The 112,432-nt window shown below is 68.1% G+C and carries 108 protein-coding genes, 1 tRNA gene, 3 pseudogenes and 2 riboswitches (2 of these 114 running past the window's edge); of the genes and pseudogenes, 63 read left to right on the forward strand and 49 right to left on the reverse strand.

From position 1 onward, the window contains the following. The 5 genes from ACJH6H_RS01040 to soxR form a co-directional block, all read left to right on the forward strand. On the forward strand, window positions 1–456 hold the 3' portion of the coding sequence (locus ACJH6H_RS01040) for a type II secretion system F family protein (RefSeq protein WP_346415086.1). It extends 114 nt beyond the left edge of the window; only the last 456 of its 570 coding nucleotides appear in the window; the start codon falls outside the window, past its left edge; it ends in the stop codon at window positions 454–456. A 36-nt stretch (window positions 457–492) separates the two neighbouring features. After that, on the forward strand, window positions 493–693 hold the full coding sequence (locus ACJH6H_RS01045) for a DUF4244 domain-containing protein (RefSeq protein ID WP_406774071.1): 201 nt from the start codon (window positions 493–495) through the stop codon (window positions 691–693). Further along, a complete protein-coding gene (locus ACJH6H_RS01050; RefSeq protein ID WP_346415084.1) occupies window positions 674–1,015 on the forward strand; it encodes a TadE family type IV pilus minor pilin in 342 nt (113 codons plus the stop codon). Before ACJH6H_RS01045 ends, ACJH6H_RS01050 begins: the two co-directional genes overlap by 20 nt. Further along, window positions 1,008–1,349: an Rv3654c family TadE-like protein gene (locus tag ACJH6H_RS01055; protein WP_346415083.1), complete on the forward strand. Its 342-nt coding sequence runs from the start codon at window positions 1,008–1,010 to the stop codon at window positions 1,347–1,349. The genes ACJH6H_RS01050 and ACJH6H_RS01055 overlap by 8 nt, the downstream gene beginning before the upstream one ends. 110 nt (window positions 1,350–1,459) lie before the next feature. Next, a complete protein-coding gene (gene soxR / locus ACJH6H_RS01060; protein ID WP_346415082.1) occupies window positions 1,460–1,948 on the forward strand; it encodes a redox-sensitive transcriptional activator SoxR in 489 nt (162 codons plus the stop codon). 12 nt (window positions 1,949–1,960) lie between these two features. Here soxR and ACJH6H_RS01065 read toward each other — a convergent pair whose 3' ends face one another. After that, a complete protein-coding gene (locus ACJH6H_RS01065) occupies window positions 1,961–3,001 on the reverse strand; it encodes a PAS domain-containing protein (RefSeq protein WP_346415081.1) in 1,041 nt (346 codons plus the stop codon). A 55-nt stretch (window positions 3,002–3,056) separates the two neighbouring features. Further along, complete coding sequence (locus tag ACJH6H_RS01070) at window positions 3,057–5,399, reverse strand: DEAD/DEAH box helicase (RefSeq protein ID WP_406774072.1); 2,343 nt, start codon at window positions 5,397–5,399, stop codon at window positions 3,057–3,059. A 181-nt stretch (window positions 5,400–5,580) separates the two neighbouring features. On the opposite strand from ACJH6H_RS01070, the gene ACJH6H_RS01075 reads away from it, so the two are divergent. The 3 genes from ACJH6H_RS01075 to topA all read left to right on the forward strand — a co-directional run bounded on the left by ACJH6H_RS01075 (window position 5,581) and on the right by topA (window position 9,459). Further along, window positions 5,581–5,784, forward strand: coding sequence for a cold-shock protein (locus tag ACJH6H_RS01075; protein ID WP_020100960.1), 204 nt, complete (start codon window positions 5,581–5,583; stop codon window positions 5,782–5,784). A 122-nt stretch (window positions 5,785–5,906) separates the two neighbouring features. Then, complete coding sequence (locus tag ACJH6H_RS01080; protein ID WP_406774073.1) at window positions 5,907–6,488, forward strand: hypothetical protein; 582 nt, start codon at window positions 5,907–5,909, stop codon at window positions 6,486–6,488. Window positions 6,489–6,624: 136 nt separating this feature from the next. Next, window positions 6,625–9,459, forward strand: a complete 2,835-nt coding sequence (topA, locus tag ACJH6H_RS01085; protein WP_406774130.1) for a type I DNA topoisomerase — start codon at window positions 6,625–6,627, stop codon at window positions 9,457–9,459. 58 nt (window positions 9,460–9,517) lie between these two features. Here the strand turns inward: topA and ACJH6H_RS01090 are convergent, their stop codons facing one another. Next, window positions 9,518–11,113 carry an adenylate/guanylate cyclase domain-containing protein gene (locus tag ACJH6H_RS01090; RefSeq protein WP_318985386.1) on the reverse strand — a complete coding sequence of 532 codons (1,596 nt, stop codon included), beginning with the start codon at window positions 11,111–11,113 and terminating at the stop codon, window positions 9,518–9,520. Between the two features lie 83 nt (window positions 11,114–11,196). On the opposite strand from ACJH6H_RS01090, the gene ACJH6H_RS01095 reads away from it, so the two are divergent. Further along, window positions 11,197–12,429, forward strand: coding sequence for a DNA polymerase III subunit delta' (locus ACJH6H_RS01095; protein ID WP_318985387.1), 1,233 nt, complete (start codon window positions 11,197–11,199; stop codon window positions 12,427–12,429). A gap of 57 nt (window positions 12,430–12,486) precedes the next feature. Next, window positions 12,487–12,562 (forward strand) — tRNA-Thr (locus tag ACJH6H_RS01100). Between the two features lie 83 nt (window positions 12,563–12,645). Here ACJH6H_RS01100 and ACJH6H_RS01105 read toward each other — a convergent pair. Together ACJH6H_RS01105 and ACJH6H_RS01110 are read right to left on the reverse strand one after the other, a co-directional pair. Continuing rightward, the gene (locus tag ACJH6H_RS01105) at window positions 12,646–13,842 is read right to left on the reverse strand and encodes a tyrosine-type recombinase/integrase (protein WP_406774074.1); all 1,197 of its coding nucleotides are present in this window, start codon (window positions 13,840–13,842) and stop codon (window positions 12,646–12,648) included. Then, window positions 13,835–14,461, reverse strand: a complete 627-nt coding sequence (locus ACJH6H_RS01110) for a helix-turn-helix domain-containing protein (protein WP_406774075.1) — start codon at window positions 14,459–14,461, stop codon at window positions 13,835–13,837. The genes ACJH6H_RS01105 and ACJH6H_RS01110 overlap by 8 nt, the downstream gene beginning before the upstream one ends. A gap of 81 nt (window positions 14,462–14,542) precedes the next feature. On the opposite strand from ACJH6H_RS01110, the gene ACJH6H_RS01115 reads away from it, so the two are divergent. The 7 genes from ACJH6H_RS01115 to ACJH6H_RS01145 all read left to right on the forward strand — a co-directional run bounded on the left by ACJH6H_RS01115 (window position 14,543) and on the right by ACJH6H_RS01145 (window position 18,930). Beyond that, window positions 14,543–14,752, forward strand: coding sequence for a helix-turn-helix domain-containing protein (locus tag ACJH6H_RS01115; protein WP_406774076.1), 210 nt, complete (start codon window positions 14,543–14,545; stop codon window positions 14,750–14,752). 93 nt (window positions 14,753–14,845) lie between these two features. Next, window positions 14,846–15,184: a hypothetical protein gene (locus tag ACJH6H_RS01120; protein WP_406774077.1), complete on the forward strand. Its 339-nt coding sequence runs from the start codon at window positions 14,846–14,848 to the stop codon at window positions 15,182–15,184. Beyond that, window positions 15,181–15,570, forward strand: a complete 390-nt coding sequence (locus tag ACJH6H_RS01125) for a hypothetical protein (protein WP_406774078.1) — start codon at window positions 15,181–15,183, stop codon at window positions 15,568–15,570. The genes ACJH6H_RS01120 and ACJH6H_RS01125 overlap by 4 nt, the downstream gene beginning before the upstream one ends. Then, window positions 15,567–15,899: a DUF2742 domain-containing protein gene (locus ACJH6H_RS01130; RefSeq protein WP_406774079.1), complete on the forward strand. Its 333-nt coding sequence runs from the start codon at window positions 15,567–15,569 to the stop codon at window positions 15,897–15,899. The genes ACJH6H_RS01125 and ACJH6H_RS01130 overlap by 4 nt, the downstream gene beginning before the upstream one ends. 47 nt (window positions 15,900–15,946) lie before the next feature. Then, the gene (locus ACJH6H_RS01135) at window positions 15,947–17,305 is read left to right on the forward strand and encodes an AAA family ATPase (RefSeq protein ID WP_406774080.1); all 1,359 of its coding nucleotides are present in this window, start codon (window positions 15,947–15,949) and stop codon (window positions 17,303–17,305) included. After that, a complete protein-coding gene (locus ACJH6H_RS01140; RefSeq protein ID WP_406774081.1) occupies window positions 17,302–17,583 on the forward strand; it encodes a hypothetical protein in 282 nt (93 codons plus the stop codon). Before ACJH6H_RS01135 ends, ACJH6H_RS01140 begins: the two co-directional genes overlap by 4 nt. A 240-nt stretch (window positions 17,584–17,823) precedes the next feature. Beyond that, window positions 17,824–18,930 carry a hypothetical protein gene (locus ACJH6H_RS01145; RefSeq protein WP_406774082.1) on the forward strand — a complete coding sequence of 369 codons (1,107 nt, stop codon included), beginning with the start codon at window positions 17,824–17,826 and terminating at the stop codon, window positions 18,928–18,930. Window positions 18,931–19,448: 518 nt separating this feature from the next. Here ACJH6H_RS01145 and ACJH6H_RS01150 read toward each other — a convergent pair. From ACJH6H_RS01150 to ACJH6H_RS01165, 4 genes and pseudogenes are all read right to left on the reverse strand, one after another. Continuing rightward, window positions 19,449–19,685 (reverse strand): hypothetical protein, encoded by a 237-nt coding sequence (locus tag ACJH6H_RS01150; RefSeq protein WP_406774083.1) that lies wholly within the window; start codon window positions 19,683–19,685, stop codon window positions 19,449–19,451. A gap of 251 nt (window positions 19,686–19,936) precedes the next feature. Then, window positions 19,937–20,287 carry a hypothetical protein gene (locus ACJH6H_RS01155; protein ID WP_406774084.1) on the reverse strand — a complete coding sequence of 117 codons (351 nt, stop codon included), beginning with the start codon at window positions 20,285–20,287 and terminating at the stop codon, window positions 19,937–19,939. 45 nt (window positions 20,288–20,332) lie between these two features. Further along, window positions 20,333–20,674, reverse strand: coding sequence for a hypothetical protein (locus tag ACJH6H_RS01160; RefSeq protein ID WP_406774085.1), 342 nt, complete (start codon window positions 20,672–20,674; stop codon window positions 20,333–20,335). Window positions 20,675–20,804: 130 nt separating this feature from the next. Continuing rightward, window positions 20,805–22,642 (reverse strand): annotated as a pseudogene (locus ACJH6H_RS01165) (hypothetical protein). Here ACJH6H_RS01165 and ACJH6H_RS01170 point away from each other — a divergent pair. The 3 genes from ACJH6H_RS01170 to ACJH6H_RS01180 are packed head-to-tail and all read left to right on the forward strand — an operon-like array spanning window position 22,608 to window position 25,980. Then, window positions 22,608–23,540 carry an NAD-dependent epimerase/dehydratase family protein gene (locus tag ACJH6H_RS01170; RefSeq protein ID WP_212807313.1) on the forward strand — a complete coding sequence of 311 codons (933 nt, stop codon included), beginning with the start codon at window positions 22,608–22,610 and terminating at the stop codon, window positions 23,538–23,540. The pseudogene ACJH6H_RS01165 and the gene ACJH6H_RS01170 sit on opposite strands and share 35 nt — an antisense overlap. A gap of 57 nt (window positions 23,541–23,597) precedes the next feature. Further along, entirely contained in the window at window positions 23,598–25,382 is a 1,785-nt protein-coding gene (locus tag ACJH6H_RS01175; RefSeq protein ID WP_212807312.1) for an amidohydrolase family protein, read from the forward strand. 1 nt (window position 25,383) lies between these two features. Then, window positions 25,384–25,980, forward strand: a complete 597-nt coding sequence (locus ACJH6H_RS01180; RefSeq protein ID WP_020100950.1) for a TetR/AcrR family transcriptional regulator — start codon at window positions 25,384–25,386, stop codon at window positions 25,978–25,980. On the opposite strand, the gene ACJH6H_RS01185 is transcribed toward ACJH6H_RS01180, so the two are convergent. From ACJH6H_RS01185 to ACJH6H_RS01210, 6 genes are all read right to left on the reverse strand, one after another. Then, window positions 25,971–26,330 carry a DUF2304 domain-containing protein gene (locus ACJH6H_RS01185; protein WP_212807311.1) on the reverse strand — a complete coding sequence of 120 codons (360 nt, stop codon included), beginning with the start codon at window positions 26,328–26,330 and terminating at the stop codon, window positions 25,971–25,973. The two genes, ACJH6H_RS01180 and ACJH6H_RS01185, sit on opposite strands and share 10 nt — an antisense overlap. Continuing rightward, on the reverse strand, window positions 26,327–27,019 hold the full coding sequence (locus ACJH6H_RS01190; protein WP_406774086.1) for a glycosyltransferase family 2 protein: 693 nt from the start codon (window positions 27,017–27,019) through the stop codon (window positions 26,327–26,329). The genes ACJH6H_RS01185 and ACJH6H_RS01190 overlap by 4 nt, the downstream gene beginning before the upstream one ends. 21 nt (window positions 27,020–27,040) lie before the next feature. Next, window positions 27,041–28,279: a hypothetical protein gene (locus ACJH6H_RS01195; RefSeq protein WP_371824494.1), complete on the reverse strand. Its 1,239-nt coding sequence runs from the start codon at window positions 28,277–28,279 to the stop codon at window positions 27,041–27,043. Further along, complete coding sequence (locus ACJH6H_RS01200) at window positions 28,246–29,580, reverse strand: M1 family metallopeptidase (protein WP_406774087.1); 1,335 nt, start codon at window positions 29,578–29,580, stop codon at window positions 28,246–28,248. Before ACJH6H_RS01200 ends, ACJH6H_RS01195 begins: the two co-directional genes overlap by 34 nt. Continuing rightward, entirely contained in the window at window positions 29,577–33,470 is a 3,894-nt protein-coding gene (locus tag ACJH6H_RS01205; RefSeq protein ID WP_406774088.1) for a Pls/PosA family non-ribosomal peptide synthetase, read from the reverse strand. The genes ACJH6H_RS01200 and ACJH6H_RS01205 overlap by 4 nt, the downstream gene beginning before the upstream one ends. 62 nt (window positions 33,471–33,532) lie before the next feature. Then, the gene (locus tag ACJH6H_RS01210; protein WP_174814074.1) at window positions 33,533–34,054 is read right to left on the reverse strand and encodes a 2-oxo-4-hydroxy-4-carboxy-5-ureidoimidazoline decarboxylase; all 522 of its coding nucleotides are present in this window, start codon (window positions 34,052–34,054) and stop codon (window positions 33,533–33,535) included. 112 nt (window positions 34,055–34,166) lie between these two features. On the opposite strand from ACJH6H_RS01210, the gene ACJH6H_RS01215 reads away from it, so the two are divergent. Both ACJH6H_RS01215 and ACJH6H_RS01220 read left to right on the forward strand, forming a co-directional pair. After that, the gene (locus ACJH6H_RS01215; protein ID WP_406774089.1) at window positions 34,167–35,438 is read left to right on the forward strand and encodes an HNH endonuclease; all 1,272 of its coding nucleotides are present in this window, start codon (window positions 34,167–34,169) and stop codon (window positions 35,436–35,438) included. A gap of 57 nt (window positions 35,439–35,495) precedes the next feature. Then, window positions 35,496–35,882: a thiol-disulfide oxidoreductase DCC family protein gene (locus ACJH6H_RS01220; RefSeq protein ID WP_060999643.1), complete on the forward strand. Its 387-nt coding sequence runs from the start codon at window positions 35,496–35,498 to the stop codon at window positions 35,880–35,882. Here ACJH6H_RS01220 and ACJH6H_RS01225 read toward each other — a convergent pair. From ACJH6H_RS01225 to ACJH6H_RS01235, 3 genes are read right to left on the reverse strand one after another with little or no spacing between them, the layout of a single operon-like run. Then, window positions 35,874–36,782 carry an NAD(P)-dependent oxidoreductase gene (locus ACJH6H_RS01225; RefSeq protein WP_064860971.1) on the reverse strand — a complete coding sequence of 303 codons (909 nt, stop codon included), beginning with the start codon at window positions 36,780–36,782 and terminating at the stop codon, window positions 35,874–35,876. The genes ACJH6H_RS01220 and ACJH6H_RS01225 overlap by 9 nt on opposite strands. Beyond that, window positions 36,782–37,933 carry a cytochrome P450 gene (locus ACJH6H_RS01230; protein WP_406774090.1) on the reverse strand — a complete coding sequence of 384 codons (1,152 nt, stop codon included), beginning with the start codon at window positions 37,931–37,933 and terminating at the stop codon, window positions 36,782–36,784. Before ACJH6H_RS01230 ends, ACJH6H_RS01225 begins: the two co-directional genes overlap by 1 nt. Further along, complete coding sequence (locus tag ACJH6H_RS01235) at window positions 37,923–39,338, reverse strand: ABC1 kinase family protein (protein ID WP_406774091.1); 1,416 nt, start codon at window positions 39,336–39,338, stop codon at window positions 37,923–37,925. Before ACJH6H_RS01235 ends, ACJH6H_RS01230 begins: the two co-directional genes overlap by 11 nt. Window positions 39,339–39,401: 63 nt before the next feature. Here ACJH6H_RS01235 and ACJH6H_RS01240 point away from each other — a divergent pair, with 63 nt between their 5' ends. After that, on the forward strand, window positions 39,402–40,010 hold the full coding sequence (locus tag ACJH6H_RS01240; protein ID WP_406774092.1) for a TetR/AcrR family transcriptional regulator: 609 nt from the start codon (window positions 39,402–39,404) through the stop codon (window positions 40,008–40,010). Here ACJH6H_RS01240 and ACJH6H_RS01245 read toward each other — a convergent pair. Together ACJH6H_RS01245 and ACJH6H_RS01250 are read right to left on the reverse strand one after the other, a co-directional pair. Beyond that, window positions 40,007–41,410, reverse strand: a complete 1,404-nt coding sequence (locus ACJH6H_RS01245; RefSeq protein ID WP_406774093.1) for a lipase maturation factor family protein — start codon at window positions 41,408–41,410, stop codon at window positions 40,007–40,009. The genes ACJH6H_RS01240 and ACJH6H_RS01245 overlap by 4 nt on opposite strands. A 65-nt stretch (window positions 41,411–41,475) precedes the next feature. Further along, window positions 41,476–41,964 carry an inorganic diphosphatase gene (locus ACJH6H_RS01250; RefSeq protein WP_135356445.1) on the reverse strand — a complete coding sequence of 163 codons (489 nt, stop codon included), beginning with the start codon at window positions 41,962–41,964 and terminating at the stop codon, window positions 41,476–41,478. Window positions 41,965–42,053: 89 nt separating this feature from the next. Here ACJH6H_RS01250 and dacB point away from each other — a divergent pair, with 89 nt between their 5' ends. From dacB to ACJH6H_RS01275, 5 genes are read left to right on the forward strand one after another with little or no spacing between them, the layout of a single operon-like run. After that, window positions 42,054–43,424, forward strand: a complete 1,371-nt coding sequence (dacB, locus tag ACJH6H_RS01255; RefSeq protein ID WP_406774094.1) for a D-alanyl-D-alanine carboxypeptidase/D-alanyl-D-alanine-endopeptidase — start codon at window positions 42,054–42,056, stop codon at window positions 43,422–43,424. Next, window positions 43,421–44,470 (forward strand): zinc-dependent metalloprotease, encoded by a 1,050-nt coding sequence (locus ACJH6H_RS01260; RefSeq protein ID WP_406774095.1) that lies wholly within the window; start codon window positions 43,421–43,423, stop codon window positions 44,468–44,470. The genes dacB and ACJH6H_RS01260 overlap by 4 nt, the downstream gene beginning before the upstream one ends. Next, entirely contained in the window at window positions 44,449–45,405 is a 957-nt protein-coding gene (gene tilS, locus ACJH6H_RS01265; RefSeq protein WP_406774096.1) for a tRNA lysidine(34) synthetase TilS, read from the forward strand. Before ACJH6H_RS01260 ends, tilS begins: the two co-directional genes overlap by 22 nt. A 22-nt stretch (window positions 45,406–45,427) precedes the next feature. Further along, window positions 45,428–46,027, forward strand: a complete 600-nt coding sequence (gene hpt, locus ACJH6H_RS01270; protein ID WP_346415065.1) for a hypoxanthine phosphoribosyltransferase — start codon at window positions 45,428–45,430, stop codon at window positions 46,025–46,027. 19 nt (window positions 46,028–46,046) lie between these two features. Next, window positions 46,047–48,263 carry a molybdopterin-dependent oxidoreductase gene (locus ACJH6H_RS01275; RefSeq protein WP_406774097.1) on the forward strand — a complete coding sequence of 739 codons (2,217 nt, stop codon included), beginning with the start codon at window positions 46,047–46,049 and terminating at the stop codon, window positions 48,261–48,263. Here the strand turns inward: ACJH6H_RS01275 and ACJH6H_RS01280 are convergent. The 3 genes and pseudogenes from ACJH6H_RS01280 to ACJH6H_RS01290 all read right to left on the reverse strand — a co-directional run bounded on the left by ACJH6H_RS01280 (window position 48,260) and on the right by ACJH6H_RS01290 (window position 51,078). Then, the gene (locus tag ACJH6H_RS01280; RefSeq protein ID WP_318985397.1) at window positions 48,260–48,970 is read right to left on the reverse strand and encodes an SIMPL domain-containing protein; all 711 of its coding nucleotides are present in this window, start codon (window positions 48,968–48,970) and stop codon (window positions 48,260–48,262) included. The genes ACJH6H_RS01275 and ACJH6H_RS01280 overlap by 4 nt on opposite strands. A gap of 5 nt (window positions 48,971–48,975) precedes the next feature. After that, window positions 48,976–50,161: pseudogene (locus tag ACJH6H_RS01285) on the reverse strand (LLM class flavin-dependent oxidoreductase). Continuing rightward, window positions 50,158–51,078: an alpha/beta fold hydrolase gene (locus tag ACJH6H_RS01290; RefSeq protein WP_305798790.1), complete on the reverse strand. Its 921-nt coding sequence runs from the start codon at window positions 51,076–51,078 to the stop codon at window positions 50,158–50,160. The pseudogene ACJH6H_RS01285 and the gene ACJH6H_RS01290 overlap by 4 nt, the downstream one beginning before the upstream one ends. Before the next feature lie 132 nt (window positions 51,079–51,210). On the opposite strand from ACJH6H_RS01290, the gene ftsH reads away from it, so the two are divergent. The 11 genes from ftsH to ACJH6H_RS01345 all read left to right on the forward strand — a co-directional run bounded on the left by ftsH (window position 51,211) and on the right by ACJH6H_RS01345 (window position 60,555). After that, a complete protein-coding gene (gene ftsH, locus ACJH6H_RS01295; protein WP_212807294.1) occupies window positions 51,211–53,469 on the forward strand; it encodes an ATP-dependent zinc metalloprotease FtsH in 2,259 nt (752 codons plus the stop codon). An 8-nt stretch (window positions 53,470–53,477) separates the two neighbouring features. Further along, window positions 53,478–54,086 carry a GTP cyclohydrolase I FolE gene (gene folE / locus ACJH6H_RS01300; RefSeq protein WP_406774098.1) on the forward strand — a complete coding sequence of 203 codons (609 nt, stop codon included), beginning with the start codon at window positions 53,478–53,480 and terminating at the stop codon, window positions 54,084–54,086. 20 nt (window positions 54,087–54,106) lie between these two features. Then, window positions 54,107–54,901: a dihydropteroate synthase gene (folP, locus tag ACJH6H_RS01305; protein ID WP_135356526.1), complete on the forward strand. Its 795-nt coding sequence runs from the start codon at window positions 54,107–54,109 to the stop codon at window positions 54,899–54,901. Further along, window positions 54,894–55,268, forward strand: coding sequence for a dihydroneopterin aldolase (folB, locus tag ACJH6H_RS01310; RefSeq protein WP_135356456.1), 375 nt, complete (start codon window positions 54,894–54,896; stop codon window positions 55,266–55,268). The genes folP and folB overlap by 8 nt, the downstream gene beginning before the upstream one ends. Further along, window positions 55,265–55,768, forward strand: a complete 504-nt coding sequence (gene folK / locus ACJH6H_RS01315; protein WP_406774099.1) for a 2-amino-4-hydroxy-6-hydroxymethyldihydropteridine diphosphokinase — start codon at window positions 55,265–55,267, stop codon at window positions 55,766–55,768. The genes folB and folK overlap by 4 nt, the downstream gene beginning before the upstream one ends. After that, window positions 55,768–56,244 carry a DUF3180 domain-containing protein gene (locus ACJH6H_RS01320; protein ID WP_212807292.1) on the forward strand — a complete coding sequence of 159 codons (477 nt, stop codon included), beginning with the start codon at window positions 55,768–55,770 and terminating at the stop codon, window positions 56,242–56,244. The genes folK and ACJH6H_RS01320 overlap by 1 nt, the downstream gene beginning before the upstream one ends. 67 nt (window positions 56,245–56,311) lie before the next feature. Next, a complete protein-coding gene (locus ACJH6H_RS01325) occupies window positions 56,312–57,382 on the forward strand; it encodes a DUF6779 domain-containing protein (RefSeq protein ID WP_406774100.1) in 1,071 nt (356 codons plus the stop codon). An 80-nt stretch (window positions 57,383–57,462) separates the two neighbouring features. Then, a complete protein-coding gene (locus tag ACJH6H_RS01330) occupies window positions 57,463–58,389 on the forward strand; it encodes a Rossmann-like and DUF2520 domain-containing protein (RefSeq protein WP_406774101.1) in 927 nt (308 codons plus the stop codon). Then, window positions 58,386–59,342, forward strand: a complete 957-nt coding sequence (panC, locus tag ACJH6H_RS01335; RefSeq protein ID WP_135356461.1) for a pantoate--beta-alanine ligase — start codon at window positions 58,386–58,388, stop codon at window positions 59,340–59,342. Before ACJH6H_RS01330 ends, panC begins: the two co-directional genes overlap by 4 nt. Beyond that, window positions 59,342–59,749 carry an aspartate 1-decarboxylase gene (gene panD, locus ACJH6H_RS01340; RefSeq protein WP_020100918.1) on the forward strand — a complete coding sequence of 136 codons (408 nt, stop codon included), beginning with the start codon at window positions 59,342–59,344 and terminating at the stop codon, window positions 59,747–59,749. The genes panC and panD overlap by 1 nt, the downstream gene beginning before the upstream one ends. A 5-nt stretch (window positions 59,750–59,754) precedes the next feature. Continuing rightward, on the forward strand, window positions 59,755–60,555 hold the full coding sequence (locus ACJH6H_RS01345) for a type III pantothenate kinase (protein WP_135356462.1): 801 nt from the start codon (window positions 59,755–59,757) through the stop codon (window positions 60,553–60,555). Here ACJH6H_RS01345 and ACJH6H_RS01350 read toward each other — a convergent pair. Then, the gene (locus tag ACJH6H_RS01350) at window positions 60,552–61,799 is read right to left on the reverse strand and encodes an alanine racemase (RefSeq protein WP_212807288.1); all 1,248 of its coding nucleotides are present in this window, start codon (window positions 61,797–61,799) and stop codon (window positions 60,552–60,554) included. The two genes, ACJH6H_RS01345 and ACJH6H_RS01350, sit on opposite strands and share 4 nt — an antisense overlap. A 24-nt stretch (window positions 61,800–61,823) precedes the next feature. Here ACJH6H_RS01350 and lysS point away from each other — a divergent pair, with 24 nt between their 5' ends. The 3 genes from lysS (at window position 61,824) to clpC1 (ending at window position 66,564) form a co-directional block, all read left to right on the forward strand. Further along, on the forward strand, window positions 61,824–63,326 hold the full coding sequence (gene lysS / locus ACJH6H_RS01355) for a lysine--tRNA ligase (protein ID WP_135356464.1): 1,503 nt from the start codon (window positions 61,824–61,826) through the stop codon (window positions 63,324–63,326). 109 nt (window positions 63,327–63,435) lie between these two features. Next, window positions 63,436–63,783 carry a histone-like nucleoid-structuring protein Lsr2 gene (lsr2, locus tag ACJH6H_RS01360; RefSeq protein ID WP_020100914.1) on the forward strand — a complete coding sequence of 116 codons (348 nt, stop codon included), beginning with the start codon at window positions 63,436–63,438 and terminating at the stop codon, window positions 63,781–63,783. Window positions 63,784–64,041: 258 nt separating this feature from the next. Further along, window positions 64,042–66,564 (forward strand): ATP-dependent protease ATP-binding subunit ClpC, encoded by a 2,523-nt coding sequence (gene clpC1, locus ACJH6H_RS01365; protein WP_138250891.1) that lies wholly within the window; start codon window positions 64,042–64,044, stop codon window positions 66,562–66,564. Window positions 66,565–66,609: 45 nt separating this feature from the next. On the opposite strand, the gene ACJH6H_RS01370 is transcribed toward clpC1, so the two are convergent. After that, on the reverse strand, window positions 66,610–67,065 hold the full coding sequence (locus ACJH6H_RS01370; protein WP_406774102.1) for a hypothetical protein: 456 nt from the start codon (window positions 67,063–67,065) through the stop codon (window positions 66,610–66,612). A gap of 129 nt (window positions 67,066–67,194) precedes the next feature. Continuing rightward, a riboswitch (adenosylcobalamin (AdoCbl) riboswitch) is annotated at window positions 67,195–67,279 on the forward strand. A 48-nt stretch (window positions 67,280–67,327) separates the two neighbouring features. Here ACJH6H_RS01370 and ACJH6H_RS01375 point away from each other — a divergent pair. The 5 genes from ACJH6H_RS01375 (at window position 67,328) to ACJH6H_RS01395 (ending at window position 72,611) form a co-directional block, all read left to right on the forward strand. Further along, window positions 67,328–67,543 (forward strand): CbtB-domain containing protein, encoded by a 216-nt coding sequence (locus ACJH6H_RS01375; protein ID WP_020100912.1) that lies wholly within the window; start codon window positions 67,328–67,330, stop codon window positions 67,541–67,543. Between the two features lie 14 nt (window positions 67,544–67,557). Further along, on the forward strand, window positions 67,558–68,466 hold the full coding sequence (locus ACJH6H_RS01380; protein WP_212807286.1) for a CbtA family protein: 909 nt from the start codon (window positions 67,558–67,560) through the stop codon (window positions 68,464–68,466). Between the two features lie 57 nt (window positions 68,467–68,523). After that, complete coding sequence (locus ACJH6H_RS01385; RefSeq protein ID WP_133426369.1) at window positions 68,524–68,919, forward strand: YbjQ family protein; 396 nt, start codon at window positions 68,524–68,526, stop codon at window positions 68,917–68,919. Between the two features lie 23 nt (window positions 68,920–68,942). Next, window positions 68,943–69,154: riboswitch (cobalamin riboswitch) on the forward strand. Between the two features lie 114 nt (window positions 69,155–69,268). Further along, window positions 69,269–71,542: a 5-methyltetrahydropteroyltriglutamate--homocysteine S-methyltransferase gene (gene metE / locus ACJH6H_RS01390; protein ID WP_212807285.1), complete on the forward strand. Its 2,274-nt coding sequence runs from the start codon at window positions 69,269–69,271 to the stop codon at window positions 71,540–71,542. Between the two features lie 151 nt (window positions 71,543–71,693). Beyond that, complete coding sequence (locus tag ACJH6H_RS01395) at window positions 71,694–72,611, forward strand: NADP-dependent oxidoreductase (RefSeq protein ID WP_212807284.1); 918 nt, start codon at window positions 71,694–71,696, stop codon at window positions 72,609–72,611. Between the two features lie 12 nt (window positions 72,612–72,623). On the opposite strand, the gene ACJH6H_RS01400 is transcribed toward ACJH6H_RS01395, so the two are convergent. The 4 genes from ACJH6H_RS01400 to prpD are packed head-to-tail and all read right to left on the reverse strand — an operon-like array spanning window position 72,624 to window position 79,549. After that, window positions 72,624–76,004 carry a pyruvate carboxylase gene (locus ACJH6H_RS01400; protein WP_406774131.1) on the reverse strand — a complete coding sequence of 1,127 codons (3,381 nt, stop codon included), beginning with the start codon at window positions 76,002–76,004 and terminating at the stop codon, window positions 72,624–72,626. A 7-nt stretch (window positions 76,005–76,011) separates the two neighbouring features. Next, window positions 76,012–77,130 carry a bifunctional 2-methylcitrate synthase/citrate synthase gene (locus tag ACJH6H_RS01405; protein WP_406774103.1) on the reverse strand — a complete coding sequence of 373 codons (1,119 nt, stop codon included), beginning with the start codon at window positions 77,128–77,130 and terminating at the stop codon, window positions 76,012–76,014. Further along, complete coding sequence (prpB, locus tag ACJH6H_RS01410) at window positions 77,127–78,047, reverse strand: methylisocitrate lyase (RefSeq protein WP_212807281.1); 921 nt, start codon at window positions 78,045–78,047, stop codon at window positions 77,127–77,129. The genes ACJH6H_RS01405 and prpB overlap by 4 nt, the downstream gene beginning before the upstream one ends. After that, the gene (prpD, locus tag ACJH6H_RS01415) at window positions 78,044–79,549 is read right to left on the reverse strand and encodes a 2-methylcitrate dehydratase PrpD (protein ID WP_212807280.1); all 1,506 of its coding nucleotides are present in this window, start codon (window positions 79,547–79,549) and stop codon (window positions 78,044–78,046) included. The genes prpB and prpD overlap by 4 nt, the downstream gene beginning before the upstream one ends. Before the next feature lie 119 nt (window positions 79,550–79,668). Here prpD and ACJH6H_RS01420 point away from each other — a divergent pair, with 119 nt between their 5' ends. From ACJH6H_RS01420 to ACJH6H_RS01435, 4 genes are all read left to right on the forward strand, one after another. After that, the gene (locus ACJH6H_RS01420; RefSeq protein WP_406774104.1) at window positions 79,669–81,087 is read left to right on the forward strand and encodes a short-chain fatty acyl-CoA regulator family protein; all 1,419 of its coding nucleotides are present in this window, start codon (window positions 79,669–79,671) and stop codon (window positions 81,085–81,087) included. Window positions 81,088–81,180: 93 nt separating this feature from the next. After that, window positions 81,181–81,648, forward strand: coding sequence for a DUF4334 domain-containing protein (locus ACJH6H_RS01425; protein WP_346415061.1), 468 nt, complete (start codon window positions 81,181–81,183; stop codon window positions 81,646–81,648). A gap of 65 nt (window positions 81,649–81,713) precedes the next feature. Continuing rightward, window positions 81,714–82,268 carry a TetR family transcriptional regulator gene (locus tag ACJH6H_RS01430; protein WP_135356475.1) on the forward strand — a complete coding sequence of 185 codons (555 nt, stop codon included), beginning with the start codon at window positions 81,714–81,716 and terminating at the stop codon, window positions 82,266–82,268. Between the two features lie 55 nt (window positions 82,269–82,323). Beyond that, window positions 82,324–82,920, forward strand: a complete 597-nt coding sequence (locus ACJH6H_RS01435) for a (2Fe-2S)-binding protein (RefSeq protein WP_167837992.1) — start codon at window positions 82,324–82,326, stop codon at window positions 82,918–82,920. On the opposite strand, the gene ACJH6H_RS01440 is transcribed toward ACJH6H_RS01435, so the two are convergent. Beyond that, the gene (locus tag ACJH6H_RS01440; protein ID WP_371824493.1) at window positions 82,886–84,250 is read right to left on the reverse strand and encodes a serine hydrolase; all 1,365 of its coding nucleotides are present in this window, start codon (window positions 84,248–84,250) and stop codon (window positions 82,886–82,888) included. The two genes, ACJH6H_RS01435 and ACJH6H_RS01440, sit on opposite strands and share 35 nt — an antisense overlap. Beyond that, on the reverse strand, window positions 84,213–84,530 hold the full coding sequence (gene mhuD, locus ACJH6H_RS01445) for a mycobilin-forming heme oxygenase MhuD (RefSeq protein WP_020100898.1): 318 nt from the start codon (window positions 84,528–84,530) through the stop codon (window positions 84,213–84,215). The genes ACJH6H_RS01440 and mhuD overlap by 38 nt, the downstream gene beginning before the upstream one ends. A 42-nt stretch (window positions 84,531–84,572) precedes the next feature. Here mhuD and ACJH6H_RS01450 point away from each other — a divergent pair, with 42 nt between their 5' ends. Then, entirely contained in the window at window positions 84,573–85,331 is a 759-nt protein-coding gene (locus ACJH6H_RS01450; RefSeq protein WP_135356476.1) for an alpha/beta fold hydrolase, read from the forward strand. Here the strand turns inward: ACJH6H_RS01450 and ACJH6H_RS01455 are convergent, their stop codons facing one another. Further along, entirely contained in the window at window positions 85,332–85,532 is a 201-nt protein-coding gene (locus ACJH6H_RS01455; RefSeq protein ID WP_135356477.1) for a hypothetical protein, read from the reverse strand. A 72-nt stretch (window positions 85,533–85,604) separates the two neighbouring features. Here ACJH6H_RS01455 and ACJH6H_RS01460 point away from each other — a divergent pair, with 72 nt between their 5' ends. Beyond that, window positions 85,605–86,576, forward strand: coding sequence for a GlxA family transcriptional regulator (locus ACJH6H_RS01460; RefSeq protein WP_135356478.1), 972 nt, complete (start codon window positions 85,605–85,607; stop codon window positions 86,574–86,576). Here the strand turns inward: ACJH6H_RS01460 and ACJH6H_RS01465 are convergent, their stop codons facing one another. Both ACJH6H_RS01465 and ACJH6H_RS01470 read right to left on the reverse strand, forming a co-directional pair. After that, a complete protein-coding gene (locus ACJH6H_RS01465) occupies window positions 86,577–86,921 on the reverse strand; it encodes a hypothetical protein (protein WP_135356479.1) in 345 nt (114 codons plus the stop codon). 99 nt (window positions 86,922–87,020) lie between these two features. After that, window positions 87,021–87,908 carry an A/G-specific adenine glycosylase gene (locus tag ACJH6H_RS01470; protein ID WP_135356480.1) on the reverse strand — a complete coding sequence of 296 codons (888 nt, stop codon included), beginning with the start codon at window positions 87,906–87,908 and terminating at the stop codon, window positions 87,021–87,023. Between the two features lie 37 nt (window positions 87,909–87,945). On the opposite strand from ACJH6H_RS01470, the gene ACJH6H_RS01475 reads away from it, so the two are divergent. Together ACJH6H_RS01475 and ACJH6H_RS01480 are read left to right on the forward strand one after the other, a co-directional pair. After that, window positions 87,946–88,563 (forward strand): carbonic anhydrase, encoded by a 618-nt coding sequence (locus ACJH6H_RS01475; protein WP_135356481.1) that lies wholly within the window; start codon window positions 87,946–87,948, stop codon window positions 88,561–88,563. Window positions 88,564–88,716: 153 nt separating this feature from the next. Continuing rightward, the gene (locus ACJH6H_RS01480) at window positions 88,717–89,460 is read left to right on the forward strand and encodes a hypothetical protein (RefSeq protein WP_135356528.1); all 744 of its coding nucleotides are present in this window, start codon (window positions 88,717–88,719) and stop codon (window positions 89,458–89,460) included. Window positions 89,461–89,462: 2 nt separating this feature from the next. On the opposite strand, the gene disA is transcribed toward ACJH6H_RS01480, so the two are convergent. The 4 genes from disA to ACJH6H_RS01500 all read right to left on the reverse strand — a co-directional run bounded on the left by disA (window position 89,463) and on the right by ACJH6H_RS01500 (window position 93,293). After that, the gene (gene disA, locus ACJH6H_RS01485; RefSeq protein WP_346415104.1) at window positions 89,463–90,542 is read right to left on the reverse strand and encodes a DNA integrity scanning diadenylate cyclase DisA; all 1,080 of its coding nucleotides are present in this window, start codon (window positions 90,540–90,542) and stop codon (window positions 89,463–89,465) included. 75 nt (window positions 90,543–90,617) lie between these two features. Beyond that, entirely contained in the window at window positions 90,618–92,012 is a 1,395-nt protein-coding gene (radA, locus tag ACJH6H_RS01490; RefSeq protein WP_135356482.1) for a DNA repair protein RadA, read from the reverse strand. 35 nt (window positions 92,013–92,047) lie between these two features. Continuing rightward, on the reverse strand, window positions 92,048–92,626 hold the full coding sequence (locus ACJH6H_RS01495; RefSeq protein WP_212807273.1) for a DUF4241 domain-containing protein: 579 nt from the start codon (window positions 92,624–92,626) through the stop codon (window positions 92,048–92,050). Window positions 92,627–92,693: 67 nt separating this feature from the next. Next, entirely contained in the window at window positions 92,694–93,293 is a 600-nt protein-coding gene (locus ACJH6H_RS01500; protein WP_371825686.1) for a hypothetical protein, read from the reverse strand. 349 nt (window positions 93,294–93,642) lie between these two features. Here ACJH6H_RS01500 and carD point away from each other — a divergent pair, with 349 nt between their 5' ends. Genes carD through rlmB form a run of 4 tightly spaced genes read left to right on the forward strand, consistent with a single transcriptional unit; the run spans window position 93,643 to window position 97,026 of the window. Beyond that, a complete protein-coding gene (carD, locus tag ACJH6H_RS01505) occupies window positions 93,643–94,131 on the forward strand; it encodes an RNA polymerase-binding transcription factor CarD (protein ID WP_020100886.1) in 489 nt (162 codons plus the stop codon). 20 nt (window positions 94,132–94,151) lie between these two features. Continuing rightward, window positions 94,152–94,625, forward strand: a complete 474-nt coding sequence (gene ispF, locus ACJH6H_RS01510) for a 2-C-methyl-D-erythritol 2,4-cyclodiphosphate synthase (RefSeq protein ID WP_020100885.1) — start codon at window positions 94,152–94,154, stop codon at window positions 94,623–94,625. A 19-nt stretch (window positions 94,626–94,644) separates the two neighbouring features. Beyond that, the gene (cysS, locus tag ACJH6H_RS01515) at window positions 94,645–96,084 is read left to right on the forward strand and encodes a cysteine--tRNA ligase (protein WP_256445373.1); all 1,440 of its coding nucleotides are present in this window, start codon (window positions 94,645–94,647) and stop codon (window positions 96,082–96,084) included. 3 nt (window positions 96,085–96,087) lie between these two features. After that, window positions 96,088–97,026: a 23S rRNA (guanosine(2251)-2'-O)-methyltransferase RlmB gene (rlmB, locus tag ACJH6H_RS01520; protein WP_064984810.1), complete on the forward strand. Its 939-nt coding sequence runs from the start codon at window positions 96,088–96,090 to the stop codon at window positions 97,024–97,026. Window position 97,027: 1 nt separating this feature from the next. Here rlmB and ACJH6H_RS01525 read toward each other — a convergent pair whose 3' ends face one another. The 5 genes and pseudogenes from ACJH6H_RS01525 to ACJH6H_RS01545 all read right to left on the reverse strand — a co-directional run bounded on the left by ACJH6H_RS01525 (window position 97,028) and on the right by ACJH6H_RS01545 (window position 101,895). Next, window positions 97,028–98,584: a metallophosphoesterase family protein gene (locus ACJH6H_RS01525; protein WP_212807271.1), complete on the reverse strand. Its 1,557-nt coding sequence runs from the start codon at window positions 98,582–98,584 to the stop codon at window positions 97,028–97,030. Window positions 98,585–98,674: 90 nt separating this feature from the next. Then, the gene (locus ACJH6H_RS01530) at window positions 98,675–99,082 is read right to left on the reverse strand and encodes a nitroreductase/quinone reductase family protein (RefSeq protein WP_212807270.1); all 408 of its coding nucleotides are present in this window, start codon (window positions 99,080–99,082) and stop codon (window positions 98,675–98,677) included. A gap of 13 nt (window positions 99,083–99,095) precedes the next feature. Further along, window positions 99,096–100,265, reverse strand: a pseudogene (locus ACJH6H_RS01535) (SLC13 family permease); the annotation flags it as partial. Continuing rightward, entirely contained in the window at window positions 100,217–101,137 is a 921-nt protein-coding gene (locus ACJH6H_RS01540; protein ID WP_226519851.1) for an MBL fold metallo-hydrolase, read from the reverse strand. The gene ACJH6H_RS01540 and the pseudogene ACJH6H_RS01535, both read right to left, overlap by 49 nt. After that, window positions 101,137–101,895 carry a LamB/YcsF family protein gene (locus ACJH6H_RS01545; protein ID WP_406774105.1) on the reverse strand — a complete coding sequence of 253 codons (759 nt, stop codon included), beginning with the start codon at window positions 101,893–101,895 and terminating at the stop codon, window positions 101,137–101,139. Before ACJH6H_RS01545 ends, ACJH6H_RS01540 begins: the two co-directional genes overlap by 1 nt. 24 nt (window positions 101,896–101,919) lie before the next feature. Between ACJH6H_RS01545 and ACJH6H_RS01550 the strand changes: the two genes are divergently transcribed. Then, window positions 101,920–102,720 carry a sulfurtransferase gene (locus ACJH6H_RS01550; protein ID WP_226519849.1) on the forward strand — a complete coding sequence of 267 codons (801 nt, stop codon included), beginning with the start codon at window positions 101,920–101,922 and terminating at the stop codon, window positions 102,718–102,720. A gap of 19 nt (window positions 102,721–102,739) precedes the next feature. On the opposite strand, the gene ACJH6H_RS01555 is transcribed toward ACJH6H_RS01550, so the two are convergent. From ACJH6H_RS01555 to ACJH6H_RS01565, 3 genes are read right to left on the reverse strand one after another with little or no spacing between them, the layout of a single operon-like run. Next, a complete protein-coding gene (locus ACJH6H_RS01555) occupies window positions 102,740–103,570 on the reverse strand; it encodes a metal ABC transporter permease (RefSeq protein WP_226519848.1) in 831 nt (276 codons plus the stop codon). Further along, a complete protein-coding gene (locus ACJH6H_RS01560) occupies window positions 103,563–104,360 on the reverse strand; it encodes a metal ABC transporter ATP-binding protein (protein WP_406774106.1) in 798 nt (265 codons plus the stop codon). The genes ACJH6H_RS01555 and ACJH6H_RS01560 overlap by 8 nt, the downstream gene beginning before the upstream one ends. A 9-nt stretch (window positions 104,361–104,369) precedes the next feature. Continuing rightward, window positions 104,370–105,290, reverse strand: a complete 921-nt coding sequence (locus ACJH6H_RS01565; protein WP_318985414.1) for a metal ABC transporter solute-binding protein, Zn/Mn family — start codon at window positions 105,288–105,290, stop codon at window positions 104,370–104,372. A 97-nt stretch (window positions 105,291–105,387) separates the two neighbouring features. Between ACJH6H_RS01565 and ACJH6H_RS01570 the strand changes: the two genes are divergently transcribed. Beyond that, window positions 105,388–106,488, forward strand: coding sequence for a LacI family DNA-binding transcriptional regulator (locus ACJH6H_RS01570; protein WP_226519845.1), 1,101 nt, complete (start codon window positions 105,388–105,390; stop codon window positions 106,486–106,488). Here the strand turns inward: ACJH6H_RS01570 and otsB are convergent. Both otsB and kstR read right to left on the reverse strand, forming a co-directional pair. After that, window positions 106,485–107,228, reverse strand: a complete 744-nt coding sequence (gene otsB / locus ACJH6H_RS01575) for a trehalose-phosphatase (RefSeq protein ID WP_346416109.1) — start codon at window positions 107,226–107,228, stop codon at window positions 106,485–106,487. The genes ACJH6H_RS01570 and otsB overlap by 4 nt on opposite strands. Window positions 107,229–107,231: 3 nt before the next feature. Beyond that, window positions 107,232–107,837, reverse strand: a complete 606-nt coding sequence (kstR, locus tag ACJH6H_RS01580; RefSeq protein WP_346416108.1) for a cholesterol catabolism transcriptional regulator KstR — start codon at window positions 107,835–107,837, stop codon at window positions 107,232–107,234. 255 nt (window positions 107,838–108,092) lie between these two features. Here kstR and ACJH6H_RS01585 point away from each other — a divergent pair, with 255 nt between their 5' ends. Further along, window positions 108,093–110,210, forward strand: a complete 2,118-nt coding sequence (locus ACJH6H_RS01585) for an acyl-CoA dehydrogenase family protein (protein ID WP_406774107.1) — start codon at window positions 108,093–108,095, stop codon at window positions 110,208–110,210. Here the strand turns inward: ACJH6H_RS01585 and ACJH6H_RS01590 are convergent. Next, entirely contained in the window at window positions 110,207–111,094 is an 888-nt protein-coding gene (locus tag ACJH6H_RS01590) for a helix-turn-helix domain-containing protein (RefSeq protein WP_346416106.1), read from the reverse strand. The genes ACJH6H_RS01585 and ACJH6H_RS01590 overlap by 4 nt on opposite strands. Before the next feature lie 333 nt (window positions 111,095–111,427). On the opposite strand from ACJH6H_RS01590, the gene ACJH6H_RS01595 reads away from it, so the two are divergent. Continuing rightward, on the forward strand, window positions 111,428–112,432 hold the 5' portion of the coding sequence (locus ACJH6H_RS01595) for a hypothetical protein (protein WP_226519841.1). 189 nt of this gene lie beyond the right edge of the window; the window shows 1,005 of its 1,194 coding nt (coding positions 1–1,005); its start codon is at window positions 111,428–111,430; its stop codon lies beyond the right edge, outside the window.

Below are 112,432 nucleotides of genomic sequence, written 5' to 3' on the forward strand. Positions count from 1 at the left end.
GACGACCCGCTGGCGGTGCCGTCGAGCCTGGACGTGCTGGCAGCCTGCCTTTCGGCCGGCATGGCGACCGGTGCGGCGGCCGGGGCGGCGGTCGCGTCGGCACCGGCTGATCTGGCGGGCGTCCTGCGCCGCGCGGCCGAACTTCTGGCACTGGGTGCCGGCCCCGCGACGGCCTGGGCGGAGCCGAGTCGTGGTACGGACCCGCACGTGATCGCACTGCTCCGGCTGGCGCGGCGGTCGGCGTCGTCGGGCGCCGCGATGGCGCAGGGCGTCGCCGAACTGGCCGAGCAGGCCAGGGCCGACGCCGGTGATGCGGCGGACGCGGCCGCCGAGCGGGCCAATGTGTTGATCGCCGGGCCCCTCGGGCTCTGTTATCTGCCGGCATTCGTCTGTCTCGGCATCGTGCCGGTGGTCGCCGGCCTGGCCGGTGACGTGTTCCGGTCCGGGGTGTTCTGATCGCAACAACTGATCGCAACAAGGGGAGGAAAAACCATGAAGATGAACAGCTTTCGCGCGCTCGAGGCCCGCGTGACCATGCTGCTCACCGACGAGAGCGGGATGTCGACCGTCGAATATGCCATCGGGACGGTGGCGGCTGCGGCGTTCGGCGCCATCCTCTACACGGTGGTCACGGGGGACTCGATTGTCAGCGCCCTGACCAACATCATCGCCCGTGCCCTCACCACCAAGTGATGACCGGGGTGGCGTCACGGTCGAGGCGGCGTTCTCGGTTGCCGCACTCATCGCGGTCGCAGTGCTCGGTATCGGTGGGCTCGGCGCGGTCTCGGCGCAGGTGCGCTGCATCGACGCGGCCCGGGAAGCGGCCCGTCTCGCGGCCCGCGGTGACGACCGTGCCGCCGTCGACACGGCCCGGCGCACCGGCCCGGACGGGGCCTCGGTTGAGGTGCGACGCGACGGCGGGCGAATCGTCGCGCGGGTCCGCGTTCCCGCACCGTTGCTGCCCGGCGTCACCGTGGGGGCCGAGGCCGTGGCGGCACCCGAACCTGGTGCGTGACGAACGGGGCTCGGCGACGGTGTTCGCGGTCGCGCTCATCGTGGTGCTGATCGGGCTCATGACGGGGGCTGCCGCCGTGGGCGCCGCGGTGATCGGCCGGCATCGCGCCCAGTCAGCGGCCGACCTGGCCGCACTCGCCGCCGCGGGCGCACTGGTTGCCGGACCCAGTCAGTCCTGTGGCCGGGCGGTCGCGGTTGCCGAAGCCATGGGCAGCCGGGTTGGTAACTGCGCGGTGCAGCGGCTGGATGTGGTGGTCGACGTGGAGGTGCCGGTGCGATTCGGTCGCTGGCACCTCGGCGACGCGCACGGCCGGGCCCGCGCCGGGCCAGGCTGACGGCAGCGCGATGGTCACAACGATCAGGAGGACGCAGAAGAAGAGGTCACCCCACCCGGGCCGATCGGTCGTTGTGTCACTTGCCATGTCACTACCGTAGAATCTCAACTATGGTTGAGATCAAGCGTATGGGTCCGACCGACCTCCTGACCATCGGGGAGATCGTCAAGCGGACGGGAGTCTCCGCGTCCGCGTTGCACTTCTACGAGCGAAAGGGGCTGATCCACCCCGAACGCACGTCGGGCGGGACGCGGTTGTACCCGCGTCACCTCGAGCGCCGCATCGCCGTCATCCAGGTGGCGAAGCGGCTCGGCATTCCGCTCAGTGAGGTGGCCGAGCACTTTCAGACGCTGCCCGACGACCGGATGCCGTCATTGCGCGACTGGACCAGGCTCAACAAGCGGTGGCGGGCGCAACTGCGTGAACGGCAGCTCGAATTGGAGCGGCTGCAGTCCGAGATGGACCAGTGCATCGGGTGCGGGTGTATCTCGCTCAACCATTGTCTGGTCATCAACCCCGGCGACACGCTCGCCGCCGAAGGGCCGGGTGCGCGGCGCCTGCTGCCGTTCGACGGGTCGAATCCGGCTGGCGCCGAATAGAACTCGTCTGGGTCAGGATTCCGGCACGTCGTCGTTCAGCCGGTCCCCGGCTGCCACCAGCTCTCCGTAGGTGGGCAGTCGCAGGGACAGCAGGCCGGCGAAGGTGTCGTCGGCGACCTGGAGCCGGTGCGCGGTGACGTGAATCGGCACCCACCCGCCGTCGTTGGCGCGCAACCGGAGCACCCGCGATGTCGGTCCGCTGCCGAATTCGACCGTCATGACGGCCATCTCGGCGATCTCGTTGGGGTGCACCACGGTTTCGGACGTCGCGTCGGCGCTCCAGTCGAAGAGCGGACAGGGCTCGTCGACCCACTTGATGAGCTTCCAGGTGTTCAGATCGACCAAGGCCCGGTACACGCCGGGAACGGCCGGGCCGCCCGCGAGCTGCTGCGCCCGGTCGAGCGGGGTGGCCGCCGAAGTGTCGCGCACGCCGCGCCAGTTCATGGCCCGGCAGATCAGCCGATCTCGGTCGTCCTCGTCGGGCTCGTTGAGCACCCGCGCGGCGAATCCGACGCTGATGGGCCGGCCCCGGAAGTCGGTCATTTCCCAAGTGCTGGTGAAGGTTTGGCCCGGTTCGGGTTTGAGCACGGCCGAGATGACCCGCGCCTCGTTCGGGTTGAGCTTGCGGGTCTGCAGGTCGTCGGCGAACGCCCGGCCGTGGGTGGCCTCGGCCGCCGGGTTGAGGCCGCTGTTGGCCAGCGACTCCATGGTGTCGGTCGCGATGCCGTTGGTCAGGTCCCACTTCAGAGGACCGGGGATCATCCGGTCCGGTGGGTCGGCATCGGGAGCGCCGACCCAGACATGGACGCCATGGATGCGGCCGTCGGTCATCTGCACCACTTCGGTCCGGATCACCCGGTCGCTCTTGGGTGTGATGCTCGTCAGTGGCAGGCCCGCGCGGACGGTTTCCCCGATCGCCGACTGGATGGCCATCAGACTCGCGTTGCGCCGCAGGAAAGTGCTGATGGGAACCATGTCCTGGGTTTGCTGCCCCAACGCGACGACGGCAGGTTCGGCGCCGAGGGTCTCGACGAGGAGCCAGTCGTCCGTCATGGTCGTAGTTTATCCGTTTCGGCGCTCTTTGCTCTGCCCGGCTGCGGCCTGCCGCCTACCTGCCGTGGGCTGCCAAAGTGTCCACTACCAGGCGAAGTACCTGGACAGCACCGGCTTTGTCCAGGGGATCGTTCGCGTTGCCGCACTTGGGCGATTGCACACAGGAGGGGCAACCGTGACGGCACTCACACGCGGCGATCGCCGCGGCCGTCGCGGCCCACCAGGTGGACAGCTGCCGGAACCCGCGGTCGGCGAACCCGGCGCCGCCCGGATAGCCGTCGTACACGAAAATCGTTGGCAGACCGGACAAGTCGCCGGGAGCGGGGCCGGCTGCGGTCGACACCCCACCGATGTCGCCCCGGTCGCAGCTGGCCACCAGTGGCAGCAGACCTATCGCGGCATGCTCGGCGGCGTGCAGTGCACCGGGTACGCGCAGTGGATCAATCCCCTTGTCCAGCAATATCTCCGGGGTCATGGTGCACATGACCGCCATGGTGTCCAGCGTGCGCGTGGGCATGTCCAGGTCGACGAAATCGAGCACGGTGCCGTCCATGGCCCGGCGCAGGAAGCCCACGACGGTGTTGGACACCGAAACCGGGACCAGACCGATGGCGACGGGCCCGAACCGGTGGATCTCTCCGGTACCGCGCACGCTGATATCGGTGACCTCCCGGGCCGACGTGGTGTACCCGGGATCCTCGGCGTGCACGAAGGCGACGCCGGCCTCGAAATCGAGAGCGTCGACCAGGAACGTCTCACCCTGGTGCAGGTGGACGGCGCCCGGATGCACCGACGCGGGCGCCTGCCCGGCACCGGTGCTGCCCAGCATGCGTCCGGTTCCGGACTCCAGGATGGCGATCTGCCCGCCGGACGAGCCCCGGATGTCCACCGCGGGATGCGGATCCACGCCGGGCGCCGGGAAGTAGCCGGCGGGACGCTTGCGCAGCAGGCCGTCGTCGACGAGGGATTCGGCCACCGCTTCGGCGTCCCACATCCGCACCTCGGCCGGGGTAAGTGGGAGTTCGGTTGCCGCGCACAGTAATTGCGGTGACAGCACGAAGGGGTTGGCGGGATCGATGACGATCCGTTCGATGGGCTTGTCCAGCAGCGCGGCGGGATGGTGCACCAGATAGGTGTCGAGGGGGTCGTCGCGCGCGATCAGCACGATCAGCGCACTCTGACCGCGCCGTCCGGCCCGGCCGGCCTGCTGCCAGAAGGACGCCACGGTGCCGGGGAACCCGGCCAGCACCACCGCGTCCAGTCCGGCGATGTCGACGCCGAGTTCCAGGGCGTTCGTGGTCGCCAGGCCGCGCAATTCGCCTTCCGTGAGTGCATGTTCCAGCGCCCGGCGGTCCTCGGCGAGGTACCCCGCGCGGTACGACGCCACCAGCGGGGCCAGGTCGGGTGCGACGTTCTCCAGCCGGGCCCGCGCGCCCAGCGCCGTCAACTCGGCGCCGATGCGCGAGCGGACGAAGGTCAGGGTGCGGGCGCCCTCGGCGATCAGGTCGGCCATCACGCGCGAGGCCTCGGTGCCCGCGGCCCGGCGCACCGGGGCGCCGTTCTCGCCGATCAGATCGGTGAGCAGCGCGGGCTCCCACAGCGCCACCGTGCGGCCGCCGTGCGGCGACCCGTCCTCGGTGATGGCGGTGACGGTCTGGCCGAGCAACTCGGACGCCGTCTGTGCCGGCGCGGCCGTGGTGGCGCTGGCGAACACCACCGTGGGTGCGGACCCGTACCGGTCGCACAGCCGTAGCAGCCGGCGCAGCACCATCGCCACGTTGGAACCGAAAATGCCGCGGTAGTAGTGGCATTCGTCGATCACCACGTACTTGAGTTGCCGCAGGAACACCGCCCACCGGGAGTGGTTGCGCAGCAGGGACAGGTGCACCATGTCGGGATTCGAGAAGATCCACCGGGACCGCTCCCTGGCGAATTGCCTTGCCTCGGTTGAGCTGTCGCCGTCGTAGGCAGACGGTGCGGTGTTGTTGAGGCCGGGAATCGTGGCGCACAGCGACTGCGCGGCCCGCAGCTGGTCGTGGCCCAGCGCCTTGGTGGGGGACAGGTACAGGGCGCGGGCGTGCGCATCGGTTTGCAACGCATGCAGGATCGGCAGTTGGTAGGCCAGGGATTTACCGGACGCCGTGCCCGTCGCGATCACCACATGCCGCCCGGCATGCGCCAACTCGGCCGCGGCCACCTGGTGCGACCACGGCTGTGCCACACCACGATCGGTGAAGGCCTGCGCCACCTCGGCGCCAACCCAAGTGGGCCACGGCATTCGGCGCGCCTGTCGTGGCGGCAGGTCGGCGACGTGCCGCAGCGGCTGCTCGCCGGCCGGCGTGCCGTCCAGCGCAGCCGACAGCAGCGTGCGGCCGAAGTCCGACTGTCCCTGCGTCACAAGATGAATTGTTAACCACAGTTCGCTGTGCGACTGTTGCGGCAGCGTGGAACATGGTTGACTGATCTTGGTCGCAGCTTCTGTGTTCGTGTGTCAACACCCGGGAACGTCGTCTGCGTTCCCGGTACATCGGAAGACTCGGTGGACCGCACCCGCAGTAACAGAAGGAAATGAAGGACAAATGCCACAGGGGACTGTGAAGTGGTTCAACCCGGAGAAGGGTTACGGCTTCATTGAGCAGGAAGGCGGCGGAGGCGACGTCTTCGTCCACTACAAGCAGATTCAGTCCAATGGGTTCCGCACCCTTGAGGAGAATCAGAAGGTCGACTTCGAGATCGAGCAGAGCCCCAAGGGTCCGCAGGCTCTGAACGTCCGCACCGTCTGAGGTTCACAGACTCCGCCGAACGCCCCCGCATCGTCCGCGACGAAGTGGGGGCGTTCCGCATCGGCGGGTGGTCGCGCCCGGCCTCCCTGCCTTTTGGTGTGAGCTGGCCTACTGTCGGCAGGGTGAGTCAGCTGTCCTTCTTCTCGGCCGAGTCGGTGCCGCCTGCGGTCGCCGACCTGACCGGGTTGCTCGCCGCGCCGGGACAGGTGGTGATGGCGGGGGATGCCAAGGTCCGCCTCTCCGTCGTCGTCGACGCGTTGTGGCGGGCCGAGGCGCTGGCCGAGATGATCGCCGAGGCGGGCCTGAAGCCCGAGATCACCCACACCGACGAGAAGACGCCGCTGGTGCGCACCGAGGCCGACGCCCGGCTGGCCCGGATGGCGCAGGACTGGACGCGCGGTGCGGTCAAAACCGTGCCCGACGGGTGGTTGCCGGGCCCCCGGGAGCTGCGCGCGTGGGTGCTGGCCGCGGGTACCGCGGAACCGAACGGCTACCTGTTGGGTTTGGATCCGCACGCACCGGATACCCATTCGACGTTGGCGTCGGCACTTATGCGAGTCGGTATCGCGCCGACCCTGATCGGGACGCGGGGTCACCATCCGGCCCTGCGGATCAGCGGCCGTCGGAGGTTGTTGCGCCTGGTAGAGAACGTGGGCGAGCCGCCCGGGTTCACGGAGGCGTTTCTCCAATGGCCCCGGATTTAGGGGATGCAGCCCGTATATTTTGGCCGCATCCGGTTTGCGTAGGCTCGCGCGGAGTGTCAAATTGTGACTTGCCTTGGAACCGGATGACCGTTAGGCATTCATTCGGTGTCCTAGTGCCGACCAAGAAGTGGAGCGTATAGATACGGTGGCTGACCTCGATGGTGCCGGTAGCGGCAGCCGGGTCCGGCGACTCGTCATAGTCGAGTCGCCTACCAAGGCGCGCAAGATTGCCGGTTACCTCGGCTCCAACTATGTCGTCGAATCGTCGCGCGGACACATTCGCGACCTCCCGCGCAACGCCGCGGACGTGCCGGCCAAATATAAAGGTGAGCCCTGGGCGCGCCTCGGCGTGAACGTCGACGACAACTTCGAGCCGCTCTACATCGTCAGCCCCGATAAGAAGGCCACGGTCACCGAGCTCAAGGACCTGCTCAAGGGTGTCGACGAGCTCTACCTCGCGACGGACGGTGACCGCGAGGGGGAGGCCATCGCCTGGCACCTGCTCGAGACGCTCAAGCCCAAGGTGCCGGTCCGGCGCATGGTGTTCCACGAGATCACCGAGCCAGCCATCCTGGCCGCCGCCGAGAACCCGCGCGACTTGGACATCGCCCTGGTCGACGCCCAGGAGACCCGTCGTATCCTCGACCGGCTCTACGGCTACGAGGTCAGTCCCGTGCTGTGGAAGAAGGTCGCGCCGAAGCTGTCGGCCGGCCGTGTGCAGTCGGTCGCGACCCGGATCATCGTGCAGCGCGAGCGGGAACGTATGGCGTTCCGCAGCGCCGGCTACTGGGACGTCACGGCGGAACTGGACGCCAGCGTCTCCGACCCCGAGGCGTCCCCGCCCAAGTTCACCGCCAAGCTCAACACCGTCGACGGCCGGCGCGTCGCCACGGGCCGCGATTTCGACTCCCTCGGCGCGGTCAAGAAGCCAGACGAGGTGCTGGTGCTCGACGAGGCCGCGGCGGGCGCCCTGGCCGCCGGACTGCGCGGCGAGTCGCTGACCGTCAGCTCGGTGGAGCAGAAGCCGTACACGCGCAAGCCCTACGCCCCGTTCATGACCTCGACGCTGCAGCAGGAAGCCGGCCGCAAGCTGCGGTTCTCCTCCGAGCGCACCATGAGCATTGCGCAGCGGCTGTACGAGAACGGCTACATCACCTACATGCGTACCGACTCCACGACGTTGTCGGAGTCGGCGATCAACGCCGCGCGCACCCAGGCCGGGCAGCTGTACGGCCCGGAGTACGTGCACCCGACGCCGCGGCAGTACACCCGCAAGGTCAAGAACGCCCAAGAGGCACACGAGGCCATCCGGCCCGCCGGTGACGTGTTCCAGACGCCGGGCCAGTTGCACGGCGCCCTGGACACCGACGAGTTCCGGCTGTACGAGCTGATCTGGCAGCGCACCGTCGCCTCACAGATGGCCGATGCCCGCGGCACGACCCTTTCTCTCCGTATTTCCGGCCAGGCGCGCACGGGCGAGCAGGTGGTGTTCAGCGCCTCCGGCCGCACCATCACCTTCGCCGGCTTCCTCAAGGCCTACGTCGAGAGCCTCGACGAACAGGCCGGGGGCGAGGCCGACGACGCCGAGAGCCGCCTGCCGAACCTGACCCAGGGTCAGCGCGTGGACGCCGCCGAGCTCACCGCCGACGGGCACACCACCAATCCGCCGGCCCGCTACACCGAGGCCTCGCTGATCAAGGCGCTGGAAGACCTGGGCATCGGTCGCCCGTCGACGTACTCGTCGATCATCAAGACCATCCAGGACCGCGGCTATATCTATAAGAAGGGCAGCGCCCTGGTGCCGGCCTGGGTGGCGTTCGCCGTCGTCGGGCTGCTCGAGCAGCACTTCGGGCGCCTGGTCGACTACGACTTCACCGCCGCCATGGAGGACGAACTCGACGAGATCGCCGCCGGCAACGAGCAGCGCACCAACTGGCTGACCAACTTCTACTTCGGCGGCGACCACGGCGTCGAGGGCTCGGTGGCCCGCGAGGGTGGCCTGAAGAAGCTCGTCGGCGTCAACCTCGAAGGCATCGACGCGCGAGAAGTCAACTCCATCAAGCTGTTCGACGACGCCGAAGGCCGAGCCATCAACGTCCGCGTCGGTCGCAACGGGCCGTACCTCGAGCGCATGATCGCCGATGAGGAGAACCCCGGTGAGCTGAAACCGCAGCGCGCCAACCTCAATGACGATCTGACGCCCGACGAGCTGACCCTCGAGCTGGCCGAAAAGCTCTTCGCCACACCGCAAGAGGGCCGGGTGCTCGGTGTCGACCCGGAGACCGGGCACGAGATCGTCGCCAAGGACGGGCGTTACGGCCCGTACGTCACCGAGGTGCTGCCGGCGCCGCCGGAGGAGCCGGATGCCGGCACCGGTGCGAAGAAGACCAAGAAGCCCGTCGGCCCCAAGCCGCGGACCGGATCTCTGTTGCGCTCAATGGATCTGGAGACCGTCACGCTCGAGGACGCGCTGAAGCTGCTGTCGTTGCCTCGCGTCGTCGGTGTCGATCCGGAGAGCAACGAGGAGATCACCGCGCAGAACGGCCGCTACGGCCCATACCTCAAGCGCGGCAGCGATTCTCGCTCACTGGCCACCGAAGAGCAGATGTTCACCGTCACGCTCGAAGAGGCGCTGAAGATCTACGCCGAGCCGAAACGCCGTGGGCGCCAGGGCGCTGCCACGCCGCCGCTGCGTGAGCTGGGCACCGATCCGGTGTCGGGCAAGCCGATGGTCATCAAGGACGGCCGCTTCGGGCCGTACGTCACCGACGGTGAGACCAACGCCAGCCTGCGCAAGGGCGACGACGTCATGTCGATCACCGACGAGCGGGCCTCGGAGTTGTTGTCGGACAGGCGCGCTCGTGGCCCGGTGAAGAAGGCTGCCAAGAAGACCGCTGCCAAGAAGACGGCGGCGAAGAAGACGGCCGCCAAGAAGGCGCCGGCGAAGAAGGCCGCCGCGAAGAAGGCCTAGGCACATTTGCCGGACTTCTCAACGCAGCTCGTACCTCGCTGCTTGATCGGCGTCCGGCCTAGCTGGCGGCTTCGGTTTCGGAAGCCGGCCGCGGCGAGGCCAGCGACAGCGGCCGCGCCAGCTGTGTGGGCGCGGACCGGCCGCGCAGCTCGACGGTCTCGCCGACGTCCCAGCACAGTGCCTCGGCGTCCAGCGCACCGCTGACCGCGATCGCCGATGCCAACACGTGGCCCTCTTCGAGCTTGGCGAGCTCGGTCAGGCGGGCGGCCTCGTTCACCGGGTCGCCGATCACGGTGTACTCGAAGCGGGCCAGCGCGCCGATGTGGCCGGCGATGGCGCGGCCCGCCGATACGCCGATACCGAACTCCGTGGTGCCCAGCACCGTCACCAGTTCGTCGTGCAGATCACGGGACGCGGCCAGCGCGGCACCGGAGGCGTCCGGGTGCTCGATGGGGGCGCCGAAGATGGCCAGCGCCGCGTCACCCTGGAACTTGTTGACGAACCCGCCGTGCCGGTTCACGGTGTCGACGATGATCCGGAAGAACTCGTTGAGGATCGACACCACCTCGGCGGCGGGCCGCGTCGACGCCAGCTGCGTCGACCCGATCAGGTCGATGAACAGCACCGCGACGTCGCGTTCCTGGCCGCCCAGCTCGGTGCCGCGCTCCAGGGCGCGGCGCGCGACGTCCTCGCCGACGTAGCGGCCGAATAGGTCGCGCAGGCGCTGCCGCTCGGACAGGTCGCGCACCATGTCGTTGAACCCGGCCTGCAGCAGGCCCAGCTCGCTGGCGTCGTAGATCTGCATGTGCGCGTTGTAGTTACCGCGCTGCACCTCGCCCAGGGCCCACCGCAGCTGGCGCAGCGGGTCGGCGATGGACATGGCGACCAGGACGTTGCCGGCCAGGCCGACGGCCAGCGCGGTGATCGCCAGCAGCAGGATGGGGGTGTTGAGCTGGTCGTTCTGGGCGATGAAGGTCGTGTACTGCCCGGCCAGCCGGGCCACGATGATGGCGAGCAGCGGCACGCCCGTCGACAGCACCCAGGTCAGGACCTGGCGCTGGATGACGCCGGGGGCCCGGAAGTTCTCGGGCACGCCGTCGCGCAGCGCCGCGACCGCGACGGGGCGCAGCACGCGCTCGGACTGCAGGTAGCCGATGATCGCGGTGGCGGTGGCGCCGAGCGCGCTGGCCACGGCGACGAACGGCGCCGAGCGGCTCGCCACCGGCCAGCTGGCGATGATGAACACCACCGAGCCGAGGAACCAGTTCCCGACGCTGATCAGCGTCCGGTAGTACGGCATCTTGAGCGCCCGGGTGCGGGCCAGCTCGGTGAATGCGGGGTCGTCGGCGTCGCCGTGCAGCGTGTCGCGCCGTTGCCAGCGGATCACGGGGATCAGCAGCCGCAGACTCAGCCAGGCCGCCACGACGAACGAGACGAACAGGACAGCCAGGAACACCGCCAGGTTCACCGCCGGCAGGTCCTGCAGCTGGATGCGATCTTCGGCCGGCAGACCGAACCGCAGGAAGCCCAGAACGAACAGGGCGCCGATGATGTCGGCCTGCAACAGGCTCAGCGTGAACACCGGCCACGGGGTGCGCGCCACCCATCGGACGAACCCCCTGATTCGCCCGATGCGCTCTACATCGGTGGCCACCCGCTAACCGTATCGGGCCAGGGCGACGGATATTGCCGCTGCGCGCAGGTTCGTGTCGTCCGCGCCGGTTACTGTGGGGCGCGATGAGCGGAGTTTTCTCGCGTTTGGTCGGCCAGGATGCCGTGGAAGCCGAGTTGGTGGCCGCAGCGCGGGCGGCCCGGGGTGATTCGGCTCACAGCGGGCTCACAACCGGCAGCATGACGCATGCGTGGTTGATCACGGGGCCGCCCGGTTCGGGCCGGTCCATCGCCGCGGTGTGCTTTGCGGCGGCGCTGCAGTGCACTGCGGAGGCCGCCGAGGGCGGTCCGGGGTGCGGCGCCTGCCGCGCGTGTACGACGACCATGGCGGGCACGCACGCCGACGTCCGGCGCGTGATTCCCGAGGGGCTGTCGATCGGCGTCGACGAGATGCGCGCCATCGTGCAGACCGCGTCCCGGCGGCCCGGCACCGGCCGCTGGCAGATCGTCGTCGTCGAAGACGCCGACCGGCTCACCGAGGGCGCCGCCAACGCGCTGCTGAAGGTCGTCGAGGAGCCGCCGCCGTCGACGGTGTTCCTGCTGTGCGCGCCGTCGGTGGATCCCGAGGACATCGCGGTGACGCTGCGGTCGCGGTGCCGGCACGTGGCGTTGACGACGCCGCGGGCCGACGCCATCGCGCAGGTGCTGATGGACAACGACGGGCTGTCCGAGGCCGACGCACGGTGGGCGGCGTCGGTCAGCGGGGGACACGTCGGCCGGGCGCGCCGCCTCGCGACCGATCCGGACGCGCGATCACGCCGGGAGCGGGCCCTGGGCCTCGCCCGCGATGCCGCGACGCCGGCGCGCGCGTACGCGGCCGTGGAGGAGCTGGTGGCGGCCGCCGAGACCGAGGCCATCGCGTTGACGGCCGGCCGCAACGAGGCCGAGACCGAGGAGCTCAAGACCGCGCTGGGTGCCGGTGGCACCGGTAAGGGCGCGGCGGGGGCACTGCGGGGCGCCGCGGGCGCGCTGAAGGACCTGGAGAAGCGGCAGAAGTCGCGGCAGACCCGGGCGTCGCGCGACGCGCTGGACCGCGCGCTGATCGACCTGGCCACCTATTTCCGCGATGCGCTGCTGGTGTCGTCGGGCGCGACGGGCGTGGCTGCGGCCAACCATCCGGACATGGCCGACAAGGCCGCCGCGATGGCCGCTCACGTGCCCGCCGACCAGCTGCTGCGGTGCATCGAGGCGGTGCTGGCCTGCCGCGAGGCGCTGGCCACCAACGTCAAGCCGAAGTTCGCGGTCGACGCCATGGTGGCGACCATGGGACAGGCGCTCCGGGCCGGACAACGGAACTGACTTTGGTTGCGCCGGACGCGTCCCGTAGACTCGTCCCGCCCCGCCTCGGTGGGGCGTGCCACCCTAGCTCAGTCGGTAGAGCAATTCACTCGTAATGAATAGGTCAGGGGTTCGATTCCCCTGGGTGGCTCCAAACTTGCAGGTCAGAGGCTTACAGCTTCTGGCCTGCACTGGTTTCTGGGCCGAATCCCGTATTTTCCCCGTAGAAACAGGTGGTTATCCTGCCTGACCTGCCCATTTGTCCAGTGTTGCCCGCACGTCCGGCCCGGTGGTTCGCCGCTGGGCATAGTGCTGTTCCGTAGTCGCCATCTGCGTGTGTGACAACTGGGCTTGCGCGGCCTCGATACCCATCTCGTCGCGGACCACCGTGGCCACCGACCTGCGGAAGCTGTGCGGCGTCACCCACCGCAACGATTCTGGGAGCGCATCGCGGAGCGCACTGCGAATATTCGACAGGCTGACGTACCCGCCGTCACGTGTAGCCAACACCGGCCCATCCGTCGACGCAGTCCGCCCCAGCAGTTCCGTGAGCACCGTTACGCCGAACTTCGGTAGCAGCACCGTGTGCGGGTCGGCGTCACCCTTGCGAGCATCCTGCCGGTGCACCGACTTGCCCGGTACGCGGCCGTGGTCGATAACAGTCCCGTTCACAGTGACGGTTGGCGGATCGCCGAGAAGGTCTACGTCTTGCCAGCGGATCGCCAGCACTTCACCCGGCCTTGCGGCGGTTGCCGCCAGCAGCTCCACGAACGCGGGCAGCAATACACCCCGTGGTGGGCCGCCACGCTGATGCGGCTGCGCATACATCTTCACGGCCTGGCGCACCTGCTCCAGTTCCAGAGCGGTCAGCCCGCGGGCCGGCTTCGGTTCCGCCTTGGCCGGCTTGGTCGCTGCGATGGGGTCGAACCGCACGACGTCGAACCGGGCCGCCATCTGGTACATGCCAGATAGGACGGTGCGCAGCAGTTCGGATTGCCGAGGCGGCAAGGTCTGTATGTGGGTGTTGGCGCGGCTGCCCTCGAGCTCGGCGATGCGCAGCGCCCCGAGCTCAGCGTCACCGTGCAGGCGCCATACCTGGCGGTACTGTGCTTCGGATTGCGGCTTGATTCCGTCCTCGGTTACCTTCGCCGATACCCACGTGTCGAATAGCTCGGAAAGCGTTGTGCGACCGTTGATTACTCCGACAGGGGCCGTGGTCTCTAGCTCGGTTTTGATGCGCCGCAACAGCATTCGGCGGGCGTCCTCGCTGGAACTGTATGACGTGGCTTCGCGCTCGCGTAATCTGCCGCTGTGCAGGCGCACGTAAACGCTTGCAATGTAGCGCTTTTGGCTCTTCCCGGCCTCATCTTTGAACTTCTCGACACGCTCGGTTATCCGCCCATGCTCACCGGGCTTCATCCGCTGTCTAGGCATGGCTGTCGTCCGCGGGATGTTCGATGCGTAGGTCCACCTCGGCGGTTGGGACACTGATTCCAAGTCGCTCACAAATAGCTTTGATCCGACGATTGAGCACAGCTATGTGTTCCGGGTTGTCCATCTCGTCTCTCGTTGCGATCAGCTCGTCTAGATCGCGCCACTGGTACAGCGTTTCGGTATTCTCTCGCCACTGCGTTTCAGGGTCTTCTGCCGCACCCAAACTATTGTTTCCGAGATAGCTATATATCCCCGAAAACCATTGTGCTGCATTGAATCCCGCAGCATTTCGCCCGGGCATAATCTCAAGAGCGCTCTGGTATGGGCCGGGATAGACGAGGTTCACCGGCGATGTGTTCAATGCAGCCGCGAGGATGATCAATTCGGCTAGGTCAACCTTGCCGGCCCGGTGGTTGCCCTCGATCCGGGCAATTGTCGAGCGCGTGATCGGATAACCAAGCTCCTTGGTTCGAGCTGACAACTGCACTGCAGTGAGGCCCTGCGCCACTCGAAGGCTGGCGACCGCCTGCCCGAATCGTTTGGACCCGGCCTCCTGCCACGCCTTCGCGTCCAGGTCAATGTTTGGCATTGCGCCATCTTCCCGCGATTTAGCTTGCATGTCCAAACTTTCTGTGCAAGTGTTTGGACTTGTACGGATTTAGTCGCATCCGTGACGCATAACCAAACACTAGGAGGGGCGATGCCACCTGGATTGCAAGACGAGATCGACAAGCTGAGCAGTCGGCTGTGGCCTGTGGAGGCCGTCATGGAGCGGCTGAGCGTCGGCAGATCGATGGTGTTCGAGCTGATGGCCAGCGGCCAGTTGCGCAGCACGAAAGTTGGTCGCAGGCGCCTGGTGTCCGAGGCCGCCATCAATGAGTTCATCGCCCGCATTGACGGTGCGGCCTAGATGAACACCACCCGCGAAAATGCCCCGGCCGGTGCGGGAACACCTGCCGGGGCGAACGAACCCGTCACTCACAAGATCGGAGATTCACCAGCCATGCTAGATCAAGATGTAACTTACGAGAAGGTCACCTGCACCGGGGACGTGTGGTGCGGCTGCGAATGCCACGCCTGCACGGTCAGCTTCGAGCACTGCGACCAGGCAGCTCCGCTGATTGTCGACAGCCTGCTCAACAAGGCCGACACGCTGCTCCCGACCCTGCTGGCCTCCCGGCTCGCATCGGCCTCGGCGTGCTTTCCCGCACCCGACGGCGGCACCGTCTACGTCCAGTTCAACGGCAACCGCATCACCATCGCGGTCACCGAGAAGGACTTCGAGACCCAACAGTTGGTCAGCCGGGAATTCACCGCCACGATCACCGAGGTGACCGCATGAGCGATCGCAACCCGTTCTCCGGCGCCGGCACCGACCGCCGCCAGTCCGCCTACCTGGGCGACGTCGGGGGCGGCCTCGAAAGCTACGCGGTGACAACCGAAATTAGTTCCGACGGGTGCACCATCGGGTTCTGGATCGAAGACCGCTCCACCCCCGATTTTCGCTGCACCGCCGGATGGAAGACCGTCCCCGAGCACGAACAGGTCGGCCCGCTACCCGACAGGTGGAAGTACCGCATCGAGTTGGCCCAAACCAGACTCAGGATCAAGGCTTTGCGAGCGATCACGCCCCGGTGCGGACGGCCGACGGCACACGGCACCAAATGCCTCAATCGGGTTCGGGAGGACGGCCAGCCGTGCCACCGTCACGCAGAGGCAGTCAGGTGAAAGATGCGACGGGAGGCCGGCCCTTCGGGGCCGGTTTCCCGGCGTCGCAACAAGTTTCGTGGTGGGAAGTCCACCAGTTCGTAGAAGAACTATCTCTTCCTGATCTTCCGTTCCCCGGCACACCCGCCTGGTGCCATCTTCCTCTTCAAGACAAGAAGTTGGCCTGTATCGCCGCCGCTGAGCACTACGCCCTGCTGCTGGATACCCGGCAGGAACACCTTGCCGAGGCATCCAAACAGATTGCGGGCGCGGAGAACTGGGCCGCAGTCGCCCGCAACATCACTCGCCGGGAGTCCGGCCTGTACGTCCCACGAAGGAAAGCATCATGACAGAACCGCGCCCGGACGCCGCGCCGGCCGTCACCCGAGAGGTCGTCATGGGCGGCCAGCTGGTGACCCGCAGCCTGACCGTTACACGCGGATCCGACGTCAAGGCCAAGCGGCTGATCTGGTGGGAGGTCGGCCTGATCCTTCAGTACGCCATCAACCTGCTGGCTGCCCGTGAAGGCAAGGGCAAGTCCACCGTCGCCTCATCCTGGGCGGCACGCGAGACCCGCAACGGTGGCGTAGTGCTCTGGATCGGCACGGAGGAATCCCGCGAGCACGCCATCGTGCCCAGGTTGATCGCCGCAGGCGCCGACATGGAGAAGGTCATCTTCGTCGACGTCCAGACCGACCTCGGCACCGGCGCACTGATGTTTCCGCTCGACCTCGCCGGCATCGAGGATGTCATCCGTCAGCACGGCGTCACCATGATCTTCCTCGACCCCGCCAAGGCCGTCGTTCCGCCCGGATTCTCCGGCAACGACGACATCGCGGTACGCCAGTACCTCGAACCGATCGCCGCACTGGCAGACCGCTGCAAGGTCACCATCATCGGCCTAGCGCACTTCGGCAAGCGCGTCGGCAACGACTCCGGGCAACTCATGCTCGGCTCGGTCGCGTGGTCCCAGGTCGCCCGCTGCGTCCTGTCGATCGCAGAAGACCCGGACTCCGGCACCCGCGTGCTGACCAACACCAAAGCCAACTACGCCGGCACCGACCGCTCCGTCGAGTTCCGCATCGTCTCGACCACCGTCCAGCTCGACGACGGCACCACCGAGATCGGATCCGTGGAATGGCTCGGCGACACCAGCACCGACGCCCGCGATCTTCTGGCCGGCGACGAGGCGGAGGACGCGGGAGAGCGGACAGCGGCCGAACACTGGCTACAGGACTACCTGAAAGCTAACGGCCCACTGCCATCCAAAACGATCAAAACCGAGGCCGCCAAAGAGAAGATCAGCGAGCGAACACTGCAGCGAGCAAAGAAGAAGGCCGGCATTCTCGACACGTCGATCGGATTCCCAAGGCGATCGACGTGGTACCTGCCGAGCCAGGCCGAGAAGATCGAGGCCATGCGCGATGATGGCGCGACTGAGGGTGTCGCACAGGACGGTGGCGCGACTGGCGCGACTGAGTCCGACCAGGGAAAATTAGATGGCGCGACTGAGCTCGAAGATCAGTCGCGCCACGGTTCTACGCCTGGCGCGACTGATGGCGTCACTGAGCCCACTGGGCCATCGCCCGCCTCTATGCCCGCTAGGCAGTTCCACAAACCGGCCCGCAACCGACGCCGCACCATCGGCGGCAAACCCGCATCCAGCTACCCCGCCTGCCGCGTCTGCGCCGAACCAGTCACATGCGGACAAGGCGACACGCACCTGTCCTGCAGCAAACAACAGGCAGCCTCATGAAGCGCCGCGTCATCTTCGTGGACCCAGAAATCTGGACCAGGACCAAGGAGAACGCAACCATGCCCGAAGACGAATATCAGCGCCTTGTCGCTTTCACTCGACTGCTCTCGGACGTATCGGCGGCACTGCGACTGAAGGGCCGCACCGAGGCCGCAGACATCCTGCACGCCGAAGCCGTCCACTTCGCCACCGAACGCGACATTGCCAGAGCGATGACAGATGTCGAACTCGACACCCCGGTGCAGACAGTCGACCTAGGCCGGTTGTCGGACGATTGAGATAGACTGTGTCCCAACAACTGAATGAAAGTAGCGGCGCGTTGCAGGGCGAAACCCACGGCGCGCATGGGCGAAATCCAAACTTCATATTGCCGGCAGGGCGACACCCACCGGAGTCTGTAACGAAACCATCCACCATGTGGACACGTCGTTACCACGCGAAAACTGGTTACCACCAACACTTTTCGGGCTCTGGGAGGGGCTCACAAGATGGCAATGAAATCTCTTGCAACAGAACTCATGGAGCGCCGTAGCGTTCTCATCAACGAGGCCCGCGCAATCGCTCAGCGCGGCGTAGACGCGAAACGCGACCTCACCGAAACCGAGCAATCCGACTTCGATCAGCGCATCGCAGACGCCAACGCACTCGAGGCCCGCGCCAAGCAGATTCACGACGGCGAGCAGCGAGCTCACGAGCTCGAGGAGTCGTTCCGCAGCGTTACCGGCGCGTACCCAGGGCAGCCCAGCGCATCCGGCTGCCCGTCTCTGCTGGTGTCCCGCGAGAACATCGCCAAGCACGCCGAAGCGCTGCGTGAAGGCCGCGTATTCGGCGCCGTCGAAGAAGGCCGCGCCCTGGTGCAGGTGAACCCGTCCGCCGCCAACGCGTTCGGTGGCCCGCAAGCATGGGCGCAGATCGGCCCACGCGAACCCATGCACCTGATCAGATTCGCCGGCATCCCGGTGCAGACCCTTACCGGTGTGTCCGCAGTGATGCCCGCATACACCCTGCCGGCCAGCGCCGCAGGGGTGAACGAGTCCACCGCGCACGGCGAATACGACTCGGTGGTCGACGTGCCGCTGTCAGCGCTGCGGTACGGCCGCTGGACGGCAGTCTCGGCGGCCGCATCCCAGTTCGACAGCCTCAGCGGCATCGCCAACTTGCACAGCGTCGGTATCGCCAAGGACCTCGACAAAAAGGCCGTCGGCGATATCCAGACCGCCGCAGGCACCCCGGTGACCTACGCCGCAGACATCGCCGGCAATGTGCGCAAGAGCCTGCTCACCGTCTCGGCCGCCGTGCTCGTCCCCGTCGATAGCCTCGTCATCTTCGGCACCCCGGGCGACATCGCACTGCTCGGCGACACCACGCCCGCCAACGGCCCCGACGTCGGGTCTGTCACCGAGCGGTTCAACGGCGCCCGCCTCTATCCCACCAACGACGCCACCGCCGGTCAGGTGACGATCTTCGACCCGGCCTCGTTCCTCGTGTTCATGAGCCAACTGCAGTCGGCGTCAACCATCGACCCGAAGGACGGCAGCAACTCGTTCGGCTCCTGGTTGCACTCGACCGGCGTCGGCCAGGGCCTCACCGGCTCCGCGCAGGCCGTCGACACCGTCAGCCCGTAGTGACTGACCCTCGATTCGGTGCCGGTCCACCCGCAGACGACGGGTGGCCGGCAACCGACGAATGGGCCGACGACTGCGAGCAACAAACACAGTCGTGGACGAGCCGCATCCAGAAGCAACTAAGCCACTGGTTCGGCACCGCCGAACAACCCCAGAACCAGACACCCGACTGGTTCAACCCCTAGACCATGTGCCGGGGCGTCAAACCCCGCTTTCGTTACTCCTTCGAGGGCAAGGCCAGTCACGACGGCCAGTGTGAGGCCAGAGCTGGACCTGCGCCCCGGCGCATACCCACAGGTCAGGGCATTTTTTAAGAGGCAAACACGCAGGTGACACCGCCAATGTTCCTCTCGCAGGGTGTACGGAGTCTGGGGAATTTGGGCACGGTCTGGGGTAATCCGGCGACATACCGGCAACTTCGAGCTTGGCGGAAAAAACTTTCGGGGAGAGATACGCAAGACTGGCGGTCTCACCTGCGCTTGGCCGGCTAAAAAACGGCGGCAGGTTCAAGTACCGTCCTAGTCCGGCTCCCCGGCCTTGTGCTGATGCGCCCGCACCATGTTGTCGAGAATCTGCTGCTCGGCAGCGATGCGCGGATCGGTGTGTAGTGGGGCCGTGTCGAAGTTGGGTCCCGCGTGGATGACTGCGTCTCGCCAGTCGCCCCCAGGCTCACCGACCAGGATGTACCGGCCTGTTTCGATTCCGTAGTTCCATGCGTGCTCCCAGGCGAGTTTTGGTGTGCCGTCGTCAGTCATTCGGTGCTCCCTCACTAGCTGTTACCGTCCACAGTCCGTCCGCAGTAGTTTCGGCTGGCCTACTCCGCATTTTCCCCGTAAAAACGCCCGCGACACGCCGCAATTCTGGGCAAATCTCCGCGGACGCACTGTCCGTCAATCATTTTGGTGCGAAACACTTTAACGGTCTATCGCGGACTGCGGCGGACCCTTCGGCCTTATGAATAGGTCAGGGGTTCGATTCCCCTGGGTGGCTCCACAACTTTTTCGCGCTACCGACGTTGGTCGGGGAGCGTGTGCGGGGCCGGCGTCTCGGTAACCGGCGCCAACACGCTCGGGTCCACGTTGAACCGCGGCTTGCGCATCGGGACCGCGATGCAGCCCTGGGCCTTCCCGTCGACGTACGAGCATTTCGTCTTGTCGCCGTTCTTGTCGGTCGTCGTGCAGGCCTCGTACAGGTGTCCGTTACCGACCTTGGTTTCGTAGGTCTGGTTCGAACCCATGCAGTCGCTTCCCACGCTGGCGTTGGCGCCTGGCGCGGTCAGGATCACCGGTACGGCATAAAGCGCGGCAGCACTCAGCAGGGCGGCGAATGTCGGCTTGATCATCGAGTTCGTGGTCATTGCTGGATTTCCTTTTCGGGTGGCTGTGGATGGCTGGGCAGGGATTCAGGAGTGTTCGACCTGAACCGGGACGAGGTCACCGGTCGGGATGTGGGTGCCTTTCACGCCCGTCCTCGGCACGGTGATGCAGCCCTGCGGCTTGTGATCGACCTCGGTGCACTGGGTCTTGACGCCTTCTTTGTCGGTCGTCGTGCAGCTCTCGATGATCGAGCCGTTCGACCGAGTGCCGATGGCGAAGGTGCCACCGCCTTTTCCACAGCGGGTCGCCAAAGACTCTGCACCGGCGAGGGGCGTCGTCAGCGCCAGCGGGGCCACGTACAGCGCAGCCGTGCCGATGAGGGCGGCCAGTGCGATGCGCTTGCCGTTTGCGGCGCCGGTGATGGTCATGGGAGGTCTCCTTTTCCGGTGGTCGCAGGCCCGGTTGGACTTGCTGACACAGGTAGGAGTGGGCACCGTCCCGGAAGGGGACAGTTTTTTCGGAGAACTTTTTGGAGCTTTTTCGGTGCTGCTCAGACGCCTAGCGCGGCGCCAGGAACCCCACCGGCCCGGAGGCGACGCACACCGACAGCGCCGACGTGTTGGCCTTCACCTGGATCGCGGCCCCGGCGCCGGGTAGCCGGACGAACACCCGGTTCAGGCCGGGGTGTACCGGCACCCGGGCCTCGCGGCCCTCGGGCAGGGACATGGTCAGGGACCCGTCGCTGTTGGCGAGGTAGTTGATCTCGGCGGTCCAGTCGGCCGGCAGCAGCGGGCCGTCGAGCGGCATGGTGACCGGCGCGTCGGTCTGCACCAGGTAGCCGCAGTTCGGTGCCGGTCCCGGGGCGATCGTGCGGGTCCAGGTCACCTGGGCCGGCACCAGCTGGCCGGTCGCGGTGAGCATCTGTAAAGAGGTTGTGCTGGAAGCGAATTCGGGGCGGTCGCGCAGCAGGGCGAACATGTGGCTGGCCAGGTTCTGCGGCCACGCCACGCGTTGCAGCACCAGGGGATCGACCTCCTGGTCAAGCAGTGGCACGCCGCGGGGCGCATGGGCCAGCGCTGCCTCGGCGTTGACGAGGTAGGCGCGCGTCGGGTTGTCGCGCCAGCTGGGCAGGAACGTCGCCCACGAGTACAGGCTGCTGGCCACGAATGCCGTTGCGGCACAAGCGACAACGACGCGGCGCCGCGGCGAGTCGTCGAACCGCGCACTCCGGCTGGGTGCGCAGAACGCGACGGCGGCCAGCAGCGCCAGCACCACGACGAGATCGGACAGATAACGCAGCGTCTGTGCCAGCTCGAGGGCGGTGAACTTCGACGACCGCATCAGATAGATCGGCACCTGGCACGCCACCACGTACCCCACGGCGGCCAGCCACACCGGGCCCAGTCGCCGCTTCCGCAGCAGCGACACCGCAACCACGGCGGCGAGAACCAGCCAGCCGAGGACCATGACGACCGGGCCGGGCGTCGCCCACGGGGACGCCGGCGCCCAGCGTTGCCAGTCCCACGGCCCGCCGGCCAGCGTGGGTACCAGGCCGTGCGTGACGGACCGCGCCAGCAGTTCCCACGTCATCGCCAGGTCCAGGGTCCAGCGCTTCTGGTTGACCACCAGCAGGTAGACGCCGACCCAGCCGATCGTGATGGTCAGCAGCCCCAGCCACAGACGCAGGCCGGTACGCCACACCGTCTTGAGCGAGCCGGCCCCCGTCACGTACATCAGCAGCCAGCACACCGCGAACGCGGTGAACGGGATCACCGCGGACTTCTCGAAGAACAGCAGCCCGCCCAGGTAGGCCAGGCAGCCGGTCCACACGTACCGCGGATTTCCGGTGCGGACCAGCACGATGGCGTCGGCGCAGACCCAGGCCATGGCCGCCGCCATCGGCAGCGCGTTCAGCCCCGCCGACCACCAGGCGAACGCCGGCACCCCCAACGGTGTGAAGAGTGCGAAGACCAGCGGCACCAGCAGCACCGGCCGCCACCCGAGAATCACGCGCAGGGCGCGCACCAGCGCCACGGACGCGACGAGTTGCAGCACCACCAGGCTCACGGCCGGCCAGAACCACGTCAGCGGCGCCAGTCGCGTCAGCACCCCGGCGAGCAGGAATCCGGCGGGCATGACGTGCCCGTCGTGGTCATTGAAGAGGAAGTCCGGCGACAGGAGCGAATGGGTGCCGGCCTGGCCGATCAGGATCAGGTCGTCCCAGTAGAAGTAGCCGCCGAATGCGAGGACCGCCCGCAGTATCAGCTGCAGCGCCACCAGCGCGGCGGCGGTTCGGGCGACCCAGTTCACTCTTGTCGACTGTACGGGGCGTCACGCAGCAACCGTCGGTATGGTTGCGCCGTGCGAACACTTGTCACTGGTGCTGCCGGGTTCATCGGATCGACGCTCGTCGACCGGCTCCTGTCCGAAGGACACGACGTCGTCGGGCTCGACGACCTGAGCAGCGGCAAGGTCGACAACCTCGCCCAGGCCGAGCAGAACGAGCGATTCGAGTTCGTGAAGGCCGACATCGTCGACGCCGATCTGCACGCCATCGTGGCCGAAGAGCAGCCCGAGGTGATCTTCCACCTGGCCGCGCAGATCTCCGTCGCGCGGTCGGTGACCGACTCGCCGTTCGACGCCGGGGTCAACGTCGTCGGCACCGTGCGGCTGGCCGAGGCGGCGCGCAGCAACGGCGTGCGCAAGGTCGTGCACACCTCGTCGGGCGGGTCGATCTACGGCGTCCCGCCGGGCTACCCGACCAACGAGGACATGCCGGTCGATCCGTCGTCCCCGTACGCGGCCAGCAAGGTGTGCGGCGAGGTCTACCTCAACATGTTCCGCAACCTGTACGGACTGGACTGCTCGCACATCGCGCCCGCCAACGTCTACGGCCCGCGCCAGGACCCGCACGGTGAAGCCGGCGTGGTCGCGATCTTCAGCCAGGCGCTGCTGGCCGGGCGGCCCACCAAGATCTTCGGTGACGGCACCGACACCCGCGACTACGTCTTCGTCGACGACGTCGTGGACGCCTTCGTCCGTGCCGGCGGGGAAGCCGGCGGTGGGCAGCGGTTCAACGTCGGTACCGGGGTCGAGACGTCGGTGGCGCAGCTGCATACCGCGATCGCCGCGGCCGTCGGCGTGCCGGACGCTCCTGAGTTCCACCCGCCGCGCCTGGGTGACCTGCGGAAATCGTGCCTGGACATCAGCCGCGCCGGTGCCGTGCTGGGGTGGAGTCCCAAGGTGGCGCTGGCCGAGGGCGTGGCCCGGACGGTGGACTTCTTCCGCCCCTGACCTGCGATTACGCAGAAAAAGATTGTAAGCACTCACTTTCTGTCCTAGTCTCACGTCATGACCTACGACGTGATCGTCAAAGACGGCTTGTGGTTCGACGGCACCGGCCGCACGCCGCAACTGCGCAACCTGGGTATCCGCGACGGCGTCGTCGCGACGGTGTCGGCACAACCGCTCGATGAGACGGGCTGCCCCGACGTCATCGACGCCAAAGGCAAGTGGGTGACGCCGGGCTTCATCGACGTGCACACCCACTACGACGCCGAGGTGCTCCTCGATCCGGGCCTGCGGGAGTCCGTCCGCCACGGCGTGACGACGGTGCTGCTGGGCATGTGTTCGCTGTCGACCGTCTACGCCGAGAACGACGACGCCGCCGACCTGTTCAGCCGCGTCGAGGCGGTGCCGCGCAAGTTCGTCGTCGGCGCGCTCGAGCAGAACCGGTCGTGGTCCGGTCCCGCCGAGTATGTGCAGGCGCTCGAGGCGCTGCCGCTCGGCCCGAACGTCAGCTCGCTGCTGGGTCACTCCGACCTGCGCACCTCGGTGCTGGGCCTGGACCGCGCGACGACCCCGAACGTCACCCCGACCAACGCCGAGCTCGAGACCATGGCTTCGCGGCTCGAGGCGGCCCTGGACGCCGGCATGCTCGGTATGTCCGGCATGGACGCCGCCATCGACAAGCTCGACGGTGACCGCTTCCGGTCCCGCGCCCTGCCGTCGACATTCGCCACCTGGCGGGAGCGCCGCCGGCTGATCAAGGTGCTGCGCAAGCGCGGCCGCATCCTGCAGAGCGCGCCCAACGTCGCCAAACTGCAAGAGGCACTGAACTTCTTCCTCGAGAGCAGTGGCTGGTTCGGCCGTCGCCGCGGCGTGCGGATGAGTCTCTTGGTGGCCGCCGACGCCAAGTCGTCGCCCGGCGCGGTGTACCTGCTGGGCCCGGTGACCCGCCTGGCCAACAAGGTCCTGAACTCGAAGGTCCGCTTCCAGCACCTGCCGGTGCCGTTCGAATTGTATTCGGACGGAATCGATCTCCCGGTTTTCGAGGAGTTCGGTGCGGGCACCGCGGCGCTGCATCTGCGTGACCAGCTGGAGCGCAACAAGCTGATGGCCGACCCGGAGTACCGGCGCCGGTTCCGGAAGTCGTTCGACAAGAAGGTGCTGGGCCCGACCCTGTGGCACCGCGACTTCCACGACTCGACCATCGTCGAATGCCCCGACAAGTCGTTGATCGGCAAGAGCTTTGGCCAGATCGCCGACGAGCGCGGCATCCACCCGCTCGACGCCTTCCTCGACGTCCTGGTCGAGCACGGCGAACGCAACACCCGCTGGACCACCATCGTGGCCAACCACCGTCCCAAGCAGCTCGACAAGCTGGCCGTCGAACCGTCGGTGCACATGGGCTTCTCGGATGCCGGTGCGCACCTTCGGAACATGGCGTTCTACAACTACGCGCTGCGGATGCTGCGCCGCGTGCAGGACGCCGACAAGGCCGGCCGCCCGTTCATGACCACCGAGCATGCCGTGCACCGGCTCACCGGTGAGGTCGCCGACTGGTTCGGTCTCGAGGCCGGCACGCTGCGTCAGGGTGAGCGCGCCGACTTCGTGGTGATCGATCCCGCCGGCCTCGACGCCGGACTCGAGGCGTACCACGAGGATTCGGTGGAGTTCTACGGCGGCCTGAGCCGCATGGTCAACCGCAGTGACGCCGCCGTGGTGGCGACCGGTGTGGGTGGCCAGGTGGTGTTCCGCGACGGCGAATTCGTCGAGGGCTATGGGCAGACCGTGAAGTCCGGCCACTACCTGCCGGCGCGCGGCGCGAAACTGCCGGTGGCGCAAGCGGTCTGACGTGGCCAGAACTCAACAGCAGCGCCGGGAGGAGACCCGGGCCCGGCTTCTCGACGCCGCGATCGCCACCATCGTCGAGGTGGGCTACGCCCGTGCCTCGGCGGCGGTGATCGCGCGCCGGGCCGAGGTCTCCGACGGCGCGCTGTTCAAGCACTTCGCCACCATGGGCGATTTCATGGCCGCCACGGCGTTGGAGGTCATGCGCCGGCAGCTGGAGCAGTTCAGTAAGCAGATCGCCGAAATCCCCTCGGACCGGCCAGCTCTGGAGGGCGCGTTGATCGCGCTGCGCGACATCAGCGGCAACGCCACCAACGCCGTGATGTACGAGCTGATGGTGGCGGCGCGCACCGACGAGAAGCTGCGGACGACGCTGCAGGGCGCCCTCGTGGAATACGGCCGCAACATCTACGAGACCGCGCAGGAGATGCCCGGCGCCGATCAGTTGCCGCCGGAACTGCTCATGCTGATCGTCGCCGTCATGGTCAATACGTTCGACGGCGCGGCGCTGATCCGCGCCGTGCTGCCGCAGCCGGAACTAGAGGACGGCCGCATCCAGTTGCTGGCCACGATGCTGGGGAGTCTGGGCGTTCAGACCTGACGGATCGGCGGCTCGGGATCGGGCACCCGCGCGCCTTCCAGCGCCACCGCGCGGGCCAGTTGGGCGTAGCGCAGTTCGAGGTCCTTGAACCGCATGTAGGCGCTGATGGTCGTGAACAGGAACGCGATGACCAGCGCGTACAACAGCAGGTCGGCGCCGCGGCCGATGCCGAGCCAGTGCGCCACCACCGTGGTGTCGTTGGGGCGCAGGATCGCGTAGATGGCGCCGAGCACGAAGAACACGTAGCCGACCTTGACCCAGGCCCGGGATTGCGCGTTGCGCCGCGACGAGAACAGGTAGGCCAGCAGCAGGACCACCGCGCCGATCAGCAATGCCTTGGTCCAGATCATCGGCGCAACCTCCCGCGCAGCAACCCGTCGACGATGATGTTGACGCCGTTGACCAGCGGCTGACCCTTGGACATCGAATAGTCGGTGTACAGGATGTGCACCGGTTGTTCGGCGATCCGCCACTGGTTCTCCACGATCAGCGCGACGAATTCGCTGGCGTGGCTCATGCCGTTCATGGTCAGATTCAGTCCGTCGGCCACCGTCTTGTTGAACACCCGCAGCCCGTTGTGCGCGTCGGTCAGGTGCAGCTGGCGGCTGGACCGGCTGAGTTTGGCGACGATCGGCAGCAGCAGCCGCTTGAGCATCGGCATGCGGTCGGGCGGCCGGTCGGCGAACCGCGTGCCGATGACGATGTCCAGATCCTCGGCCCGCAGCCGGTCGAGCATCCGCACGACGTCCTTGACCTGGTGCTGGCCGTCGGCGTCGAACGTGACGAAAAACTGTGCCCCGGGCCGGGATCGGGCGTATTCGACGCCGGTCTGGATGGCCGCCCCCTGACCGAGGTTCACCGGATGACGCACCACGTGGGCGCCGGCGGCAAAGGCGCGGTCGCCGGTGTCGTCCCGGCCGCCGTCGTCGACGACGACGACGTTGGGGAAGACGGCGCGCACATCCGCGACGACTTCGGCAATGACGCTCGCCTCGTTGTACGCGGGGATGACGATCCAGACGTCGTGATAGAAGGACATGTTGCTGCCGAAACTACACGCTCAGGGGCGCCTGATCGCGCTCAGCGCGGCGAGGTGGACGACGATTCCGACCAGCGGTCCGCACATCAGCGCGACGATGGTGCGGGTCTGCAGGTCCAGCGGCAGCAGCAACAACAGCGCCGCGGCCACGGTGGCGCTCACCCAGCCGATCGCGTAGGCGCGGTGCAGCGCGGCGGCGACGGTGGCGGCCCCGGTCAGGGTCAGGAAGGCGATGGCGACGGCGCCGGCCGTCAACCAGGCCAGCAGCGCGCCGCTCGCGGCGTACTCGGGCCCGAACAGCGTGCGCAGCAGCCACGGCCCGAGCAGCCCGGCCGCCACCACTGCCAGTGCGCCCAGTCCGGCGAGCACCAGGGTGGGCGTGAGTAGCGCGCGCAGCCTGCGGTTGTCGACGAAATGCGCGATCAGGTTGCCCTGCATGGCGGTCAGCGGGACCAGCAGCGGGGCGCGGGTCAACGTCACCGCCAGGATGATGACGCCGCCGGTGGCCCCCAGGTCGCGGGACGTGGCCTGCAGCAGCACCGGGAAACCCATCACCAGCACGGCGCTGGCGCCCGCGGCGGCGATCGAGTGCGCCGACCCCGTCAGGAACGTCCGCGGGGTGCCGGGCGTGTGGATGGCGGCGGCGGACCGGGCGACGTGGGAGGCCAGCAGCAGGATCAGCCACGACATCGACCCGGCGACGGTGGCCCACAGGTAGCCGTCGAGGCCCCAGCCCAGGATGAACGCCGCGACCGCGACGGCGACCCGGATACCCGCGTCGGTCACCATCAGCGTCCCGTACTGCGTCCAGCCGTCGGCCCCGGCCAGCACGCCGAGCAAGGTGGCGTGCAGGCAGAAGCCGGCGAGGCCGACGCTCAGCAGTGTCACGCTCAGCGGGGTGGATTCGACGAACACGTGTGCTGCCCACAGTGGGGCGGTGCCGGCGATCAGCAGGCCTGCGGCAACGGCTACGAGCGCGGCGACGCGGAGCGGCTGCAGGTGCGGTCCCGGCTGGGGCTCGGCGATGCGCGCGACGCGGACCTCACGGGTGGCCTCCTGCAGCAGTCCGTTGGCCGCGCCGGTGAACAACCCGAAGGCGCCCCAGAAGACGCTGAACACCGAGAACCCGGCGGGGGCCAGATCGCGTGCGGCGAGGTACAGGATCGCGTAGCCGCAGAGCGCGCTGAGCACCGTCGCGACGGCGACCCGCGCCACACCGCTGGGTTTCACAGTGCCGGCAGCTCCGTCGTGTAGAGCCACGCGGTCCACAGTCCGCGCAGGGACTGGTCGGTGTAGTTGGCGGCCAGGCCGGTGAAGTCGTCGGTCAGGGCGGTCGAGTGCCGGTACCGCGTGGTCCAATCACGCAGTAGCGCAAAGAAATTCGCGTCGCCGATGGTGCGCCGCAGGGCATGTAGGGTCAGTGCGCCGCGCTTGTAGACGCGGTCGTCGAACATGTCCTCGGGTCCCGGGTCGGCCAGCAGCAGGTTCTGCGGCAGACCCCGGAGTTTCTGCAGATTGTGGGCGGCCAGCTGGTCGGCGGTGCGCCAGCCCGACTCCTCGGCCCACAGCCACTCCGCGTAACAGGCAAATCCCTCGTGCAGCCAGATGTCGCGCCAGCGTCGTACCGTCACCGAGTTGCCGAACCACTGGTGCGCCATCTCGTGCGCGATGAGCCGCTCGGCGCTGCGGCGGCCGTCGCAGTGGTTGGCGCCGAAGATCGAAATACCTTGCGCCTCGAGCGGGATCTCCAGGTCGTCGTCGGTGACGACGACGGTGTAGCCGGTCGACAGCGGATACGGCCCGAACAGCCGGGTGAACAGCTGCATCATCTGGGGCTGGCGGCCGAAGTCGTATTCGAAGTTGCGAATCAGCCGCTGCGGCAGGGCGGCGGACATCGGCACCGGCGATTTGGCCAGGCGCACCGACTCGTAGCGGCCGATCTGCAGCGTGATCAGATAGGTCGACGTCGGCTCGGCGAGCTCGTACACCCACAAGGTCTGTGCCGCACGGGTTTTCCGGCTGACCAGCTCGCCGTTGGCGACCACCCGGTACGGGCTGTCGGTGCTGATCGCGATGCGGTAGCTGGCCTTGCTGCTCGGGTGGTCGTCGCACGGGAACCAGGAGGCCGCGCCGTTCGGTTGCCCGGCAACCAGGGCCCCCTCGGTCAGTTCCTCGAAACCGACCGCGCCCCAGATGGATTTGATGGGGCGCGGGTTGCCGCCGTAGCGCACCGTCACCTTCATCGCGGCACCGGCGGGCAGCTGGTCGGCCAGCGTGATGTGCAGCTTGCCGTTGACGGTGCGGAACTTGGCCGGTCGCCGTCCGTTGACCTCGACCTTGGCCACCGACAGGTCGTCGGACAGGTCCAGGGTGAACCAGTTCAGCGACGCCAGGGTGACCGCGGTGATGTGGGCGATGCCCGTCAGCCGGTTGCTCTCGACCTTGTATTCGAGGCTCAGCTCGTAGCGGGACACCCGGAAACCGAAGTTGCCGTTGTTGGGCAGGTACGGATCGATCACCGGCGCAACGCTTTTGCGGTCCTTCTTGTTTGTCCGGGTCACGCGGCCTGCGCCTTTTGTCGGTTGCCGGACTTGCGCTTCTTGCCGACCCATGGGGCAATCGGATTGCCCTGCCAGCGCGTCGAGGCCGGCACCGCGTCGCCGCGCATCACCAGGGAGGCCGGGCCGACGGTCGCGCCCGCGCCGATGCTGGCCGCGGGCAGCGCGACGCAGTGGGTACCGAGCGTCGCGCCCGCCTCGAGCACCACGGTGTCGAGCTGCATGATGCGGTCGTGGAACAGGTGGGTCTGCACCACGCAGCCCCGGTTCACCGTCGCACCCCGGCCCAGCGTCACCAGGTCGGCCTCTGGCAGCCAATAGGTTTCGCACCACACGCCGCGGCCGATCGCGGCGCCGAGGGCCCGCAGCCACAGGTTCATCACCGGGGTGCCGCTGGCCGCGCGGGCGAACCACGGGCCGGCGACGGTCTCGACGAAGGTGTCGGACACCTCGTTGCGCCACACGAACGGCGACCACAGGGGGTGCTCGACGGCCCGGATGCGCCCGACCATCAACCACTTCGCGACCACGGCGATGGCACCGGCGATGGCGCCCGCGTTCAGCAGAACCAGGCCGGCGCCCAATGCCGCCCACACCCAGCCCAATTCGCCCGCCAGGGCCTGCAGGACGCCGAGGACCGCCACGCCGATGCCGAACGTCACCATCACCGGGACGATCCGCAGGGTCTCGACCGTCGACCGCATCACCTTGAGGCGCAGTGACGGGTGGAAGGTGCGTACCGCGTCGGCTTCGGTTGGCTGGCGGCGCAACCGGATCGGCGGACTGCCCAGCCACGACGAACCGGCCTTGGCCTTGTGCGGCGTCGCCGACAGCACGGCGACCAGACCGTCGTCGGGGACACGGCGGCCGGGCTGGGTGATGCCCGAGTTGCCGAGGAACGCGCGCCGGCCGACGGTCGCCTTCGCGACGTGAATCCAGCCGCCGCCGAGCTCGTACGACGCCACCATGGTGTCGTCGGCCAGGAACGCGCCGTCGAGCACCTCGGTGAATTTCGGGGTCAGCAGGGCCGTCGAAATCTCGGTGTCCTTACCGACTTTCGCGCCCAGGATTCGCAGCCACCACGGCGTCAGCAGGCTCGCGTAGATGGGGAACAGGTAGTTGCGGGCGGCGTCCATCATGCGCTCGGTGGCCCACAGCTGCCAGCCCACCCGGCTGCGCACCGGGTGGTAGCCCTCGGTCAGGCCGAGGGCCAGCAGGCGCACCCCGATCACGGTCAGCGCGGCGTACACCGCCATGGCGACCACCGCGGCGACGGGCGTCCACAACGCGACCGGCAGGACCGCCTCCGGCAGCGAATGCGTATGGCGCACCGGCGGAATCAGCACCGCGAGTCCGGCCGCGAGGGCCAGGATCGGCAGTCCGCCGAGCAACACCGAAGTCAGCCCGTACATCGCGACCCAGATGGGCGCGCGGCCCGGCCTCTCGTCGGGCCACGGGTGGTGGGCCTTGCCCGACTTCACCGCCGGCGAACCCTTCCAGTATTGCTTGGCCTTGACCTTGCCGATCACGCCGGAACCCGGTGCGACATCGGCGTTCTTGCCGACCACCGCACCCGGCAGCAGCGTCGTCCGGGCGCCGATGGTGGCGTCGTTGCCGATGCTGATGGGGCCGACGTGGAACAGGTCGCCGTCGATCCAGTGGCCGGTGAGGTCGACCTCCGGCTCGACCGAGCAGCGGTCGCCGAGCGTGAGCATGCCGGTGACCGGTGGCGTCGAGTGCAGGTCGACGCCCTCGCCGACGCGGTTGCCCAGTGCGCGGGCGTAGTACACCAACCACGGTGCACCGGCCTGGTTTTCGGCGCCGCTGGCCTCGCCGAGCCGTTCGGCGAGCCAGACCCGCAGGTGCTCGGAGCCGCCACGTTTGTAGGTGCCCGGTTCCAGGCCGGACAGCAGGGCGCGGGCGGCGAACACGGCGATACCCATGCGGCCGAGCGGCGTGACGAACACCAGGAATCCGACGAGGATCACCCACCAGTTCACGGTGTGGGCCCAGGGCAGCAGGTGCAGCGCGGCGGCGACGTTGTTCAGGATGGCCAGCCACACGACCCACTGCATGCCGGCCAGCGTCGCGAGCGGGATCGCGGCAGCGGTCTGGATGAGCTGCGTCGTCAGCGGAACCGGTGTGACGCTTCGGGTTTCGACGAGCGGCGGCGGGTCGAGTTCATCGAGGTAGCCGGCCAGAGAGCCCAGGCGCGGGTGGTCGTACAGGTCGGCGACGGTGACCTGTGGGTACTTCTCCCGCAGTAGCGAGACGAGCTGCGCGGCGGACAGTGAGCCGCCGCCGAGTGCGAAGAAGTCGGCGCCGGGTCCGTCGATCGGGGAGGCCAGCACGTCGCGCCACAGCCCGGCGAGCCAGCCCATGGTGCCGTCGAGGTCGGGACTGTCGTCGCCTGCCGCGCCCGCCCCTTCGATGGGCCACGGCAGTGCGTTGCGGTCGACCTTTCCTGATGTGCGCGTGGGCAATTCGTCGACCAGGACGAGGCGCGGCACCAGCGCGGCCGGCAGCGACTCGGCAAGAGTCTTGCGGGCCTTGGTGATATCGAATTCGGGGTCGGTGCTGGCGATGTAGCCGACGAGCAGGGGAGTGCCGGTGGCGGTCTTGCGCACCGCGGCGGCACCGCCGCTGACACCCGGCAGGTTGACCAGTGCGGCGTCGACCTCGCCGAGCTCGATGCGCCGGCCGCCGACCTTGACCTGATCGTCGGCGCGGCCCTGGAAGTAGAGTCCGTCCGCCTCGAGCCGGACCAGGTCGCCGCTGCGGTACGCGCGGCCCCAGCCGAGGGTCTCCATCGGCGCGTATTTCTCGGCGTCCTTTTCCGGGTCCAGGTAGCGGGCCAGGCCGACGCCGCCGATCACCAGCTCGCCGACGTCGCCGTAGCCAACCTGCAGGCCGTCCTTGTCGACGACCGCCAGATCCCAGCCGGGCAGCGGCAGGCCAATGCTGACCGGGCCACCGCCGAGCGGCGCGAGGCACGCGACGACCGTGGCTTCGGTCGGTCCGTAGGTGTTCCACACCTCACGGCCCTCGACCGCCAGGCGCTCGGCGAGCTCGGGCGGGCAGGCCTCGCCGCCGAAGATCAGCAGACGCACGGCCTCCAGGGCCTCGGCAGGCCACAGCGAGGCCAGCGTCGGGACCGTCGAGACGACGGTGATGTCGCGCGACACCAGCCACGGGCCGAGGTCCATGCCGCTGCGCACCAGCGAGCGCGGGGCCGGGACAAGGCAGGCACCGTGGCGCCAGGCCAGCCACATCTCTTCGCAGGACGCGTCGAAGGCCACCGACAGCCCGGCCAGCACCCGGTCGCCCGGGCCAAGCGGATTGTCCTTCAGGAAGATCTCGGCCTCGGCGTCGACGAACGCGGCGGCGTTGCGGTGCGTCACCGCGACGCCCTTCGGGGTGCCGGTGGAGCCGGAGGTGAAGATGATCCAGGCGTCGTCGCGGGTCAGCGGGCGGCCGGCCTGCCAGCCGCGGGTCGAGCCGGGCCCGCGGACCAGGCCCGCCTCGGTGATGATGCCGACCACGCCGGCCTCGCCGAAGACCAGCGCGGCGCGTTCCTCGGGATCGTCGGCGTCGACGGGGACGTATGCGGCGCCGGTCGCGAGGGTCGCCAGAATCGACACGTACAGCGCGTAGCTGCCCGACGGCATGCGGATGCCGATGCGGTCACCTCGGCCGATGCCGCGCGCGGCCAGCCAGGCCACGCTTTCCTCGACGTCGGCGATCAGCTCGGCGTAGGTGAGCTGGACGGTGCCGTCGTCGATGGCGGGCGCATCGGGATATTGGTCGGCCGTGGCGTAGAGGATGTCGATGAGGGTCCGGGCCTGCGGTGCGTTCGCTGAACGCACGTACTGCGGGGGGATCTCCTGAGGCACGGGTACAAACTACTAAGGCTTGGGGAACGCTTCCTGGCGGCGGGCATGCCGTGGCGGCTTCGTTACCAGTTGTTGTAGCCGCCTTCAGGCCCGAGCATGCGTTCCAGCCGGGTCCGGTTGATGCGGGCCAGCTCGTTACGGACCACCTTGCGCTCGGTCTCGTGGTCGTTGTGCATGCGGTCGGCCATGTGGGCCAGCACTTCGTTGGCGCTCATCGCGCCGACGAACATCACGAAGTCGAAGCCGAAGTGGTCCCGGTACGTCGTGGCGTGCGCGGTCAGGGTCGCCATGAGATCGGGGTCGCGGTCGCACACCGCGCACTGCTCGAACTGCGAGCGGGCGCTGCCGGGCCGGCGGCCGAGCTGCGGGTAAGCCTGCAGGATCGCGTCGACCGAGGAGTCGGCAAGCGCGAAGAGCAGGTCGTCGGCACGCCGGAACAGGTGGTCGTGGTCGGCGTAGGCGCGTCCGTCGGCCAGGCTGCCGGCCAGCGGCACGCTGTAGCAGCATTCGTACAGTGCGTGCACCGCCCGCTGCTTCGGCATGGCGTTGAACGCGTCGAGACCGATTCCCTGATGCATCAACACATGGACATCATCGAATCTGCAGGGTACGGGCAGATTTCCTCGTGTTACAGCGCGGCAAATTCATTTATCTGGGGTCTGGCGCGTATCACACGCATCCGGTAGAGTCGAACGCATGTTCGATATTCTGGCGGTGGGCCCCGACGCCGATGAGGCGGCGTTGTCGGGTCGCATGGCGGAGCTCGAACGGGTGAAGGCGCGTGCGGCGGCCGAGCAGGCGCGGATTGCGGCCGCACTTGAGGCGCGGCGGGTGGCGGCGGCCGCGGCGGGTGGGCCGCGGGTGTCGCGGGCCGCGCTGGGTTCGGAGATCGGGTTGGCGCGGCGCGAGTCCCCGCATCGGGGTGAGCGGTTGATGGCGATGGCCCGCATCCTGGTCGCGGACATGCCGTGCACGCTGGCCGCGTTGGAGTCGGGTGTGCTCTCCGAGCACCGGGCCGAGCTGATCACCAGAGAGGCGGCGTGCCTGTCGGTGTTGGATCGCCGGCTGCTGGATGCCGAGTTGTGTGGGGATCCGGGCCCGCTGGCGGGGTTGGGGAACGCCGAGGTGTCGGCGGAGGCCGCGCGGATCGCCTGTGAGCTGGATCAGCAGACCGTGGTGGAGAAGATGAGGCGGGCGCGGTCCGCGCGGCATGTGCGGTTCCGGGTGGCCGCTGACGGCATGATGTCGATGACGGTGCTGATGCCGGCGGCCCAAGGGCAGTTGGTGCGCCAGGCGCTGGCTCGTGAGGCGGCGTCGGCGGTGGCGGCGGGTTCGGAGCGCAGCCGTGCGCAGGTGATGGCCGATGTGGTGGTGGAGCGGGTCACGGGTCGTGATCCGGTCGCGACACCGGTGCCGGTGACACTGAACCTGGTGATGTCGGATGAGACGCTGCTGACCGGGGGCGAGCAGCCCGCGCAGTTGGACGGCTATGGGCCCATTCCGGCGGCGCTGGCTCGCGACATGGTGCTGGCCGCGGCGGCCGATGCGACGGTGGGGGCGGCGTTGCGGCGCCTGTACGCCCAGCCGGGTACCAACAAGCTCGTCGCGATGGAGTCGAAGGCGCGGGCGTTTCCGAAAGCGCTCGCGACGTTCATCGGGTTGCGGGACCAGATCTGCCGGACCCCGTACTGCAATGCGCGGATTCGGCACACCGACCACGTCACGCCCCATGCCAAGCGGGGGCCGACGAGCGCGCACAACGGCGATGGCTTGTGCGAGCACTGCAATTACGTCAAGGAAGAACCGGGTTGGCAGGCGGCGGCGAGTTATGACCGGTACGGCCGGCACACCATCGCGCTGACCACGCCATCGGGCGCGGTGTACACCTCAACGGCGCCGCCGACACCGGACGGGTTGCGCATCTTCACCCGCGATGTCCACATCGCGCGGATACACCCTGCGGCCTAACCCACATGTGTGGCGACTCACGGTTTCCGACGGCACTCAGCGGCGCATGATGAAGTCATGGACGGAGTGCTGTTCTTCGACGGCAAGTGCGGGATGTGTACCCGCGCGCGGAATCAGCTGCTACGGATGAACCGAACCGGCCGCCTCCGCACCGAACCACTGCAGAAGCCAGGCACCGCCGAACGACTCGGCGTGGCACCCGAGCACCTGATGGAATCGGTGTGGTGGCTGGATTCGTCCGGCGAAGTGTTCGGTGGCGCCAAGGCGGCCAACGCCGCCGTGTCCGCGGCAGTCGGCACCCGGTTGCCGTTGTGGCTCTACGCCATCCCGGGAGTCGGTGCGCTCCAAGAGCGGGTCTACCGCTGGGTTGCCACCCATCGCTACCACTTCCGCGGCGTCACGCCGTGGTGCGAATCGGCTCCGGCGGAATGTGTTTCAGCGTAGCTGCGCCATCACGCGGTAACCTTCGACGGCACTGGGGTAGCGGGGACGCCAGCCGGAAGAATCGCGAAAGCGCTTGTTGCTCACCCGAAGTGACCTGGTGATGGACGTGAGCCGGTCGCCGAGCAACAGTCCCAGCCGACCCGGCCCACTGATCCAGATCCGCCGCCCGACGGCCGCGGCGCAGGCCTCGGCATATTCGCGTTTGGTGAGTGGCTCGTCGTCGACGACGTTGTAGGTGCCGCCGGGTGCAGTGAGTGCCGCGACGACGGCGTCCGCCGCATCCGCGACGTGGATCGACGACAGGTAAGTGTCGCTGCGGCCCGGGACAAACCCGATGTGCCACCTGGCCATGTCGAGGATCTGCTCGCTATGTGCCGCATGCGGACCGTAGAAGACGCCGAATCGCAGGATGGTCGCCGCACCGCCGGCTGCGGCGAACCGGCGTGCGCTGGCCTCGGCGGCGTGGTTGCCGTGCGTGATCGGGTAGTGGTCGACGGGCTGCTGTTCGTCGACCCAGTCGGTTCCACCGTCGCGGTAGATCATCACCACGGATTCCTGAATCAGCTTCTGGACACCGGCATCTCGGGCGGCATCGACGACGGCGGCCGAGCCCTCCACACGCACCCTCTCGCATTCCGTCCAAGCGGATTTGCGGATGAACGTCGTGGTCGACGGCAGCGCCGACGCCAGATTCACCACCACGTCGTGGCCGGCGAACGCGTCGGCCAGCCCGCGCCGGTCGAACAGCGATGCGGCCACCGGCGCAGCGCCCTGGCTCTGCAACCAGGCGGCCTTCGCGTCGCTGCGGGCCAACGCGGTGACGGCATGGCCGGCCGCAACCAGCGCGGGCACGGTGTGGACGCCGATGGCGCCCGTCCCGCCGGTGACGAACACCCGCATCAGCTGAACGCCACCGGCAATGTCTGTGGTCCCCGAATGGCCGGCGTGTCGCGCCAGGTGACTGCACCGCGGATAACCGGTTGGCGCGCAAGGACTTCCCGTAACGCGATGGTCAACTCCAACTGGGCCAGCGCCGAACCCAGGCAGTAGTGGGCGCCGTATCCGAAGGCCACGGGGGCAGGGCCGGTGCGGCCCAACCGGAAGCGGTCGGGGTCGTCGAACACCTTTGGATCGCGGTTCGCGGAGGCCACCACGACGACGACGCTGTCGCCGGCGGCGATGTCGACACCGCCCACCGTCTGGTCCTCGGTCGCGGTGCGCACCGTCGACTGAACCGGGCCGTCGAGTCGCAGCAGTTCGGTGATCACGGCGCCGTCGACGGTGTCGACCTGTTCGTTCGCCAGTCGAATCAGCCCGGCACCAAGAAGATTCGCGGTGGTCTCATGTCCGGCGACCGCGATCAGGATGGCGGTCACCACGACGTCTTCGAGGGACAGCTCGGGGTCGGTGGCGATGAAGCTGAACAGGTCGTCACCGGGGTGAGCCCGTCGGTCGGCGGCGAGCGGCAGGAACTCCGCCATGAGTGCGGCGGCGGCGCCGAATCCCTCGGCGACCTCGACGGGGTCGGCCAGGGTGCCGAGCATCCGGATGATCGACGGGGACAGTTCGCGCAGTGACGCCGCGTGACCGGGATCCAGAGCGAGCCATTCACCGACCACCGCGATCGGCAGCGGCAGGGCGATCCGCGACATGAAATCGAACGGCTCACCGGTGGGTGCCTGCGCGATGACCTCGGCGGCAATCGTCGTCACACCTTCGGTCAGTCCGGATATCGTGCTGCGGGTGAACGCATCCCGGACCGCGCCGCGCAGCCGGTCGTGGTCGGTGCCGTCGGTGAAGAGCATCGACGCCTTGGCGAAGTCGGTCGGCATCATGGTCATCGATGCGCGTGCTACCGGGTTGGCCAGCGGGTCGCTGGTCCAGCCGGATCCGCCGAGGACCTGTCGGGCCGCGTCGTAGCCCAGCACCAGCCAACCTTGGGCGACGTTGTCCCACACGACATCTCCGTCGCGCCGCCGGGCTTCGTAGAAGGGGTAGGGGTCGGCGGCGTCCCAGGGCAGCCGGGCCGCAGTGACGTCGTTAGCCGACATGGTGGTCCGTCCCGTGCGGCAGGCCGCGGCGCTGAACCCACGCCTCGTGTGCGCGGCCCAATGCGGTGACCGGCGCTGCGACGCCGTCCATTTCGTCCAGCATCCCGCGGGCGTGGAAGGTGGCGTTCAACGCCGTGAAGATCGCGTTCATCGACAGGTTCAGGCGCGAGAAGAACACGAAATCGGCGGGCACCGTGATGTGCCGCATGGGGTGGTCGGCGTCGCGCACGTCCAGCATCGAGGCGATCGCGCGCCGCGAGGCCTCGTCGGTGTAGGTCACCGGCTGTGGTGCCAGGATCTCGTAGATGATGCCCTCCCACCAGCGGTAGGCGTCGTCGGCGGTCAGCACCGAATCGGCTGCGAAGAAACCGCTCTCGACCATGTTCGACCGCAGGTCGCCGCGGCGACCCTCGACCGCACAGCGCATCAGGTTCACGATGCGCCTGCGCTGGCCTTCGGGAAGCACCTTGGCGCAACCGAAGTCGACGAATCCGACGGTGCCGTCGGTACCGAAGCGGTAGTTGCCGGGGTGCGGGTCGGCGTGGAACAGGTGGCCGTGCCGGTAGGAGCCGGTGACGAACCGCGCGATCACCTCGGACCAGGTGTTCTTGGTGTCCTGGTCGGCGTCTTGCGCTGCGGCCCAGTCCAATCCGTCGAGGTATGTCATGGTCAGGACGCGGTCGCCGGATGCCTCGCCGACCAGTTCGGGGACGCGAATGTGGGGGTGATCGCGCCAGAGTTCGCTGAACGCGGTGATGTGGGCGGCCTCGCGGCGGTAGTCGATCTCCTCGGAGATACGTTCGGAAATCTCCGCCGAGATCGACGTCACGTCCGGCAGCGACGCACCGAGGGCACCGGCGGCCCCGGCCGCGAAGCGGAACATCGTCGCCAGCAACTCGGTGTTCGACAGATCATCGCGGATGGCTTGTGCCACACCGGGGTACTGGATCTTCACCGCGACGTCGCGGCCGTCGTGCAGGACGGCCCGGTGGACCTGGCCGATGGACGCCGCTGCCATCGGTTCGTCGGAGAACGATGCGAAGACGGCGGAGATCGGGCGACCGAGATCGTCCTCGACGACGCGCCGGGCCAGTGCTGCGGCCATCGGCGGCGCGTCGGCCTGCAGTCGGGTCAGTGCCCGCTGGTACGGCGAGAGTTCGCCGGCGCCAATGGCACTGGCGTCGACCATTGACACCAGTTGGCCGGCCTTCATCAACACACCCTTGGAGTGGCCGAGGAGTTCGGCGTACTGCTCGGCGGTGCGTTCGTGGAAGCGTTCGACGGCGCCGGTGTTACCGGCCTTCTCCCGCAGCGCCGCGACCATCCGTCCGCCGGCGGCGCGCGCGGTGAAGCCGGCGACCGGCATGGTGCGCCGGATGCGTCCGCGCGGCACATTCCCGGTCATTGCGCCTCCCAGCGTTGTATGGTGACCTAGTACGAAATATATGACCCTTCTTATATGCGGTCAATGGTGGGAGTCAAAGTGGAAACCTCGACGAAGGAACGGCTGGTCACCGAGGCCATGCGGCTGTTCAGTGAGCAGGGCTACAAGGCCACCAGCATCACTCAGATCGAGAAGGCGGCCGGCCTGGTGCCCGGCTGCGGCGCCCTCTACAACCACTTCAAGACCAAAGAGGCCGTGCTGGCGGCGGGTATCGACAGGCAGCTGGATCGGCGCCGCGCGATGCACGACATCAGCGCGCTGTTCGCCGGCGAAGGAGAGCTCCGGACAGAGTTGACGCTGCTGGGCCGGTACGTGCTGAGTGTGCTGAACCAGGAGAGTCAGTTTTTGCAGGTGGTAGCCCGCACGCCGGCCGAGCAGTCGGACCGCGTCGACGCCGCCTACGCCGCTCTGATCGACGGCCTCTACAGCGAGCTCGCCGACTGGATCCGTGGATGCGCGCCCGGCCTCGATCAACAGGAGGCCAGGCGCATCGCGGTGGTGGGGGTCAACGCGCTGCTGGGCAAGCACGCGACGCGCGTCGTCTTTCACGCCCCGCAGGCGGACACCCCCGACGACGAGTTCATCGCGGACTGGACCGCGATGCTCGCCGGCCGTATCGAAGCGGCGCGCTAGTCCGGCAGGGTGACCGGCGGGAAGTACTGACCTTCCAGGGTACGGTGCCACCACACGTGGTCGTGCCGTAGTTCGCGGGGCGTGGCGTAGCGGTAGCGGAACACCTGCGCGCGGACATATCTGGGCGACGAATCTGGAAATGGGTTGTGCCGCAGCAGTTTCAGGGTCGCGGTATCGCCGCGCAGCAAGCGCTCCAGCAATCCGGCGAACCACTGACGACCGTAGGTCGGTGAGATGGCGGCGAACCACATCATCCAGTCGAGGCGCAGATGGTAGGGCGCCCACTGACGCGGCAGCTTCCCGACCGCCCCTGGCTTGCCCTTGAATTCGTATTCCTGCCAAACGGTTTCGTCGGTGATCTCCGCGTCGGCGGTGCCCTCGATCACCACCTCACGCCGGATGCGCCCGATCGAGCCGAAGGCGCCGTACGTGTTCACCAGGTGCAGCGGGTCGAACGACGCGTTCATGCGCTGCTGCGGCGAGAGCAGATTCCGCACCGGCCAGTAGCTCAGCACCACGACCAGGACGCTGAACCCGATGATGAGCACCACGAACCATGCCGGCGGTGCGGCCAACGTGGCGGTGGGGAGCGGCCCGGCGATCGCACTGAACGCCAACACCATCGTCAGCCAGTTCAGCCACGCATAGTTGCCCGAGATCACCAGCCAGAGCTGCGTGACCACCACGATCGCGCCGGCGACGGTGGCGATGGGCTGCGGCGCGAACAACCCGAACGGAACCACGAGCTGCGTGACGTGGTTGACCGCCACTTCGACGCGGTGCAACGGCTTGGGCAGGTGATGGAAGAACCAGCTCAGCGGGCCCGGCATGGGCTGGGTTTCATGGTGGTAGTAGAGGCACGTCAGATCGCGCCAGCACCGGTCACCACGAAGTTTGATGAGTCCCGCACCGAACTCGGTACGGAAAACCAGCCACCGCGCCAGCCAGATGACCAGCACCGGCGGCGCAACACTGTCGTTGCCGAGGAACACCGCCAGAAAGCCGGCCTCCAGCAGCAGGGATTCCCAGCCGAAGGCGTACCACCGCTGCCCGACATTGACGATCGACAGGTACAGCATCCACAACAGCAGCCACACGAGCATCGCCGCCCACAGCGGCACGAGGTCGCCGGCGCCCGCGACCAGTGCAGTGCTGAGCGCGGCACCCGACCACGCGACGGTCGCGAAGAACCTGTCCGAGTAGTGCCAGTGAAAGATGCTGGGCGCCTGCCGGAACGACACAGCAGACAGATACCGCGGAATCGGCAACATGCCCTGCGCGCCGAGGAGGGCGCGGAATTGCCTTGCGGCGCAGAGGAAAGCAATCAGATAGACGCCGGCGATGCCTCGTTCCAGCACCAGCCGGCTGAACCAGTATTCGGGTGCTGTGAACCAATCCATCGCCGATTCCTGACCCGCCGCCGCTTTCCAGCGTACGGCGGGTCAGGCTCGGTGAAAACGAAAGACTAGTGCTCTTGCTCTTCGAACCGGGCGATCGAGCGGGCCAGCTCTTCTTCGGCCTCCTTGCGGCCGACCCAGTCGGCGGCCTTGACGAACTTGCCCGGCTCCAGGTCCTTGTAGTGGACGAAGAAGTGCTTGATGGCGTCCAGCTCGAACTCCGAGATGTCGCTGACGTCCTGGATGTGGTCCCAACGCGGGTCACCGGCGGGGACGCACAGCAGCTTGTCGTCGCCGCCGGCCTCGTCGGTCATCTTGAACATGGCGACCGGGCGGGCGTCGACGATGCAGCCCGGGAAGACAGACTCGGTCAGCAGCACCAGCGCGTCCAGCGGGTCGCCGTCCTCGCCGAGGGTGTTCTCGAAGAACCCGTAGTCGGTGGGGTAACCCATCGGGGTGAACAGGTAGCGGTCGAGCTTCACCCGTCCGGTCTCGTGGTCCACTTCGTACTTGTTGCGCGAACCCTTGGGGATCTCGATGACGACTTCGTGCTCCACCGGGAGACTCCTTAGCTCTGTGCTGATAACGGGCTACACCTTAGACGAGCGATACCCTGCTGAGTGACCCGTACGAGTTCAGGAGCAACATGCGGCCCACCCGGTGGCGCCGATCGACCCACGTGGTGATCGGTGTGGCAGTTCTCGTGCTGGTTGCCGCGCTGGTGGCGGCCGCCGCGGTGATGACGCGGCACGATGCCGTCCCGGCAGCCGGGGCGACGGTCAAACCCCAACCCGCGCTCGTCTCGCCCCGACCAGCCGTGCAACCGGTCTCCGACAACGCGCCGCAAGTGGTGCCCGCGGAGCTCGCCGCCGTGCTGGCGCCGCTGGCCGCCAACCCGAATCTCGGCATTCTCGGGGGCCGGATCACCGATGCCATCACCGGTACTCAGGTGTGGGGGCTGAGCGAGAACGTCCCGCTGCAGCCCGCATCCACCAACAAGACCCTCACGGCGGCCGCGGCCCTGCTGACCCTCGACCGCAACGCCCGGCTGACCACCACGGTCGTGTCCGGCGACACCCCGGGCGTCGTGGTGCTCAAGGGCGGCGGCGACCCGACGCTGTCGGCGGCGCCGCCGGGCACCGACACCTGGTACGGCGACGCGGCCCGGATTTCCGACCTGGCCGACCAGGTCCGCAAGGCCGGCGTCACGCCCCGCGCCATTCAGGTCGACACCAGCCTCTACTCGGGCCCGACCATGGCGCCGGGCTGGGACGTCGCCGACATCGAGGGCGGTGACTGGGCGCCGATCCAGTCGGTGATGGTCGACGCCGGTCGCGTCCAGCCCACGACGGTCGAGTCCAAGCGCTCGACGACACCGGCCCTCGACGCCGGACGCGCCCTGGCGGCCGCGCTGCGGGTCGACCCCGCCAACGTGACCCTTCGCACCAGCCCCGCCGGCGGCCAGCAGCTCGCGGCAGTGCAATCGCCGCCGCTGATCGAGCGCCTGCGCGAGATGATGGGCGCCTCCGACAACGTGATGGCCGAGTCGATCGGCCGGGAGGTCGCCGCCGCGGTGAACCAGCCGCAGAGTTTCGACGGCGGGGTACGTGCCGTTCTCGGACAGCTGGCGAAGGCCGGACTGACCACCTCGGGTGCGACGCTGTTCGACGCCAGCGGCCTGTCGGTCAACGACCGGCTCACCGCCACGGTCCTGGACGACGTCGTCAACGCGGCCGCGGGCACCAGCGAGCCCCGACTGCGCCCGCTGCTCGACGTCCTGCCGATCGCGGGCGGCAGTGGCACGCTGTGGAACCGCTACGCCGACACCTCGTCGGCCGGATACCTGCGCGCGAAGACCGGTTCACTGACCGGCACCAACGCGCTGGCGGGCATCGTCACCGACCAGAGCGGGCGGGTCCTGACCTTCGCGCTCATCTCCAACAACGCCGGTCCGGAAGGACGCACCGCGCTGGACGCCCTCGCCGCGGCGTTCCGGTCCTGCGGGTGCGGCACGTGAGCCGGAAACCGACCGTCGGCCGGGCCGTCGACTGGGGCTTCGCTGCCACGGTCGGGGCAAAGCTGACCCGCCCGGAACCGGCGACCACCGACTACACCCGCAACCAGGTACGAGTACAGCTCGCCGATTCGGCGCGCCGGGCCGAGCTCCCGGTGCGCGAGGTGACGCTCCTCAACGAGGGCGCCGAAGTGCCCGAAGCGCGCGTCGTCGACCGGCAGGACTGGGTGCGTGCTGCCGCCGACTCCATGCGGGTGATGACCGGTGGCGAAACCTCCAGTCCCACAGGCCTGGCCGCGAAGCTGGGCGGACGGATCGCCGGGGCGCAGACGGGCGCGGTGCTGGCGTTCGTGTCGTCGGGCATCCTCGGGCAGTACGACCCGTTTGCGGCGAACGGGGGCGAACTGCTTCTCGTCGCCCCGAATGTGCTTGCCGCGGAACGGCAGTTGAAGGTCGAGCCCGCCGACTTCCGGCTGTGGGTGTGCCTGCACGAGGTGACGCACCGCGTGCAGTTCCGCGCGAACCCGTGGCTGACCGAACACATGTCACAGGCGCTCGCCGTGCTGACCGACGAATCCGGTCTGGATGCCGGTGACGTCATCGGCCGACTGGCGGAGTACGTGCGGGCGCAGCGTGACGGCGACGCCGACGCGAATTCGCAAGGCATTCTGGGCATCATGCGCATCATGCAGTCCGACGAGCAGCAGCGTGCGCTGGATCAGCTGCTGGTGCTGGGGACGCTGCTGGAAGGGCACGCCGATCACGTCATGGACGCCGTCGGCCCGGCGGTCGTGCCGTCGGTCGCCACCATCCGCAGCCGGTTCGACGAGCGCCGCCACCGCAAACAGTCCCCGTTGCAACGGATTGTCCGCGCCCTGCTCGGGGTCGACGCCAAGATCGCCCAGTACACCCGCGGCAAGAAGTTCGTCGACGAGGTGGTGTCGACCGTCGGCATGAAGCGGTTCAACGCGATCTGGACCGATGCCGAAACCCTGCCGCTGCCAACCGAAATCGACGAGCCGCGGCGATGGATCGATCGAGTGCTCTGACCCCGCTGCGCGCGGCCGTCACCGCCTTCGCGCGCCGGCACCCGGCCGACCGGTGGTGCGTCGGGCTCTCCGGTGGCGCCGACTCGCTGGCACTGACCGCCGTCGCCGCCGCCCTCAAACCGACCGTCGCGCTGATCGTCGACCACGGCCTGCAAACCGGATCGGCCGACGTGGCTGCCACTGCGGCGGCACAGGCCCGGCAGTTGGGTTGCGTTGACGCGCAAGTGCTCTCCGTCGATGTCGGTACCGACGGCGGGCCGGAAGCCGCGGCCCGCACGGCGCGCTACGCCGCCTTGGACGCCGCCCGCGACGGTGCTCCGGTGCTGCTCGCGCATACCCTCGACGACCAGGCCGAGACGGTGTTGCTCGGCCTGGGTCGCGGCTCGGGCCCGAGATCCATTGCCGGCATGCGGGTTTGGGACCCACCGTGGGGACGGCCCCTGCTGGAGGTGCGGCGCGCCGACACCGAAGCGGTCTGCGCCGAACTGGGACTGACGCCCTGGCGGGACCCGCACAACACCGACCCGCGCTACACCCGGGTCCGGCTGCGCACCGAGGTGCTGCCGCTGCTGGAGGACGTGCTCGCCGGTGGCGTCGCGCCGGCCCTGACCCGTACCGCCGCCGCGCTGCGGGAGGACAACGACGCCCTCGACGCCCTGGCCGCCGGGCACCTGGCCGCACTGCGCGACGGCGAGGGCCTCACCATTGCCGGGCTCGAGGACCTGCCCGCCGCGCTGCGCCGCCGGGTGATCCGCGGTTGGCTGCTGAGCGTCGGCGCCACCACGCTCACCGACGTCCAGCTGCGCGCCGTCGACGCGCTCGTCGCGGATTGGCACGGGCAGGGCGGCGCCGCCGTCAGCTCGCCGCTGCGGTACCAGCGATTGATCGTGACCCGCCGCGCCGGACAGCTCACAGTCGCCGCCCGGCCCGTGTGAGCGACCGCCGAGCGGGACGGTCTTGGTACTCGGCGCGGAGGCATGGCACGCTGTTGCCGTGGATCTGTATCCGGGTGACATCAAGTCGGTTCTCCTGTCTCAGGAGCAGGTTCAGGCGCGCATCGCCGAGATGGCCGCGCTGATCGCCGAGGACTACCGCGCCGACGCGGGCGACCAGGATCTCCTGCTGATCACGGTGCTCAAGGGCGCGGTCATGTTCGTCACCGACCTGGCCCGCGCGATCCCGCTGCCGACCCAGCTCGAGTTCATGGCGGTCAGCTCGTACGGGTCGTCGACCTCGTCGTCGGGCGTCGTGCGCATCCTCAAGGACCTCGACCGCGACATCAGCGGCCGTGACGTGCTGATCGTCGAGGACATCATCGACTCGGGCCTTACGCTGTCGTGGCTGCTGCGCAACCTCGCGACGCGGGGCCCGCGCTCCCTACGGGTGTGCACGCTGCTGCGCAAGCCCGACGCCATGCGCGCCGACATCGACGTCGCACACATCGGCTTCGACATCCCCGACGAGTTCGTCGTCGGCTACGGCCTGGACTACGACGAGCGCTACCGTGACCTGCCGTACATCGGCACGCTCGATCCGAAGGTGTACGAACAGCACTAGTCGGAGCAGAATCCGGAGCATGGACACCGCCCTCCGGATCTGCCCCTTCTGCGAAGCCACCTGCGGCCTGACCCTCACCCTCGAGGACGGCCGTGTCACGGGCGCGCGTGGTGATCACGATGACGTCTTCAGCGCGGGCTTCATCTGCCCCAAGGGCGCCAGCTTCGGTGAGCTCGACAACGATCCGGACCGGCTGACCCGCCCGCTCGTCCGCCGTGACGGCGTACTGACCGAGGCCACCTGGGACGAGGCCTACGCTGTCGTCGCCGATCGGCTCGGCGCGGTGATCGCCGCGCACGGCGGCGCGTCGGTCGGGGTCTACCTCGGCAACCCGAACGCGCACACGATCGCGGGTGCGCTGTATGCCCCGCTGATCCTCAAAGCCCTGGGCACCCGCCAGGTGTTCAGCGCCAGCACGCTCGACCAGATGCCCAAACACGTTGCGCTGGGCCTGATGTTCGGCAGCCCGGGCGCGTTCACCGTGCCCGACCTCGACCGCACCGACCATCTCGTGATCATCGGCGCGAATCCGCTGGTGTCCAACGGCAGCGTGACCACGGCCGCCGATTTCCCCGGCAAGCTGCGGGCGCTGAAGAAGCGCGGCGGCAAGCTCGTCGTGATCGACCCGGCGCGCACCCAGACCGCCAAGCTCGCCGACCGGCATCTGGCGCCGCGCCCCGGGACCGACGCGGCGCTGCTGCTCGCCGTCGTGCATGTGCTGTTCGACGAAGGTCTGGTCGATCTCGGTGCGAACGCCGAGCACGTCATCGGCGTGGAGCAGGTCCGCGCGCTGGCCGCCGACTTCGCGCCCGAGGCTGTCGAACAGGCCTGCGGCGTCGGCGCCGACGAGATCCGCGAACTGGCCCGTGAGCTCGCGGGGGCGCCGACGGCGGCGGTGTACGGCCGGATCGGCACCTCCACAGTCGAATTCGGCACGATCGGCAGCTGGCTCGTCGACGTCATCAACATCCTCACCGGCAACCTGGACCGGCCCGGCGGGGTGATGTTCCCGCTCGGCGCCGCGGTCCCGGCGCCGCGGCCACCGAAGCCGGGCCGCGGCTTCCGGACGGGCCGGTGGGCCAGTCGGGTCTCGGGCTACCCCGAGGTGATGTCCGAATTGCCGGCCACCGCGCTCGCCGAGGAGATCGACACCGCGGGCGAGGGGCAGATCAAGGCGATGATCACCATCGCCGGGAACCCGGTGCTGTCCGCGCCGGACGGCGACCGGCTCGACAAGGCCTTGGACAGTGTCGAATTCATGCTGTCGGTCGACCCGTATCTCAACGAGACCACGCGGCACGCCGACGTCATCCTGCCGCCGCCCCCGCCTTCGCAGAGTCCGCATTTCGACGTGCTGCTCAACAACCTCGCGGTGCGCAACAACGTGCGATACTCGCCGCCGGTGCTGCCGCTGGCCGACCGGCCGGGCGAGGCCGAAATCCTGTCGCGTATCGCGTTGATCCTGACCGGTCTTGGGGCACAAGCGGATCCCGCCCTGGTCGACGCGCAGGTGATCGCGCTGACCTTGGCCAAGGAGACGCAAGACCCGGATTCCCCGGTCGCCGGCCGCGACGTCGACGAACTGACGGCCATGCTCCCCGCCAGCCCCGGCTATGAGCGCCGCCTCGACATGATGCTGCGGCTCGGGCCCTACGGTGACGCCTTCGGCGCCAAGCCCGACGGGCTAACCCTCGAAAAGCTCAAGGCCAACCCGCACGGCATCGACCTGGGCGCCATGCGGCCGAGAATCCCTGAGGTGCTCCGAACCCCCAGCGGCAGAATCGAACTCGCGCCGGAGCCGATCGTCGCCGACGTGGCACGACTACGCGAGGCGCTGAGCCGCTCGGCCGGCGGCTTCCTGCTCATCGGCCGCCGCCACCTGCGCTCCAACAACAGCTGGATGCACAACCTGCCCGCGCTCTCGGGTGGCTCCAACCGCTGCACGCTGCAGATTCACCCCGACGACGCCGCCGACCTCGGCCTCACCGACGTCGCGATCATCAAGGGCCCGGGCGGCGAACTGCTGGCCCCGATCGAGGTGACGGACGTGATGCGGCGCGGCGTGGTGTCGCTGCCGCACGGTTGGGGCCACAACCGCGGTGGCACCGGTCAGCAGCTCGCGAGCAGCCATCCGGGCGTCAACGTCAACCAGCTCAACGACGGCACCCACCTGGACCGGTTGTCGGGCACCGCGGTGCTGAACGGCATTCCGGTCGAAATTGCCGCGGCGGGCTAACCGAGTTCCCAGATCACCGTCACCGAGAAGCTGACGGTCTGCTGACCGGGGGACAGCGGCACGGCTTCGGCCATCGCCATCCGCGGCGCCGGCAACGGCGTCGGGGTGGTGCCGCCGGTGGCCTCGGAGATCGAGATCACCTTGCCGAGGCTCAACCCGGACAGCTGCGCGTACTGCTGCGCGCGGTCCTTGGCGTCGTCGAAGGCGTGCGTGCGGGCGTCTTTCACCAGCTGCGAGTCGTCGTCGATCGAGTACGCGACGTTGCTGATCCGCGTGGCATTACCGCCCGCGGTGACGATCTTCGCCAGCACCTGCGACGCGGTGTCGAGCTTGCGGACCTTGATGTCGATGGTATTGCTGGCCCGGTATCCGGTGATGACGGCGTCGCGGTAGTCCGGCTGCAGCTCGACCTGCTTGGTGGCGATGTCCTTGTTGTCGATGCCCGCCCCGGACAGCGCATCGATCACGGCCTGCTGACGGCTGCTGGTCTGGTTCATGGCGGCGGTGACGTCGGGCGCCGTCGCCTCGATGGACGCGGTGACGTTCAGGGTGTCCGGCGTGCCCTGGACCTTGCCGTTGCCGACGACTGTGACCTGGCGGCTCTCCGGCTTGGCGTCGTCGGAACCGCAGCCGGCGACGCCGACGGTGGTGGCGATCGCAAGTCCGGCGAGGGTCAGGGCGGCAGTACGTCGGGTCGCAAATGGCATGGTTGTCAGCGTACCGACGCGTCTTTGTTGTGCTCGGCGATCGCGTTGCCGACGGCCTCGCCAACCCGGCCGAACAGCTGGTCGCGCAGGCCTTTTGCCCATTCGTGCGAGGCGCGTGGCGCGGTGAGCTGGCCCTTGAAATGGGGGATCACCTCGCGGGCGAACAGTTCGTAAGAGTGCATGGTGGCGGCAGGCGGCGCCCAGTCGTGGCCCAGCATCAGGAACGTGCCGAAGCCGCCGGACCGGTCCAGCATGTCCTGGATGTAGCCGATGCAGTCGGCGGGCGTGCCGATACAGCAATTGCCTTTGGCCGCATAGTCTTCGACGAACTGCCGGGACGTCGGCGCCGGTCCGGTCTGGCTGCCCAGCGGGACGAAGCCGGCCGCGCCGAAGTAGTTCGAGAAATCCTCCAGACCGTAGGTGCAGTCCTCGATGGCCTGCTCCCGGGTGTCGGCCAGGTGCACGACGCCCAGCACCCGCCAGCTGCGCCGGTCGGGCTCGGGCCGGCCGGCTTTCGCGGCCTGGTCGCACACCAGGTCCCACGTGGTCTCGAGGGCGGCGTAGCCGCCGGGCACCGACATCGACAGCGACAGCAGCGACGTGCCCAGCTGCCCGGCCAGTCGCGGACCGGAAGGGGAAACCATTGCCGCCGTGGATATCTCGGGATACGGCCAAGTGTACGGCCGGATGTGCAGCGCGGCGTCGCGCAGCGTGAACCAGTCGGTCTCCCGCGTGATGCGCTCGTCGGGTGCGGCGCGGAACAGGGCCAGGATGGCCTCGAGGGATTCCTGCTGCATGCGGCGCTGGTCGACGGGGTCGATGCCCATCATGTAGGCGTCCGACGGCAGCGCGCCCGGACCGGTCCCGAACATCACCCGGCCGCGGGTCAGATGGTCGAGCAGTACCCAGCGGTCGGCGACCATCAGCGGGTGGTGGTACGGCAGCGACACCACGCCCGGTGCCGAATCGGATGTTCTTGGTGCGTTCGGCGGCCGTGGCGATGAAAACCTCGGGGCAGGCGATCAATTCGTACCCGCCGGAATGGTGTTCGCCGTACCAGACCTCGTCGTAGCCCAGCCGGTCCAGCCGGACGGTGCGTTCCAGGTCGTATTCCAGTGCGGTGGTGGGAGATTGGCCGACCGGGTGGAACGGTGTGATGAAGGCCCCGAAATCCAGTGGGCGACCCGTCATTTCACTCCTCCGATGAAGTCGATGAGGATGGCGTTGACCTCGTCGGGCCGTTCCTGCTGCAGCCAGTGCCCGGCGCCGTCGATCATGACCTCGCGGTAGTCGCCGGTGACGACGTCCCGCACCCGGTCGCGCGGCGTGAAGCTCAGGACCGGATCGGCAGTGCCGCCCACGAACAGTGTCGGCACCGTGATGGTCGCGGCGGGGGTGGTCTCCGTCAGCTTCCAGTTCCGGTCGAAGTTGCGGTACCAGTTCAGCGGACCGGTGAAACCGCTCTCGGTGAAAGCCCTGACGTACGTCTCGAATTCGTCTTCGGGGAGCCAGTCCGGCAGCGGCGGCAGCGGGGTGTCCGCCAGCGAGTCCGGCGGCGCGGCGAAGCCTTCCTCCGCGACCATCCGGCGCATCGTGCTGCGCGGATCGCGGCCCAGTGCCGAGTCGGCCACGCCCGGCTCCTGGAAGTACAGGATGTAGAAGTAGTTGTCGCCGACCCGCCGGCGCCAGATTTCCGTCGGCGGCGCCGATGCCCGCGGCACCGGCGGCACACTCAGCGCGGCGACCGCCCGCACCCGGTCGGGGTGCAGCAGTGCGAAGTTGCACACCACGGGCGAGCCCCAGTCGTGCCCGACGACCACCGCGCGCTCGGCGCCGACGTCGTCGAGCAGTCCGGCCAGGTCCCCGGTGAGGTGGATGATGTCGTAGTCCTCGATGGCTGCCGGGCGCGACGAACAGCCGTAGCCGCGTTGGTCGGGGGCCAGTACGTGGTAGCCGGCCGCGGCGAGCGCCGGGATCTGGTGCCGCCAGGAGTGCGCGAGCTCGGGGAAGCCGTGCGCCAGCACCACGACTGGTGCGCCGCGGTCGCCGGCTTCGGTGACCTGCAGCTGCACGCCATTGGTCTCGACTAACCGTTTGGTGGACGTCATCACCGTTTCACCAAAGCACAGGTTTCCCTCCGGGAACTGCCGATCGTTTGCATAGCGGTAACCTGTGAACTATCCCGCATCTGTGTATCGGAAGGACCTGGCCGACGAGTATTCGCCGGCCGAAATATGTCGATGAAGCGAAAAAACGTCATCCGCACCCTGACCGTCGTCGCGGTCGTGTTGCTGCTGGGTTGGTCTTTCTTCTATTTCAGTGATGACACGCGCGGTTATCACCAGGTCGACACGTCTGTCGCGGTCGCCCAGATCAACGCCGGGAACGTCACCGGCGCCCAGATCGACGATCGCGAACAGCAGGTCCGGCTGGACCTGAAGAGCGTCAGCGCCGACACCGACAACAGCAACAAGATCATCACGTCGTTCCCGACGGGCTATGCGGTGCCGCTGTTCGATGCGCTCAACGGCAAGAACGTCAAGACCAAGACCGTCGTCAACCAGGGCAGCATCCTCAGCTCGCTGCTGATCTACCTGCTGCCGCTGCTGCTGCTCGTCGGCCTGTTCTTCATGTTCTCCCGCATGCAGGGCGGCGGCCGCATGGGCTTCGGCTTCGGCAAGTCGCGCGCCAAGATGCTCGGCAAGGACATGCCGAAGACGACGTTCGCCGACGTCGCGGGTGTCGACGAGGCCGTCGAAGAGCTCTACGAGATCAAGGACTTCCTGCAGAACCCGAGCCGCTACCAGGCCCTCGGCGCCAAGATCCCCAAGGGCGTGCTGCTGTACGGCCCGCCGGGAACGGGTAAGACGCTGCTGGCCCGCGCGGTCGCCGGTGAGGCCGGGGTTCCGTTCTTCACGATTTCCGGTTCGGACTTCGTCGAGATGTTCGTCGGTGTGGGCGCCTCCCGCGTGCGTGACCTGTTCGAGCAGGCCAAGCAGAACAGCCCGTGCATCATCTTCGTCGACGAGATCGACGCCGTCGGCCGCCAGCGCGGCGCCGGCCTGGGCGGTGGCCACGACGAGCGCGAGCAGACGCTGAACCAGCTGCTGGTCGAGATGGACGGCTTCGGCGACCGCCAGGGCGTCATCCTGATCGCCGCCACCAACCGGCCCGACATCCTCGACCCGGCCCTGCTGCGCCCCGGCCGCTTCGACCGGCAGATTCCGGTCTCGGCACCCGACCTGGCCGGCCGCAAGGCCGTGCTGCGGGTGCACTCGGCCGGCAAGCCCATCGCCCCCGACGCCGACCTCGACGGCCTGGCCAAGCGCACCGTCGGCATGTCCGGCGCCGACCTGGCCAACGTCATCAACGAGGCCGCGCTGCTGACCGCCCGCGAGAACGCCACCGTGATCACCGGCCCGGCGCTGGAGGAAGCCGTCGACCGTGTCGTCGGTGGTCCGCGCCGCAAGGGCCGCATCATCAGCGAGCTGGAAAAGAAGATCACCGCGTACCACGAGGCCGGGCACACGCTGGCCGGCTGGGCCATGCCGCACCTGGACCCGGTGTACAAGGTGACGATCCTGGCCCGCGGCCGCACCGGTGGGCACGCCGTCGCCGTCCCCGAGGACGACAAGGGCATGCAGACCCGCTCCGAGCTCATCGCGCGGCTGGTCATGGCCATCGGCGGCCGGGCCGCCGAGGAGCTGATCTTCCGTGAGCCCACGACCGGCGCGGTGTCCGACATCGAGAACGCCACCAAGATCGCCCGCGCCATGGTCACCGAGTTCGGCATGAGCGCCAAGCTGGGCGCCGTCCGGTACGGCACCGAGCACGGTGATCCCTTCTTGGGCCGCACCATGGGCACCCAGGCTGACTTCGGCCACGAGGTCGCCCGCGACATCGACGACGAGGTGCGCAAGCTCATCGAGGCCGCGCACACCGAGGCGTGGGACGTGCTGACGCAGTACCGCGACCAGCTGGACGCCCTGGCCGGCGAGCTGCTCGAGAAGGAGACGCTGCACCGGCCCGACCTGGAGCGCATCCTGGCCGACGTCGAGAAGCGGCCCCGCCTGACGCTGTTCGACGACTTCGGTGGCCGGATTCCGTCGGAGAAGCCGCCCATCAAGACGCCCGGCGAGCTGGCCATCGAGCGCGGCGAGCCGTGGCCCCCGCCCGTCAAGGAGCCGGCGTTCAAGGCGGCCATCGCCGCGGCCAGCCAGGCCGCCGCCGGATCCGGCGTGAACGGCACCAACGGCGCGCACGCCGCGCCGAACGGCCAGCCCCAGCACGGGCAGACCCAGCCGAATTACGGCGCACCCGCGGGCTGGCAGGCTCCGGGCTGGCCGCCGCAGGGACCGCAGCAGCACGGCCACGGCCACCACGCCCAGCCGGGCCAGTGGTACCCGCAGCCGGGCTGGGGACAACCCGGTCCGTCGCAGGGCTACCAGCCGTACCCGCAGCAGCCGGCGCCGCCGCCTGCCAAACCCAACGACGAGTAGGCGCATAGATGACGCGGTCGCAGATCCATTCGGCCAGGCTCACCCCGCCGAAGTTCGATCACGATCGAGCCGAGGCAGCAGTGCGTGAGCTGCTGCTCGCCGTGGGCGAGGACCCGGACCGGGACGGGCTCCGGGACACCCCCGGCCGTGTCGCCCGCGCCTTCCAGGAGATCTTCGGCGGGCTGTACACCGACCCCGATGCCGTGCTCGACACCACCTTCGACGAGGGTCACGACGAGCTGGTGCTGGTCAAGGACATCCCGATGTACTCGACCTGCGAGCACCACCTGGTTTCGTTCCACGGCGTCGCGCATGTCGGCTACATCCCGGGTGAGGACGGCCGGGTGACGGGACTGTCCAAGATCGCCCGCCTGGTCGACCTGTACGCCAAGCGGCCCCAGGTGCAGGAACGGCTGACCGGCCAGATCGCCGACGCGCTGATGCGCAAGCTGAACCCGCAGGGCGCCATCGTGGTGGTCGAGGCCGAGCACCTGTGCATGGCGATGCGCGGCGTCCGCAAGCCCGGCGCGGTGACGACCACCTCGGCGGTGCGCGGCCAGTTCAAGACCTGCGCGTCGTCGCGAGCCGAGGCGCTGGATCTGATCCTGCGGAAGTGAACCCCGTCCGCACGCGCGTGATGGGCGTGGTCAACGTCACCGCCGACTCGTTCTCCGACGGCGGCCGCTTCCTCGACCACGACCGCGCCATCGAGCACGGTCTGGAGCTGGCAGCGCAGGGCGCTCAGATCATCGACGTCGGCGGAGAATCCACGCGGCCCGGCGCGGCCCGGCTGGATCCCGAGGTCGAACGCGGCCGCGTCCTGCCGGTGATCAGAGAGCTTGTGGCACAAGGCATCACGGTCAGCGTCGACACCATGCACGCCGACGTGGCCGAGGCCGCGCTGGAATGCGGCGTGCACATCGTCAACGACGTGTCGGGTGGCCGGGCCGACCCGAACATGGCCCCGCTGCTGGCCGGCGCGCGGGTGCCGTGGGTGCTGATGCACTGGCGCGAGGTCGACGCCGCGCAGCCGCACCGGATTCCGGAGTATCCCGACGTCGTGGCCGATGTCCGGGCCGAACTGCTCACCGCGGTCGACGACGCGGTGGCTGCCGGCGTGGAGCCGGGCAACCTGATCATCGATCCGGGCCTGGGCTTCGCCAAGTCGGCGCAGCACAATTGGGCGCTGCTGCGGGCGCTGCCCGAGTTCGTGGCCACCGGTATCCCGGTGCTGGTCGGGGCGTCGCGCAAGCGGTTCCTCGGCACCCTGCTGGCGGATGCCGACGGGACGCCGCGCGAGCCCGACGGCCGGGAGACGGCCACCGCGGTGATCTCGGCGCTGGCGGCGCAGCAGGGCGCGTGGGGAGTGCGGGTGCATGATGTGCAGGCGTCGGTGGATGCGGTGAAGGTGGTGCAGGCCTGGCATGGCTGATCGAATCGAATTGCGCGGCTTGACCGTTCGCGGGAATCACGGCGTCTTCGACCATGAACGCGAGGACGGCCAGGACTTCGTCGTCGACATCACGGTGTGGATCGACCTGGCCGCCGCCGCGCTGAGCGACGAGCTGTCGGACACCCTGGACTACGGCAAGCTGGCGCAGCAGGCCGCCGACATCATCGCGGGGCCGCCGCGCAATCTGATCGAGACGGTGTCGGCCGAGATCGCCGACTCGGTGATGACCGACCAGCGTGTCCACGCCGTCGAGGTGGTGCTGCACAAGCCCAGCGCTCCGATCCCGTTGACGTTCAAGGACGTTGCGGTCGTGGCGCGCCGGTCGAGGCGGGGCGGCCGAGGGTGACGACCGTGGTCCTGTCCATCGGCTCCAACCTCGGTGACCGGCTCGCTCACCTGCAGTCGGTGGTCTCGGGGCTGCGCGGTGCGGTACGCGCGGTCTCACCGGTTTATGAGACGGCGGCCTGGGGCGGTGTCGAGCAGGGGCCGTTCCTCAATGCCGTGTTGCTGGCCGACGATCCCGGCCTCGACGGCCCGGGGTGGCTGCGGCGGGCCCACGAGTTCGAGAACGCGGCGGACCGCGTGCGCGAACAGCGTTGGGGGCCACGCACTCTCGATGTCGACATCGTCAGCTGCCACGACGGCGACGTCGAAGTGCGCTCCGACGATCCGGTCCTGACACTGCCGCACCCGCTGGCGCATCAACGCGCCTTCGTGCTGGTGCCGTGGCTGGCGGCCGACCCCGGCGCCCAACTGCGAGGTGTTCCGGTCGCCGAACTGCTGGCCGCCATCGACGCCGTCGAACGCGACGGCGTGCGCCGTACCGACCTGGCTCTGGTGCCCTGATGGGACCGACCCGGAAGCGGGACCTGGCCATCGGCACGGTGCTGGCCACGGTCGTCGCGTACCTGCTGGTGATCCTGGTGTACCGCTGGTTCCCGCCGATCACGGTGTGGACGGGGTTGTCGCTGTTGGTTTTTGCCGCCGCGGAGGCGGGCTGGGCATTCTTCCTGCGCGCCAAGATCTCGGGCGGTGACATCGGGGTGGGGGGCGGCCGGATCCATCCGCTGGCGGTCGCGCGGTCGGTCGTGGTGGCCAAGGCGTCAGCCTGGGTCGGGGCGCTGGCCCTCGGCTGGTGGCTCGGCGTGCTCGGTTACGTGCTCCCGCGGCGCGGCGTCCTGCGCGTGGCGGCGGCCGATTTCCCGGGTGTGACGGTCGCCGCGGTGAGCGCGCTGGCCCTGGTGGTGGCGGGTCTGTGGTTGCAGCATTGCTGCCGCGCGCCGCTGGACCCGCCGGAGAAGTCCGACGGCGCAACCGAATAGGTAACGATCCGTCCGGACGGGGTGTCGGTCGACCTGCGATGGGAAGGCAAAACGGTACAGTCAGCCCATGATCGATCCGACCCGGGCTGCGCGCGGCAGGCGTGCGAACCGCAGGCCGGGTTGGTTGCTGCTGACGGCGTTGCTGGTGCTGGCGATCATCGCCAGTTCCGCGCTGGTGTTCACCGATCAGGTCGAGTTGCTGAAACTCGCTGTTGTCATTGCCCTGTGGGCCGCGGTGGCGGCGGCGTTCGCCTCGTTCATCTACCGGCGCCAGGCTGATCTGGACCAGGCCCGGGCCCGCGACCTCAAGCTCGTCTACGACCTGCAGCTGGACCGCGAGATCGCGGCGCGCCGTGAATACGAACTGTCGCTGGAATCGCATCTGCGCCGTGAGCTCGCTTCCGAACTGCGCGCCCAGTCGGCCGACGAGGTCGCGGCGCTGCGTGCGGAGCTGGCCGCGCTGCGCGCCAACCTCGAGTTCTACTTCGACACCGATCTGGCGCACCGCCCGGCGCTCGAGACCGACCGCACCGGGCAGGCCGCGCCGGTCGGCCGCGTCGTCGCCAGCCGGATCGACACCGAGGACCGGCCCGACCTGATGTCTGAGCCGAACACCGAAGAGAGCCCCATCATCGACGTGGCGGCCGAGCCGCATGTGCCGCCGGACCCCTGGGCGCCACCACCCCCGCCGCCGCAGCCGCCGTTCGGTGGCGCGCACCGTCGTCCGCCGGAGCCGGGCCCGTCCGACTGGCAGCCGACCCCGGCCGAAGGCCAGTGGATTCCGGCCGGTCAGCCCGGCAGCAACTGGGCTGCCGCGACGCCGGAACCGGCGCCGCCCCCGCCCCCGCCGCCGGTCCAGGACCGCGGACCCGAACCGACCATGACGCTGCCGGTCGTCCCACCCGCTCCCGAGCCGGCTCCCGAACCGCCGCGCCGGGGCCGTCACGGGGCCCCCATGGAACCGGCCACTGCGCCGCCCGCGACGGAGACCCCTGTCACATCCGGCCGTCGGCGCCGAGCCGAGCCGGACGATGAACCCGCAGGTCAGCACGTTGGCGGGCAGCCGGCGGCCGAATTGCTGGCGCGGCTGCAGGCCAATCCCAGCGGCGGCGGCCGTCGACGTCGCCGCGAGGACTGAGCTACGCTCTGCGGTGACCGTCCGGTACCTGCCGAGCAGGACTGGAACGAGGAGAAACCACCAATTGTGAGGTCGCTGCAATGAAGCAGCTCGACGGACTGCGTCCGGCCCGGCTCACTGTCGGAATCATTTCCGCAGGGCGGGTCGGCAGTGCGCTGGGTGTTGCGCTGGAGCGCGCCGACCACGTCGTCGTCGCGTGTAGCGCGATCTCCCATACGTCGCGCGGCCGTGCCGAGCGCCGGCTGCCCGACACCCAGGTGCTGCCCGCGCACGACGTCGCCGCCAAGGCCGAACTCCTGCTGCTGGCCGTGCCGGACGCCGAGCTGACGTCCGTCGTCGCCGGCCTGGCGGCCACCGGATCGGTCCGTCCCGGCACCATCGTCGTGCACACCTCGGGCGCCAACGGCATCGCCGTGCTGGCCCCGCTGACCGAGCAGGGCTGTATCCCGCTGGCCATCCACCCGGCCATGACGTTCACCGGCTCGGACGAAGACATCACCCGGCTGTCGGAGACGTGTTTCGGCATCACCGCGGCCGACGACATCGGCTACGCCATCGCCCAGTCCCTGGTTCTCGAGATCGGCGGCGAACCGTTCCGGGTTCGCGAAGACGCCCGCACGCTCTATCACGCGGCCCTGGCGCACGCCGGCAATCACGTCATCACCGTCGTCCTCGACGCCGTCGAAGCCCTGCGCGAGGCGCTCGCGGGGCAGGAACTGCTGGGGCAGGAACTGGTCACGGGTGACCCCGCCGGCATCGCCGAACGCATCCTCGCGCCGCTGGCGCGGGCCTCCCTGGAAAACGCGCTGCAGCGCGGGCAGAGTGCGCTGACCGGCCCGGTGGCTCGCGGTGACGGCGCCGCTGTCGCCGCCCATCTGCATGCCATGGCAGAAGTGAATCCCGAACTGGCGCAGGCATATCGGGCCATGTCGCTGCGCACCGCACAACGTGCCCACGCACCCGAAGAGGTTTTCGCCGTGTTGAACGACTCAGGGAGAGCGCAGTGACCGATCGCAGGCCGCCGAAGTTCACCGCCGGCGAGCTGAACCTCTACACCAATCCGACCGACGTGTCGGATGTGTCGCGGGTGCTGCGCGCCACCGGGCGCCGGGTGATGCTCGTGCCGACCATGGGCGCGCTGCACGAGGGGCACCTGGAGCTGGTGCGCTCCGCCAAGAAGGTGCCCGGCGCCGTCGTGGTGGTGTCGATTTTCGTCAACCCCTTGCAGTTCGGCGCGGGGGAGGACCTGGATGCCTACCCGCGGACGCTGGACTCCGACGTCGAGCTGCTGCGGGGCGAGGACGTCGACATCGTGTTCGCGCCCAGCGCCGCCGCGATGTACCCCAACGGCCGGCGCACCACGGTCGTGCCCGGCCCGCTGGGCGCCGAGCTGGAGGGCGGCTCCCGCCCGACACACTTCGCCGGGATGCTGACCGTGGTGCTCAAGCTCCTGAACATCGTGCGGCCCGACCGCGCGTTCTTCGGCGAAAAGGATTACCAGCAGCTGGTTCTGGTGCGCCAGATGGTCGACGACCTCGACCTCGACGTGCGCATCCAGGCGGTGCCGATCGTGCGCGAGTCCGACGGACTGGCCATGTCGTCGCGCAACCGCTACCTCGATGCTGAACAGCGCGAGCAGGCCGGGGCGTTGTCCGCGGCGCTGCTCGCCGGTAAGTACTCCGCGTCGCACGGCGCGGCCGCCGCACTCGATGCGGCCCGGGCGGTCCTCGACGAGGTACCCGCCATCGACGTCGACTATCTGGAAGTCCGGGACCCCTGGCTGGGTCCGGCACCGGCCTCGGGCCCGGCCCGGATGCTGGTGGTGGGCCGGCTCGGCACGACCAGATTGTTGGACAACATCGCCATCGACATCGGTGCATCCGCAGGGATCGACGGTCACCCCAATGTGGGGTCTGCCTTAGACCAGGACGGAAACCACGAATTACCTTGGAGGAATTGATGTTTCGCACCATGCTGAAGTCCAAGATTCACCGGGCCACGGTGACGCAGGCGGACCTGCACTACGTGGGTTCGGTGACCATCGACGCCGACCTGATGGACGCCGCCGACATCCTCGAGGGTGAGCAGGTCACCATCGTCGACATCGACAACGGCAACCGGCTGGTCACCTACGCCATCACCGGTGAGCGCGGCACCGGCATCATCGGGATCAACGGTGCCGCAGCGCATCTGATCCATCCGGGTGACCTGGTGATCCTCATCGCCTACGCCACCATGGACGATGCCGAGGCCCGCACGTACCAGCCGAACGTCATCTTCGTCGACGCGCAGAACCGGCAGATCGACTTCTCGCACGACGCCGCGCACGTCCCGGACGGCGTCGACGGCCTGCTGTCACCGCGGTAACGCCGGTGCTGCTGGCAATCGATGTCCGCAACACCCACACCATCGTCGGGTTGATCTCCGGCTCCGGAGATCACGCAAAAGTGGTGCAGAACTGGCGGATTCGGACCGAGTCGGAGGTGACGGCCGACGAGCTCGCGCTAACCATCGACGGCCTGATCGGTGACGACGCCGAAAACCTGCTCGGTGCAACGGGTTTGTCGACGGTGCCGTCGGTGCTGCACGAAATCCGGGTGATGCTGGACCAGTACTGGCCGAAGGTGCCGCACGTGCTGATCGAGCCGGGTGTGCGCACCGGCATCCCGCTGCTGGTCGACAACCCGAAAGAGGTCGGGGCCGACCGCATCGTCAACTGCCTTGCGGCGTACCACAAGTACGGCACCGCGGCCATCGTCGTCGACTTCGGGTCGTCGATCTGCGTCGACGTCGTCTCGGCCAAGGGTGAGTTCCTCGGTGGTGCCATCGCGCCCGGGGTCCAGGTGTCCTCTGATGCGGCCGCGGCCCGTTCGGCGGCGCTGCGCCGCGTCGAGCTGACCCGGCCGCGGTCGGTGATCGGCAAGAACACCGTCGAGTGCATGCAGGCCGGTGCGGTGTTCGGTTTCGCGGCCCTGGTGGACGGCCTGGTGAACCGCGTGCGTGACGATGTCGACGGCTTCGACGGAAACCACGTCACCGTGGTGGCCACCGGTCACACCGCGCAGCTGGTGCTGCCCGATCTACGGACCGTGCAGCACTACGAGAAGAACCTCACGCTCGACGGCCTCCGCCTGGTCTTCGAGCGCAACCAGCGCAACGCCCGCCGGGCCTAGAAGAACGTCCGGACCAACTCGACCACCCGGTGGTCGGCGTCGAGCACCGGGATCAGCTGCCACTTGTCGAACACCGTGCACGGGTGTGAGATGCCGAATTCCAGCCAGTCACCGACGGCCAGGTCCTGGTCGGCCGGTGCCAGCCGCAGGTAGGCGTGCTGGTCGTTGAGCTTCTCGACGCGGCTGTCGGGCCGCCCGTACGGCACGGGCAGGTCCTGGTCGAACGAGACGTCGCGGCGGCCCATGCCCACGATGGCGAGGTCGGGCTCGGGCCGGGACAGCACCTGCGCCCACACGCTGAGCGCGGGCTCCAGGTGGGCGCTGTCGGTGCGGCCGAGCGGCGTCGTGCGGGCGTAGAGACCGTCGTCGTGCGTCAGGTAGCAGCCGCTGCGCAGGACGGTCTGCACCGTCATGCCGTCGGGCCAACCGGTCAGGATGTCGGCGACCAGGTCGAAGTACGTGCTGCCGCCGGCCGTCGCCAGGATCTCGTCGGTCTCGAACAGCGTGTGCAACCGGATGACGGTGTCGCGCATGGTCTGCAGGTACGCCGAGACGGCAGCCACCGCGGCGTCACCGACCTCATGGCCGGTGGCCGCCTCGTATCCGGCGACGCCGACGAGCCGCAGCCGGTCCGAGTCCACCGCCGCGCGCGCCACGGCGTCGACGGTCTCGGCGTCGCGGCAGCCGGTGCGGCCGCCCGGCTGGCCGATCTCGACGCAGACGTCCACCTGGCGGCGCCGGCCGGTCAGCGCGGACGTCATCAACTGCACGCCACGCACCGAGTCCACCCAACAGGTCAGCTCGAAGTCGGGATTGGCGTCCAGCTCGGCGGCCAGCCAGCGCAGCCCGGTGACGTCGACGAGCTCGTTGGCCAGGATGATCCGGCGCACCCCGAACGCCCGAAACACCCGGACCTGGCTGATGGTGGCGGCCGTGACAGCCACTGCTCCCGCGCCGAGCTGACGGGCGAGAAGCTGCGGTGACATGTGGGTCTTGCCGTGCGGCGCGAGCTGTACGCCCCGGCGCCGGCACCAGCGCGCCATGGTGACCATGTTGTGCACCAGCGGCTGGGTACGCAGTGTGCACACCGGCGACACCGCGCCGTCGGCGAACAGACTGGGGCGTCGCCGGCACACCTGAGCAGGCGTCTGGCCCCACCACGAGGCCGGCAGTCCCTTGAATTTCCAGTCGATCGGCTCGTGGTCCAGCGCGTCTACGGCGGACTGCTCGAAACTGGTGGCCATGGGCTTCATTTAAGCTGGCATTTCGTGAGCGAAGCCGACAGCCCCGACATTCCCGAGCAGTTCCGCATCCGCCAGGCCAAGCGTGAGCGGCTGCTGGCCGAGGGGCGCGACCCGTATCCGGTCGAGGTGCCGCGTACCCACACCCTGGCCGAGCTGCGGGCGGCCTATCCGGAGCTCGCCGCGGACACCGCGACCGGTGACATCGTCGGCGTCGCAGGGCGTGTGGTGTTCGCCCGGAACTCTGGAAAGCTGTGCTTCGCGACGCTGCAGGAGGGTGACGGCACCCAGTTGCAGGCCATGCTGAGCCTGGACAAGGTGGGCCAGGAGTCGCTCGATGCCTGGAAGTCCGACGTCGACCTGGGCGACATCGTCTTCATCGAGGGCGAGGTCATCAGCTCCCGGCGCGGGGAATTGTCTGTGCTTGCCCAGAACTGGCAAATTGTGTCCAAGGCGCTGCGACCGCTTCCCGTCGCGCACAAGGAATTGAATGAAGAGACGCGGGTCCGGCAGCGGTACGTCGACCTGATCGTGCGGCCCGAGGCCCGCAATGTCGCCCGCCAGCGCATTGCGGTGGTGCGGGCATTGCGTTCGGCATTGGAGCGTCGCGGTTTTCTCGAAGTCGAGACCCCGATGCTGCAGACGCTGCCCGGTGGCGCTGCCGCCCGGCCATTCATCACGCACTCCAACGCGCTCGATGCGGATCTGTACCTGCGCATCGCGCCCGAGTTGTTCCTGAAGCGCTGCCTGGTCGGTGGCTTCGAGAAGGTTTTTGAGCTTAATCGGAACTTTCGCAACGAGGGCGCGGATTCCACGCATTCACCGGAATTTGCGATGTTGGAGACTTATCAGGCCTACGGCACATATGACGATTCCGCGATTGTGACGCGTGAGCTTATTCAGGAGGTTGCCGACGAGGCCATTGGTACCCGAATGGTCCCGCTGCCGGACGGTTCCACCTATGACCTCGATGGTGAATGGGCGACCATCGAAATGTATCCGTCGTTGTCGGAAGCGCTGGGTGAGGAGATCACCCCGGAGACTTCGGTCGAGTACCTGTGGAAGGTGGCCGAACGGCTCGGCGCCGAGATTCCCAGGGACCGCGGATACGGCCACGGGAAATTGATCGAGGAACTGTGGGAGCACACCGTCGGCGATCACCTTTGGGCGCCGACCTTCGTCCGGGATTTCCCGGTGGAGACCACGCCGCTCACTCGGGCCCACCGCAGTATTCCGGGCGTTACAGAAAAATGGGATCTGTATGTCCGGAAGTTCGAGCTCGCCACCGGATATTCGGAGTTGATCGATCCGGTGATTCAACGCGAGCGTTTCGAGGCGCAGGCGCGTGCCGCCGCTGCCGGTGATGACGAGGCAATGCGACTTGATGAGGATTTCCTTATCGCATTGGAGTATGCGATGCCGCCGACGACCGGAACAGGAATGGGACTCGACCGCTTGCTCATGGCGTTGACGGGGTTGACGATTAGGGACACGGTTTTGTTCCCGATTGTGCGGCGCCAAGCCGACTGAAAACTGAGCTGACCCTGAGACTTGTTGAAGGAATTGAACTCCTATGCCAGCATTGTTATGGCAGAGTCGATTCTGCATTTTTCCGAGGCAGAAGGGTTAGTGTGGGCCGATGGCAAAGAAAGTGACTGTCACGCTCGTCGACGATTTCGACGGTGAAGGTGCGGCGGATGAGACGGTCGAATTTGCTCTCGACGGGGTGAACTACGAGATCGACCTCACCACCAAGAACGCCACCAAGCTTCGGAATGATTTGAAGAAATGGGTCGAGGCCGGCCGTCGTGTCGGTGGTCGCCGCCGCGGCCGCGCCAGCACCGGCGCGACAGGGCGGGGCCGCGCGTCCATCGACCGTGAGCAGAGCGCCGCGATCCGGGAATGGGCGCGCCGCAACGGCCACAATGTCTCCAGCCGGGGCCGTATTCCGGCGGAGATCATCGACGCGTTCCACGCCGCCACCTGAGCCGGCGGGCAACAAAAATCAGGGTTGCCCGCGGTTTCTCTGTTCGCTTTCGGCGTAGCCCGGTCAGGCCGATCCGGGAAACGTTTCATAGCCCCAGCGCGTTGGCCTTTTCGCAGCGCTGAGTGGCCCCGCGAGCTAGGGGATACCGCAGGGCACGCATGGTCGCCGCCCATTAGAGTGGACGGTAGGCGCACAGCGTTGCGACACGCGAAGTGACGTGGCAGGAGCTGCGCTACGAGGGAGAGCAGGTAACCACCGATGTTTGAGAGATTCACCGACCGGGCCCGTCGGGTCGTCGTCCTGGCTCAAGAAGAAGCCCGGATGCTCAACCACAATTACATCGGCACCGAGCACATCCTGCTTGGCCTCATTCATGAGGGCGAGGGCGTAGCCGCCAAGTCGCTGGAATCGCTGGGCATCTCGCTGGAGGGTGTGCGCAGCCAGGTCGAAGAGATCATCGGCCAGGGGCAGCAGGCGCCGTCCGGCCACATTCCGTTCACGCCGCGCGCCAAGAAGGTGCTGGAGCTGTCGCTGCGCGAGGCGCTGCAGCTCGGGCACAACTACATCGGCACCGAGCACATTCTGCTCGGCCTGATCCGTGAGGGCGAGGGCGTCGCCGCTCAGGTGCTCGTCAAGCTGGGCGCCGAACTGACCCGTGTGCGTCAGCAGGTCATCCAGCTGCTGTCTGGGTACCAGGGCAAGGAGACCGCCGAAGCCGGCACCGGTGGCCGCGGCGGCGAGACGGGCAACCCGTCGACGTCGCTCGTGCTCGACCAGTTCGGCCGCAACCTGACCGCCGCCGCCGCCGAGGGCAAGCTCGATCCGGTCATCGGCCGCGAGAAGGAAATCGAGCGGGTCATGCAGGTGCTGAGCCGGCGCACCAAGAACAACCCGGTGCTGATCGGCGAGCCCGGTGTCGGTAAGACCGCCGTCGTCGAGGGCCTGGCGCAGGCCATCGTGCACGGCGAGGTTCCCGAGACGCTCAAGGACAAGCAGCTCTACACGCTGGACCTGGGTTCGCTGGTGGCCGGCAGCCGTTACCGCGGTGACTTCGAAGAGCGCCTGAAGAAGGTGCTCAAGGAGATCAACACCCGCGGCGACATCATCCTGTTCATCGACGAGCTGCACACGCTCGTGGGTGCGGGTGCCGCCGAGGGCGCCATCGATGCCGCCAGCATCCTGAAGCCCAAGCTGGCCCGTGGTGAGCTGCAGACGATCGGTGCGACCACTCTCGACGAGTACCGCAAGTACATCGAGAAGGACGCCGCCCTCGAGCGCCGGTTCCAGCCGGTCCAGGTGGGCGAGCCGACCGTCGAGCACACCATCGAGATCCTCAAGGGTCTGCGCGACCGTTACGAGGCGCACCACCGCGTCTCCATCACCGACGGTGCGCTGGTGGCTGCCGCGACGCTGGCCGACCGCTACATCAACGACCGGTTCCTGCCGGACAAGGCCATCGACCTGATCGACGAGGCCGGGGCCCGGATGCGCATCCGCCGGATGACCGCTCCGCCAGACCTGCGCGAGTTCGACGAGAAGATCGCCGACGCGCGCCGGGAGAAGGAATCGGCCATCGACGCGCAGGACTTCGAAAAGGCAGCCCGGCTGCGTGATTCGGAGAAGACGCTGGTCGCCCAGCGCGCCGAGCGGGAGAAGCAGTGGCGTTCGGGTGATCTGGACGTGGTCGCCGAGGTCGACGACGAGCAGATCGCCGAGGTCCTGGGCAACTGGACCGGCATCCCGGTCTTCAAGCTGACCGAGGCCGAGACCACGCGTCTGCTGCGCATGGAAGATGAGCTGCACAAGCGGATCATCGGCCAGGTCGATGCCGTCAAGGCCGTCTCGAAGGCCATCCGGCGTACCCGCGCCGGCCTGAAGGACCCGAAGCGTCCGTCGGGCTCGTTCATCTTCGCCGGCCCGTCCGGTGTCGGTAAGACCGAGCTGTCGAAGGCGCTGGCCGAGTTCCTGTTCGGTGACGACGACGCGCTCATCCAGATCGACATGGGCGAGTTCCACGACCGCTTCACCGCGTCGCGGCTGTTCGGTGCCCCTCCGGGCTACGTCGGCTACGAAGAGGGTGGCCAGCTCACCGAGAAGGTGCGCCGCAAGCCGTTCAGCGTCGTGCTGTTCGACGAGATCGAGAAGGCCCATCAGGAGATCTACAACAGCCTCCTGCAGGTCCTCGAAGACGGTCGCCTGACCGACGGCCAGGGTCGCACCGTCGACTTCAAGAACACCGTGCTGATCTTCACCTCGAACCTCGGTACGAGCGACATCAGCAAGGCGGTCGGCCTCGGCTTCACCCAGGGTGGCGGCGAGAACAACTACGAGCGCATGAAGCTCAAGGTGCACGACGAGCTGAAGAAGCACTTCCGCCCGGAGTTCCTGAACCGTATCGACGACATCATCGTGTTCCACCAGCTGACGCAGGACGAGATCATCCAGATGGTCGACCTGATGATCGGCCGGGTCGGCAAGCAGCTCAAGGCCAAGGACATGGAGATGGAGCTGACCGACAAGGCCAAGGCACTGCTGGCCAAGCGCGGCTTCGATCCGGTGCTCGGTGCCCGTCCGCTGCGCCGGACCATCCAGCGCGAGATCGAGGACCAGCTCTCCGAGAAGATTCTCTTCGAGGAGGTCGGCCCCGGTCAGCTGGTCACAGTGGATGTCGAGAACTGGGACGGCGAGAGCAACAACACCGAGGATGCGGTGTTCACCTTCGCCGGCCGTCGGAAGGAATCGGCCGACCTGGCCGAGGCCGCGGCGACTGCCGCCGAGTAGGACGACAACGCGAAATGCCCCCGATTCGTCGGGGGCATTTCCGTATCAGCCGACGTACTTGCCGTGCGCTTCGAACAGCGGGCGGTACTTGGCGTCGCAGTTCTTGAGCGCCCAGTCGTTCAGCGCCTTCATGTTGTCCATCATCGCGTCCATCTTGCTGGGATCGGCGAGGTCTGCGAGGTAGCGGTGCGGCTCGGCGGGTGCCGCGGCGATGAGTTCGCTCTGCGTGACGGGCGCGTCCTTGAGCAGGTCGTCGACGATCTGGCTCTGGTTGGCCGCACCGTTGCCGAACGCCGAGTCCATGTCGTGGAGCTTGCGGGCAACCAGCTTCGCGTCGAGGGTGCAGAAGTCGCCGGCGCTGCTGCCGCCGGCTGCGGCGGTCACTCCGGCCGTGCCCGCGCTCGAGTTCGAACTGTGGCCGGCGGTGCCACATCCGGCCACCGCGAGCGTGGCGGCGGTGGCGACTGTGCAGACCAATCTGGCCGTGGTGGCGAACAACATCGCAGTGCCTTTCCGTCGCTGTGCAGGGGGTCGAGATCGACGCTAAGCGCCCGGCGGTGCCACGGATATAAGGGAAGTCCCTACGGATCTGCGCGGACGGGAAACGGTTCGGTGTATCTTGATCCCGTTACGACGGTGCATGGAAGCCGGTGAGAATCCGGCACGGTTGCGCCACTGTGAGCCCTCTGCGGCGAGTCAGATCTTTCGCCGTCGTGCAGAACCGAACAATGTAGGGGCGCGTGACCCCGTAGGAGGTTTGACCATGACGAGTATTGCGGTTTCCAAGCCGGGCGTATCGACCAAGGCGCTTTCGGCCACTCGAGTGGCAGTGCTGCTGGGCGTGACGATCTTCCTGGCCATGCTGGCGTACTACCTCGTCGGCATCGACGAGGGCATGATGTCGATGTTCGGCAAGACCGTCGTGGTCCACGAGTGGGTGCACGACTCGCGGCACTTCCTCGGCTTCCCCTGCCACTGACGCAAGGGACTTTCATGGAAATCCGCGTCATCGGGCGCGGAGCCCTCGCCGGTCTGATCGCCGGCATTCTGGGGTTCCTGTTTGCCTGGATTTTTGCTGAACCCACCATCGACAAGGCCATCGACTACGAATCCGGCCGCATGAACGTGCTCTCGACCGTCCACACGGCCATGGGCCATCCGGTCGAGCCGGACGGGCCCGAGCTGTTCAGCCGGTCCATCCAGTCGGGTATCGGTGCGGCCACCGGCATCATCGCGTTCTCTGTGGCGATGGGTGCGCTGGTGGCTGTCGCGTATCTGGTACTGCACGGCCGGTTCCAGGTCCGGCCCAAGGTGCTGGGCTGGACCACCGCCGGTTTCGGCTTCCTGGGTGTGTACCTGTTGCCGTTCGTGAAATACCCGTCGAACCCGCCCGCTGTCGGCCATGAATTCACCATGGAGGCCCGCGGTTTCCTGTACCTGGGAATGGTGTGGGGGTCGCTGGCCCTGCTGGGCCTCGCGGTGTTCGCCGCGCGCAAGCTGTCTGCGAAGGTCGGCTGGGCGCGTGCCGTCGGAATCTCGGTGCTCGGCTTCTTCGTGCTGTACGGCGGTCTGCTGGCGGCGCTGCCGTCGCTGGGTGATCTGGCCGCCAATGTCGAGCACGCGGGCGAGTTCGGCTTCGCGCGCGCCGCCACCGAGACGCCGCAGCCGATCACCAACACCTTCGATACGCCGGTCACCGTCGACGGCAAGGTCTACGCCCCCGGGCAGTTGATCTACCCCGGATTCGACGCCGACCTGCTGTGGAAGTTCCGGTGGTACTCGCTGATCGACCAGGCGTTGATCTGGACGGTCATCGGGCTGGTGTTCGGCGGGCTCGTCGAGCGCTACCTCGGTGGCGCCAGGAAGGCCGCACCGGCACAGGACGTGGCAGCCGCGCTCTGACGATTGCGGTTGCCGCGCACTACAGTTCGAGGCATACCGACACAGAAAGGCGGCAGCATGCTGGTTGTCACGACGAATGACCTGCCCGGGTGGGAGATTCAGCGGGTCTGCGGTGAGGTGTTCGGCCTCACCGTCCGGTCCCGGAACGCCTTCGCGCAGATGGGCGCCGGGTTCAAGGCGATGTTCGGCGGCGAGCTGCAGGGCATGACCAAGAACCTCGCCGAGAGCCGCAACGAAGCCATGGGCCGGCTGCTCCAGGAATGTCACGCCCGCGGCGGCAATGCCATCATCGGGATGCGGTTCGACACCACCGAGATCGGTGACGTGTGGACCGAGATCTGCGCGTACGGCACTGCGGTACAAGCGGTTCCGGTCACCGACGCCGCCCGCTACACCGCACAGCAGTTGGGTTACGGCGGCGGTCCGGGCCCGGCACAGGGCCCGACAGGGTAATCTCCACGGCGCAGCTGGTTTGCCAATGACGCTTCGGTGTCTGCGGCGTCGAATGGCGGGGAACCGCCATGAGAGGGAACCCGGTGAGAATCCGGGACTGTCCCGCAGCGGTATGCAGGAACGACCGCCGTCATCCGCACTGGTCCGCATCGGACTGGGAAGCGACGGCCACTAGGTGCACCCGAAGGGTGCGTGCCTGCGAGTCCGAAGACCTGCCAGCTGTGCCGGATGCGCCGCGTCCGGCGGTGCATCGCCTCGTGGAATGGGCTGATCGCCGAGGGCGGTTTGTGCTGTCCTCGATGAATGTCCTTGGGCGGTGCGCACTTCCGTCGCATTTGAAGGACGTCAGTTGTCAACACCATTCACCGCAACCATTCTCGGCGCGCCCCGCATCGGTCCGAACCGTGAACTCAAGCGGGCCGTCGAACGCTATTGGGCGGGCCGGATCGACCGGGCCGCGCTCGAGGAAATCGCCGCGGGCCTGCGCCGCGAGACCATCGCCGCGTTGTCGGCCGCCGGACTGGATTCCATTCCGGTCAATACGTTTTCCTACTACGACCAGATGCTCGACACCGCGGTACTGCTCGGCGCCCTGCCGAGTCGCGCGGGCGGCATTGCCGATGATCTCGATCGCTATTTCGCGGCGGCTCGCGGGACGGCGGACATCGCACCGCTCGAGATGACGAAGTGGTTCGACACCAATTACCACTACCTGGTCCCGGAGATCGGCCCCGACACCACGTTCACACTGCATCCGGACAAGGTGCTGGCAGAGCTCAAAGAGGCTCAGGCGCAGGGTATTCCGGCCCGGCCGGTGATCGTCGGGCCGATCACGTTCCTGGCGCTGAGCAAGGCCGTCGACGGCGCCGAGGTGCCCATCGGGCGCCTCGGCGAGCTGCTGCCGCTGTATGCCGAACTGCTGGGCCGACTCGCCGCAGCCGGTGCCGAGTGGGTGCAGATCGACGAACCCGTCTTGGTCACCGACATCCTGGACGGCACTGCCAACGCCGCCGAATTGGCCGAGTATGCCTACGCCACGCTCGCGGCAGCCGCCGAACGTCCGGCGATCCTGGTCGCGACCTACTTCGGCGAGCTGGGGAGTGTGCTGCCGGCGCTGGCGCGCACGCAGATCGACGGCGTCGCAGTCGATTTCGTCGCCGGCGGTGACCAGCCGACGGCCGGAATTCCCGGTCTCGCGGACAAGCTGTTGGTGGCCGGCGTCGTCGACGGCCGCAACGTCTGGCGCACAGACCTGGAGGCCGCACTGGTCCGGCTGGAGTCAGTGCAGGAGTCGGCACGTTCGGTGGCTGTGTCCACGTCGTGCTCGACGCTGCACGTCCCGTACTCGCTCGAGCGCGAGGACGGTCTCGACGACGCGCTCCGCGGCTGGCTGGCGTTCGGTGCCGAGAAAGTCGACGAGGTCGCGACGCTGGCGACGGCGCTGCGCACTGGCCGGGGCTCGGTGGCCGCGCAGCTCGAGGCATCGAACCGGGCGGTCGCGTCACGCAGGCACGACCCGCGACTGCACAACGCCGCCGTCCGAGCCCGGCTCGGCACGGTCCTGTCCGGTGGCATCAGCCGCGGGCCGGCCGCCGAACGGCGTAAGGCACAAGACGCCCGCCTGCATCTGCCGGCACTGCCGACCACGACGATCGGTTCGTTCCCGCAGACCGTCGAGATCCGCAAGGCCCGGGCGGCGTTCGTCGCCGGCGAGATCGACGAGGCCGATTACATCGGCCGGATGAAATCCGAAGTCGAGACGGTGATCCGGTTGCAGGAGGAACTCGGCCTCGATGTGCTGGTGCACGGCGAGCCCGAGCGCAACGACATGGTGCAGTACTTCGCCGAGCATCTCGACGGCTTCTTGACCACCAAGAACGGCTGGGTGCAGTCGTACGGCAGCCGCTGCGTGCGCCCGCCGGTCCTCTTCGGCGACGTCACCAGGCGGCAGCCGATGACGGTCGAGTGGGCGACCTACGCGCAGACGTTGACCGACAAGCCCGTCAAGGGCATGCTCACCGGCCCGGTGACGATCCTGGCCTGGTCGTTCGTTCGCGACGATCAGCCGCTGGCGGACTCGGCCAACCAGGTGGCGCTGGCCATCCGGGACGAGACCGTCGATCTGCAGTCCGCCGGCATCGCGATCATCCAGGTCGACGAGCCGGCGTTGCGAGAGCTGCTGCCGCTGCGCAATGCCGACAAGGCGGCCTACCTGCAGTGGGCGGTCGACGCGTTCCGGCTCTCGACGTCGGGCGTCAGCGACGCCACGCAGATTCACACGCACCTGTGCTATTCGGAGTTCGGTGAGGTGATCGGCGCCATTGCCGATCTCGATGCCGACGTGACGTCGATCGAGGCGGCACGCTCACACATGGAGGTCCTCGACGACCTCAACGGCATCGGGTTCTCGAACAGCGTCGGCCCCGGTGTGTACGACATTCACTCGCCCCGGGTTCCCACCACCGGCGAGATGGCGACATCGCTGCGCCGTGCGCTGGATGCCGTTCCGGCAGAACGGCTCTGGGTGAACCCGGACTGCGGGCTGAAGACCCGCAAGACCGACGAGGTGACCGAGTCGCTGCGGCGCATGGTGCAGGCGGCACTGTTGGTTCGCGCCGGATAGCTCGCCGATGACTGCGCTCCGGAACCTGAGCCAGGTTCCGGAGCGCAGTTCTTTTCGGGGTCACGCGGCAGTGCGTCACCTGAAATAAAACCGGCTGCCCGAGCCTTGACCTTGCTGGGCCAGCGCCCGGAAACCGATTGGAGACGAATCGATGTCGCGAGTAGTGCAGTTCGCCGAATACGGCACACCTGAGGTTTTGCGAGTGGTCGATGTCGAGCCGCCGGCTCCCGGACCCACCCAGGTGCGAATCGCGGTACGTGCCGCGGGCGTCAATCCGATCGACTGGAAGATCCTCGGCGGATACATGCGCGAACTGATGCCGCTCGAGCTGCCCGCCGGTGTGGGGTCCGACGTGGCCGGCGTCGTCGACGCCGTTGGGTCCGAGGTGACCGAGTGGGCGGTTGGCGACGAGGTTCTGGGCCGGTCGACGACAGGTTCGTTCGCGGATCTTGCGCTGGCGGAAGCTGCCGAGCTCGTCCGTAAGCCTGAGGGCGTCGGCTGGGAAGTGGCGGGCTCGCTGGCAGGCGCGGGCGGCACTGCGTACACGGTGCTGGGGAAGCTCGGCGTCAAGGCGGGCGACACCCTGCTCATCCATGCGGCCGCGGGCGGCGTAGGTACTTTTGCCGTCCAGCTCGCAAAGGCTCAGGGTGTCAATGTCATTGGCACGGCGGGTGAATCCAACCACGAATACCTGCGTTCGCTCGGCGCGACGCCGGTCACCTACGGCGATGGTCTGCTCGAGAGGGTGCGGGCCGCCGCACCCGACGGAGTCGACGCCGTTCTCGACGCCTCCGGTCGCGGCGAGATTCCGTTGTCGATCGAGCTCACCGGCGATCCGGCCCGGGTGCTCACGCTGGTCGCCTTCGACCAGGCCGACACCGGCATCGAGGTGCACGCCGGTGGGTCCGGAAGCGAACTGGGCGCCGCCCTTCGCGAACTCGCGACGCTTGTCGCGCAGGAACGTCTTGCCGTCTCGATCAGCGAGACGTACCCGCTGACCGAAGCCGGTGCCGCGCTCTCGGCGAGCACGACGGGCCATGTGCACGGCAAGCTCGTCGTCGTGCCGTGAACACTACGACGGTCAGCTGACCACCACCAGCAGGTCATTGCCTTCGACACTGGCCGTGGGCGCCACCGCGAGCCGCGTGACGGTACCGGCTCTCGGCGACGTGATGGCTGCCTCCATCTTCATCGCCTCGATGGTGGCGACCGTTTGGCCGGCGCTCACCCGCTCGCCAACGGTCACCCGGATCGTCACGACGCCGGCGAACGGCGCCGCAACGTGGTCCGGGTTGCCGCGGTCCGCTTTCTCCACCGCGCGGACTGCGCTGTCGATCGACCTGTCCCGCACCAGGATCGGGCGTAGCTGACCGTTCAACAGGCACAGCACCGTCCGCATGCCGCGGTCATCGGGCTCGGAGATGGCCTCGAGACCGATGAGCAGCTCGACGCCCTTCTCCAACTCGACGCGGTGCTCTTCGCCGCGGCGCAGCCCGTAGAAGAACTGGTTGGCGCTCAGGCGGGAGGTGTCGCCGAATTGTTCTCGATGCGTGCGGAATTCGCGGGTCGGACCGGGGAAGAGCAGCCGATTCAGGGCCGCTCGGCGGGTAAGACCGGGTTCCGCCAGTTCGGCGTAGTCCTCGACGGTGAGGGTTGCCGTCGGCCTGGTGTCGGACCTTCCGCGAAGGGCCTTGCTGCGCAAGGGTTCCGGCCAGCCGCCGGGCGGGTCGCCGAGCTCGCCGCGGAGGAAGCCGATCACCGAATCCGGGATGTCGCAGCGGTGCGGGTCGGCGGCGAACTCCCCGGCGCTCATCCCGGCGCCGACGAGCGCCAGCGCAAGATCACCTACCACCTTGCTCGACGGCGTCACCTTCACCAGCCTGCCGAGAGCGTGATCTGCTCCGGCATAGGCGTTTTCGATGTCCTCGAACCGGCCGCCCAGCCCGAGGGCGGCGGCCTGGGTACGCAGATTGCTGAGCTGCCCGCCCGGGATCTCGTGGGTGTACACGCGGCCGGTCGGTGCGGGCAGGCCCGCCTCGAACGGCGCGTAGACGCGGCGCAACGCCTCCCAATACGGTTCCAGCTCACAGACGTTTGCCAACGACAGACCGGTGTCGTGCGCGGTGTGCGCGGCTGCCGCAACGATCGACGACAGCGCAGGCTGGCTGGTGGTGCCGGCCAGCGGTGCCGCCGCCCCGTCGACTGCAGAGGCACCGGCCTGCCAGGCCGCGACGTACGTGGCCAGCTGTCCACCTGGGGTGTCGTGGGTGTGGACGTGTACAGGCAGGTCGAAACGGGATCGCAACGCCGACACGAGTTTTGCCGCCGCGGGTGGTCGCAGCAGACCGGCCATGTCCTTGATTGCCAGCACGTGGGCACCGGCATCGACGATCTGCTCGGCCAGCTTCAGCCAGTAGTCGAGCGTGTACAGCGTCTCCGCGGGGTCGGAGAGGTTGCCGGTGTAGGACATCGCGACTTCGGCCACCGCGGAACCGGTTTCGCGCACTGCATCGATCGCCGGCCGCATCGACTCCACGTTGTTCAGCGCGTCGAAGATGCGGAAGATGTCGATGCCGGTGGCGGTGGCCTCCTGTACGAACGCCGACGTGACCGATGTCGGATAGGGTGTGTAACCCACGGTGTTCCGGCCGCGCAACAGCATCTGGAGGCAGATGTTGGGCATCGCCTCCCGCAGCGCGGCCAGCCGCTCCCACGGGTCCTCTTTCAGGAACCGAAGCGCCACGTCGTAGGTCGCGCCGCCCCAGCACTCGACCGACAGCAGCTGCGGCGTCATGCGCGCCACGTACGGGGCCACCTTGACCAGGCCCGAGGTACGCACTCGAGTTGCGAGTAGCGACTGATGGGCGTCGCGGAACGTGGTGTCGGTGACCCACAGCCGCGGCGACTCCAGCAGGGCGGCCGCAAAGCGCTCTGGGCCGAGCTCGGTCAGCAGCTGCTTGCTGCCCGCCGGTGCCGGACCGTCGAGATCGATCTTCGGCAGCTTGTCACGTGGATACACAGCCGATGGACGACCGCCATGCGGTTGGTTCACCGTGACATCCGCGAGGTAGTTGAGGATGCGCGTGCCGCGGTCCCCTGGAGTGTGGGCCGTCAGCAGTTGCGCACGCTCGTCGATGAACGATGTCGACACCTTGCTTGCGGCGAAGTCCGGATCATCGAGAACCGCTTGCAGGAAGGGGATGTTCGTCGACACCCCGCGGATGCGGAACTCCGCGAGGGCGCGTCGGGCCCTCCTGACCGCCGTCGCGAAGTCGTGGCCGCGGCAGGTGAGTTTGACCAGCATCGAGTCGAAGTGGGCGCTGATCTCCGCACCGACGTTGGTGCCGCCGTCCAACCGGACGCCGGCACCGCCGGGAGAACGGTAGGCGGTGATCCGGCCGGTGTCGGGACGGAAACCGTTGGCGGGATCTTCGGTGGTGATGCGGCACTGCATGGCGGCGCCACGGATTCTGACACGATCCTGGCTCAGCCCGAGCTCGGCCAACGACCGGCCGGCCGCGATCCGCAACTGGGCGGTGACCAGGTCGACGTCGGTGATCTCCTCGGTCACCGTGTGCTCGACCTGAATGCGCGGATTGCACTCGATGAACACATGGTGCCCGCGCTCGTCGAGCAGGAACTCGACGGTTCCGGCGCAGAAGTAACCGATCTGGCGCGCGAATGTCACCGCATCAGAACAGATCCGGTTCCGCAGTTCGTCGGTGAGGTTCGGGGCGGGGGCCAGCTCGACCACCTTCTGGTGCCGGCGTTGCACACTGCAGTCCCGTTCGAAGAGATGGATCACCTCGCCGGTTCCGTCGGCCAGTATCTGCACCTCGATGTGGCGGGGGTTGAGGACCGCCTGCTCGAGGTAGACGTTCGGGTCACCGAAAGCAGACTCCGCTTCGCGCGACGCCGCCGCGATGGCCTCGGCCAGCGCGGCCGGCTCGGTCACCCGCCGCATGCCACGTCCGCCACCACCCGAGACGGCCTTGACGAACAGGGGAAACTCCATACCGGCTGCGGCCGTGAGCAATTCGCTGACTGACGCAGACGGAGCCGACGATGCGAGCGCCGGTAGGCCGGCGGTTCGGGCCGCGGCGATGGCGCTGGCCTTGTTACCGGTCAACTCCAGGACGCCGGCACTCGGGCCGACGAACGTGATGCCGGCCGCGGCGCACGCTGCCGCGAGTTGGGGGTTCTCCGAGAGGAATCCGTATCCCGGGTACACCGCGTCGGCGCCGGACAGCTGGGCCACCCGGATGATGTCGGGCACCGACAGATAAGCCCGAACGGGATGGCCAGGCTCGCCGATCTGGTAGGACTCGTCGGCCTTCAATCGGTGTGGGGAGTTCCGGTCCTCGTGGGCGTATACCGCCACCGTCGCGATACCCAGCTCATAGGCCGCCCGGAAGGCCCGGATCGCGATCTCACCCCGGTTGGCGACGAGGACTTTGGTGATGGCGCGCTCAGGCAATGGAACGTTGTGGTTGGCCCGAGTATTCACTCAGGGGACGGATCAGTGCGTTCGACGCCGCTTGTTCCATGATGTGTGCGGTCCAGCCCACGATGCGGGCCATCACGAAAAGCGGTGTGAAGACCGGGATGTCGAAACCCATGAGGTAGTAGGCCGGCCCGGTGGGGAAGTCGAGGTTCGGCTTGATCCTGGTGGCGGTGAACATCTCGCGCTCCAGCACGGTGTAGATGTCCAGCCACCGCTGGCCGCCGCGGGCTGCCACCACCCGGTCGAGCGCAGCCTTCATCGTCGGCACCCGAGAGTCACCGTTCTTGTAGACGCGGTGTCCGAAGCCCATCACCTTCTCTTTGCGAGACAACTTGCCGTGCAACCACTTCGGGGCGTTCGCGGCCGAGCCGATCTCCAGCATGTCGTGCATGACGGCCTCGTTGGCGCCGCCGTGCAGCGAGCCTTTGAGGGCGCCGATGGCGGCGGTCACCGCGCTGTAGATGTCCGACTGCGTGGAGGTCACCACCCGGGCGGCGAACGTGGACGCGTTGAAGCTGTGCTCGGCATACAGCACCATGGACTGGGAGAACGCGACGACGATCGCCGGTTCGGGGACCGATCCGAAGCACATGTTCAGGAAGTTCTCGGCGTATCCCAGCTGACTGTGCGGTGCGATGGGCGAAAGTCCTTGCCGTCGGCGGATATCGGCGGCGACGATCGTCGGCAGGACGGCGAACATGCGCAGTGACTTGGCGTAGTTGGCGGGAGTCGTGCTGTCGTCCTCTTCCGGATCCTCGGCGCCGAGGTAGCTGATCGCGGTGCGGACCACGTCCATCGGGTGGCAGCTCTCGGGCAGCTTGGCCAGCAGCGAGTACATCGACCGGTCGATCCGCCGGGACGCCCGCTCGCGCTGGCAGAACATCGCGAGTTCGTGTTCGGTCGGCAGCTCGCCGTGCCACAGCAGGTAGGCCACCTGCTCGAACGTGCAGTGCGTCGCCAGATCCTGTACCGGATAGCCCCGGTAGGTCAGGCTGTTGGTCTCGGGCACGACTTTGGAGATGGCGGTGGTGTCGACGACGACACCGGCCAGACCCTTGTGGATGTGGGGCGGTTGAGTGGTCATGATTTCACGTCCTGGAGGGTGAAATTGAAGATGTCGGAATCGAATTGGTTGTATTCGGCATAGCGCAGCAACTCGTACAGCCGGCTGCGGTGTTGCATCTGGCCGAGCAGGCCGGCCTGGGTTCCGGCGGTGTGGATTTCGCGCAGGCCCATCTCGACCGCGTGCATCGCCAGACGCAGCGTGGTGACCGGGTAGATCACCAGGTTGTAGCCGATGTCTGACAACCGCTGGGCCGTCACGAGTTCCGACTTGCCGAACTCGGTCATGTTGGCCAGCAGGGGAGTGTCGACCGCTGCCCGGAACTGCTCGAATTCCCTTGGGGTGGACAGTGCTTCGGTGAAGATCAGGTCGGCGCCGGCATCGGCGTAGGCCTTGGCCCGGTCGATGGCCGCGGCGATGCCCTCGATTCCGGCGGCATCAGTGCGCGCACAGATGACGAAGTTGGGGTCCCGGCGAGCGGCGACCGCGGCACGCAGTCGCTTGATCATCTCGGTGGCCGGCACGACTGCCTTACCGTCGAGGTGGCCACAGCGCTTGGGGTTCACCTGGTCCTCCAGATGGCAGCCGGCCAGCCCGGCATCCTCCAGGATCGTGATGGTGCGTGCGGCGCTCATCGGCTCGCCGAAGCCGGTGTCGGCGTCCACCAGGGTGGGCAGGTCGGTGGCCGCGGCGATCTGGGCGCTGCGGGCGGCCACCTCGGTCAAGGTGGTCAGCCCGATATCGGGCAGGCCCAGGTCGGCCGACAGCACCGCGCCCGAGACGTAGACCCCCTCGAAGCCGATCTCTGACACCAGCTTCGCCACCAGTGGCGAGAATGCGCCCGGATAGCGTTGCAGCCGGCCGGAATTCAGTGCCGTCCGCAACGCCACCCGCTTGTCGGCGGCCGAGACCCGCGAGCCGAGCAGGCCGGCGCTCATCGGAAAATCCCCGACGGGATCGTGGGCGCCTTGTCCAGCACGACCTGGTCGACGCGCACGTTGAGGGCGCCGAGGCTGCCCGGCTTCATGGCCGCAAGGCCGTCGACCACGGCCAGGAACCGGTCCTGCTCGGCAGGGGCGACGACGCCTTCGGCGAGCGTGGTGAACTTGTCGCGGTACTGCTCACGCCCGAACGGACGCGCGCCGAGCGGGTGCGCGTCGGCCACGGCCAGCTCGTCGACGATCACCTCGCCGCTCTTGAGCGTCACCACGGCCCGGGCGCCGAACGCCTTCTCCGCCGGGTCATTCGAGTGGTAGCGCCGGGTCCACTCCGGGTCCTCGACGGTCGAGATCTTGTGCCACAGCTCGATGGTGTCCGGCCGGCGGGCGCGCTCGGGCGCGTACGACCGTTCGTGGTGCCACTCACCGTCCTGCAGTGCGACCGCGAAGATGTACATCACCGAGTGATCCAGGGTTTCCCGTGTTGCATCCGGGTCGAACTTTTGCGGATCGTTCGAGCCGGTGCCGATCACGACGTGCGTGTGGTGACTGGTGTGCAGCACGATGGTGGCGATCTGGTCGACATCGCCGATCCGCGAACGCATCCGGCGCGCCAGGTCGATGGGGGCCTGGCTCTGGTACTCGGCGCTGTGTTCCTTGGTGTAGCTGTCCAGGATGGCCAGCTTGGGTTCACCGGGGCCGGGCAGCGGCACCCGATAGGTGTGCTCGGGCCCGGACAACAGCCAGGCGATGACGCCGTCCTCGCCTTCCCAGATGGGGGCGGGGGAGCCTTCACCGCGCATGGCACGGTCCACGGCCTCGATCGCGACCTTGCCGGCCAGCGCTGGGGCGTAGGCCTTCCAGCTGGAGATCAGACCCTTGCGGGACTGGCGGGTGGCGGTGGTGAGGTGCAGCGCCTGGCCGACCGCGGCATAGATGGTCTCGGGGTCCAGCCGGAGCATGGTGCCGAGGCCGGCGGCGACGGACGGGCCGAGGTGCGCGACGTGGTCGATCTTGTGTTCGTGCAGGCAGATTCCGCGGACCAGGTCCATCTGCACCTCGTATGCGGTGGCGATGCCGCGGATCAGGTCGGCGCCGCGGACGTCGAGCTGCTGGGCCACCGCGACCAGGGCCGGGATGTTGTCCCCCGGGTGCGAGTACTCGGCGGCCAGGAAGGTGTCGTGGAAGTCGAGTTCGCGGACGGCCACCCCGTTGGCCCAGGCGGCCCACTCGGGCGAGTAGGTGCCGTCGATGCCGAATACCGTGGCACCGCGCGGCGTGCGGTGCGCCTGTGCCTGGGTCCGGGCGACGGTGACGGGACGCCGGATCACCGATGCGGCCGAGACCGCGGCGTTGTCGATGATCCGGTTGACGACCATCGCCTCGACTTCGGGCGTCACGTCGACCGGATCGGCGGCCACCTCCGCGATCTTCCACGCCAGGTGTTCCGAGCGGGGGAATTCCTCCGCGCTGCGTCGGGTGCGTACCTCGTGTGTCTGCATGATTCGCACGCTACGCAGCTGATCGCGAGCCGGAAAGACCCTGTATTTGCGTAATTTTGCGTCCTTGGTGGTTGTAGTTTGCGAACTTTGTGTAAGCCGCGGGGGTTAGGCTCGCGGCAGTGGCAAAGACATTCGTGGGCGCCCGTCTGCGACGGCTGCGCGAGGAACAGGGCCTGACGCAGGTCGCGCTGGCGCGCGTCCTGGGTTTGTCGACGAGCTACGTCAACCAGCTGGAGAACGACCAGCGCCCGGTGACGGTACCGGTGCTGCTCACCTTGGCGGAGCGCTTCGATCTGCCGACCAACTACTTCGCGCCCGAATCGGACGCGCGGCTGGTTTCCGACCTGCGCGAGATCCTCGCCGACACCTCGGCGACGGCCGGCCAGATCGAGGAACTGGTGGCGAGAATGCCGGCGGTCGGTCAGATGCTGGTCAGCATGAACCGCCGATTGTTCGATGCCACAACCGAACTCGACGCCATGCACACCCGCGCCACCGTCGACGCGTCGGCGCCGTTGCCGCAGCCGATGCCGTTCGAAGAAGTCCGGGACTTCTTCTACGACCGGAAGAACCACGTCGGTGAACTGGACGCCGCGGCCGAATCGTTGTTCGGCCGGTTCGCTATGCGGCTCGGCGGTTTGGATGCCCAACTGGCCGACTTGCTGACCGCAGAGCTCGGCATCAGTGTGGTCATCGACGACGGGGAGGTGTTGGGGCCCAATGCCAAACGCTTGTACCGCGAGGACGTCGGCGTTCTCTACGTGGCCCGGTGGCTCCACCCGGGGCAGCGCGCATTCCAGCTGGCCACCCAGCTGGCGCTGTTGATGTATGCCGACCTGATCGCGGCGCTGGTGGCCGCCGACGACCAACTGAGCGCCGAGGCAAGGGAAGTCGCGCAGATCGGGTTGGCGAACTACTTCGCCGGCGCGCTGTTGATGCCGTACCGGCTGTTCCTCGCAGCGGCCGAGGAACTGCGGTATGACATCGACCAGTTGGCCCGCCGGTTCGAGGTCGGATTCGAGACCGTATGCCATCGGCTCTCGACGCTGCAGCGCCCCGAAGCCAGGGGTGTGCCCTTCATCTTCGTGCGCACCGACAGCGCGGGCAACATCTCGAAACGTCAGTCCGCCACTGCCTTTCATTTCTCCCGGGTGGGTGGCAACTGCCCGCTGTGGGTGGTGCACCAGGCCTTCGCGAGACCCGGGGAGTTCATCACCCAGGTGGCGCAGATGCCCGACGGGCGGTCGTATTTCTGGATCGCACGCACGACGACGTCGGCCCCGAGCCGGTTCCGGGGGCCGCGGAAGCGTTTCGCCATCGGACTCGGTTGCGACCTGGCGCACGCCGACAAGTTGATCTATTCGGCCGGCATCGACCTGGCCGACCCCGAGGCCGCGATTCCGATCGGTGCGGGCTGCAAGATTTGCGACCGCCCGGCGTGTCCGCAGCGGGCCTTTCCCTACATCGGTCGTCCCGTCCAGGTCGACCGGCACAGCAGCACCGATTTGCCCTACTCGTCCTCGGGCGGGCACACCTGAATTAATATCTGGGCACGTCAATATTCAGACTTGCCGAACCAGTTGGTTCGGGATTATGGTCAGTTTCCGAACCAATTGACTTGGGAGGTCCCTGTGGACGTCGATACCGCCCGCGCTCGTTTCACTGAACTGCGGGGCCAGGCTCATGTCGATCCCGCCGAGTTGGACGAAATCTGGGCCTCGCTGGAGCCGGTCCGCGCCGTCGACATGGTCGGCAACTGGAAAGGCGACGAGTTCGACACCGGTCACAAGATGAACGGCCAGCTGCAGGCGGTCCGGTGGTACGGCAAGATCTTCAAATCGATCAACGACGTCGAGCCCATCGTCTGCTACGACGAAGCGGGGCAACTGTTTTCGAACAGGGACCTCAGCCGGGGCGGCGCGTCGTTGTGGGACATCGAGTTTCGCGGCGAGGTGACCGGGACCATGGTCTACGACGGGCAGCCGGTGTTCGACCACTTCAAGCGGGTCGACAGCGACACCCTCATGGGCATCATGAACGGCAAGCGGCAGCGCACCGACGACAAGCTGTTCTACTTCCTCCTCGAACGCGACCAGTGAGGTAGCTGGCTGTTACCCTGGCGGATGCTATGAGAGCAGCCGGACATGCGACACGCGAGCGCATCATGGCTGCCGCCAAAGCGGAGTTCTCCGCCCTCGGATTTGCCGGTGCCCGGCTGAATCGCATTGCCGCCGAAGCCAATGCCAGCAAGGAGCGGCTGTACAGCTACTTCCAGAGCAAGCAGAACCTGTTCGAGGCGGTCGTCGAGCAGTGGATTCAGGACGCGCCGTACGACGCGATCTTCAAACCCGACGACGTGCCGGCGTACGCTGTCGCGCTCTTCGACTACATGGTCGCGGACCCGGTCGGGGCGCGGTTGCAGCGCTGGATCGAGCTGGAGGCCGCCGACGGGATGTTCGGTGACCACGTGCTGCGCCGCATCTTCCAGTCCAAGCTGGACCGGATCGCCGAGGCCCAGCGGAGCGGAATCATCGACGCGTCGTGGCGGCCGATGGATCTGCTGGTGCTGCTCAACGACATGACCTATGCATTGGCCGCGGGCGGATTCGGTATCGACCGCATCGTCGATCAGCCGCTGTCGCCGGAAACCGCCGCCGTCCGGCGCGCCGCCGTCGCCGAGGCCGCGCGCCGGCTGGTTCAACAGCCCGCCGGTGACTGACGACCTGGCCGGGTTCGGCCCGTTCTTCGCCATTGTGCGGCAACAGGATTCGCCGATGCCGCCGTGGCGGCCGATGGCCGAGCTCGTCGACGATCCCGACGCGCTGACCGCGCGCGTGCACAAGGTCAGGTCGGCGCTGATGGGCAACGGCGAGCCCGAGATTCGCGTTGCCGCGTCCGTCGCGCACCTGGGGCTGGTGGCGCGGCTGATCGCGCCGATGATCGGCACCGCCGCTCTCGGGGAGCCGGTGTCGTGGTCATTGGCCGACCTGGCCTGGCAGGACCAGCTGGGCGGTCCCTATCCACTGGCGGTCTCCGCGCGGCCGGCCGGGGGCGCGCCCGCAGTGGAAGTACTCACGAACGCGTTCGGGCGATTCGGCGTCAGCCCGAAAGTGTTGTGGGGCAACGTCGGGTCGGCCGCCAACAGTGCGGCCCAGCAGATCGGCCGGACCCGGCCCGACTTGGCCGAGCAGGCACGACAAGCGGCCGACGCGGTGCTCGCGGACCCCCGAGTCGACGGGGGAGTGCTGCGCTCAGGGCCGGCATTTCGCCGAAACAGCTGTTGCCTGATCTACCAGCTGGCCGGCGACAGGGCGGCGTGCTGCGGCGACTGCGTGCTCACCGCACCGGGATCAGATCGAACGCCTGCTTGATGATGCTCAGCAGCCACTGCGCCGCCGTCTGACCTTTGAACGTCGGCCAGGTCAGCTGGAAGTTCACCACCCACGGCTGGCCGGTGTGGTCGACGGCGTACCAGCTGAAACCGAGGTCGCCCGGCAGATTGCCGCCCTTGGAGCCGAGGTACGGCCACTTGGCGCGGTCCAGGTCGATGCCGGCGACCTTCGACATGATGTCCCGGACCGGCGCGGCCGGCCCGACAGCGGCGGCCTGCACCGCGACGTGCTCGCGGCAGATGTCGGCGGCGCTGCCGTACCACTCGGCCCCGATGCTGGATGCCGGCGTCCGGGTGCGGTACGGGTCGGGCTCGTACGGCCGTGAACTCACCTGCTGCAACAGCGCCGTGCGCTGCGCCTTGTCGCCGTTCTTCCACTGGTCACGCACATCGGGCTTGCCCCAACCGATCGAGAACAGCTCGTGCATGGTCGGGTACGGCGTCAGACTCGCCGGGTCGTGGTGCCCGGCGACCACGAGTGCCTCGTCGACCGCGGCCGGGCCGACCTTGTTGATCAGCATGTCGGTGGCCATGTTGTCGCTGACCGAGATCATCTGCTGGGCCGCCTCGTGCACCGTCACCTGGGTACCCGGCGCCAGGTTGTCCATGCCGGCCGAACCGAGCTTCTTGCCTTCGGCGGTGACGGTGACCTTGTCGTCCCAGCTGAGGGTGCCGGCCGACACGGCCCGCGCAACGGCAAGCAGCACATAGATTTTCATGATCGACGCCAGCGGCATCGGCTCGTCGACGTTGGTGCCGGCGACCTTGACGCACTTGCCGTCGACGACCTTGGCGACCTGATACGAGTAGTGCGCGCCGGACTTCGCGATCGCCGCGTCGACGTCGGCCCAGGACTTGACGGTCGGCGGACGCAGCGAGACCTCCATGCGGTCGACGGTGCCCTTGCCGTCGACGTGCAGCTGGATGTCCTGGTTCACGCCGTAGGAGTTGGTGACGTGCAGTGTCGACTGTCCGGCGCCGATGTCGATGCCGGTGAGCTTGAACGGGCGGTCCCACCAGATCCACTTCATCCGGTAGGTGATGTCGTCGACCTGGTCGGGTGCGGCGAGCGTCTTCACCCCGGCCGGCTCGATGGACCAGTCCGAGTTGAGCATGTCCATCGTCTGCCTGGACCGCATGCCCTGCGGGGTGCTCATGTCGATCAGCGCGCCGTAGGCAGCGCTCGATGGCGGCGCGACGGCTGCGGGCGTGCTGCTACAGCCGCCTAAGACGACGATGACTGCGCCGGCCGTGGCGAGCGCAGCCCGGGTCTTATGCCTGCTGGCCGGAACCAGCAACGTCCAACACAACCTCGAATTCGAGAAGTGATGCTCCGGTGGCGACGGGATTCGCCCGCTGCCCGGCGTGGGCCTCGACGGCCGGGCCCGTGGCCCAGGCCTGGAACGCCTCGTCGGACTCCCACTGTGTCACCACGAAGTAGCGGTTCTCGCCCTTGACCGGGCGGAGCAGCTGGAACCCGAGGAAGCCGGGCTGGCCGTCCACTGCGTGAGCACGGTTCGCGAACCGCTTCTCCAATTCCGGGCCGGCGTTGGGCGGAACTTCGATCGCATTGATCTTCACCACAGGCATGTGGTTCAGGTTACCGCGCTAGTCGACAGGCAGGATGGGGCCATGACGACCGACCTGCTCACCGCCCGGGGCGGCACCGGCGAGCCGATTGTGCTGGTGCACGGATTGATGGGCCGCGGGACGACGTGGGACCGGCAGTTGCCGTGGTTGACGGAATTGGGCGAGGTCTACACGTACGACGCCCCGTGGCACCGCGGGCGTGGCGTCCACGATTCCGAGCCGATCAGCACCGAACGGTTCGTCGCTGACCTGGCCGACGCGGTCGGTTCGCTGGGGCGCCCGGCGCGGTTGATCGGGCACTCGATGGGTGGGCTGCACAGCTGGTGTGTGGCCGCCGAGCATCCGGAACTGGTCACCGCGCTGGTGGTCGAGGACATGGCAGCGGATTTCGTCGGCTTCACCATCGGTGCCTGGGATCCCTGGACACATTCGATTCCGGTCGAATTCGATTCGGCGCAACAGGTTTTGGATCTGTTCGGCCCGGTCGCCGGCCAGTACTTCCTGGACGCTTTCGATCGCACCGAGACCGGTTGGCGGCTGCATGGCGAGGCGGCGCACTGGGTGGCGATCGCCGCCGAGTGGGGCACCCGGGATTACTGGCAGCAGTGGACGGCAGTACGGGCGCCGACACTCCTCATCGAGGCCGGCAACGGGGTCGCGCCGCCGGGGCAGATGCGCAAGATGGCCGAGATCGGGCACCGGACAACGTATGTGGAAGTTCCCGGCGCCGGCCACCTCGTGCACGACGACGCACCCGAGGTCTACCGCCGCGCGGTCGAGGATTTTCTCGCGTCCGTCTGATCATTCGAACCGGGAACGTGCCGCGGCGAGGTCGTGCGCGACGCGGTCAAGGTCGCGGGAGTCTCCCACGTCGGTCCAGTTGACGTTGCCGAAACCGTTGCGCGCACCGGGATTTCGGGTGATGGCGCTCAACAGGGCGCCGAGTGCGAAGGGGGCGACCATGATCGCGACCATCGCGACGAGAGTCAGGATGGTGTTCATGCCGATAATTCTCGAATCCGGGGCAACCGAATAAACAGTGGCAGTTCGGACGGCAATCGATAAAATACTGCCATGATCAACAGTGTCTCGGTCCTGGTGATGGACGGAGTGGCGCCGTTCGAATTCGGCGTGGTGTGCGAGGTCTTCGGCATCGACCGGTCAGCCGACGGTGTGCCGAACTTCGATTTCAAGGTCTGCGGGCCGGTGGCCGGGCAGCCCGTACGGACGTCGGTCGGCGCCTCTTTGACCCCCGACCACGGCATCGACCAGCTGCTGGGGGCCGACCTGGTCGCCATTCCGGCCGTGGCAGGTCCGGTCTATCCGCAGGCGGCGCTGGATGCCATCCGCAATGCCGCGGACTCCGGTTCGATGATCCTGACCATCTGCTCAGGGGTGTTCGTCGCCGGCGCCGCGGGGCTGCTCGACGGCCGGGCGTGCACCACGCACTGGATGCATGCGGACAAGCTGGCTCGCATGTTTCCCACCGCCCGCGTCGACCGTGACGTGCTGTTCGTCGACGACGGAAATCTGATCACCAGCGCGGGAACCGCTGCCGGCATCGATGCCTGCCTACATCTGGTGCGCCGCGAGATGGGTAGCGAGATCACCAACAAGATCGCGCGCCGCATGGTGGTGCCACCGCAGCGCGACGGCGGACAGCGGCAGTTCATCGAGCAGCCGATCCCGGTCCGGTGCTCGGAAGGCTTTGCGCCGCATCTGGATTGGATTCTGACCAACCTGCGGCAGCCGCACACGGTGGCGAGCCTGGCCAAACGGGCGAGCATGTCGGGGCGCACGTTCGCGCGGCGGTTCGTCGAGGAGACCGGCCGGACGCCCATGCAATGGGTCACCGATCAGCGCGTGCTGTACGCCCGTCGGCTACTGGAGGAGACGGATCTCGATGTCGACCGGGTGGCGGACAAGGCCGGATTCGGTACCGCAACCTTGCTGCGGCACCATTTCCGGCGCGTCGTCGGCGTCAACCCGTCCGACTACCGGCGGCGCTTCGCCTGTCCCAATCTGGTTGCGCCGCAAGCGCGTTGACTAGCCCTGCGGCCGGCACTGCACGTTGACGTACACGGTGTCGAACTGACCGGAGTTGATGCGCTGGCCCCGGCCGTCGATGTTGGAGCCGGTCAGCCCGTGCACATCGGTCACCGAGCACGCCGACAGCGGGCCGGAAGTGCTGGTGTTGACCTGGACGTGATAGCCGCGGGACTGCAGCTCGTTGATGGTGTCGACGGCCGAGCCGCCGCCGGTCGGCAGCGCGGAGGCCGTGGCCGGGGCGAGTGCCGCGGCAGCGATTGCGGCTGCGGCGGCTCCGACGATGACGAGGCCGCGTCGATTGTTGTTTGCTTTCTGTTCACCTGAAATTCGGTATGCGGTCATGCTTCCGTTCTATCGGAGCATCACCGCATGTGGTACTGACTCATGCCGTTCTCATTGGAAAGCAGGCGGTTTCATGCCGTTCTCATTGAAACGGGGTTTTTAGCGCTCGCCCTCACCCGCGAGTGCGTACCGGTCATCGGCGGTCTGCTCGACCAGGCCGTCGACCAGCAGTGAGTCCAGGGCTCGGTCGCGCTGCGCGGTATCGGTGAGCCACGCCACATCCAACTGCGCCCGCGTCACCGGAGTTGCGCTGCCGCGCAACACATCCAGCAGCCGACCCCGGACCTGGCGATCGGTCCCGGCGTATTTCTGCACGGGACGCGTCGGCGCGTCCAGCTCCGGATGGCCGGCGCTGCGCCACGCGCAGACGGTCAACGGGCAGACGCCGCATTTCGGTGTGCGGGCGGTGCAGACGATGGCGCCCAGTTCCATCAACGCGGCCGAAAACACATGTGCCGTGCCATCTTCGGGCAGGAGCGCGGCGACGTCGTCGAGGTCACGCGAGCGTGCGGGCGTGTCGGCCACACCGCGAACCGCGCGTGCCACCACGCGGCGCACGTTGGTGTCGACCACGGGGACGTCCTGCTGATACGCGAAGCAGGCGACGGCCCGCGCGGTGTAGGCGCCGACGCCCGGCAGTGTCAGCAGCGTCTCGACGTCGCGGGGTACCTCGTCGCCGTGTTCGGTGGCGATGACCTCGGCGCATTCGTGCAACCGCTTGGCGCGCCGCGGATAGCCCAGCTTGCCCCACGCGCGCAGCACGTCAGCGGCCCCGGCCGCCGCGGTCGCGGACGGCGTGGGCCAGCGGGCGATCCAGTCCCGCCAGATCGGTTCGACCCGCGACACCGGGGTCTGCTGCAGCATGAACTCGCTGACCAGAATTTGCCATGCGGTGACATCCGGGGCCCGCCACGGCAAGTCGCGCTGCGCCGTGCGGTACCAACCCAGGAGCTCGTCGGCGGGTATGAGAATTTGCCCTGAACTCATTGCGCGTCCGCTATGCGTGCAGGGCACAATGGGCGGCATGCCCAACTCGAACCCGATAAGCGCGTGGAAAGCACTGAGAGAGGGTAACGAGCGATTCGTTGCCGGTGAGTCGCTGCACCCCAGCCAGAGCATCGAGCGCCGTGCCGAACTGGCCGGCGGGCAGAAGCCGACGGCCGTCCTCTTCGGTTGCGCGGACAGCCGCGTCGCCGCCGAGATCATCTTCGACCAGGGTCTCGGCGACATGTTCGTCGTGCGTACCGCCGGTCACGTCCTCGACTCCGCGGTGATCGGCTCGATCGAGTACGCCGTGGCCGTTCTGGAAGTGCCGCTGATCGTCGTGCTCGGCCACGACAGCTGCGGTGCGGTCAAGGCCACCATCACGGCTCTCGACGACGGCGCGGTGCCGGGCGGGTTTGTGCGGGACATCGTCGAGCGCGTGACGCCGTCGATCCTCGTCGGCCGCCGCGAAGGACTCTCCGAGGTCGACGAGCTCGAGGCCAAGCACGTCAACGAGACGGTGCGCCTGCTGAGCGGGCGGTCGAACATCATCGCCGAGCGTCTGGCGTCGGGCAAGGTCGCCATCGTCGGCGCCACCTATCACTTGGCCGAGGGTCGGATCACCAAGCGCGACCACGTCGGCGATATCGGCGAATAGTCGGCGGAACTGGGGTGGCGAATACCACCCCAGTTCACAGACGACACGCCGGACCAGGTCAGAGCCCACCGCGTTTTGTGCCCTTACCGTGACAATGTGCCGGATCTAGAACCGCATGGCCCGCTGCCATCCCAGATCTATTTCCGTCGTCGGATGCTGGCGATCGGTGTCGCCGCAGTCGTCCTGCTCCTGGTTGTGATCATCGGGGTCGTCGTCTTCAGCAACAGCACGGGCGATTCCAAGGATGCTCAGCCCACCGCGAAGACGTCGACGTCCGCGACGCCGCTTCCGGGCGAAACACCCGGGGTGAAGAGTCCGATCGCGCCGCCGCCGAACGCGGCTCCGGCCCCGACGCCCACCCCGACCACCGCGGTCACGCCGCCGCCGGTGCTCAAGGCGGGCGACGACTGCCCGGACAGCACACTGGCCGCCAAGGGCATCACCAACCAGCCGACCTACGTGATCGGCGACCAGCCGAAGTTCACGATGGTGGTCACCAACATCGGCCTCGTCGAGTGCAAGCGTGACGTCGGTGCCGCGGTGCTGGCCGCCTACGTCTACTCACTGGACAACAACCGGCTGTGGTCCAACCTGGACTGCGCCCCGTCGAACGAGACCCTGGTCCGCGGCTTCAAGCCCGGCGAGCAGGTGACCACCGAGGTCACCTGGACCGGCATGGGCTCGGCGCCCAACTGCCCGCTGCCGCGTCAGGCGATCGGGCCGGGCACCTACAACCTGGTCGTCCAGCTGGGCAACCTGCGATCGGCCCCCGTGCCGTTCGTGTTGTCCGAGGCGCAGCAGCCCGGCGCGGGTGCACCGCCGGCGGGCGAGGCACCGCCCCCGGCGCCGGCGGCCCCGGCGCCCGGCGAGCCGACGCTGCCCGGCCCGGCCAACTGATCTCAGGCCAGCCGGTCTGCGATCGTCGACTCGGCGAGCAGCGACAAACCCTCACGGATGTGGCGGGCCCACATGGACCCGATGCCCTCCACCGACTGCAGGTCGTCGGCGCTCGCGGCGAGCAGGCCCTGTAGCGATCCGAACGACCGCACCAACAGGTCGACGTGTGCGAACTGCAGGCGCGGGATGCCGGCCATCGCCCGGTAGCCGCGCGAGCTCATCGCCGAATCCTGCGCCTCGGGCGTCGACGGATAACCGAAAACCCTTGCCAGCGTGGTGAAGTCGAGTAGCTCGTTGTCGCTCAGTGCGTCGAGCTCCTCGAGCGTCGCCGTCACCTGGTCGGCGGTCGGCGGGTCGGGGTTGGCGTGGTAGTCACGCACGATCAGTTCGCGGGCGGCGTCGTTGTCGCCGACGAGTTCGTCGAGCTGCAGCTTGAGCTGGCGGCCGTCGGTACCGAGCTCGACGACGTCGGCGTCGATCTCCAGGCTGATCCGGCGGACCATCTCCATGCGCTGCACGACGGTCATGACGTCGCGCAGCGTCACGAAGTCCTCGATCTCGGCCATCGACAGCTGCTTGCTGACCTCGTCGAGCCGGAACTTGTAGCGCTCCAGCGTGGCGATGGTCTGGTTCGCGCGCGACAGGATGGTCGCCGATTCCGGAACGACGTGCCGCTCCCCGGCGACGTACACCGTGACGATGCTCATCGAGTGGCTGACGGACACCACCGGGAAGCCGGTCTGGATGGCCGCGCGCTCGGCCGAGCGGTGCCGGGTACCGGATTCGTCGGTCGGGATGGACGGGTCGGGCACGAGCTGCACGTTGGCCCGCAGGATGCGGGTGAGGTCGCTGGAGAGCACGACGGCGCCGTCCATCTTCGACAGCTCCCGCAGCCGGGTCGGCGCGAACCGGACGTCGAGGGGGAAGCCGCCGTCGCAGATGGCCTCCACGCTGTCGTCGTAGCCCAGCACGATCAGCCCGCCGGTACGGCCGCGCAGGATGCGCTCGAGGCCGTCCCGCAGCGGCGTGCCGGGCGCCAGCTTGCCCAACGTCTCGCGCAGTGTCGGTCGGGCCAGATGCACGACGTTGCCGCGCCCGGCCCGGGTTCCCGCTTTCACCGACATCGGTGCACTCCTCGGTGGTTTTCCGGCCGGGCTCTACCCGGTCCGGTCCACATTCTCTGTGATCTTGCGTAACACCCGCAACGCCGCGGTGATGTTGTCGGCCGGCAGCACCCGAAGCCCGCGCGGCGGTGACTCGATTCCGGTGGGCACCACGGCCGTGGTGAAGCCGAGGCGGGCGGCCTCGGCGAGCCGGCGGTCCATGCCGGTGACCCGGCGCAGATCACCCGCCAGGCCCACCTCGCCGATGGCGATCGCGGTGGCCGGCAGTGGCAGGTCGGTGTACGCCGACGCGATGGCCAGCGCGACCGCCAGATCGGACGACGGATCGGTCAGCCGCATGCCGCCCACCGTGGACAGGTAGATGTCGTTGGTGCCGACGGGAAGCCGCGCCCGCTTCTCGAGCACCGCGGTGATCATGGCCGCGCGGGCCGAGTCGATACCGCTGACCGCGCGGCGCGGCGAACCCGCTGACGGCGAGCCGATCAGCGCCTGCACCTCGCCGATGAGTGGCCGCTTGCCGTCGAGGCTGACGGTCACCGCGGTGCCGGACACCGGGGCCGGCCGCTGGTCGAGGAACAGCCCAGACGGGTCGGCAACGCATTCGATTCCGTTGTCGTGCAACATGAAACAGCCGACCTCGTCGGCCGCGCCGAAGCGGTTCTTGACGCCGCGGACCATGCGCAGTGCCGACGCGCGGTCGCCCTCGAAGTGCAGCACGACGTCCACGAGGTGCTCCAGTGAGCGCGGCCCGGCGATGGCGCCGTCCTTCGTGACGTGGCCGACCAGAACCATCGCGATGCCCGTCGTCTTGGCCGCCATGGTGAGGGCAGTGGTGACGGCCCGGACCTGTGTCACGCCGCCGGTGACGCCGTCGGCCTCGGCGGTGGACATGGTCTGCACCGAATCCACCACCACGAGGGTGGGCTGGACTGCCTCGATGTGGCCGAGCGCGGTCTGCAGATCGGATTCGGCGGCCAGGTAGACGTCGTCGTGCGTGCAGCCGGTGCGCTCGGCGCGCAGCCGGATCTGCCCGGCGGACTCCTCGCCCGACAGATAGAGCGCACGCCGCCCGGACATGGCCCAGCGGTGCGCGACCTCGAGCAGCAGTGTCGACTTGCCGACGCCGGGATCACCGGCCAGCAGCGTCACCGAACCCGGTACGACACCACCGCCCAGCACGCGGTCCAGTTCGCTGATCCCGGTGTGGAAATGCCTGGTCGTGCCCGGATCGATCGAGCTGATCGGTACTGCGGGCGACGCCGGCGCGACGGCGCGATGCGTCGCGGGCGTCAGCGTGCTCAGTACGGCGACTTCGTTGACCGTGCCCCAGGTGCCGCAGTCCGGGCAGCGGCCCACCCATTTCGCCGTGGTGTGCTGGCACTCCGAGCAGCGGAACTGCGAACGTACTTTCGAACCGGTTCTGGCCATGCCGCGAACTTAGTCGCTGGTACCGACAGATTGCGTCAGGCTCGGCGTCCGAATCCGAGTCGCCTGGCCAGTTTTCGCATCAAGCCGGGTTGATCATCCGGGTGGTCCCCGATGACACCGAAATCCACGTGTACGGCGACGGGCCTGTCGTCGCGGTCGTACGTCGCAAGGACCGGGAAACCGCCGTCGCCCCAACCGGAGCCGCTGACGACGACATTGGCACCGGAGGCCGGGTCGAGTGACACATTGGCGTAGCCCGGGCCGATATCCGGTGCCCACAGGCCGCGGTCGATGGCCTCGGCGCGATCTGCCAGCACTGAATCCTCGACCGCCGCATCGTGAACCGCGAGCAGCCCGTGGTCGGTGCCGGTGAACGCGCCGAAGCTGGGGACGGGCGGCACGAGTAATTCGTCGGCGGAACCGAGCAGGGCTGGTTGGCCGTCGCCGATCGCCACGCTCAAATATGCCTGGCGGGGTTCAGGGGTGCCGTCGTCGCTCACATCGACCACCGTTGCCCAAACCCGGTACGAGCCATTCGGGACGGCGAGTATGCAACCGCCGCTTCTCGGGCCGAACGGATCCCGCGCGATCAATGCGCCGGTACTGACCTGCACCGTTCCGAGTTCGACGACGGTGCATCCCGCAGCGCGACCGGTGGTGGCTGCGAGGAACGAAGCGAGGCTAGTGATGTCCCTCGCCGCCGCCGGCAGGTGCCGGAGCGGCGTCGCCGGCCTCGCGGCGCGGGGCCTCGCCGGCGGAGATCGGGACCGCGATGGTCTTCTCGCCGGCGTTCTGGAACTTGAACGTGAAGTTGTAGTTCAGGCCGTTGCTGATGGGCTTGGTGAGCGCCACCATCGCGATGGAGGTCGTGGCGTCCTCGGACCGCGGCAGGGTCTGCTTCTGGCCGTCCGGGGTACCGACCAGCAGCACGCCGCCCGCGGGCACCGTGGTGCCGCCGTTGACCAGCACCTCACCGGTGTCGGAGGTGATGCCGATCAGCTTGTCGGGGTTGTCGGGCGACTTGTTGGTCGCGACGAACAGCAGCTCGACCATGGTGCCGGGCTTGACGAAGTCGCGGGTCTGCGGGGCGCGCAGGTAGACGTTGCGCAGATCCACACCGGCCTTCTCGTTGCCGATGGTGGTGGCGGTGCCGTTGACCGCAGGCAGCTGGTTCGCGCTCTGTGAGACCTGGCCGCTGCTGCAGCCGGTGAGCGTCACCGCGGTGGCCAGCCCGAAGGCGGCCAGCGTGACGGCAGAAGTGCGCGATTTCATGCGGTTCACTCAAGCCTCCTGCTTGGGCGCCAGCGGCGATGCGCGTGACGGCCTTGGGTATGTCCTGCTGTGTCCCCGGACTGGTCCGGCGTTCGACTATGCAGAGTAGTAGGTGGCGGTTGGCGGCGGTAGCGGAGGCCCGCCATCTGCCTGGTTCGGGCGTCTTTCCGGCCGGGAATGACCGGTGAATGGGACGTGAATCCGGGGGAATTCGGCCGGATTGTGGCCCCCGCCACTGCACGTAAACGCCGCGCTGTCAACCCCTTTCACGCATCTGTATGGCCCCTGACCTGCATTGTTGATCCGCGGGTGTCTGACGCCCGTGCTAACATTGCTATGTGAAAGGGGCCCGAATCTGATGATTTTCAAGGTCGGAGACACCGTCGTTTACCCACACCACGGTGCAGCATTGATCGAGGCGATTGAAACCCGGACCATCAAAGGCGAGCAGAAAGAATATCTCGTCCTCAAGGTTGCGCAGGGCGATCTGACCGTTCGAGTACCCGCAGAAAACGCTGAATACGTCGGTGTTCGCGACGTGGTGGGTCAGGAAGGCCTCGACAAGGTGTTCCAGGTGCTGCGCGCCCCGCACACCGAGGAGCCGACCAACTGGTCCCGTCGTTACAAGGCGAACCTGGAGAAGCTGGCTTCCGGTGATGTGAACAAGGTCGCCGAGGTCGTTCGTGACCTGTGGCGTCGTGACCAGGAGCGCGGGCTGTCCGCCGGCGAGAAGCGCATGCTGGCCAAGGCTCGTCAGATCCTTGTCGGTGAGCTGGCCCTGGCCGAGAACACCGATGACGCGAAGGCCGCCACCATCCTGGACGAGGTTCTCGCCGCGGCGTCCTGAACGCCATCTCCAACGGAGCAGTGAACTTCCGTATCGGTCTCGGTACCGACGTACATCCCATCGAGGCAGGGCGGCCGTGTTGGCTGCTCTGCCTGTCCTTTGACGATGCTGACGGCTGTGCCGGGCATTCCGACGGCGACGTCGCCGCGCATGCACTCTGTGATGCCTTGCTGAGTGCTGCCGGCCTCGGTGACCTGGGCAGTGTCTTCGGCACCGATCGTCCCGAATGGCGCGGCGTCACCGGCACCGACATGCTCAAACATGTCGCCACGCTGCTGACGGCTGCCGGTTTTCGGGTCGGCAATGCGGCGGTCCAGGTGATCGGCAACCGCCCGAAAATCGCGCCCCGCAGGGAAGAGGCCCAGCAGGTGCTGTCGGCGCTTCTGGATGCTCCTGTCTCCGTCTCGGCGACCACCACCGATGGTCTCGGGCTCACCGGTCGGGGCGAGGGTCTGGCGGCGATTGCGACGGCGCTGGTGGTCTCGCTCGATTAGGCCGGTAAGCTGGCCCGTCGTGACCGAAAACCGTCTCGAGGGCCTGCGGCTCTACGACACCATGACCGGTGCCGTGCGGGACTTCACCCCGGTGCGGCCCGGACACGCATCCATCTACCTGTGTGGCGCAACCGTGCAGGGCCTGCCCCACATCGGCCATGTCCGCAGCGGCGTCGCCTTCGACGTGCTGCGACGCTGGCTGACGGCCAAGGGCTACGACGTTGCGTTCATCCGGAACGTCACCGACATCGACGACAAGATTCTCAACAAGGCCGCCGAAGCCGGCCGGCCCTGGTGGGAGTGGGCCGCCACCTTCGAGCGGGCCTTCACTGCCGCCTACGACGCGCTGGGCGTGCTGCCGCCGTCGGCCGAGCCCCGGGCCACCGGGCACATCACCCAGATGGTCGAGGTCATCGAGAAGCTGATCGAGCGCGGGCACGCCTACGCGGCCGACGGCGACGTGTATTTCGACGTGCTGAGCCTGCCCGACTACGGCAAGCTCTCGGGTCACCGCATCGACGATGTGCACCAGGGCGAGGGCGTGGCGACCGGCAAGCGTGATCCGCGGGACTTCACCCTGTGGAAGGGCGCCAAGCCCGGTGAGCCGTCCTGGCCGACGCCGTGGGGCCGGGGCCGCCCCGGCTGGCACACCGAGTGCGTCGCGATGTGCCAGGAGTACCTGGGCTCGGTGTTCGACATCCACGCCGGCGGTATGGACCTGATCTTCCCGCACCACGAGAACGAGACGGCGCAGGCCAACGCCTGCGGCGACGAGTTCGCGCGGTTCTGGCTGCACAACGGCTGGGTCACCATGGGTGGCGAGAAGATGAGCAAGTCGTTGGGCAACGTGCTGGCGATTCCGGCTGTGCTGCAACGGGTTCGGGCCGCCGAGCTGCGTTACTACCTGGGCAGTGCGCACTACCGGTCCATGCTCGAGTTCTCCGAGAACTCGCTGCAGGACGCGGCCAAGGCCTACACCGGCATCGAGGAGTTCCTGCACCGGGTCCGCACCCGGGTGGGTGCCGTCGAGGTCGGTACCTGGACCGAGAAGTTCGCGGCCGCACTCGATGACGACCTGGCGGTGCCGGCGGCCCTGGCCGAGGTGCACGCCGCCCGCGCCGACGGCAACCGCGCGCTGGATGCCGGTGACCACGCCGGCGCGATGGCCGCGGCGACGTCGATCCGGGCCATGATGGGCATCCTCGGTTGCGACCCGCTCGACGAGCGCTGGGAAACCCGCGACGAGACGTCGGCAGCGCTGAACGCCGTCGACGCTCTGGTGCAGTGGGCGCTCAAGAGCCGCGCCGAGGCCCGGGAGAACCGGGACTGGGCTGCCGCCGACGCGATCCGCGACCAGCTGAAGCTGGCCGGCATCGAGGTCACCGATACCGCTGACGGCCCGCAGTGGGCCCTGACTGATGGGGTTCCTGGGGCGAGCGAAGCGACGGGGAAGAGGTAGGACATGGCCGGAAACTCCCAGCGCCGCGGCGCGATTCGTAAAGCGGGCACCAAGAAGGGCCCGACCGTCGGCTCCGGTGGCCAGCGCCGGCGTGGGCTGGAGGGCAAGGGCGCGACGCCGCGCGCCGAACAGCGCCCCAACCACAAGGCGTACAAGATCGCGCAGAAGGCCGCCCGGTCGAATCAGGGACGGCACAAGAAGACCGATGACGTCGAGGTCGTGGTCGGCCGCAACCCGGTCGTGGAATGCCTCCGCGCCGGCGTCCCGGCCACCGCGCTCTATGTCGTGCTGGGCACCGAGGCCGACGAGCGGCTGACCGAGTCGGTCACGCGCGCGGCCGATGCCGGTATCGCCATCATGGAGGTGCAGCGCCACGATCTGGACCGCATCACCAGCAACGGCATGCACCAGGGCATCGCGCTGCAGGTGCCGCCGTACCAGTACGCGCACCCGGACGATCTGCTGAAGTCGGCGACCTCCGACTCGAGCCCGGCCCTGCTCGTCGCGCTCGACAACATCTCCGACCCGCGCAACCTGGGCGCCATCGTGCGGTCCGTGGCGGCGTTCGGCGGGCATGGCGTGGTGATCCCGCAGCGGCGTTCGGCGTCGGTCAGCGCGGTGGCCTGGCGCACCAGCGCCGGAGCGGCCGCCCGGCTGCCGGTGTCTCGGGCGACGAATCTCAACCGAACGCTCAAGGATTGGGCCGACGCCGGCCTGACCATCGTCGGACTGGACGCCGGCGGCGACACCACCCTGGACGAGCTGGACGCCTCGGGGCCGATGGTCGTCGTGGTGGGCTCGGAGGGCAAGGGTCTGTCGCGACTGGTGCGGGAGAACTGCGACCACATCGTCTCGATCCCGATGGCGGGCCCCACCGAGTCGCTCAACGCGTCGGTGGCCGCCGGCGTGGTGCTGGCCGAGATCGCCCGGCAGCGCCGCTGATTCAGCGGTCGGTGCGGGGCCGCGTCAACTTGAAGCTGTCGACCGCCCGCACCTCGCCGAACGGACCGCTCACCGCGTAGTAGGTGGCGTCCATCGAGGTATTGCCACCCGGTTGGCCTGGGTCGACATCGAAAGCCACGAATCCGCACGGGTTTTCCCGATCGCGGAAGACGGACCAGGGCGCGGCTTCCTCGATGTAGTTCGGTGTCTTCCTTCCGGTGCCGGGATTCACCTCGCCGACGGACATGAGGACGCGGCAGCGCGGTTCGGGGAACAGCATCGTGTTCGACGGGATCGACGTGCCGCCCCCGCCGATGACCAGGTGCACGGTGCCCTTGCTGGTGTCGATCGAGTCCGATTGTGCGGCAACCGGATTCGGTGTCAGGGTGTCGGTCGGCAGGGTGCCGCGGAGCGCATGGCTGCGTTCGTAGTGGTGCTCGTGCCCGCACACCACGAGGTCGACGTTGAACCGGTCGAACAGGGGCAGCCAGTTCTCGCGGATGCCGAGGTCGGCGCCGTTGGTCTTGTTGCCCGTGGAGACCGCCGTCTGGTGCATGCACACCACCACCCAGTCGATGTCCTTGTTGCTGCGGGTTCGTTCGAGTTCTTTTTCCAGCCAACGTTTTTGGGCGCCACCGGAGTAGCCGCGCACGTATGAGTTGCCGCCGTCCTGGTAGCAGACGTCGTCGTTGGCGAGGATGATCACGCGGACCGAGCCGGCGGTGAAGGCGTACCAGAGGCCACGCAGTTCGGGGTCGGAACCGGAGTCCGGCAGCCCGAAGTAGGCCTGGTAGGCGCCGTAGCCGATCGGGCCGTTGCCCAGTTCGTTCTCGTGATTGCCCGGCGCCGGCATCCACGGCCGGTGCCGCGCGGAACGGGTGTTGTTCTCGAACCATTCCGACCAGGTGCGGACCCGGTCGTGCGCGAGGTTGGCGTAGCAGAGGTCGCCGTTGACGAGGTGAAACAGCGGGGCCAGCCGTTCGACCGCGGTGGTGATGTCGCCGGCGGCCGGCGATCCGACGTGATCGCTGCCGAACGATGCCGCGACCTTGGCGTCGAGCATGGGCGTCGACTGGTCGCCGAAGCTGGTGAACCGGATGGGTGCGCGGCCCCGGGGTGCGGTACGCACCGAGCCCAGTTCGGGACTCGCGCCGTCATGCACGGCGGCGTAGATGTAGTCGGTGTCGGGCGCGAGGCCGGTCAACCGGGCATGGTGGACGCGAATCTCACTGCGTGACGCCGCGTCGCGGTAGGTGACGGTCTCGGCCGCGACGGCGGTGCCGACACCGTCGTCCGGGGTGCCCAGCATGACGTGGGGATTCTGCACTGCGGACGCGGTGTGCCAGGACACCACGACCTCGGTGGCCGCGTCGGAGCCGAACTGGGTGTGCAGCCCGGTGACCGGTGGGGCGCCGCCGCGGTCGGCCCGCTGCCACAGCATCGGACCGCTGCGCGTGGTCGTGACGTATCCGGTGGCGCCGGCTCCGAGGCCCGCGCCGACGAGAGCCGACGTGCCTCCCACGATCAGCGATCTGCGGCTCACGTCCACGACAGCCATCTTGCCTGCGATGCGGACCGCCGGCCCGGCGGCAGCGCCGCCCGACAACGAATCGACGTGTGCTGTTCTCGCCGCGGTAACCGCGCTGGCTCAGCGGCGCTGCAGCTCGACGACCGGGATGACGCGGTCGGTCTTCTTCTCGTAGTCGGCGAAACCGGGTGCGCGCTCGACGATGCGGGCGTAGGCGGCGTCCCGTTCGGCACGGGGCAGTTCGCGCGCCACAACGTCGTATTCCTCGGTGCCGATTTCGATGTGGGCGTTGGGATTTGCCCGCAGGTTGTGTACCCAGGCCGGGTCGGCGTCGGCGCCGCCGGCGGATCCGACGATCAGTCGCTTGCCGTCGATGACGAACGTGGCCGCCGGGTTCACCCGCGGCTCACCGCTCTTGGCGCCGGTGGTGTGCAGCAGGAGCAGCGTCAGGTTCTCGAACGGTCCGCCGACCTTGCCGCCGTTGGCCCGGAATTCGGCCATGATCTGTTCGTTCCAGCTGTCGGCCATTCGTCTTCCCCGCTCATCGCAGTCCCAACATCGAACAGGTCAACCATAATCCGGTCACGGCCAGAATCAGGGTGACCGGCGCCGTCACCAGCCCGACGGTCGTGAACTCCCGGGCCCGCGCGGGCATCTCGCCGCGGACCACGTTGCGCCACAAGAGGTTCGACAGCGATCCCGGATAGGTCAGGTTGGGGCCGATGTTCACCCCGATGAGGACCGCCAGCACCGCGACCGGCCCACCGGACGCGACCAGCGGCAGCAGCACCAGCACGGCGGGCAGGTTGTTGATCAGATTCGAGAGCAGCGCCGCGATGGCCGCGATGCCGAGCAGTGCCGGCAGCGTGGCGCCGTGTGGCAGCAGCTGAGAAAGGACCCGGCCCAAACCGAGATCCAGTACCGCGCTCACCAATACACCCAGCGCCAGCACGGCGACGAGGAACGGCACGTTGGCTGCCCGCACGATGCCCATGGGCGTCTCGTGACCGCGCACGACGGCGCGCACCGCCAGCACCGCGGCGCCGGCGAACGCGGCCCACGCCGGCTCCAGGCCGAGCAGTGAGGTGGCGCCGAAGCCGATCAGCGTCAGGATCAGCACGGTCAGGACGAAATACGGGATCTCGGGTGCGGGTGGAGCCGGCCTGTTGGCGGCGCCGGCCCGCAGTTCACGCCGGAAGTACCACCGCAGCAACACATATTCGGCGGCGACCGCGAACAGCCAGGGCAGGGACATCGCCGCGGTGAATCTGGTGAAGCTCAGGCCCGCGGTCGTGAAGGCCAGCAGATTCGTCAGGTTCGACACCGGCAGCAGCAGCGACGCGGTGTTGGCCAGGTGGGCCGCGGCATAGCCGTGCGGCCGCGCCGGCACGCCGAGCGTCCGTGCGGTCGACAGCACGACGGGCGTCAGCAGCACGACGGTGGCATCGAGGCTCAGCACGGCCGTCGTCCCGGCCGCGATGACGAAGACGATGACCAAGAGGCGGCGCGCCGCGGACTGTCCGGCGCCCCAACTGTGCCGGGCCATGTAGACGCCGGCGGCGTGGAACAGCCCCTCGTCGTCGCAGAGTTTGGCCAGCACCAGGACCGCGGCGAGAAACCCGACGACCGGCAGCAATCGGCCGATCTCGTGGAGTGCGGTGTTCACAGCCAGGGATCGGCGGGTTGCCAGAGCGTCGGCAGATGCAGCGGCAGGCCGTCGTCGGCGGCCAGCCGGCTCAGGACGCGCATCGAGACGTCGAGGTCGTCACCGGCGTACGGCAGGGCGCGCAGCGGCTCGTGCAGGGGCCGGAAGAAGTCGTCCCAGTGCGTCAGCACCACCCGGAGGGCCCCGACGGTCCGAACCGTCTCGTTCCAGTAGTCGACCAGGTACTGCTCGGGCTGCAGACCGAGCTGCCCGATCCCGAGATACACGACCTCGGCGCGCTGCCCGGCGAGGGCGCCCGGCACGAATCCGGCGCTGCCGACGGCGAGCAGGCGGCGGCCGCTGCTGCGGTGGTGGATGTGCGTCGACCACGCCTCGCCGCACTTATATGCCGATGCCCGCACCGGCGGCACCACGGGTGCGGTGATGGTGCCGGGAAAACGGTCGGGTGGGCAGTGGTGTCCGGTGAACAGCGTTACGTCGAAGGCACCCAACGTGATCGGCTCGCCGGGAGTGGCCACCGTCAACTGCGCGTCGGGAAGCCCGCCGCCGCGGCCGATGTTCGCGGCCGACGTCCCGCCCACCAGTTGCGCACCGGTCCGCGCGGCGACGACAGCGGAGTCCATGGCGTGGTCGAAGTGCGTGTGGACCGGCAGCACCGCATCGAGCCGGTCGATGCCGAGCCGGTGCAGGCAGCCATCAATACGCGGCACCGATGGCGTCAGCTTGCCCAGCCCGACGGCCAAGAGACTCGGCCGGGAGAAGAAGCCGTCGGTCAACAACGCCGACGAACCGTCGGACACCAGCATGGTGGTGACGCCGGCCCACGTGACGGACAGCGGCGAGTCGGAACCGGCCGCGGGCTGGTCGAAGTAGCGGGTGTATGCGGCCAGGTCGGGCCGGCCCAGTTTCGGTCGCATCAGCAGAAGGCCTCGATCTGTACGTTCTCAGCGGTCAGCCGGTCGCGGACCGCCCGGGCGATGTCGACGGCACCGGGCGAATCACCGTGCACACAAATTGATTTCACGGTGATCTTGATGGTTGAGCCGTCGACGGCACCGACGCGGCCGGCGGTCACCATGGACGCCACCCGATCGGCGATCGCGGAGACGTTGTGCAGCACCGCATTGCGCCCCGTGCGCGGCACCAGTTGTCCGTCGGGGCGATATGAGCGGTCGGCGAAGGCCTCGGGCACGGTGCGAAGTCCGATCTCTTCGGCGGCGGCGAAGAACGCCGAGCCGGCCAGTCCCAGCACCGGCAGCGATGGGTCAACGGCGTGCACCGCCGCGGCCACCGCCCGCGCCTGCACATGATCGGTGACGATCGTGTTGTAAAGCGCGCCATGGGGTTTGACGTAGCTGACGGTCGATCCGGCGACGTGCGCCAGGGCCTGCAACGCGCCGATCTGGTAGATGACCTCGGCGGCCAGGTCGTCCGGGCCGACGTCGATGTAGCGGCGACCGAAGCCTGCCAGGTCGCGATAGCCCACCTGCGCGCCGATCCGGACGCCGCGTTCGGCGGCAGCGCGGCAGACCCGCAGCAGCCCGGCCGGGTCGCCGGCATGGAAGCCGCAGGCGACGTTGGCACTGGTGACCAGATCGAGCATCGCGTCATCGTCGCCCAGCCGCCACACCCCGAAGCTTTCGCCGAGATCGGCATTGAGGTCCACCGCTGACATGTCTGCCAGCCTAGGCTGGCCGGCATGTCCACTCGTGACGACATTCTCATCACCGCGTTCGGCCTCGTCCAGTTGATCGCCGCCGGCGACGTGACGCTGCTCGACGTGCGCTGGCAGTTGGCCAAGCCCGACGGCCGCGACGAGTATCTGGCCGGGCACATCCCCGATGCGGTGTACGTCTCGCTGGAGGACGACCTGTCGGACCACACCGTCACCGGGCGCGGTCGCCATCCGCTGCCGTCGGGCGCGGCACTGCAGGAGGCCGCGCGACGCTGGGGCGTGCGGGAGGGCGTGCCGACGGTCGTCTACGACGACTGGAACCGTGCGGGCTCGGCGCGTGCCTGGTGGGTGCTGCGCGCCGCCGGCGTCGAGAACGTGCGCATCCTGGACGGCGGGCTGGCCGCGTGGACCACCTCGGGTGGTCCGCTGGACCGCGGCGACGTCGAACCGGCACCGGGCAACATCACCGTCACGCACCAGGATCTGTATGCCGGGGCCATGCCGACGCTGACCGCCGACGAGGCCGCGGCGCTGGGCCCGCGCCTGGGGGATGTCCGCGCGCCGGAACGGTATCGCGGCGACGTCGAACCCATCGACCCGATCGCCGGGCACATTCCGGGCGCGATCAACCTGCCGAGCGTGCTGGCGGCCGACGGTACGCTGCGCACCGACGGCGCCGATGTGGATGGCGTGTACTGCGGTTCGGGTGTCACCGCGGCGGTGGCAGTGGCCGCGCTGGCGGCCGCGGGCCGGGACGTGGCGCTGTTCCCCGGCTCGTGGTCGCAGTGGAGCAACGAGCCCGGGCGGCCAGTGGGGCGAGCGTAGCGACGGGTAGTTGATCCCGCTACCGGCGCCTGACCCGCCCCGCGCCCCAGCACAGCAGGAAGATGCCGAACGAGATCGACGTCACGAACACCGAGACCGGGACGCCCGGTGCCAGGGACAGCACAATGCCGCCGACCGCGGCGATCTCAGCGAAAACCACGGACGCCACGATCGTGGTGACGGGGGAGCTGAACACCCGGCCGGCCGCGGCGGCGGGGGTGATCAACAGCGACATCACCAGCAGTGCCCCGACGATCTGCACGCCCTGCGCGGCCGCGACGCCGACCAGCGCGGCGAACACGATGCCCAGCGCCCGGACCGGAACACCGCGGGCGGCAGCCACTTCCGGGTCGGCGGTGGCGAACAGCAGCGGCCGGTAGCAGGCGGCCAGGATCGCGACCACCAGCACGGTCACCACCGCCAGCAGCGCCAGCCCCGAGTAGCCGACGCCGACGATCTGCCCGGTGAGCAACGCGAAACTGGTGCCGGTGCGGCCGGGGTACAGGTGGATGAACAGCACGGCCAGACCCAGCCCGAAGGCCAGTACGACGCCGATGGCCGAGTCCCGCTCGCGTGAGCGTTGCCCCAGGATGCCGAAAAGGATTGCCGCCAGGGCACTTCCGACGAGGGCACCGAGGCCGACGTTGAGCCCGGTCAGCAGTGCGAAGGCCGCACCGGTGAGGGAGAGCTCACTGGAGCCGTGCACCGCGAACGACATCTGCCGCATCACGATGAACGGTCCGATCAGGCCACCGAGCAGCGCCAGCAGCGCCGCGGCGAGCACGGCCTGCTGGACGAAATCGCGGCCGAGCAGATCCGCGGTCAGCGCCGTGTTGAAGAAGTTATTCACAGCAGTGTCCGCTCGCATGCTCGGAGTTGTCCACGCCCGTACCGTCCTGGCCGACGACGACGTACTGGCCACCGATCCGGGCGACCTGGATGTCGGCGCGGTACAGCGCGGACAGCGTCTCGGACGTCATGACCTCCTCGACGGTGCCGATCCGGAAGCGGCCGTCGACCAGGTACAGCACGCGGTCGACGTACGGCAGCACGGGATTGACCTCGTGGGTGACGAACAGGACCGCGGTACCGGCGTCCTTGCGGCGCTGGTCGATGAGGGCCGACACCAGTTTCGCGTTGGCCGGGTCGAGGTTGAGCAGCGGTTCGTCGCACAGCAGCAGCGCGGGGTCGGACGCCAGGGCCTGCGCGATGCGGACCCGCTGCAGTTCGCCGCCGGACATCACCGAGACGGGGACGTCGGCCAGCCGCGCGCCGTCGACCTGGCCGAGTGCCCGGGTCACCACGGCGCGGCGCTGCGCGCGCTTTCGCGGACCGGCGAAACCCCACTTGTGCCCGTCGCAGCCGAGGCCGACGAGGTCGCGGCCGCGCAGCGTCAGCCCGGTGTCCAGTGAGCGGTGCTGCGGCACGTAGCCGATGGCGCCGGTGGTGGTCATCCGCCCGGCCGTCAGCAGCTGTTGGCGCAGCAGCACTTTGAGCAGCGAGGTCTTGCCGGTGCCGTTCGGGCCGAGCACCGCGATGAACTCGCCGCGGCGCACCGTCAGGTCCAGCCGGTCCCACAGGACGCGGTCGCCGAACGACAGTCGTGCGCCGGTGAGTTCGGCGACCGCTTCAGAAGGCACGGTTACTGATTATCGACCCGGCGCCGCGGCGCTATCGAGCTGGTGGGCCAATGCCTCCGCGGTCTGCCGCTGCCAGGTCAGGAAGTCCTGTCCGGCGGGCAGCGTCTCGGTGACCTCGACGATGGGCAGCGCGGACTTACGGGCGGCGTCCTGGAGCTGCTTGGTGACGGCGGTCTCGGTCTGCTTGTTCACCACCAGGGCGTCGACCTTGTGGCCGTTGATGAGGTCGAGCACCGCGGCCACGTCGGCCGGGGCGGGGTCGTGGCCTTCTTCGGCGGCGGCGGCGAAGCCGTGCGGGGTGCTGTCGACGACGCCCGCGGCGGCGAGCAGGTAGTGCGCGACGGGTTCGGTGGAGACCACCGCGGCGCCCGGGTGCTTCTGGCCGATGGCGTGCTCGGTGGCGGCGATCGCGTCGGTCTTCTTGCCGAACTCCGCGGCGTTGGCGCGGTAGGCGTCGGCGTTCGCGGAATCGGACTTGGCCAGGTCGTCGGCGATCTTGGCGGCGACGGCCTTGGCGACGGCCATGTTGTAGAAGACGTGCTCGTTGGCCTCGCCGGGCGCGCTGTGCGGCAGCAGCGAGTAGGCGTCCACGGTGGTGACGTTCTTGTGGTTCTTCAGCACATCGTCGGCCCAGTGGTCGTAGCCGCCGCCGTTGATGACGACGAGGGAGGCGTCGGCGATGGCGGCCGCGTCGGCCGGGGTGGCCTCGTAGGAGTGCGGGTCGTCGACGTCGCTGGTGAGGAGGGACTTGACGTCGGCGTGTCCGCCGGCGACGGCGGTGGCGACGCTGCCCCAGACGTTGGTGGTGGTGACGACCTTGGCGGCGCCGTTGGCGTGGCCGGAGTCGTCCTGCGACCCGCAGGCGGCCAACCCGGTGACCGAGGCCAGCGCGGTGAGGGCGGACAGTGCGATGAGCCTGGTCCGGGTCATGTGTGCTCCTGTGGGCTAGTGTTAATGAAAACCGTTTGCAATAAATCTAGTGCACCGTTGCCGTGCAGCGCGAATCGGATGCGCTAGCGTCACAAATATGCCGAGGAGCCCCAACCCGAGGCGTCGGGCCACGCTGGCCTCGCTCGCTGCCGAGTTGAAGGTCTCGCGCACCACGATCTCGAATGCCTACAACCGGCCGGACCAGCTCTCGCCGGAGTTGCGTGAGCGGGTGCTCGCCGCCGCCAAGGAGATGGGCTACCCGGGGCCGGACCCGGTGGCGCGTTCGCTGCGCACCCGGAAGGCCGGTGCCGTCGGGCTGATCATCACCGAGCCGCTCAACTACTCGTTCCGTGATCCGGCGGCGCTGGATTTCGTTGCCGGACTTGCCGAATCATGTGAGGAGGCCGGGCAGGGCCTGCTGCTGGTGGCGGCCGGGCCCAATCGGTCGGTCGAGGACGGCACCGCCGCGGTGCTGTCCGCCGGGGTCGACGGGTTCGCGGTGTACGCCGCCTCCGACGACGATCCGTACCTACCGGTCGTGCAGCAGCGCGGCGTCCCGATCGTCGTCGTCGACCAGCCGAAGGACCTGCAGGGCGCATCCCGGGTCTGCATCGACGATCGTGCAGCCATGCGCGGGATCGCGGAATACGTTGTCGGCCTTGGGCATCGGGAGATCGGCCTGCTGACGATGCGGCTCGGCCGGGACTGGCCGCACGGTGACGCGCAGTCGGCCGTGGTGGACCCGGAACGGCTCACCTCGCAGCATTTCCACGTGCAGTGCGAACGCATCCTCGGGGTCCGCGACGCGATGTCCGATGCCGGTCTGAACCCCGACGGCCTGACTGTGGTGGAGACCTTCGAGCACCTACCGAGCTCCGGTGGCACGGCGGCTGCCGTTGCGCTGCAAGCCAATCCGCGCATCACGGCGCTGATGTGCACCGCCGACGTGCTGGCGCTCTCGGCGATGGACCACCTGCGGTCACGCGGCATCTACGTGCCCGGCCAGATGACCGTCACCGGATTCGACGGCGTCCCCGAGGCGCTGGGGCGCGGGCTGACCACCGTCGCGCAGCCGAGCCTCGAGAAGGGCCGCCGGGCCGGGTACCTGTTGAACAATCCGCCGCGGTCCGGCATCCCGGTGATCGAGGTGCTCGAAACCGAGCTGGTCCGCGGCCGCACCTCGGGCCCGCCTGCCTAACCGGCCCGGCGCGCCGCCAGGTACGCCAGCGCCGCCGCGACGTCCTCGGGGGAGTCGACGCGGTACTGCGCGGCCGACGGCCCCGGGCCGACCTTCACGCCGACGTCACCGTCGCGCAGCCGGGCGAAGGCCTTCTCGTCGGTGACGTCGTCGCCCAGAAAGACCACGGCGGTCGCGTCGTCGCGCTCCCGCAGGGCGTCGATGGCCGAGCCCTTGTTGGTGGTGACCACCGCGAACTCCAGCACCGCCTTGCCCTCGGTGGGCTCGGCGGCCCACTGCGTTCCCGCCTCGCGCGCGGCGGTCAGGGCGGCCTCGCCGTCGGCCGCCGAGGCGTTGCGCACGTGCAGGGCGGCGCTGGCCGGCTTGGTCTCGACCGCTGCACCCGGGTAGCGGTTTGCGATCTCGGTGAGTGAATCCACGATCTCGGCCAGCAGTGCGGTGTCGACGGTCTGCGTGAATCCGGTGTTGAACTCCGCGCCGTGACTGCCCACGAGGTGCACCGAGTCCGGCATGCCGGACAGCTCGCGCAGGACGTCGAGGGCGCGTCCCGACACCAGTGCGACGAAGGTGTCCGGCAGGGCAGCCAGGTCCAGCAGGGCGGCCGACCCGGCGGGCAGGGCCCGGGCGTCGGCAGGGTTGTTCACGATCGGCGACAGCGTGCCGTCGAAATCCGAGGTGACGAGCAGTCGGGGGGTGGCGGCGACGGTGTCGAGCGCCGCGATCAGATCAGCCGGGAGCACCGGTCAGACTTTAGGGTGCTCCCCGTCACCGATCAGCAGCCGGACCGCCAGATCGAGCCGCTTGCTCACGTCGGTGGCCGAGGCACGACGCGTCAGCCAGGCCAGCAGGTTCGACAGCCACACATCGGAGATGACGCGGGCGATGTGGTACTGGTCCTCGGTGGGTTCGCCGTCGCTCATGGCGCGGGCGAACATCGAGTCCATGAGCTTGCCGACGTGATCAACCTCACCGGCTGCGGACGCGTCGGCGAACACGAAAGCACGCGTCATGGCCTCGGTCAGCAGCGGATTGCGCTGCATCGACCGGTTCAGCTTGCTGACCATCACGTTGAGGCGCTGGTACGGCGTACCGCCCGTCAGTGAGGCGCGATCGGTCTTGGCGTCGATGCGCTCGAACTCGCGGCCCAGCGCGGACACCAGCAGGTGCACCTTGGACGGGAAGTAGCGGTACAGGGTGCCGACGGCGACGTCGGCGCGTTCGGCCACCGCACGCATCTGAACTGCCTCGTAGCCGCCCTTGGAGGCGATGGCCAGGGTGGCGTCCAGGATGCGCTTGCGGCGCTCGCGCTGTGCTTCGGAACCGAGCTCGGATTCGGTTAGTACGGCCATGTTCGTCACCTCCCGCGGGCGGACGGCGGAATCGGACTCGGGTGTTGCTGGCGTCGGCATTCGGCGGTCAGTTCCTTCAGGTAGCGCATTGGGTGAAAACGATACGCAAAGTGATCGGTAATTTCCCACCTCCAGGCGCCCCGGGACACCCGAGTGTCCTGCTGTAATGGCGATCGACTTGACGTCTGATTGCTGTCACCATTAGAACACGTTCTAGTGAGAAGCGTGTTCTTCTCGCCCAAACGCTAGGAGCGCATGGTGTCCATCACTTCCACAACTATCGACTCGGAACGGGCCGAGGTCCGCGAAATGGTCCGTAGCTGGGCTGTCGCGTCGGGTTCCATCGCCGCGGTCCGGGCTATGGAGGGTGGAGCGGAGAATGTCGTTGACGGTTGGCGGGGCCCGTATGACGGTCTGGTCGAACTAGGGACCTTCGGCGTCGCGGTGCCCGAGGACCTCGGCGGCGCCGGCGGCTCCATCGCCGATCTGTGCGTGATGGTCGACGAAGCCGCCGCCGCGCTGGTGCCCGGCCCCGTCGCCACCACCGCTCTGGCAACTCTCGTGATCACCGACCCCGCCCTGCTGGAGGCATTGGCCTCGGGGCAGCGCACGGCCGGTCTCGCGCTGAAGTCCGACATCGCCTTCGACGGGCGGACCGCGACCGGCACCGCCAAGTTCGTGCTGGGCGCCCTGCCTGACGGCCTGCTGATCCTGCCCGCTGGTGATACTTGGCTCCTGGTCGACGCCACTGCGGCCGGCGTGACCGTCACGCCGCTCGAGGCCACCGACTTCTCGCGGCCGCTGGCCCGGGTCGAGCTCAGTGGCGCCGCGGCGACCGTCCTCGATGCGCCGGTGGCCGACCTGGCCGTGACCGTGCTGGCCGCCGAGGCCGCGGGCCTGGCCCGCTGGCAGCTCGAGACGGCCGCCGAATACGCCAAGGTGCGTGAGCAGTTCGGCAAGCCGATCGGCAGCTTCCAGGCCGTCAAGCACATGTGTGCCGAGATGCTGCTGCGTTCGCAGCAGGTCGCCGTCGCCGCGAGCGACGTCGCCGAGGCCGCCGTCGAGGGCGACGCCACACAACTCTCCATCGCGGCTGCGGTGGCCGCCGCGGCCGCCATCGACGCCGCGAAACACAATGGGCGCGACTGCATTCAGGTCCTGGGTGGCATCGGCTTCACCTGGGAGCACGACGCCCATCTGTACCTGCGGCGCGCGTACGCCACCGCGCAGATCCTGGGTGGCCACGGCGCGTGGCTGCGCCGCGTGGCCGCGCTGACCCGCGCGGGGCTGCGCCGTCAGCTGCACGTCGACACCGGTGCGGCCGAGACGATCCGTCCCGAGATCGCCGCCACCGTCGCCCAGATCGCCGCGCTGCCCGTCGAGAAGCACCAGGCCGCGCTGGCCGAGGCCGGGCTGATGGCGCCGCACTGGCCCGCGCCCTACGGCCGCGCCGCGTCGCCGGGCGAGCAGCTCGTGATCGACGACGAGCTCAGCGCCGCAGGCGTTGTGCGCCCGGACATTTCGATCGGCTGGTGGGCCGCGCCGACCATCCTCGGGCACGGCACCCCCGAGCAGATCGACCGCTTCATCCCCGGCACGCTCACCGGGGACGTGTACTGGTGCCAGCTGTTCAGCGAGCCGGGCGCCGGCTCGGACCTGGCGGCCCTGCGCACCAAGGCCGTCAAGGTCGACGGTGGCTGGAAGCTGACGGGCCAGAAGGTGTGGACCTCCAACGCGCACCGCGCCAACTGGGGAATCTGCTTGGCGCGCACCAACCCTGACGCACCGAAGCACAAGGGCATCACCTACTTCGTTGTCGACATGAGCTCGCCCGGCATCGACATCCGGCCGCTGCGCGAGATCACCGGCGAGGCGCTGTTCAACGAGGTCTTCCTGGACGACCTGTTCGTGCCGGACGACTGCGTCATCGGCCCGGTCGACGGCGGCTGGGCCCTGGCCCGCACGACGCTCGCCAACGAGCGCGTCGCCATGGCCGCTGGCGGCGCGCTGGACAAGGGCATGGAGCACCTGCTGGACGTGCTCGGTGACCGCGAACTGGACGCCGCCGAGGCGGAACGCCTTGGCGCACTGATCGTTGCGGCCCAGGTGGGTTCGCTGCTGGATCAGCTGACGGCCCAGATGGCCGTCGGTGGCCACGATCCGGGTGCGCCGTCGAGTGTGCGCAAGCTGATCGGCGTGCGCTACCGCCAGACGCTGGCCGAGACCATCATGGACGCCCACGACGGTTCCGGTATCGAGGATTCGCCGGACGTCCGGTACTTCCTCAACACCCGCTGCCTGTCGATCGCCGGTGGTACGGAACAGATTCTGCTCACCGTGGCCGGCGAGCGTCTGTTGGGCCTGCCGCGCTAGCGGCCCCTGCGGAAGTCCCGCGGGGTCAGGCCGACGCGCTGCCGGAATGTCGTGGCGAAGTGGTTGGGTGTCGAAAACCCAACTGCCGCGCTGATTTCGGTGATCGACAACCGGGTCGAGGACAGCAGTGTCTTGGCGCGGTCGATACGGCGGTCGAGCAGGAACTGGTACGGCGTGGTGTGGAACGCGCCCCGGAATGCCTTGATGAACGTCGCCACGGACATCTGGGCAAGGTGCGCAAGCGATTCCAGGTTGATGTCGGATTCGAGGCTGGTCTCCAGGAATTCGATGATCGACGCGCGTGCCGACGGCGGCAGGGTGTCACGCTCGGATTCCGTGGCCGGTGGCCTCGTGGTGTAGGTGTCCCGGATCAGTAATCGCAGTGTCTCGCCTGCGGAATCGAGCAGCAGCCGGGCGAGCGCGTCTTCGCGGCCTGCGACGCTGCGAATCTTGGTCACCAGCTGGAGGATCAGCGGATCGTGATGCTTGCGCCGTGGGATGTGCACGACCTCGCCCAGCGCATTCTCGGGTATCGAGATTTCACAGAAGCTCGAGATGTCGCCCGTGACGACCGACGTGCAGCGCACGCCCGCCGGCACCACCCAGGTATCACCGATGCGTGGCAGTGTGCGATCGGTCGGCCCCCAGTCCAGGTTGGTCTCCATGGACCGCAGCGCGCCCATGCGGTGCACATAGATCAGATGGCGGCTCGAGTCATGGCAGCACCAATCGGTGGTGCGCTCGATGCGCTCGGTGGCGAATCGCAGCGACATACCGCGACTGTCGACGGACCTCTCGCCGACGACGATGCGGGGCGTCATGGGGCGGTCGTCATTCCATGGCTTGAGTGCCATGCCGAACCTCCGAATGTCCAGCTTGGCCATGATCATGCGCCCTCGGGCACGTGCTCGTGGCGGCTTTCTCCGAACATCCTGTGAGGAATCTGCGAGCCAGTCAATAAAAATTAGAACTTGTTGCATATTTCGAATGTTTGCTTTCGGCCTGGTCACTACCGTCTGCGCGGCCACAAGTGCTGACACCTCAGAGTCCAAGGAGAACGTATGGCATTCGAGCTGCGCCGATATTCGACTGCGGGAATCGCGATGGCATCCGCCGGCGTCATCGCCCTCAGCCCGCTGACGATTCCGTCGCCGGACCTCCATCTACCGGCGCCGACCACTGCGGTCGCCACCCGCACCGTGGACCTCACGGCATTCGTGAACCCGATCGCGGTGTGGGGTGACGTGCTGACGACGACGCTCACCGACATCGGGAAGCTGGGGCAGGAGTACGCCGCCGACCCGTTCCCGATCCTGCGACAGCTGATCATCAACCAGATGAGCTATGTGGGCGAGACCGTTTCGATTGTTCAGGGGATGGCCAATGGCTTCAGGTACTGGGCCAACACGGTTCCTGGCCAATTGCAGACGATCGGTCAACAGCTGGCCACGGGCCATATCTCAGACGCTGTGATGACGGGGAACTCGTTGTTTGTCAACGCCGTTGCAGCCACCTTCTTTCCGCTCCTGAGATTCGATATCCCCCAGAAGATGGCCCAGAACTTCGCAAACGTGGTCAAGGCGATCACCCCCGTTGCTACCGGGGTGGGCTTTGCGCTCTTGTCCACGGTGTACGAGGGGAACAAGGCGCTCGCCGACACGGCGCAGAAGTTCTACGACGCGGTCAAAAGCGGTGATCTGGTCACGTCTTTGAGTGAGTTGATCAATGCGCCGGCCAACGTGATCGGCGGTGTACTCAATGGGTATGGGACGGACAAGGGCATCTTCGGCATCTTCGGGTCGTACGGGGTCGTGAATGCGGTCTTGAACGGGCTCAAGACGATCGCAAACGCGATCAAGCCGCCGGCTCCGGAGGCTCCGGTCGCGTCGACCGCGGGCAGCGCAGCCGTAGCGACGGCCGTAACTGACACGGCTACAAAGGCTCTGGCGCCGGCCACCAAGCCGTCGGCGACCGCAGCAATCAAGACTGGTGACATCGACAAGTCTTCGACCGCCCCGGCGAAGTCGAAAGAATCTGTGGCCAAGGAGGATTCGAAGGCGGAGGCGCCGTCCCCGACCGAGGCCGAGGCGCCGGCGACGCAGCCGGTGAAGGTCACCGAACCGACGAAGGCCGACACGTCCACACCCGCGGCCGACCCCGTATCGGCCGAACCGGCCAAGGTCGAGACCACCAAGCCGGTTCAGAAAGACACCACCAAGTCC

Origin of the sequence: Mycobacterium sp. SMC-21 (assembly GCF_045310825.1) — a bacterium.
GTDB lineage: Bacteria > Actinomycetota > Actinomycetes > Mycobacteriales > Mycobacteriaceae > Mycobacterium.

Bases quoted from the DNA above. Each gene is read 5' to 3' on its own strand.
- lsr2 (WP_020100914.1), top strand. From the start codon at position 63,436: ATGGCAAAGAAAGTGACTGTCACGCTCGTCGACGATTTCGACGGTGAA.
- ACJH6H_RS01540 (WP_226519851.1), bottom strand. From the start codon at position 101,137: ATGCGACCGAAACTGGGCCGGCCCGACCTGGCCGCATACACCCGCTAC.
- ACJH6H_RS01470 (WP_135356480.1), bottom strand. From the start codon at position 87,908: ATGAGTTCAGGGCAAATTCTCATACCCGCCGACGAGCTCCTGGGTTGG.
- ACJH6H_RS01450 (WP_135356476.1), top strand. From the start codon at position 84,573: ATGACGACCGACCTGCTCACCGCCCGGGGCGGCACCGGCGAGCCGATT.
- ACJH6H_RS01330 (WP_406774101.1), top strand. From the start codon at position 57,463: ATGAAGCAGCTCGACGGACTGCGTCCGGCCCGGCTCACTGTCGGAATC.
- ACJH6H_RS01245 (WP_406774093.1), bottom strand. From the start codon at position 41,410: ATGGATTGGTTCACAGCACCCGAATACTGGTTCAGCCGGCTGGTGCTG.
- carD (WP_020100886.1), top strand. From the start codon at position 93,643: ATGATTTTCAAGGTCGGAGACACCGTCGTTTACCCACACCACGGTGCA.
- panD (WP_020100918.1), top strand. From the start codon at position 59,342: ATGTTTCGCACCATGCTGAAGTCCAAGATTCACCGGGCCACGGTGACG.
- ACJH6H_RS01155 (WP_406774084.1), bottom strand. From the start codon at position 20,287: ATGACCACGAACTCGATGATCAAGCCGACATTCGCCGCCCTGCTGAGT.
- ACJH6H_RS01455 (WP_135356477.1), bottom strand. From the start codon at position 85,532: ATGAACACCATCCTGACTCTCGTCGCGATGGTCGCGATCATGGTCGCC.
- ACJH6H_RS01565 (WP_318985414.1), bottom strand. From the start codon at position 105,290: ATGACCCGGACCAGGCTCATCGCACTGTCCGCCCTCACCGCGCTGGCC.
- ACJH6H_RS01465 (WP_135356479.1), bottom strand. From the start codon at position 86,921: ATGACCGCATACCGAATTTCAGGTGAACAGAAAGCAAACAACAATCGA.
- ACJH6H_RS01140 (WP_406774081.1), top strand. From the start codon at position 17,302: ATGAAGCGCCGCGTCATCTTCGTGGACCCAGAAATCTGGACCAGGACC.
- ACJH6H_RS01095 (WP_318985387.1), top strand. From the start codon at position 11,197: ATGAGCGGAGTTTTCTCGCGTTTGGTCGGCCAGGATGCCGTGGAAGCC.
- ACJH6H_RS01230 (WP_406774090.1), bottom strand. From the start codon at position 37,933: ATGTCGGCTAACGACGTCACTGCGGCCCGGCTGCCCTGGGACGCCGCC.
- ACJH6H_RS01220 (WP_060999643.1), top strand. From the start codon at position 35,496: ATGGACGGAGTGCTGTTCTTCGACGGCAAGTGCGGGATGTGTACCCGC.
- rlmB (WP_064984810.1), top strand. From the start codon at position 96,088: ATGGCCGGAAACTCCCAGCGCCGCGGCGCGATTCGTAAAGCGGGCACC.
- prpB (WP_212807281.1), bottom strand. From the start codon at position 78,047: ATGAGCGCCGGCCTGCTCGGCTCGCGGGTCTCGGCCGCCGACAAGCGG.
- ACJH6H_RS01045 (WP_406774071.1), top strand. From the start codon at position 493: ATGAAGATGAACAGCTTTCGCGCGCTCGAGGCCCGCGTGACCATGCTG.
- ACJH6H_RS01105 (WP_406774074.1), bottom strand. From the start codon at position 13,842: ATGCCTAGACAGCGGATGAAGCCCGGTGAGCATGGGCGGATAACCGAG.
- ACJH6H_RS01160 (WP_406774085.1), bottom strand. From the start codon at position 20,674: ATGACCATCACCGGCGCCGCAAACGGCAAGCGCATCGCACTGGCCGCC.
- folB (WP_135356456.1), top strand. From the start codon at position 54,894: ATGGCTGATCGAATCGAATTGCGCGGCTTGACCGTTCGCGGGAATCAC.
- folE (WP_406774098.1), top strand. From the start codon at position 53,478: ATGACGCGGTCGCAGATCCATTCGGCCAGGCTCACCCCGCCGAAGTTC.
- ACJH6H_RS01075 (WP_020100960.1), top strand. From the start codon at position 5,581: ATGCCACAGGGGACTGTGAAGTGGTTCAACCCGGAGAAGGGTTACGGC.
- ACJH6H_RS01525 (WP_212807271.1), bottom strand. From the start codon at position 98,584: ATGGCTGTCGTGGACGTGAGCCGCAGATCGCTGATCGTGGGAGGCACG.
- ftsH (WP_212807294.1), top strand. From the start codon at position 51,211: ATGAAGCGAAAAAACGTCATCCGCACCCTGACCGTCGTCGCGGTCGTG.
- ACJH6H_RS01185 (WP_212807311.1), bottom strand. From the start codon at position 26,330: ATGATCTGGACCAAGGCATTGCTGATCGGCGCGGTGGTCCTGCTGCTG.
- mhuD (WP_020100898.1), bottom strand. From the start codon at position 84,530: ATGCCTGTGGTGAAGATCAATGCGATCGAAGTTCCGCCCAACGCCGGC.
- ACJH6H_RS01280 (WP_318985397.1), bottom strand. From the start codon at position 48,970: ATGCCATTTGCGACCCGACGTACTGCCGCCCTGACCCTCGCCGGACTT.
- ACJH6H_RS01235 (WP_406774091.1), bottom strand. From the start codon at position 39,338: ATGACCGGGAATGTGCCGCGCGGACGCATCCGGCGCACCATGCCGGTC.
- ACJH6H_RS01325 (WP_406774100.1), top strand. From the start codon at position 56,312: ATGATCGATCCGACCCGGGCTGCGCGCGGCAGGCGTGCGAACCGCAGG.
- ACJH6H_RS01590 (WP_346416106.1), bottom strand. From the start codon at position 111,094: ATGGCCAAGCTGGACATTCGGAGGTTCGGCATGGCACTCAAGCCATGG.
- ACJH6H_RS01475 (WP_135356481.1), top strand. From the start codon at position 87,946: ATGCCCAACTCGAACCCGATAAGCGCGTGGAAAGCACTGAGAGAGGGT.
- tilS (WP_406774096.1), top strand. From the start codon at position 44,449: ATGGATCGATCGAGTGCTCTGACCCCGCTGCGCGCGGCCGTCACCGCC.
- ACJH6H_RS01125 (WP_406774078.1), top strand. From the start codon at position 15,181: ATGAGCGATCGCAACCCGTTCTCCGGCGCCGGCACCGACCGCCGCCAG.
- ACJH6H_RS01380 (WP_212807286.1), top strand. From the start codon at position 67,558: ATGGAAATCCGCGTCATCGGGCGCGGAGCCCTCGCCGGTCTGATCGCC.
- folP (WP_135356526.1), top strand. From the start codon at position 54,107: ATGGGCGTGGTCAACGTCACCGCCGACTCGTTCTCCGACGGCGGCCGC.
- ACJH6H_RS01545 (WP_406774105.1), bottom strand. From the start codon at position 101,895: ATGTCAGCGGTGGACCTCAATGCCGATCTCGGCGAAAGCTTCGGGGTG.
- ACJH6H_RS01430 (WP_135356475.1), top strand. From the start codon at position 81,714: ATGGCTGCCGCCAAAGCGGAGTTCTCCGCCCTCGGATTTGCCGGTGCC.
- ACJH6H_RS01370 (WP_406774102.1), bottom strand. From the start codon at position 67,065: ATGTTGTTCGCCACCACGGCCAGATTGGTCTGCACAGTCGCCACCGCC.
- ACJH6H_RS01585 (WP_406774107.1), top strand. From the start codon at position 108,093: ATGGTGTCCATCACTTCCACAACTATCGACTCGGAACGGGCCGAGGTC.
- ACJH6H_RS01120 (WP_406774077.1), top strand. From the start codon at position 14,846: ATGCTAGATCAAGATGTAACTTACGAGAAGGTCACCTGCACCGGGGAC.
- ACJH6H_RS01225 (WP_064860971.1), bottom strand. From the start codon at position 36,782: ATGCGGGTGTTCGTCACCGGCGGGACGGGCGCCATCGGCGTCCACACC.
- ACJH6H_RS01150 (WP_406774083.1), bottom strand. From the start codon at position 19,685: ATGACTGACGACGGCACACCAAAACTCGCCTGGGAGCACGCATGGAAC.
- ACJH6H_RS01275 (WP_406774097.1), top strand. From the start codon at position 46,047: ATGGACACCGCCCTCCGGATCTGCCCCTTCTGCGAAGCCACCTGCGGC.
- ACJH6H_RS01435 (WP_167837992.1), top strand. From the start codon at position 82,324: ATGCCGCCGTGGCGGCCGATGGCCGAGCTCGTCGACGATCCCGACGCG.
- ACJH6H_RS01110 (WP_406774075.1), bottom strand. From the start codon at position 14,461: ATGCAAGCTAAATCGCGGGAAGATGGCGCAATGCCAAACATTGACCTG.
- ACJH6H_RS01480 (WP_135356528.1), top strand. From the start codon at position 88,717: ATGCTGGCGATCGGTGTCGCCGCAGTCGTCCTGCTCCTGGTTGTGATC.
- ACJH6H_RS01240 (WP_406774092.1), top strand. From the start codon at position 39,402: ATGGTGGGAGTCAAAGTGGAAACCTCGACGAAGGAACGGCTGGTCACC.
- soxR (WP_346415082.1), top strand. From the start codon at position 1,460: ATGGTTGAGATCAAGCGTATGGGTCCGACCGACCTCCTGACCATCGGG.
- ACJH6H_RS01190 (WP_406774086.1), bottom strand. From the start codon at position 27,019: ATGTCCTTCTATCACGACGTCTGGATCGTCATCCCCGCGTACAACGAG.
- ACJH6H_RS01460 (WP_135356478.1), top strand. From the start codon at position 85,605: ATGATCAACAGTGTCTCGGTCCTGGTGATGGACGGAGTGGCGCCGTTC.
- ACJH6H_RS01135 (WP_406774080.1), top strand. From the start codon at position 15,947: ATGGGCGGCCAGCTGGTGACCCGCAGCCTGACCGTTACACGCGGATCC.
- ACJH6H_RS01530 (WP_212807270.1), bottom strand. From the start codon at position 99,082: ATGGCCGACAGCTGGAACGAACAGATCATGGCCGAATTCCGGGCCAAC.
- ACJH6H_RS01320 (WP_212807292.1), top strand. From the start codon at position 55,768: ATGGGACCGACCCGGAAGCGGGACCTGGCCATCGGCACGGTGCTGGCC.
- ACJH6H_RS01375 (WP_020100912.1), top strand. From the start codon at position 67,328: ATGACGAGTATTGCGGTTTCCAAGCCGGGCGTATCGACCAAGGCGCTT.
- dacB (WP_406774094.1), top strand. From the start codon at position 42,054: ATGCGGCCCACCCGGTGGCGCCGATCGACCCACGTGGTGATCGGTGTG.
- ACJH6H_RS01065 (WP_346415081.1), bottom strand. From the start codon at position 3,001: ATGACGGACGACTGGCTCCTCGTCGAGACCCTCGGCGCCGAACCTGCC.
- ACJH6H_RS01290 (WP_305798790.1), bottom strand. From the start codon at position 51,078: ATGACGTCCACCAAACGGTTAGTCGAGACCAATGGCGTGCAGCTGCAG.
- ACJH6H_RS01350 (WP_212807288.1), bottom strand. From the start codon at position 61,799: ATGGCCACCAGTTTCGAGCAGTCCGCCGTAGACGCGCTGGACCACGAG.
- clpC1 (WP_138250891.1), top strand. From the start codon at position 64,042: ATGTTTGAGAGATTCACCGACCGGGCCCGTCGGGTCGTCGTCCTGGCT.
- ACJH6H_RS01395 (WP_212807284.1), top strand. From the start codon at position 71,694: ATGTCGCGAGTAGTGCAGTTCGCCGAATACGGCACACCTGAGGTTTTG.
- ACJH6H_RS01145 (WP_406774082.1), top strand. From the start codon at position 17,824: ATGGAGCGCCGTAGCGTTCTCATCAACGAGGCCCGCGCAATCGCTCAG.
- kstR (WP_346416108.1), bottom strand. From the start codon at position 107,837: ATGGCCGTACTAACCGAATCCGAGCTCGGTTCCGAAGCACAGCGCGAG.
- ACJH6H_RS01550 (WP_226519849.1), top strand. From the start codon at position 101,920: ATGTCCACTCGTGACGACATTCTCATCACCGCGTTCGGCCTCGTCCAG.
- ACJH6H_RS01405 (WP_406774103.1), bottom strand. From the start codon at position 77,130: ATGACCACTCAACCGCCCCACATCCACAAGGGTCTGGCCGGTGTCGTC.
- ACJH6H_RS01385 (WP_133426369.1), top strand. From the start codon at position 68,524: ATGCTGGTTGTCACGACGAATGACCTGCCCGGGTGGGAGATTCAGCGG.
- ACJH6H_RS01570 (WP_226519845.1), top strand. From the start codon at position 105,388: ATGCCGAGGAGCCCCAACCCGAGGCGTCGGGCCACGCTGGCCTCGCTC.
- ACJH6H_RS01215 (WP_406774089.1), top strand. From the start codon at position 34,167: ATGTTCGATATTCTGGCGGTGGGCCCCGACGCCGATGAGGCGGCGTTG.
- radA (WP_135356482.1), bottom strand. From the start codon at position 92,012: ATGGCCAGAACCGGTTCGAAAGTACGTTCGCAGTTCCGCTGCTCGGAG.
- ACJH6H_RS01115 (WP_406774076.1), top strand. From the start codon at position 14,543: ATGCCACCTGGATTGCAAGACGAGATCGACAAGCTGAGCAGTCGGCTG.
- ACJH6H_RS01175 (WP_212807312.1), top strand. From the start codon at position 23,598: ATGACCTACGACGTGATCGTCAAAGACGGCTTGTGGTTCGACGGCACC.
- prpD (WP_212807280.1), bottom strand. From the start codon at position 79,549: ATGCAGACACACGAGGTACGCACCCGACGCAGCGCGGAGGAATTCCCC.